The organism is Enterobacteriaceae bacterium ESL0689, assembly GCA_029433525.1.
GTDB lineage: Bacteria > Pseudomonadota > Gammaproteobacteria > Enterobacterales > Enterobacteriaceae > JAQTIF01.
Genome location: JAQTIF010000002.1, coordinates 57,436 through 172,778, shown reverse-complemented (window position 1 = coordinate 172,778; position 115,343 = coordinate 57,436). Strand labels below are relative to the sequence as shown.

The following is a 115,343-nucleotide window of genomic DNA, read 5'->3' as shown; positions in this document are numbered from 1 at the left end:
AAATAGTGTTGAAAGTTCTGCATTTTTATAAATCATACTACCCGGATACTTTTGGTGGTGTGGAACAGGTTATCTATCAGATTTGTGAAGCAACTCATTTAGCTGGTGTAGAATCGACAGTATTGACTCTTAGTCCCCGAGGCAATATCGATGACGCAATGATTGATCATCATCATATATATTATGTGAAAACAGATTTTGAATTATTATCTACTCCATTTTCATTATTGGCATTAAAAAAATTCAAACAACTGGCTAATCAAGCTGATATTATTCATTATCATTTCCCATATCCATTTATGGATTTGTTACATCTTTTGCTGAATATAAAAAAACCAACAATAGTGAGTTATCATTCTGATATAGTAAAACAGAAACTTGCATTTAAAATATATTATCCATTAATGTGTCGTTTTTTACGCTCTGTTGATTATATTGTAGCATCTTCACCTAATTATGTTGAAACAAGTCCAGTGCTACAAGCTAATATTAATAAAGTTAAAGTTATCCCATATGGACTGAATAAATTATTATACCCAATATCGTCAGCAGAAAAATTAAAAGAATGGCGTGATAAATTAGGAAGCGATTTCTATTTGTTTATTGGTTCTTTTCGTTATTACAAAGGATTGCATATTCTTTTGGATGCGGTCAGGAAAGGTGGCTTTCCTCTGGTTGTTATTGGTTCAGGAAATAATGAAAAAGAAATAAAAGAATTGGCGAAAGATATTAAAAATATAGTTTTTGTCGGTGCCGTAGCAGAAGAAGATAAGTGTGCATTATTACAACTAAGCTATTCAATAGTATTTCCATCATATTTGCGATCAGAAGCCTTTGGCATTACTCTCCTTGAAGGTGCTATGTATGGAAAGCCATTGATTTCCTGTGAAATTGGCTCTGGAACTTCTTATGTAAATATTCATGAACATACAGGATTAGTTGTACCACCTGGCGATTCAGCGGCCTTATGTGAAGCTATGAATAGATTATGGGATAATAAACATCTGGCAAGTGAATATGGTATTAATGCACTTAACAGATTTAATAAATTATTTACGGCTGAAAAAATGATGAAAAACTATATGACACTGTATACTGAAGTGATTAATAAGAGTAGGACTATATAATGATGTTCTAAAAAAATATTATAATATGATTTTTTTAATCAGCAGATCATGTCCCGCAGTATATTAAAAAATCATGTGATATAATCTGAATTAAAGTGATGCACTTTCCATATCTCAATTTTTTACTTATTATCCAGGTATGAGACAGCACTCGAAATTTTCATGTACTACGTGTACACTGCATTTTTCTTGCACTGTCCGTGGGTAGCCTGGTTGTATCAGGTGCTTAATTCATACTTTTCCTGTGGCTTCTTATTACTGTGAGCAGGTCATGCTCAATGACGCCGCCGTAAATTATCAATCACATCACCTAAAGTCAGGTTTTGATCCTGCAACAAGACCAGCAGATGGTATAACAGATCGGATGCTTCATTTGTTAATTCGCACCGATCATGCACGGTTGCCGCGAGGGCTGTTTCGACACCTTCTTCCCCCACTTTTTGTGCAATGCGTTTGGTACCACTGGCATAGAGTTTTGCGGTATAAGAGTGGGCGGGATCAGCGGTTTTACGGGCTGCCAGCAGTTGTTCCAGTTGATAGAGGAATAGCCATTGATGTCCGGCATGATCACCAAAACAACTGGTGGTTCCCTGATGACAGGTGGGGCCGGTTGGCTTAGCCTGTATCAGCAACGTATCATTATCACAGTCTGGCGTTATGCTGACGACATGGAGAAAGTTGCCTGAAGTTTCTCCTTTCGTCCATAAGCGTTGTTTGCTGCGCGACCAGAAGGTGACTTTGCCGCTCTGTTCCGTCTGTCTCAGTGCGGGTTGATTCATATAACCGAGCATCAGCACTTCACCAGAAATAGCATGCTGAATAATGGCAGGAACCAGGCCCGCTGTTTTTTGCCAGTCCAGTTGTTCACTCAACATACTCTCATCTCCACACCCTGGTCAGCCAGGTACATTTTCAGTTCACCAATATTGATAATTTGTTTGTGAAACACGGAAGCCGCCAGTGCGCCATCAACACGGGCATCACGAAAGGCTTCCAGAAAGTGTGCCATCGTACCCGCCCCCCCTGAAGCGATAAGCGGCACATGACACAGGGCGCGAATTTCACTTAATTGCTGCAGATCATAGCCGTTACATACGCCATCCTGGTTCATCATGTTGAGGACGATCTCCCCGGCTCCCCGTTGCTGCACCTCCTGTACCCAGGCAGGCGTTTGCCATTGGGTTATCCGGGTACGATGTTCATCACCGCTATATTGATTAACCTGATATTGACCACTGCGGGCGTCATACCAGCTATCGATGCCCACCACAATACATTGCACACCAAAGCGATCCGCCAGTCGGCTAATCAGCGAAGGATCGGCCAGCGCTGGTGAGTTGACTGAAATTTTATCTGCGCCAAAAGAGAGGATTTGTGCTGCATCATCCAGTGATCTGATCCCACCGGCAACACAGAATGGAATATCGATCACTTCAGCCACCCGCGCGATCCAGCTTTTGTCCACCACCCGTCCGGCGCTGGAGGCGGTGATATCGTAAAATACCAGCTCATCTGCACCTTCGTCAGCGTAGCGTTTTGCCAGTGGTACGATATCCCCCATCACGGTATGATGGCGAAATTGTACCCCCTTGACGACCTGACCATCACGCACATCAAGACAGGGAATTATCCGTTTTGCCAGCATTGGATCGCCTCCATGAGAGTAAATTTTCCGTCCAGTAGCGCCCGGCCCACAATGACCCCACTCACGCCGGTAGAACGAAGTGCAGCGATATCATCAAGGGTGCCGATGCCCCCCGAAGCCTGAAAAGCGATCTGTGGATAACGGGCACAAATTTGCTGATATAAAGCGACATTGGCACCGCTCAGGGTGCCATCGCGAGAGATATCAGTACATAAAATATGCGCTAAACCTGATGGCAGATAGCTGTCGACTAACGTTTCGAGCAGGGTCGCGGAATTTTCCTGCCAGCCACTGATCGCCACCTGTTTATTACCCTGATCGTCAATGCGCACATCCAACGCTAATACCAGCTGTTGTGGCCCAAATCGGCGAAACCAGTTGCTGACCATTTCCGGTGATTTGACTGCGGTTGAGCCGATCACCACCCGGGAAACCCCGGCATCCAGTAGCGCGCTGATATCCTCGGTATGGCGCACACCACCACCAACCTGAACCGGAATATTCACACCCGCAACGAGCTTTTTAAGCAGCGTGATTTGCCGTTTTTGTGGATCTCGGGCACCGGTCAGATCGACCAGATGCAGAAATTCAGCCCCTTGTTCAGCACAGGATTGCAAATAGTGCAGGGGGTTATTAGCGTAATGGCGCTGTTGCTGGTAATCGCCCTGCTGCAGGCGAACCACAGTACCGTCAATGAAATCTAACGCAGGAATTATCATTACATCTCCAGAAAATTTTTCAGTAATTGCGCTCCGGCCTGGCCTGAGCGTTCCGGATGGAACTGGACACCCAAAAAGTTATCTTTCTGCACGGCGGCGCTGAAGGGCGTGCCATAGTCACAGAGGGTGACAGTAGCGGTACTGACGGGCATGGCATAGCTGTGAACGAAGTAGAACCAGGCACCGGGATTGATGCCATCAAATAGCGCACTTTCCACCACCGGTGAGACCTGATTCCAGCCCATATGCGGTAGCGGCAGCCCGTGATCGGCGATTTTGCTGATATCAGAATCGATAATCCCCAGCAACGGAACGCCATTGTTCTCTTCACTGAATCGCGCCAGTAACTGCATACCGAGACAAATCCCCAATAGCGGCTGGGTGCAGGTTTTAATCAAGGTTATCAGTTTGCGCTGCTCAAGCTGCTGCATGGCCGCCTGCGCGGTACCGACGCCGGGTAATAACAGTTTATCGGCCGCTGAGATGATCTCAGGATCGTGGCTGACGACAGGCCGATACCCCAGGCGATGGATGGCCTGACGTACCGAGTTAAGGTTGGCACAACCGGTATCGATGATCACCACATTCATCACAATACCCCTTTCGATGAGGGCAGGCGGTCCCCCTGCGCAGCAATCGCCTGTCGCAGGGTACGACCGAAGGCTTTAAATAAACTCTCGGCACGATGATGATCATTCCTGCCTTTGGTTTTCAGATGTAACGTGATGCCCATCGTGTACGAGAGGGAGCGGAAAAAGTGTTCAATCATTTCCGTGCTCAGATCGCCCACCCGCTGATAAGTGAAGTTAGCTTTATATTCGAGATACGGGCGACCAGATATATCCAGTGCACAGCGTGCCAGACACTCATCCATGGGCAGAACAAAACCAAAACGATTGATACCGCGCTTCTCACCCAGCGCCAGTTTCAGAGCCTCGCCGAGCGCAAGACCGGTATCCTCCACTGTATGGTGATCATCGATATAGCGATCGCCATTCACCTTAATAGCCAGTCGAAAACCGCCGTGGGTGGCGATCTGATCGAGCATATGATCGAAAAAACCGATCCCGGTGGTAATCTGGCTGTGACCTTCGCGATCCAGCCAGACGCTGATAGCCACCTGGGTCTCTTTGGTATTGCGCTGGACGCTAGCGTGGCGGTTACGGCGCGTGAGTTGCTCACTGATCGCTGACCAGCTCCGCTGCTGACGGTCATAACGCAGGCCCGTGATCCCCATATTATCGGCCAGTGCCATATCGCTATCACGATCACCAATCACATAACTATGGGCTTTATCGATAACGCCTTCAGCCAGCCACGGCAGGACCAGTTGTGTCTTCGGTTTGCGACAGGCGCAATGATCAGCCGGAAGATGCGGGCAAATCAGCACCTCTTCAAATATCACCCCCTGGGATGAAAACAGCTGCAGCATCAGGTTATGGGGCCCGTCAAAAGCCGCTTGTGGCAGGCTGTCAGTTCCCAGACCATCCTGATTACTGATCATCACCAGCTTATAGCCTGCCTGCTGCAACGTTAACAATGCCGGGATCACCTGTGGCTCAAAATGCAACTTATCAAAACGATCAACCTGAAAATTGCTGGCAGGCTCTTCAATCAGCGTGCCGTCACGATCAATAAAGAGAAATTTCTGGCTCATACACACTCCGCGGTTAACGCGTCAATCAGACGCTGGCTCTCAACACGGCTACCGACAGTGATACGCCAGCAATCGTTTAATGTGGGCTGCTGACTCTGATCGCGCAGGATAATGCCCTGTTGCCATAACGCGTCAAATATGCGCCGCGCGTTGTTAACCCGCACCAGCAGATAATTTGCCTGCGAGGGGTACACCTGCTCAATACAGGCGATATCACGTAGCTGGTGTTGCAGGTATTCACGTTCATCAAGAACTTGCGCGACTCTGGCACGCATTGCCGCCATGCCAGGCTGATCGAGCGCCTGAGCCGCAATATCGGCCACCGGGGTGGGAATGGGATAAGGGGCGATAACTTTCAACAGCATGCGGATCACCTGCTCATGAGCGAGGGTGAAACCGCAGCGTAAACCGGCGAGCGCAAAAGCTTTTGACAAAGTCCGCAGGATGACCAGATGAGGATATTCATCTAACCTGCTGACCCACGTCGCGTGAGGGCAAAATTCAATATAGGCTTCATCGACAACGACCAGTGCTTTTCCGCGCGTCAGGGTCAGTAATGCCTGAATATCATGTGGCCGGATAAGCTGTCCGGTGGGGTTGTTGGGACTACAGATAAACACCACTTTTACCCCCGCGAGATGAGCGGAGATGGCCGGTAAATCAAGTTGCCAGTCACGCAGGACGGGCACCATCCGACAGTCGACCCCACAGCTTTCAGCACTGACGCGGTACATTCCGTAAGTGGGGGGACAACACAGGATGGCGTCTTGTCCTGGTTCACAAAAGGTGCGGATAATCAGCTCAATTCCTTCATCGGCCCCACGGCTGACTAATACCTGTTGTGGCCTCACGCCAGCATAATCGGCGTAGCGGGTCACTACCGCTTCTGGCTGGCATTCGGGATAGCGGTTAAAGGTCTGCCGGGTCAACGGAAATTCGACCGCTGCCGGAAATTCATTCGCGTTCAGCCAGACATCACCGTTGCCACCAAGACGACGGGCAGACTGATAGGGTGTCAGCTCACGTATACAAGTGCGGGCTAAATTTTCAGGGTTCATATAGCCTCCTTCAGAGCGGCAACACGCAACGTTACGGCATTTTTATGGGCCGTTAGCTGTTCGGCGGCAGCCAGTGTTTCGATAGTGGCAGCGAGCGAGCGAAAACCTTCGCGTGATAACTCCTGAACGGTCATCCGTTTCTGAAAATCGGCCACGCCCAGGCTGGAACAGGTGGCGGTATAACCGTAAGTGGGTAACACGTGATTGGTGCCAGAAGCGTAATCACCCGCCGATTCCGGTGACCAGTCGCCTAAGAATATCGAACCGGCACTGGTTATCTCGTCCGCCAGTTCACGGGCGTTGCGCGTTTGGATAATCAGGTGTTCCGGGCCATAGCGGTTGGCGATAGCCACGCACTGGCTGAGGCTTGCGGCGATAATAATACGGCTGGCGGCCAGGGCCTGACGGGCGGTTTCTGCCCGGGGAAGGAGAGCCAGTTGCTGCTCAACCGCGTGGATGACACGTTGAGCAATCGTAATATCGGGAGTCAGCAGGATAACCTGTGAATCCGGGCCATGTTCTGCCTGCGACAGTAAATCTGCGGCGATAAAATCAGGATTGGCGCCCCTGTCGGCGATCACTAAGACTTCTGACGGCCCGGCGGGCATATCGATCGCTGCGCCCTCCAGACGCTGACTCACCTGGCGTTTCGCCTCGGTAACCCAGGCATTACCCGGACCAAAAATTTTATCAACTTTATTCACCGATTCGGTCCCAAAAGCCAGTGCCGCGATCGCCTGTGCCCCTCCGAGCTGGAAAATATCACGGATACCGCATAGCTGAGCGGCATAGAGGATTTCATCAGCAATCGGCGGCGGGGAGCATAAACTTATCTGCTGACAACCGGCAATCCGGGCCGGTATTGCCAGCATCAACACCGTCGAGAAGAGGGGCGCCGAGCCGCCAGGAATATATAACCCAACCGAGGCAATGGGGCGCGTAACTTGCTGACAACGCACACCGGGCAGCGTTTCTATATCGACCTCTGGTAGCTGCTGAGCATGATGGAAAGTGGTGATATTTTTGACCGCGATCGCCATCGCCTGTTTCAGCTCATCGCTCAGGCGGTCACTGGCGGCGGTGATGGCTTCGCGAGTGACCTTGAGCGTCTTAACCTCGGTTTTATCAAACCGGGCGTTATATTCATGCAACGCGGCATCGCCGCGATGTTTAATCTGAGACAGAATATCGGCCACTGTGCGGCTGATATTGTCGGAGGCGGTGATTGCCGGACGTATTAATAGTTGTTGCTGTTGTGCCGCGCTACAACGATCCCAGTCAATAATGGTATTAAAGCTCATCGTTATCCCCTGTTTATACGCTGATTCATGGTTGACGTTATGCCATCATTTTTTCAATGGGCAGCACCAGGATAGAGCTGGCACCCAGCATTTTGAGTTGTTCCATCGTTTCCCAGAACAGCGTTTCACTACTGACCATGTGCATAGCAACATGTTGCTGGTCGCCAGCCAGAGGTAAAATAGTCGGCCGCTCAGCACCCGGTAACAGGGCGATGACCTCGTCCAGGCGTGCCGCAGGGGCATGCATCATGATGTATTTGGATTCCCGCGCCTGAATAATTCCCTGGATGCGAATTAACAGACGATCGATAAGTTGCTGCTTGCCCTCACTCATCTCCCCTTTACGCTGAATAAGACAGGCTTTTGAGCGATAGATAGTTTCCACTTCGCGCAGACCATTAGCCTCCAGTGTGGCACCGGTAGAGACCAGATCGCAGATAGCGTCCGCGAGGCCAGCACGCGGCGCGACCTCGACAGAACCATTCAGTAAACAGGATTTAAACGTGATCCCTTGCTGATCAAGATAACGCTTTAACAGGTGAGGGTAGGAGGTGGCGATGCGCTTACCCTCCAGTGTGAGCGGGCCGTCCCAGTGTTCATTGGCGGGCATAGCCAGTGACAGGCGACAGCCACCAAAGTCAAGGCGACGCAGTGTAAAATAGTCGGGGTCTTCCCCCTGGGCGCGCCGTGTCAACAGCGCCTCTTCGAGAACATTTTCCCCGACGATCCCCAGATCGACGACCCCATCCATAATCAGTCCGGGAATGTCGTCATCGCGCACACGGAGAACATCGATCGGCATATTTTCCGCCAGCGCGATCAGGCGCTGGCTATGGAAATTAACTTTGATCCCACAATGGTTAAGGAGCTGGTGTGAATCGTCACTCAGGCGTCCTGATTTTTGTATCGCGATACGTAATCGATAATTGTCAGACATGCTGTTTCCCTCTGTATCCGTATGAATTTGATCCAAAAAAAAGCCCCCGGAAGTTGATCTTCCGGGGGCTTTATCCACGCTCATGCACCGCTGGAAGATCGTAAATGTCTTCCAGCACACATCGCCTGAAAGACTAGCCAGGATGATGGTGGTGATGGTGATGTTTAAACTGAACGTGGTTCATAAAATTCTCAGCGAATGATGAAACAGATAATGTTTTCTAAGCTAAACTACCTTAACGGCGAAATGCAAGCGCTTTTTGCTACTATTATCTTATCGCCATTCAGCCACGTGAAATGGCCTCGACCGAGCCCGAAATACCGGGTTTTGAGTATCAGCACCTGGACACGTGATCATAGAAGATGCCTGTTGGGCCGGGCGATATGATCCGTTTCCGCCACAGATGGCGACTATTTTAAATGACAACATATTGTCTTTTATTAAAAAATATCGCATAATGACCAACCTGTATCATCAGACACTGGCCGACCCTTTTTTAAAGGGTCGGTTATTTTTTTGGTTTTACAGAAACATTATCCAATACCAAGAGGCCGGGCTTCGTACCGGATAGATATTTACTAAAAAACGACCGTCGTTGTCGCTGAGGAATACACTGCAATGGGGCACTTTTTTGCTTACGCGCTGGCTCTCACCGTAAAAGGGGATAACCACCATGTCGCATAACATTACTCCAAACACCTCTCGCGTGGAATTACGTAAAACTCTGACGTTGATTCCGGTTATTATGATGGGCCTTGCCTATATGCAGCCGATGACGCTATTTGATACATTTGGTATCGTCTCCAGGCTGACCGACGGTCATGTCGCAACGGCCTATGTATTCGCGTTAACCGCAATCCTCTTTACGGCGCTGAGCTACGGTAAATTGATTCGTCGTTTTCCGTCTGCGGGTTCCGCCTATACCTATGCCCAGAAATCTATCCACCCCATCGTTGGCTTTATGGTGGGCTGGTCATCGCTGCTGGACTATCTGTTTATGCCGATGATCAATATTTTGCTGGCAAAGATTTACTTTGAAGCACTGCTTCCCAGTGTACCTTCATGGATCTTTGTTGTGGCGCTGGTTGCCTTTATGACTCTTTTTAATCTGCGTAGCATCAAGTCAGTCGCCAATTTCAATACGCTGATTGTTGTTCTGCAGATGGGGATTATCGCCGTCATTCTGGGTTTGATCATCTATGGGGTGATGCATGGCGAAGGAACCGGAACGCTGGTCAGTACGCGCCCGTTCTGGTCGCAAGGATCCCATGTGGTGCCGATGATCACCGGCGCGACAATTCTGTGCTTCTCCTTTCTCGGTTTTGATGGTATTTCTTCGCTTTCAGAAGAGACCAAAGACGCCGGGCGCGTCATTCCGCGTGCTATTTTTCTGACGGCGTTGATTGGTGGCTTAATCTTTATTGTCACCTCTTATTTTTTACAGTTGTATTTTCCGGATATCTCACGGTTTAAAAATCCGGATGAATCACAACCCGAAATCATGCTGTATGTCGCCGGAAAAACCTTCCAGTGGGGAGTACTGGTGTTCTCCAGTGTGACCGTCCTCGCATCTGGCATGGCAGCACATGCTGGTGTTTCCCGTCTGATGTATGTGATGGGGCGTGATGGCGCTTTCCCGACGCGCTTTTTTGGCTACATACATCCTAAATGGCGCACCCCGGCATGGAATGTATTGCTGGTCGGTGCCATTGCGCTGCTGGCGGTGAAGTTTGACCTCGTGACAGCGACCGCATTGATTAACTTTGGTGCATTAGTGGCATTCACGTTTGTTAATTTATCAGTCATCTCACAGTTCTGGATCCGTGAGAAACATAATAAGAGCCTGAAGGATCATATAAACTATTTGATTCTGCCGATTTGTGGTGCGTTAACAGTCGGAGCGTTATGGCTGAATCTTGAAGAGAACTCGATGGTGCTGGGTCTGATTTGGGGAAGTTTAGGCTTGCTGTATCTGGGCTGTGTCACCCGGGTATTCCGTAATCCGGTACCACAATATGAAGATATTGCCTGACATGACAATGTTGTAAACCAATAAGCCGATGGCCAGCAAACCATCGGCTTTTTTGTGCGCCACAGTTACACAATATGCTGTGCGTATTGCCACAGTGCTTTCAGAAGTGTCTGTTTCTCGTTATCGTCGCTGTATTGCTGATAAAGCATCTGTAGTTCATCGGCATAAGCCTGTAAAAACTCCGCAGTAAACACTTCACGACGATGGGCTAACCAGCGTTGGTGTTCGCTGTCTGTCAGGGTGCCGGGGAAGTTACGTGCACGGTAGTTAAACAACAAACGCTCAATACGTTTATCGGCAAAGGTAAGATCCAGTGCCGGCAAATTATGGGGTTCAGTTTGCCGGATAATATCCATCGCCGCACGATCAGCATCGCTGAAAAAGCCGGCATACAGCTGGTTATCAACGTTATCTGAAGGGGGTAAGGGGGGCGCATCGGCAAAGAGTGCGACCACTTTTTCGCGCACCTGAGGATAGCGACGTAATTGTTGCAGATTATCGAGACAATGCTGGCGGTTGATACCCAGTCGCTCAGCGTCTTCAGCCCGCAGAGTATTGGCTGGGGCTAAGACCGGACATTTATTCAGATGTACCAGCTTTATGGGAATCGCGGTCTGTTCTCCGAGTTCGATTTTTGGTGTATACAGGCGCTCACGAAGGGTATCGGCCTCCAGATCGAGCAGTGGTGATATATCGCCAGCGAGATCGACCATGATAACTGCATTGCGATTATCCGGATGCCAGGCGAGGGGGGCGACCCAACTGGTGTTGCCCCGTGCCGCACCAAACATGCCGGAGACATGCACCAGTGGCTTCATCTGTGGAATGTCAATCAGGGTCGCCAGTTTGCGCTTATGACGATAACCATAAAGATAATCAAACAATTTAGGCTGGCAGGACTTTACCCGTTTCGCCATCGCGATAGTGGCATAAACATCGGCCATTGCATCATGGGCGTTGCTGTGTTCGATATCGTTAGCGACGGTCAGATGTTCCAGACGAAAACTCGGCAGACCATCGCTATTTACCGGCCAGTTAATCCCTTCCGGGCGGAGTGCGTAGCAGGCACGCATCACATCCAGTAGATCCCAGCGCGAGTTATCATGCCGCCAGCTCCAGGCGTAAGGATCGTAAAAATTACGGTAAAAAAGATGACGACTGACCTCATCGTCGAAACGGACATTGTTATAACCGACGATACAGGTTTGCGGCACGGTGAACAGATCATGGATATGACCAGCAAACAGGGCTTCGTTTTCACCTTTGGCGAGCGCCTGCTGGGGAGTGATACCGGTCACTAGTACTGCCTGAGGTTGTGGCAGATAGTCATCAGCGGGCTTGCAGTAGAAAATTTCCGCTTCACCGATGATATTCAGTGCTTCATCGGTGCGGATAGCCGCAAACTGTGCCGGGCGATCAAGCGCCGGATGCGTGCCAAAAGTTTCATAATCGTGAAATAAAAATCCAGGTTGACTGGCGCTCTTTTGCATCGTCTTTTTATTATCCCTAGTGGCTGGCGGCTGGATCGACACGCTTCAGGCAGCATCGGGCAAAACGCAGATGCGTATAAAACAGTGATAACCCGTGTTTCATTGCATAGTCAGCCTGAAGAGTGATGAGTCGGTATGGTAATCGATTTGCCTGGATAGCAGAAGTGTGCTGACAACGCAGCTTTTTTCGCCCCGCTTGCCAGCGTCATCCTGCCTGTTAACCTTATCGCTTAAGCGTATTAACGCAACGCCAGGTCAATGGCGCGACCGATAGTATGAAATAAAGGATATAATAAATACCAGCGAAAAGTATTGTCATCTGCGATGATTACCCATTATGGTAACATGACAGGGTCGACAATGGGGTGAATCTTAAAATATCAGGGGGTACCAAAATGGAAATAGTCAAACCGTCTTTCCAGAATGTGGTTGAATTTGTTCGTCTGTACCGTCGAAAAAATAAGTTACAGCGTGAAATTCAGGATGCTGAAAAAAAGATCCGTGATAACCAGAAGCGCGTATTGTTGCTGGATAATCTGAGCGACTATATCAAGCCGGGGATGAGTGTTGAGGCAATACAGAGCATTATTGCCAGCATGAAAAGTGATTATGAAGATCGCGTGGATGATTACATCATTAAGAACGCTGAACTCTCGAAAGAACGACGTGATATCTCTAAAAAGCTGAAAGTGATGGGGGAAGCGAAGGCCGAAGATAAAACGGCGGGATAATCATGCTGTCGAACAGCGGTTATGTTCGCTAGCGGGCAAGGGGGCGAGATGGCGGATCATCAAGCGCTCGCCCCTTTATCCCGGAAACGGTATTACGCTGTTAGATTACTGGTCTCATTTCACGTCTTTAAATGCATCCTGAACGGTAAAAATCTTTTCTCTTATCCTGCGGCGCGGTACTCTTGGTAAAACGCGACTGAAACAGCGTTTATTCCAATAATGACTTAGAAGCTATCCCATCAGATGTTACTGGTGTAGCCAGTCTGGAGACGGACAGCGCGGAGAAACCGCAGCGTACAGGTAGTACGTGAGGATCTCGGCCACTGCCGGGAGCCAGAATGGCACGTCAAATAGCCTGATGGGACAAACTTTTATATTACGACAGACAGGATAGATATGGACCGCACGTTGAGTTCCCCCCAGCCCGCCAGGGCATCTTGTTCACTTAATCGCGCCAGAAGAGCCGCATGGGGTAGTTTTGCTGGCGCGGTGGTTGACTGGTATGATTTTTTGCTGTACGGCATTACTGCCGCGCTGGTGTTTAACCACGAATTTTTCCCGAATGTGAGCCAGGCTATGGGAAACCTTGCCGCTTTCGCCACCTTCGGCGTGGGCTTTCTGTTTCGTCCCTTAGGAGGCATCATCTTTGGCCACTTTGGCGACCGCCTCGGGCGTAAACGGATGTTGATAATGACGGTCTGGATGATGGGCCTTGCGACGACCTGCATTGGTCTGTTGCCTTCATTTAATCAGATTGGCTGGTGGGCACCTGTTTTACTGGTTATTTTACGGGCCATTCAGGGATTTGCTGTTGGCGGTGAATGGGGCGGCGCGGCGTTACTGGCGGTAGAGTGTGCGCCGGAAAAGAAAAAAGCGTTTTATAGTAGTGGCGTGCAGGTGGGTTATGGTGTCGGCCTGCTGCTCTCCACTGGCATGGTTTCGATTATCAGCGCCAATACCAGCAACGAGCAATTTCTTAGCTGGGGCTGGCGCATTCCTTTTCTGTTCAGCATTGTGCTGGTGCTGGTGACATTATGGATCCGCAATGGCATGAGCGAATCAGCGGAATTTGAAAAGCAGCAACGAGAAACAAGAGATCGCTCGCAGATGAAATATCTGCCCGTTGTCGAAGCATTACTCCTCCATCCTGGCGCTTTTTTGCAGATTATCGCGCTGCGTTTGTGCGAGCTACTAACGATGTATATTGTGACGGCTTTTGCACTCAATTACTCGACGCAGCACCTGGGATTATCACGAGAATTATTTCTCAATATCGGCTTAATCATTGGTGCTATTAGCTGCCTGACCATCCCTTTCTTCGCCTGGCTGGCTGATCGTTTTGGCCGTCGGCGAATTTATATCACGGGTGCGTTAATCGGCACATTAAGTGCTTTTCCCTTTTTTATCGCTCTCGAATACCACGCCTATCTGTGGATCCTGTTTTTTGCATTACTGCTGGCTAATATCGCTCATGATATGGTGGTGTGTGTACAGCAACCGATGTTCACTGAAATGTTTGGTGCCCGCTATCGCTACAGTGGTGCCGGTGTCGGTTACCAGGTCGCCAGTGTGGTCGGGGGAGGATTCACCCCTTTTATTGCCACTGCATTAGTGACGCATTTTAATGGTTCATGGCACAGCGTGGCGATATACCTGACTATAGGATGTCTGATCTCAGCACTCACCGCCGCATGGATGAAAAAACCCGCTCATGCATAAGTATTTTTGATTTGGTGAAATCAGTTATCGGGTTATTGACGATTCCCCCGGCAGAATCCACTTGCTGGCTTTTTCGGGGGAGCTAAGAGCCTAATGAGATAGGCTCTAAGTGACTGTCAGTATGGCTTCATAAATGTGACGGTGTTACGCTCAGGAGAGATACTTTTTATTTGTCACTCTTACTCGCAGATTAAATTTTCCGAAGCGGGTGATACGGTTCTGTGACTGAAGGACCTGCCGCCATATATAACATTACCAGTACAGAACATTACTGCTCGTAAGGTATTTCCTGCAATGTTTTGCTGCGCTCAGTATTAAATTGCGTGATACATTGATTCATAAAGTCCAGCCGCAGATTCGAGCCTTCTGCTGCCGGATGTGCTTTTAGCGCACATTGCAGATCACGAAATTTCAGCCAGGCCCGCTGCGTTTTGATAAATGCATTCAGATACGCTTTTTTCATCACCGGGTCACTGATAAAAACCTGATCGATACGATTTTGAGCGTTAGCGTATGCGGTATTCAGCAAGGCTTCGGCCTCCGTTTTATTCGTTGTGGAACAATTTAATACTTCCGTATCATTGATGGCCTGTGAACAATCCTGCAAAGCGTAGACATTCATAGTAAACATCATTGTCAGCATTAAAACTGGAACCGCAATTCTGAAATTCATCTATGACTCCCGATAATAAAAGTTTTTTAATGATCTGCACGACGCTGACCTTTTTCATCATGCCCGATTTCGTGATGCCTGTCAGTATGATAATCCCATGCCTTTCAGTATTTGTACTTAAGCGATGCCAGTTCAGGTGATAAAACACATGGTTTTGTATCATGAATAGTCATCAAGATCATCTGGTTAATTATTATGTTGAATATCATATTATAGTGTTGGTACAATTAAATTCCCCGGCTTCTTTCAAAACATCAGGATATGATTATGTCAACACTGAATCAGAAACAACTCAAAATGATGAGCACGATGTCTGCTGAACAGCTTATGGAGATAATCTGTGCTCTTGTTGAGGATAACAAACAGGCTAAATCATTACTCATCAGTCAGTATCTTGCATCGCCAGATGAAGCGCTGAAAAAAGCAGAAAGTGAATATAAAAGAAAACTAAAACTTAAACGGTTTTATGACTATTATGCGGCCGATGATTTTTTTGAAGAACTATACAGAAACATTGTTTTACCACTTGAAAAAACAGTATTAATACTGCCTGAGAAAACAGAGACTTTTTGTCATGATCTCCTGGTAACTTTTGAAAAGCTATGTCAGATTGCAGACACATCAAGCGGTAGCTGGATGAATTATTATAATAGTATTGTTGATATCTGGTTAAAAGCGCTTTCGCTGCAAAGAGATAAAGATAGCAATATTATTGCAGATAAAATAATCTCTGTACTTAAAAAGGAGAGCTATTTTTCTTTTAGTGTGTTTAACGATCATAAAAGAGACCTTGGTTATGATGTTATCCGTTCTTTAAGAGAATATTTCTTTACTCACGATAATGTCAATGCTGCGGTTGAATTAAGTCTTTATATTCTGGATATTGATTTCGTCAGGCAATGTTTGAAAAAAGGAAAACGGATTCATCCAGAGTACATTATTAATTTTGCTGAGTTGCTGGTTAATGAGCTCTGTACTGAGGAAGCGATTCTGGTACTTAATAAAATAAAAGAAGATGAATATGTTGATCATGCCGGACTTCGCAATAAATGGGCTGAAGTTCTGGCTCAGGCATTAATCGAAGAAGGTGATATTCCACGGGTCAAAGCACTTTGTATTGACGAGTTTAAGAAACGCTGTAATGTTGTTTTTTATAATCTTTATAAAAAGATAGACAAAACCACAGAGCCATTGCAGCTATTTATTGATATGGCAAAAGAGAAAGGTTTTCCCTTTGTTATCTTCTTTCTATCAGAGACAGGTTCGTATGATAAAATAGCTAATGAAATAGCTCATGCGGAAACAAAAGAAGTTTCTGAAATGCTTTCTTTTTTTAGTGGATCATTTGTTCGCTCTTTATCGAGCACTCTTTACAAACAAGGTCATGGATATTTAGCGACACTTCTTCGCCGAATATTGGTTGAGGATAATATTAGCCGTTCACAAAGTAAATATTATGGTTATGCCGCATCAGATATGAAAAAAAGCATTGATTATAGCAAAGGTATCACATGGACAACACAGGTACCATCGACAGAGGATTATTTTAAATCTCTTTTTATTACGCATAAAAGAAAATATGCGCTATGGGATATAATGGAGACAAAAATTGATGGTTTATCAGTGACAAAAGACGCAATATCTTATTCAAAGTAGATATGGAATCAGTCAATGTCTGATGACAAAACCGTTATTTATTCTCTTTCTGACTTCGTTCAGGAGAAATACGTTTCATTTGTCACTCCATCCCCTCAGACTGATTTTTCACAAGGGGTGACAACTATCCTTACAGTGAGGAGAAACGGGATGTCCTGTTCTTATCAATAAGAGCCTATCCCATTAGGCTATTTTACTTGCCATTTTGGCCCTGGGCAGTGCTCGAAATCCTCACGTACTCCGTGTACGCTGCGGTTTCTCCGCGCTGTCCGTGTCCAAACTGGCTGCGCCAATAACGCCTAATGGAATAGGCTCTAAAAATCTTCTGGCGCATAAACCATTCTTCCTTCCTGTACTGACAAACCGGATGTATTTCCTCTGATACGTAATATTGCCTGTGGATGGTGCCCTTAACCTGGCGTCACTCACAGCGCTTATGTGATCTGTACCGCAATGTGGCGATTGATTTTCACATTCTTAATCCAGTAACGGGAACATGTTTTCCACTTCCCGACAAATGGGTGTGCATTTGGTCTGACAAAACAGCATTATCTTCATTATTGATTTGCATCTATATAGTTTTTGATCTATATTATGAGAGGTTCCTGTGTGGGCTATTAAGACGACGGATCGATTTGACGATTGGTTTAGTGCGCTTTGTGCAACTGATAGGGCTTGTGTGCTGGCGTCGCTACTTGTTTTGCGGGAAAGGGGGCCGGGATTGCCCCGGCCTTATGTCGATACGATCAAAGGTTCCCGCTACAACAACATGAAAGAGCTGCGTGTACAGAGCCGGGGCGATCCTATACGGATATTTTTCGCTTTCGACCCTCACCGAACCGGCATTCTGCTTTGTGCTGGTAATAAGGTGGGTAATGAAAAACGCTTTTATCACCAGATGATTACGGTTGCCGATCGGGAATTGACTAATTATCTGAATATGTTAGATGAATAAGGAGTAATACGATGGGCAGAACGCTCGAACAGCTTCTTGCAGATGAAAAACCGGAAGTTATGGCCGATGCGCAGGTGATGGCGGCAGACATCCTGCTAAATATTCATCTTGCCGAACTGCGTGAGAAAGTGCAGAAAACGCAGGCAGAAATGGCTCAGGCTCTGGGCATCCGGCAGCCTACCGTTGCCAGTATGGAAAAGCCGGGACGAGATCTGAAACTGTCCACGCTGAAACGCTACATTGAAGCGACTGGCGGAAAACTGCGTCTTGATGTTGAGCTGCCGGATGGTTCTCACTACGGATTTGCACTGTAAAGAGCAGCGCTCTTTTTGAGAGCGCCACTTCGCCAGCCTGTATATACTGCCGCAGACTGAGATTTTTAACATATTGCGCCAGACCAGTGCGTCATTTTAACCACGCAGAACGGGAAAGTGACGCAAGCTACTTTTCCGTTCTGCACCAGAAAACTCAACGGCACCAGCACACGGCTCGATCCTGACACTATCTTTATCAGTCACTACAGTATGCGGACACGGTTTTTATCGCATGTTTTATGGATCTCAGGAGGGAAACTCATAGCGTATCTTTTTTGACAATGGTCATATCATCACGATAAAACTGAGTGCTTATTTCCGGCATGAGTGATTTTCTTCTGCCAGTATTAAACACGCGGAAAACTTTTCCTTCAAATGCAGGAGTTATGAGTGATTTACTGTTATAAGCAGGTTGATGGGCATAGATTAACAGTGATTCAATTGCATTGAGTTCGGTATTATCTTTACTGACAGGATCATAGTTTCCTTCACGCATTTCATGCCAGCTTGTAAATTCACCAAATGAAGCCAGGAAAATCTTAACCTCATCGCACTGATTAGAAAATCGGTTGTAATGTTCTGATAGTCTTTCTTTTATATCTCTTTCTGTTTTACCTATGTATAACAGCACATCACGGCCATATGTGGGATGCTCTCCATAAATCTGATAAAGGCAATACCAATCTTTTACAATACGGCTGGGTTTGTCCTGCGCTATAGCATCTAACGAGAATGGACCTTCCCAATATACAGCATAAATTTTAATCTTTTGATTTGTGTCACACATAAAAATATTCTGGAAATCCAGTGAGGTAATCATTATCGGCAACCGATATGAAAACTTTAGTTATCATTTTAAGTTATATTAATGCAACTATAATTTTCTTTCGCAAATTATTTAATAAAAACATGGAATTCATGGAGTAAATATAAATATCGGTGAATTAGATGAATCAGGAATAATACTGAATTGTATCAATACTGCATTATGGATTAATAAAGTCCGGCCAATTAGGCTATTTTACTGGCTATTTTACTGGCTATTTACTGGCTATTTACTGGCTATTTACTGGCTATTTATTGGCTATTTTGGCTCTGGGTAGCGCCCAAAATCCTCACGTACTATGTGTACACGCTACGGTTTTTTGGTCATGTATTCAACATATTGATCATGTTATATAATCGCTCTTTTTATCAGAGACACCAGATGGCTAAAATTGACGTAGCATGCCCGTTTTGTAAACAAACTGAACCCGTTAAAAAGCATGGCGTGGGTAAGTCCGGATTTCAGCGCTATCGTTGTCAGTCATGCTGTCGTACTTTCCAGACCGATTACGCTTATCGAGCCTGCCACCCCGGCATGAAAGAACAAATTGTTGACCTTGCTATGAATAATGCCGGTATCCGTGATACCGCACGGACTCTGCATATCAGCATTAATGCCGTTGTCCGCACTTTAAAAAACCCGCCCCACGATGTGTAACCACATTGCCGCTGGATAATCTGCAAATCCAGCTTATCTGTGAAGTGGATGAGATGTGGTCTTTTGCTGGCAGTAAAAAGCAGCAACGCTGGCTGTGGTATGCGTGGGAGCCTCGTCTCAAACGTATTATTGCGCCTACTTTTGGGCGCAGGAGCAAAAAGACACTGCGCAGGTTACTGAGATTACTGTCAGGTTTTCATGTCGCCTTCTGGTGTACCGATAACTTCAGCGCATATGACATACTGCCGGATAAAAAACATATCAGGGGTAAGCTTTACACGCAGCGGATTGAACGGGAAAACCTGAATCTGCGTAACCGGTTAAAGCGACTGAATCGTAAGACACTGGGGTACTCAAAATCTTTTGAGATGCATGACAGGATCATCGGTACTTTTATTGAGCGCGAATATTATGTTTGAAACAATATAAACATATTGAATACACCACCCTATTTTTATACTCCAAAAAAATCTGCGAAAAAAACTCTTTTCTGAACATCCCTCTTAAATCACAAGAAAAATCCATACAATTATCTCATCGAACAACACAGGAGATAAATATGATTCAAACCAATAAAGAAAAACATCCAAAGCTTATTCGTTTGCCCGAGGTAATGAACAGAACCGGATTCGGCAAAACGTGGCTCTATGAATTTATTAAGGCAGGTCGTTTTCCCGCACAGATAAAAACAGGTATCAGGGCGATTGCTTTTATTGAGAGTGAAGTGGACGAATGGATCGAACAGGCTACTACGGCCTTACGTGAAGTTTCAATGTAAAACGTTAACAATAAGGTGGTTATTATGATTTTAGAAATAAAAACAACAAAGCAGTTTAATGCAGTGGCAGAAAGGCTATTTAATGAGAACATTAATAAGCTGAGGGGAGATATGCCGGGGTTTTATAAGTCGCTGATGACAAATAAGAAAGAAATGGACAGGTTCAATGAGATTATTATCGATCTGACGAAAGAGCATTTTTATAAAGGACATGATGCACAAAGTGGGTATTGTCTGTTCAGAAATGTAAGCCAGATAAAAGTGAGAGCATTTTTACATTCACTCACCGGTATATGTATAAAAATATCTTCTCACTGTAAACATGTAAATCCTAACGACTAAATAACCACGATAAGTTCCTGCCATCATTTAATGATGAGGTTTACTTATGCCTGATATTGGTGGCGTCATAAATAAAAATCAGATGTTAACAACAAACCTTAATGAAAGAGAGGTAATAATATGTTCAGTTTTAAAAATGAAGCAACGGGTATGTTCTTTGGTATGTCATTGCAAATCTATTCAGATATGTTTAACTTGGCAGATGAAGATACGCAACGTGTGATATATACCAAGGTAATGGACCCGGAATTTATCAACAGTTTTATCGGGCTGGCAAACAAGCAGGTCTGGATTATAGCGAGCTGGAAAAACTACGGGCCTTGCGCGATGCCGCTAAAAACCCCGCTGGTCTGGCTGGCGCCGGCGTTCAGTTCGGCGTGGGGGCGGAATTAGCGAAAAATCTGACTAGCGCCAAGCCGGAAAAGGCGAGTGAAACAGGGCTGGTTGAACGGCTAACCGAGTTAAAACTGCTGGAGCGCCAGGGCATCATCACCGCTGATGAGTTCGAGGCACGCAAACAGGCACTGCTGGATAACCTTAAATTTTAATTCTGGGAGGTCTTTTTATGCGCATTCTGATCGGTGCCATCCTGCTGCTTATTATCTTCATATTAGCGGTCTGGAGCCTGCTATTAATCTGGGATATCAATATATTGCAGGGAATTGATGTCAAACGGGCATTACTGACATTGGGCCTGTTCGTTATCTATGTCGTGATTCTGCTGACGCTCGGTGCTTTCTTTTTTAATACCGGCCAACGCGCCTACGACCGCAGCCAGGGACGTATTGCCCATCCGAAGGTCGTCGATCGCGTTCGGTGACGGTGTTGGAGGTACTGCTGATGAATGAGCGAGCGGCACTGGTCTGCCGCCATAACACGCCACATCCTGATGCGGATTTTCCCTCCTGGGATGATGTACTGATAACGATCGGTGTCCGCCAGCCACAGGAAAGCGGGTTGCATATTAATTCCACTCAGTCGTGATCCTGTCATTCTTTCGCTGAATTTTTTTCATGATGTGCCGATAATGTCAACTAATGTTAGCAGGAAAAATAATTTTCTTTTTTTTGCCTGATCGCTTTTCTGACGACAATTTTTTCCGCATAGCGGTGGCTATAGCTTGCGAGGAGTTATCCACTATTCCTGTGGATAACCTTGTGTATTAGAGTTAGAGAAGTAGCGATAAGCCACGAACTACGCGGCTTATCGTGGAGTTGGTGTTAAACCCGTCTTTTAAATAATTTTATTAAAAATCAATAAGTTAAATAAAATCAATGACTATCAAAAAGTGCTCTGCTAGCGATACAAAAGTTTTCTTACCTTACTTGACAAATATTAAATGATCATTTCTTTTGGGGATAACCTTATAAACGGATAATTCATCCACAAGATGGATAATTTTAAGTCGCAACAACAATATCATCCACGATCAGAACGCGGGATATCACTATAATACTGTTGTTATATACAGATATGGTGGTTGGCAAAAGCCAGGATCAGGGATAGAATTAAACCTCGTTCGCTCAGATGTGCCATCCTCTTTTCAGAAGCAGAACTATGAGTAAAACGTTTACCCTGTACTCGGCCTTTCATCCTTCCGGCGATCAGCCAGAAGCTATCCGTCGTCTGAAAGAAGGGCTGGAAGATGGTCTCGCCCATCAAACCTTGCTCGGTGTAACGGGATCAGGGAAAACGTTTACCATTGCCAATGTTATTGCTGATCTGCAGCGCCCAACAATGGTACTGGCACCCAATAAAACGCTGGCCGCCCAGCTATATGGCGAGATGAAATCTTTCTTTCCGGATAATGCCGTCGAGTATTTTGTCTCCTACTATGATTATTACCAGCCTGAAGCCTATGTTCCCAGTTCGGATACGTTTATCGAAAAAGACGCTTCTGTGAATGAACATATTGAACAGATGCGCTTGTCAGCAACCAAAGCGTTGCTTGAACGACGCGATGTGGTGGTGGTGGCTTCTGTATCCGCGATTTATGGTCTGGGTGATCCCGATCTCTACCTGAAAATGATGCTACATCTGACGGTAGGAATGCTGATCGATCAGCGGGCGATTCTGCGTCGTCTGGCGGAACTACAATATGTACGTAATGACCAGGCGTTTCAACGCGGGACGTTCCGGGTACGTGGTGAAGTGATTGATATATTTCCGGCAGAATCGGATGATATCGCGCTACGTGTTGAATTATTTGATGAAGAAGTCGAACGTTTATCTCTCTTTGATCCCCTGACCGGTCAGGTTCAGGCGACGATCCCTCGCTACACCATCTATCCGAAGACACACTACGTGACACCCCGTGAGCGGATCGTCCAGGCGATGGAAGAGATTAAAACAGAGCTGGCAGACAGGCGTAAAATATTATTAGCCAACAATAAATTACTCGAAGAACAGCGCCTGACCCAACGCACACAGTTCGATCTGGAAATGATGAATGAACTGGGCTATTGCTCTGGCATTGAAAACTACTCACGCTTTCTTTCCGGACGTGGGCCTGGCGAACCACCACCGACCTTGTTTGATTATCTGCCCGCCGATGGTTTGCTGGTGATAGACGAATCTCACGTCACTGTGCCACAAATTGGCGGTATGTACCGTGGTGACCGGGCACGCAAAGAGACGCTGGTTGAGTATGGCTTCCGTCTCCCCTCAGCGCTCGATAATCGGCCGTTAAAGTTTGAAGAGTTTGCCGCACTGGTGCCACAAACAATTTATGTTTCCGCCACCCCAGGCCCCTATGAACTGGAGAAATCAGGCGAGGAGGTGGTTGACCAGGTGGTACGTCCGACAGGGCTGCTTGACCCGGTGATAGAAGTGCGCCCGGTGGCAACGCAGGTGGATGATCTGCTTTCGGAAATTCGTCAGCGCGTCGCGCTTAATGAACGGGTATTAGTCACCACGCTGACGAAACGGATGGCCGAAGATTTAACCGAATATCTTGAAGAACATGGTGAGCGTGTACGTTATCTCCATTCCGATATCGATACCGTTGAGCGAATGGAAATTATCCGTGATTTACGGCTGGGTGAGTTTGATGTACTGGTGGGGATTAACCTGTTGCGCGAAGGGCTCGATATGCCAGAAGTTTCGCTGGTAGCGATTCTTGATGCAGATAAAGAGGGCTTTTTACGTTCAGAGCGTTCACTGATTCAGACTATTGGCCGGGCAGCGCGGAATATTAACGGCAAAGCGATTCTTTACGCTGATAAAATCACGGCTTCGATGGAAAAAGCGATTAGCGAAACCGAACGGCGGCGTGAGAAACAGCAGCGTTATAATGCAGAACATGGTATTACGCCACAAGGACTGAATAAAAAAGTCGTCGATATTTTACAAACGGGCAGCAATATTGCCAAAACCAAAGCGAAAAAACGGGGCCAGTCACCCGCACCATTGACGACCGAAATGACGAATTTGACGCCAAAAGCACTGCAGCAGCAAATCCAGAAACTGGAAGCACAGATGATGCAACATGCCCAGGATCTGGAGTTTGAGCAGGCGGCACAGATTCGTGACCAACTACATCAGCTGCGTGAACAATTTATTGCGATGTCCTGATCCTGCCTTCCCCCTCCCATTACGCCTGCTGTGCCAGGCGCTGATTATTCCGATATATCAGGAATATAAACAGAAATAACGCGCTTATCTGCCCGCCAATCCAGCAAAATAGTGTCATTTTGTTTAAAAAATGGCCCACAACAATAAAATATTCTAATTTTTTGCTATTTTTTAGTTGAAAAATCTAATTTTTTCATTATGTATATGATTATATAGCGAAATAGGGTGTGGCAGAACATCTGTTTTCGCGTTATCATCGGCGCAACCCGTTAACACTCTAGCCTGAGTACCTGTGTCAGCAGATATGGTACTTTGGCCGTGACAAGCCTGGCTTGTCACCAGGGCGTGAGAAGAAATGACCACGTCTCCCGTATCCGGAAAGGTGTCCATGGTCACTCAGCTTACCGATGCATTTTCTCGTAAGTTTTATTACTTGCGCTTATCGATTACCGACGTCTGTAATTTTCGTTGTACTTACTGTTTGCCGCAAGGCTACCAGCCTGGCACGACGCGCAATAAAAGCTTTCTCAGTGTGAGTGAAGTACGTCGGGTGACGCGAGCGTTTGCCGCCCTTGGCACGGAAAAAGTCCGTCTGACCGGCGGCGAACCCTCTCTACGCCGTGATTTTTGCGACATCATCGCCGCTGTGCGTGAAAACAGCGCTATTCGTCAGATTGCGGTGACGACTAACGGTTACCGCCTGGCGCGGGATATTGATCGCTGGCGCGATGCCGGGTTAACGGCGATTAATGTGAGTGTCGATAGCCTTGATGCACGTCAGTTTCATGCCATCACCGGGCAGGATAAATTTCAGCAAGTGATGAGCGGTATTGATGCCGCTTTCGCCGCCGGGTTTTCACAGGTGAAAGTCAATACTGTCCTGATGCGCGACGTTAATCATTATCAGCTCGATACTTTCCTCGCCTGGATCAAATCGCGCCCCATTCAACTGCGTTTTATTGAGCTGATGGAAACCGGGGAGGGCAGTGAGTTATTTCGCCGTCATCATATTTCCGGTCATCTCCTGCGTGATGAGTTGCTTCGCCGTGGCTGGCGTCAGCAGAACCGTCAGCGTAGCGACGGCCCGGCGCAGGTTTTTTACCATCCGGATTACCACGGGGAAATTGGCTTAATCATGCCTTATGAGAAAGATTTCTGTGCCAGTTGTAACCGGTTGCGTATTTCCTCTATCGGTAAACTGCATCTGTGTTTGTTCGGCGAGAACGGCATCAGTCTGCGTGATCTGCTTGCCGATGATCAACAACAGGAAATGCTGAAAGCGCGTATTTGTGCGGCATTAACCGAGAAAAAACAGACACATTTCCTGCACCAGGGCAAGACTGGCATGACACAAAATCTGTCATATATTGGCGGATAATTTTATTTTCAGGAGCGATCAGATGAGTCAGTTCAGCACGGTATTTATCCCGACTCGTATTGCTATTCTCACGGTATCCAGCCGTCGCAGTGAAGAGGAAGATACCTCAGGACACTGGCTGCGGGATGCGGCGCAAAAAGCGGGACATCATGTCGTGGCAAAAAGGTTAATTCAAGAGAATCGTTATGCGATTCGCGCTGAGGTATCCGCATGGATTGCCAGCGATGATGTTCAGGTGGTGCTGATCACCGGTGGCACCGGATTTACCGAGGGTGATCAGGTACCAGAAGCATTATGTCCCCTGTTTGATCGTGAAATAGCGGGTTTTGGTGAAGTGTTCCGCTCGCTCTCGTTTGCTGAAATTGGCACTTCGACACTGCAATCACGAGCGGTGGCGGGTATCGCGAATCGCACCCTGATACTGGCGATGCCCGGTTCGCCCAGAGCCTGCCAGACGGCATGGGATAATATTATTGCTGCCCAGCTTGATGCTCGCACCCGTCCCTGTAACTTTATCGTTCATCTGAAGAAATAAGCTATGTCACCATTGACTCATATTAATGCAGCTGGTGAAGCACATATGGTAGATGTCTCAGCGAAAGCAGAGACAGTCAGAGAAGCGCGCGCCGAAGCCTATGTGATAATGCAGCCAGCGACACTATCGATGATTATTGAGGGTCGCCACCATAAGGGCGATGTCTTCGCCACCGCCCGCATTGCCGGTATTCAGGCAGCAAAACGGACCTGGGAATTGATTCCGCTCTGCCATCCCTTAATGCTCAGTAAAGTCGAAATTCAGTTACAGGCGCAGCCGGAAAAAAACCGGGTGCGGATTGAATCGTGCTGTCGTCTGAGTGGCAAAACCGGTGTTGAAATGGAAGCATTAACGGCGGCTTCGGTGGCGGCGTTAACGATTTATGATATGTGCAAAGCGGTACAGAAAGATATGGTTATTGGGCCGGTGCGTCTGCTGGAGAAAAGTGGGGGTAAGTCCGGCCATTTCCAGGTGGATAAGACATATGATTAAAGTACTGTTTTTTGCTCAGGTACGTGAACTGATCGGCTGCGCGGATTTAATGCTGGAGGCTCAGGATCTGCCAACGGTGAATGCCGTGCGTCAGCAATTGATAACGCGTGGTGATCGCTGGGCGCTGGCGCTGGAAGAGGGAAAACTGCTGGTGGCGGTCAACCAGACACTGACCACGTTCGATCATCCTGTCGTCGATGGCGATGAAGTGGCGTTTTTCCCCCCGGTTACAGGAGGTTAAGATGGCGCAAACACGTATTATCGTCAGCCATCAACCTTTTTGTGTCGGTGATGAATACGCCTGGCTGGCTGAATGTGATGAAGATGGCGCGGTGGTCACGTTTACCGGCAAGGTGCGCAACCATAATCTTGGTGATAATGTAAAGGCGTTAACCCTTGAACATTATCCCGGGATGACAGAAAAATCACTGGCGGAAATTATTGAGCTGGCCCGTCAGCGCTGGCCTCTGGGACGGATAACGATCATTCACCGTGTAGGTGAAATGTGGCCGGGTGAAGAGATCGTCTTTGTCGGGGTTGCCAGTGCGCATCGCAGTAGTGCCTTTGCGGCCGGAGAATTTATCATGGATTATCTGAAAACCCGGGCTCCTTTCTGGAAACGTGAAGAGACACCAGAGGGTGAACGTTGGGTTGCCGCGCGTGACAGCGATCATCAGGCAGCAGAACGCTGGTAATATGGTACGCTTAATGAAACATCTTTGTTAAACAGGAGACCGTTATGAATAGATTTCCACAGTCGAATTCTATTATACAGGTACGTAGTAATCTGCAAACGTTCATGTCTCAGGTGTATGGCTGGATGATGGTCGGCTTATTACTGACCGCTTTTGTTGCCTGGTATACCGCCCGTACCCCAGAAGTCATGGCGCTTATCTTTTCCAGTCAAATCACGTTCTGGGTATTAGTGATTATCCAGCTCGCGATAGTTTTCGTCATTTCAGGGATGATCATGCGTCTGAGCGCGGGGGTAGCAACCACGCTGTTTATGCTCTATTCGGCATTGACCGGGCTGCTGCTTTCCAGCATCTTCTTAATCTATACCGACTCATCTATTGCCAGCGCCTTTGTGGTCAGTGCTGGGATGTTTGGCGTCATGAGCCTGTATGGCTTTGTCACTAAACGTGATCTCAGTGGTTGGGGCAATATACTGATAATGGGTGTTGTTGGCCTGATTCTGGCTTCACTGGTCAACATCTGGCTGAAGAGCGATGCATTGATGTGGGCGACGACCTATATTGGTGTGGTGATATTTGTCGGCATGACCGCATATGATACCCAGATGCTAAAAAATATCGGCGAGCAGATGGATATCAGCGATAGCACAGCGCTGCGTAAAGCGGCTATTCTTGGCGCGCTTTCACTGTATCTCGACTTTATCAACTTGTTTTTGTATATCTTGCGTATTTTTGGTAATCGCCGCTAAGTGCTCCCTTTTTTCTGTGCAGCCGATCTTCTTGCTGGGAAAGGCGGGAAAACAGTGCGTCTATTCGCAAAAACCGCGTTGAGTGATCCCGCGCGGTTTTCCGGAAATCGACCACTCAGTGACCACCATCCAAAGCAGATGCCTTCATCTTTTTGAGCGTGTGACTTTTTGGTGGCGGTTATCTCATTCCGCCGGCCACAAAAAAATGTGCTTACCGGGAATTTTCCGTAAAATGTCATACCCTGAATGAGAGATAGCAATTCTGCAGGAGAAAAACCATGAGCTGGCAACAGCGTATACATGTTGCGACGGGACTCAGTTGCGGGCAGATTGTGTTGCACTTACTGGTATTAGCGGTATTGATAATCGGCTGGCTGAGTGGTGCGCTGGTGCCTGTTGCCCTCGGAATATGCATTCTGTACGTAGCTACATTACTGGCGATGCTGTTTTTACAATTTCATCGTGATGGGGAACGCTGGCGTGACACGGTTGATCTTCTTGAGGAACTGACCACCGCCTGGTATGTTGCCGTCATGCTGATCATGCTATGGTTGCTTTCGCATGTGCTACACAGTCATCTGCTCCTGGCGATAGTGGGACTCGTGACACTGACCGGGCCGGTGATAATGTCGCTGTTTATCAAGGAGAAAAAAGTCAACACGGTTTCTGCGCAACCCCGCTGAATCAATAATTGGCTGGTCTGGGCATATCAGAAACACATTCAGCCAGCCCCTGCGGTGCGAGTAATACGCCCGCTGGTGACCACCCGCATCGTCTGTCGCGGGTCGGTATCGATAGTGATCACCGTATCCGGATAGGCGCAGTATGACAAATCTGCTAGACTTCGCTGCTTTATGGCATTGTGGTTTGCCATTATCTCTTTACACAATCATCTCCCCGAAACTACGCCGCTAACGGCCGGGGCGGTCTGGAGTTGCTATGTCTTTTGATTTTCTTGGTCTGAATGCTGATATTCTGCGGGCGATCGCTGAGCAAGGCTATCAGGAACCCACACCTATTCAGCAACAGGCGATTCCGGCAGTATTACAGGGACGTGATCTGATGGCCAGTGCCCAGACCGGTACTGGTAAAACTGCTGGCTTTACTTTGCCGCTATTGCAACATCTTATCCAGCGCGAACCCGCAGTGAAAGGGCGTCGTCCGGTCAGGGCGCTGATCCTGACACCAACCCGTGAACTGGCGGCGCAGATTGGCGAAAACGTGCAGAATTACAGTAAATATCTGAATATCCGTTCGCTGGTGGTCTTTGGTGGCGTCAGCATCAATCCACAGATGATGAAATTGCGTAGTGGTGTGGATGTGCTGGTGGCGACCCCAGGCCGCTTGTTGGATCTGGAGCACCAGAACGCGGTGAGTCTGGACAAAGTGGAAATTCTGGTGCTGGATGAAGCGGATCGTATGCTGGATATGGGATTTATCCATGACATTCGTCGGGTGCTGGCAAAACTGCCCGCCAGACGGCAGAACTTATTATTCTCTGCGACCTTCTCTGATGAGATCAAAGCATTGGCAGAAAAGATCCTCCATGATCCGCTGGAGGTGGCGGTAGCGCGCCGTAATACCGCCTCAGAGCAGGTCACGCAGCATGTTCATTTTGTTGATAAAAAACGTAAACGTGAGCTGTTATCGCAAATGATCGGTGAAGGTAACTGGCAACAAGTGCTGGTTTTTACCCGTACCAAGCATGGCGCTAACCATTTGGCTGAACAACTGAATAAAGATGGTATTCGCAGCGCGGCCATCCACGGGAATAAAAGCCAGGGTGCGCGTACCCGGGCGTTGGCTGATTTTAAATCTGGTGATATTCGCGTGCTGGTGGCGACCGATATTGCCGCGCGGGGCCTTGATATCGAAGAGTTGCCCTATGTGGTGAATTACGAATTACCGAATGTGCCAGAAGATTATGTTCACCGGATTGGTCGTACCGGACGCGCTGCCGCGACAGGAGAAGCGTTGTCATTAGTCTGCGTGGATGAACATAAATTGCTGCAGGATATTGAACGGCTGCTGAGAAAAGAGATCCCACGCATTGCGCTTGCGGGCTATGATCCTGATCCGACCATTAAAGCCGAACCGATTCAGAATGGCCGCCAGCAACGTGGTCGCCGTGACCAGGGGCAAAGTCGCAATAATAGCCCAAGTCAGCGGCGTTCAGCGAATAACTCACCACGTCGCCATGAAGGAACGGCTAACGTATGGCAGCAGAATAGCCCGTCACCACGTCGCCGACGCAGAGCGGCAGATGAATAACTGAAAAACATACCACCAGGCGAGTAAAAGTGACACAATAGTGGTTATTTATACAGTATCCAGGTCTGTTTTATGGCTTTGACTCCTGCGCTAAGAACACAAATTATCGCCTGGTATAAGATGTTACAGGCACAGATCCCTGATTTTATCCCACGTGCTGCACAGCGGCAGATGATTGCCGAAGTCGCGAAAACGCTGACCGGAGAAGCAGGACGCCATCTGGTGCTGGAAGCGCCGACCGGAGTGGGGAAAACCCTGTCATATCTCATTCCCGGTATTGCGATTGCTCGTGAACAGCAGAAAACGCTGGTGGTCAGTACGGCGAACGTGGCGCTTCAGGATCAGATCGACAAAAAAGATTTACCGTTGCTGGCGAAAATAATCCCGGAGCTCCGTTTTACGGCGGCGTTTGGCCGCGGACGCTATATTTGTCCGCGTAATCTGGCCGCGATGGCCAGCAGCGATCCGCAACAACAGGAGATGCTGGCATTTCTTGATGACGATCTAACGGCGAAGAGCCACGCTGAACAGCAGTTATGCGCCACTCTGAAGCGCGATCTTGATAGCCATCGCTGGGACGGTCTGCGGGATCATCATGATCAGGTGATTGATGACGGATTATGGCAGCGTCTGAGTACGGATAAATCCAGTTGTCTGAACCGCAACTGTTATTATTATCGCGAATGTCCGTTTTTTATTGCCCGGCGCGAAATCCAGGAAGCAGAAGTCGTCGTGACGAATCATGCCTTAGTGATGGCGGCGATGGAGAGTGGGTCGGTACTGCCGGAAGCTAAAGATATATTGCTGATCGTGGATGAAGGACATCATTTGCCGGATGTCGCCCGTGATGCGCTGGAGATGAGCGCAGAAATAACGACATCATGGTATCGCCTGCAGTTAGATCTGTTCAGTAAACTGGTGGCAAGTTGTCTGGCACAATTCCCTGCCGCCAGTACGCCACCCCTGGCGCAACCTGAGCGACTGACGGCACATTGTGAAGAGCTGTATGATCTGATCCTGTCGCTGAACACCCGACTCAGTGTGTATCTGCCTGCCGATCAAGTGGCAGAGTATCGTTTTCCACTGGGCGTATTACCGCAGGAGATCATCATGTTCTGTCAACGGCTGGCGAAATTGAGCGACAAACTACGTGGGCTGGCAGAACGGTTACTGGATGATCTGGGAGAAAAAAACGGCCGTCAGGATGCAGTACGTCTGCATCGAATGTTACTGCAAATGAACCGTGCGCTGGCGATGTTAGAGAACCAGAGTAAGCTGTGGCGGCTGGCATCGCTGACGCAGTCATCCGGGGCGCCGGTCAGTAAATGGGTCACCTGTGAGCGGCGTGAAGGCCAGGTGCATACTCAATTTCACTGCGTCGGCATCCGCGTGAGTGGGCAGCTGGAAAAACTCTTATGGCAGAATGTACCGCATATTGTGGTCACCTCGGCGACGCTGCGTTCACTGAATCATTTTTCTCGCCTGCAGGAGATCAGCGGCCTGAGTGAACAGGCTGGCGATCGATTTGTTGTCCTCGACTCCCCGTTTAATCATGCGCTTCAGGGGAAAATTATTATTCCACAGATGCATTATGAGCCGCGGATCGATAACGAAGAACAGCATATTGCCGAAATGGCCTCTTATTTTCGTCAGCAGGTCATCAGTCAACAGCACCGTGGCATGTTAGTCCTGTTCGCCAGTGGGCGAGCGATGCAGCGTTTTCTGGATTATGTCAGTGATTTGCGTTTACTGCTGTTAGTCCAGGGGGATCAGCCCCGTTACCGGCTGGTCGAGCTGCATCGTAAAAGGATAGAAAACGATGAATCCAGTGTGCTGGTCGGATTGCAATCCTTTGCGGAGGGCCTCGATTTAAAGGGGGATTTACTGACCCAGGTGCATATTCATAAAATCGCCTTTCCCCCGATCGACAGCCCGGTGGTGATGACCGAAAGCGAATGGTTAAAAAGTCTGCATCGTCAACCGTTTGCCGTACAGAGCCTGCCAGATGCCTCTTTCACGCTGATCCAGCAAGTCGGACGTCTGATTCGTAGTCACCTGTGCCGGGGCGAAGTGGTGATTTATGACCGACGACTGTTAACAAAAAGTTATGGTAAACAGTTGCTGGCGGCATTACCTGTTTTCCCAATAGAGCAGCCCGCGCTCCCCGAGGTCATGGTAAAAAGCAAAACCCAACAGCGCCGCCGTTCCCGGCGTTAACCGTACCACGCGAATGATGTGAACAGGAGTGGGTCATGGATTATGGCAAAATAATAAAACAGATGGGACGAGGCAGAAATCAGGCGCGTCCTCTTGATGAACAGACAGCTTATGCGCTTTATTCACGGATCCTGCAAGGCGACGTGCCTGATATGGAACTGGGCGCCATTTTAATCGCCTTGCGTATCAAGGGCGAAGAGGTGGCGGAGTTGCGCGGATTCTATCGGGCGATGCAGCAACATGTGGTATCACTGAAACCGCCAGCCAATAAGCCGATGCCGATTGTGATCCCCAGTTATAATGGTGCGCGTAAACAGGCGAATCTGACCCCATTACTGGCGATGATGCTGCATAAACTGGGTTTTCCGGTGGTGGTGCATGGCGTGAGTGATGATCCCGACCGGGTGCTGACAGAAACCATTTTTGCCTCGCTGGGGATACCTATGATGCGGCAACCCGTGCAGATACAGCCACAGTTGGATAAACAGGGGCTGGTGTATATTCCGGTAAGCACTTTCTGTCCACCGCTGGCAAAACAGCTGGCGTTGCGCTGGCACATGGGGGTGCGTAACAGTGCGCATGTGCTGGCGAAGCTGGCAACACCGTTTGACGAAGCCGCAGCATTGCGGCTGACCAGCGTGTCTCATCCGCAATATAGCAATAAAATAGCCAGTTTTTTTACTGGCGGTGGTCGGGCGTTAATCCTCCAGGGAAGTGAAGGGGAAGTCTATGCGCGCCCGCAACGTTGTCCGTCAATCCATCTGGCAGAAGGGCAGGCGGTACAGACATTGTATACCAGCGTCGCCACGGAAAATGCGCTGATACTGCCGGAATCGATAGATCCTCAGGTCACCGCACGCTGGACGGAACGCTGTCTCGCCGGAGATCAAGCGCTGCCATTATCGCTGCAAATACAGTTAGCGTGCTGCCTGTTAGCGACAGGGAGAGTGGCTTCGCTGGCACAAGGCATGGAGGCTGTGGCGGCGTATGGCTAAACAGGCGCGAAACAATAACGCGACCAAAATCATTGACGCGGCTATTAACAGGAGATTGCCATGAACGTGCGCAAGCCAGGGTTACATCCGCGTAACCATCATCATCAACGTTATGATTTTCCCGCGCTGTGCCAGAAAATCCCGGCTCTTCAGCGTTTTATCGTGCTTAATCCTGCCGGGGAGCAGTCGATCGATTTTGCTGATCCGCTGGCGGTGAAAATGCTGAATAAAGCCCTGCTGGCCTGCTTTTATGGCGTCGAAAACTGGGATATTCCCGATGGTTTTCTGTGCCCTCCGGTGCCAGGACGGGCAGACTATATTCACCACCTGTCTGATTTGCTGGCGCTGGATAGCGGTAAAGTTCCTGATAACGCTACCTTGCTTGATATTGGCTCCGGGGCGAATTTAATCTATCCGCTGATTGGTGTCCGGGAGTATGGCTGGCGTTTTACCGGCAGTGAAATTAACCGACAAGCGTTTGCCAGCGCCCAGGCGATTATTCAGGGCAATCCTGGATTAGCCAGCAAAATTCGTCTGCGTCATCAGAAAAAAAACGACGCGATTTTTAATGGCGTGATTCATAAGAATGAGTTTTATGATGCCACATTGTGTAATCCACCGTTTTATGACTCCGCCGCCAGTGCGCAGATGAGTGGAGAACGTAAACGGCGCAATCTGGGGCTGGAGGAGGCCAGGGGACTGAACTTTGGTGGTCAGCCGCAGGAGTTGTGGTGCGCAGGCGGGGAGGTGGCGTTTATTAGCCAGATGATTACAGAGAGTCAGCAGTTTTCCCGTCAGGTGAAGTGGTTTACTTCGCTGGTATCACGCGGCGATAATTTACCCCTGCTCTATCGTATGCTGAGCAAGGTGGGGGCGCTGAAAGTGGTGAAAAAAGAGATGGCCCAGGGGAACAAACAGAGTCGTTTTATCGCCTGGACCTTTATGGATGAAACCAAACGTCGCCGTCCGTTACCACGCTAGTGGTCGCCTGTACCGGCTCAATAGCACGAAGCGTTTCTTTCCTGTTTTTCTGGCCCACTCGATTGACTGGGCCAGAAAACAGTGACTTTATGTCATTCGTGACGACATTAAAGTTTTGTGGTGCTGCGCAACGTTGATGAGACGGTATTCCGCGATTCGGGTAAGCGGAATGAGGCGACCAGTTCTGCCAGGTGTTCCGCCTCTTCCCGCAGTGCCTGAGTCCGCGTGGTCGCTTCATCAATCAATCCGGCATTCTGTTGTACGGTGCCGTCCATATTGGTCACGGCGTGGGTGATCTCAGATAAGCCCTTACTCTGTTCTTCACCGGCAGTGCGGATTTCGCCCATCACCTGGCGTACCCGATGTACATTGTCAACCAGTTGACTCAGCTGACCACCGGCGTTACGAACCCGCTGACTGCCATCCCTCACCCCGGATACCGAGGCATCGATTAACGTTTTGATTTCATGTGCCGCTGTGGCACTGCGCTGTGCCAGAACGCGTACTTCTGAGGCGACCACTGCAAAGCCGCGTCCTGCTTCCCCGGCACGCGCGGCTTCTACGGCGGCGTTGAGCGCCAGAATATTGGTCTGGAATGCAATACTGTCAATAACGCCGATGATTTCGCCCATTTTGCCGGATGATGAGTTAATTTCATCCATTGTGGTTATTACTTCCTGCATCACATCACCACTGCCATTGGCCACCTGCATGGTTTGTTCAGCCAGCTCATCTGCCAGTTTAGTATTACTGGAGTTCTGCTTCACGGTAGCGTTAAGTTGTTCCATTGCGGCCGCGCTCTGTTCCAGCGCGCTGGATTGCTGTTTTACGCGGCTGGAAAGCTCAATATTGCTTTCCGCCAGGCCGACGGCATTACCGGCGACATTGGTGCTGCTGGTGCGCACGGCAACCAGTACCGTCACGATTTTATCTGCAAACAGATTGAATGCTTCAGCGATAGCGGAAATTTCGTCGTTGCCCCCGGCATTAAGTCGGCGGGTTAAATCGCCTTCGCCTTGTGCAATATCATGCAGCGCGAGGCGTGTATCGTTCAGGCGGCTAATTAAGTGACGAACGAAGAAACTGGAGAGCCAGAGCAGTACCAGCATGATGGGTAACAGAAAGCCAAGGACATCCCACATCATGGTTTTAGCCAGCCCAGTGATCTGTTCTTCCGGGGTGACCAGGCCCATTGTCCAGCCCGTTTCCGGAATGTGAAACAGCATTACACGGGACTCGGTACGCAACTGCTGGTCGTCAGGCAGAGACACTTCTGGGATGTCATCGCTATTTATATTGGCCGAATTCAGCAGGTCGGCGACCGGTTTCAGCCACTCAGCTTGTTTTACCAGTTCGGCGAAAGTGGGGATTATATGATTATTAACACCGGGGAAATACAATAATTTTCCCTGGTGATCAACCACAAAGGTATAACCACCCGTATCGCCGCCATGTTGTTGCATGAAGGTGGCGATATTATCCAGCTGGACATCTATTGTCGCGACCCCGGCGAACTGACCGGACTGCTGATAAGGGATGCTACAGGTGACCATATCGATATGAGACACCGGGTCCTGGTAAACGTCCGACCATATACATTTGCTTACTGTCTTGCCTTTGGCGCTCAGATACCAGCTTTCTTTGTGGTAATCGGCCGTATTTTCCGCATTGTATTCATCGGAAAAGACCAGATTATTGCTGCTATTACGCGCCCAAAAGAAGCTGCGCCGTGCTACGCCAGAGGTAAAGGCATTGGGTTCCGGCCAGATACCGCCCCCAGCGATTTCGTTGTCCCCCAGACTATCTATCAGTTGTGGTGTGACTTGCTTATATAACGCTTCATTGTTGGGCAGTGACTCTGCCAGACGAGCCAGACTGATGGTTTTGCCTTCTACTTTTGCCAGATGCAAATTCATTCGGTTGATCATCGAGGAGCCGGTCTCTTTGATCAAGGCACTACTGGCCTCAACGACACGGGGCTGACCGCGCCATAACATGATGATCACAATCACGATGGTGGTGATCAGCAACAGTAAAATGCCTCCTACGGTTAATTTGCCGGATATACGCGATGGGAACAGGGACATATAAACCTCTGCATAGATATGTAAATAAAAAACCAAAGCGCTATTCCGTTAATCGCATTTTAGTCAAGGAGTTAGCGATGGTCCGCAAAGCAAAAAAACAGCCTGACTTTTACTCCAGTCCTTCCTGTATGACTGGGTTGTCCATAATTTAAATAATATCGGCATCTGAAGGTGGGTCTTGAGGGGGAAATAAGCAGATATTGACAAAAAGTGACAGCGTAGTCCCGAAGGGGCAATCAATCAGGGAGAAGGATGATCAGCACATGCAGGAATTGCCGGTTATTGCGGCTTATTGTCAGTATACAGATAATGCATTCTGGCGTGAGCGAGCAGTCTGCAGAAAAATACGCTGCAGACTATCGATTAACGGCTGACTGGCCGCTTGTGACAACGGCAGAGTGTGCCGCTGCGGTCTGCCGGTTAACGTTATGAGACAATATTGGCTTCGATAAACCAGAGGAATTTATCGAGGTCACGGGAAGCGACAGTAAAGATATCGACGGTATCGGCATCTTTCGCTTGATCGATAGCATGACGCACATTATTGGCCACGGTCGCGTAGCGTTCCGCCAGCTCTTTCAGGTGATCCTGCACGTTGTGAATATCCAGCGGATAACCGGGCAAAGGGGTTTTATTATTAACCACCTGAACCGTACCTAACGCCGTTCCACCGAGTTGTACCGCACGTTCGGCCATGATATCGACATGTTCATTGATCGTGGTGCGGAATCCATCCAGCATCTCGTGGACAGCAATAAAATTGTCGCCACGCATATTCCAGTGCGCTTGCTTGGTGATCAGTGAGAGATCGATAAACTGGATAACCTGCTGATTCAGTAGTTCGATAGAGACTTTCTTATCATGCTCTGTCACATCGTTACGGGTGTAAAGCAGATCAGACGTTTTCGGTTTTACCAGCCTTGCTGTACTCATGGTTTCATCTCCTGTGGATATTAAGAACCTGACCCATCAGGCTATTTTCCTTGCCATTCAGGTCGCTGGCAGGGTAATGGCAATAATAGATGGGTTGCCGGATGAAATTGAGTATAGCCATTGAGCGGGAAAAGGGGGGCGGTTGCTTCGATTGATGTGATAGAAAATAAGCTGCGGATAAATATCGATCAGAAAAACCGGTACGAGTGATCTGCTGTTCTGCATGACGCAGAGAATCATGCAGAACAAATAAAGGCGTTAGAGCCAGGCCGATCAGGCTCTTAGCCGCGATTCTGTTTTGGCAATTTAATTTTTTTAATTTTACTGACCTTTCTGGTTGTCAGCGTAGCCCCCATTGAGGCGAGTGTAATGGCGCCGAGTGCCAGTGTTTGCGCTAAAGTGAGTCTTTCATTCAGGAATATCATTCCTGATAATGCGGCCACGACCGGCTCTATACTCATCAGAATGCCGAATGTTTTACCCGGTATTCGGGTCAGTGCGATCATTTCTAATGAGTAGGGAAGTGCGGTAGAGAGCACCGCAATCGCCAGCCCCAGCGGCAATAATGACCACTGAAATAGCGTATCAGTGGCCTGTAGTGCGCCCAGCGGAACGAAAACCAGCGCCGCAATCAGTGAACCTACGGCCACGGTTGCCGGGCCATGATTTTGCCCGGCGCGTTTTCCGGCCACGATATAAATGGCCCAACAGGCGCCAGCACTGAGCGCCAGCAGCGCACCCGCCGGATCGATCTGATTAATATGTTGTCTCAGCGGTAACAGAAACCAGAGTCCGCTGACGGCGAGGATCACCCAGATAAAATCAAGTGGCCGTCTGGCACCAAAAAAGGCAACGACCAGGGGCCCGGTAAACTCCAGAGAAACTGCAATGCCAAGCGGGATGCGTTGCAATGCTAAATAAAAAAGATAGTTCATTGCGCCCAGTGACAGCCCGTAACAGAGTAGCGGTAGCTGTTGTGCGCGCGTAAAACGCAGTCGCCAGGGCTTAAAAATGACGATCAGAATCAAGGTCCCCAATCCCAGGCGTAAAGCTGTCACGCCGGGTGCGCCGACTAAGGGAAACAGTGATTTCGCCAGTGATGCGCCGCTTTGAATTGAAATCATAGCAATCAAAATAACAACGACGGGTAGCCAGGATGGCATATTAGAGGACGAGCCGGGCATTGTATCTCCTGTCAGAAAATTGCCAGATGGAGTCAAGTTTAATTGAATTACCCTGTAATCGCTTATGGATTGTTGAAAAAAAGGTGGCGAGGGGCATAGTCTGACAACAGACACAGCGAAAAATTCCCTGGTTTTCAGGAATTATCCGGATATACCTGTCATACTTCAGGTGGCATGTGCGTTAGTTTTCATCACGCACCCTGGTCGCTGTGTCGATATTTTTCTGTAATCAGAATAGGTTAGGTTATATATACACTATTAATCAGTCATTTTATGTTAAAAAATGATGGTTATGCGGTGGCTTACCGGAGAGTGGAAATTTTTGGTTACATGAAAAGGGGTGTCAGACACGGTAAGTAAAAAGAGTTTTCTGCAATTTCTGATACAACTAAGAGTCAGGATTTAATAGAAACACATTTGAGGTGGTTATGAATAAAATTGCACGTTTTTCAACATCCGCTATCGTTATGGCTGCAGTTATGGGGACGACCGCTTTCGCTGCAACTTCTACTGTTTCTGGTGGTTATGCACAGAGCGATGCCCAGGGTGTAATTAATAAGGCAAGTGGTTTTAACCTGAAATATCGCTATGAACAAAACGACATGCCGCTAGGAATCATCGGTTCCTTTACTTACACTGAAAAAGATCAAACTCAATCTGACGTTTATCATAAAGGTCAGTACTTTGGCCTCACCGCAGGGCCCGTTTATCGTTTCACTGACTGGGCAAGTATTTACGGTGTCGTGGGGGTTGGTCACGGTAAATTCCAGCAGACAGATTTCCCGTATAAACACAGCACAAGCGATTATGGTTTCTCTTATGGTGCCGGTCTGCAATTTAATGTGTATGAAGATATTGCGCTGGATGTTTCTTATGAGCAATCACGTATCCGTAGTGTTGATGTCGGTACCTGGATGACTGGTATCGGTTATAGTTTCTGATAAAGACAGATAAAACCATGTTCGGTGTAGCGCCGGATATGGTTTTATTTTATCGGTCAGATATGAAAAAAGTCAGTAGCGGGCTCATCAGGGCTGTTTTGCCTGTCATTTTTCCGCCTATCTCTTTATCTCATCGCTGAAGCTATCAAAACTATTTCGGCTAACAGATAAAACGACGCCCTGATAGCGGACTTTGTGAAGTGCTCATAAAACAGTAACAAGATTGTGAAAAATATCATCAGTCTGTGAAATGATGACCCATATTCAGTTATGGGGGGTATCCGGGCGATGCTTACCCTGCATGATGTTGTACAACATGTTAATTAACATTAAGCGGTTTTTAAAAGGCGAGTGAGTAAACATACGTAAGCACCTCTTTAATTCATTCATTGTGTTCCCCCTTCTTTCCCTGAAGTACCACGGTATATCTTTAGATATAGCACATGCTATATCTGAGCGCTATGGTAAAAACGGTATTTTTTTGTGCTCAGAGTCGAATCATTTACAATGAAGATCTTTGTTGATAACGCATCATGCGTTACGAATATGAGGAAGCATATGAATCAGCGCGCAAATAAAGTAATAACAACAAACGCGATGCAACTTGTTAATGTTGAAGAGCATGTTGAAGGTTTTCGTCAGGTGCGAGAGGCGCATCGCCGGGAGTTGATCGATGATTACGTTGAGCTGATTGCCGACTTGATCCGTGAAACCGGAGAGGCGCGTCAGGTCGATATGGCGGCACGGCTGGGAGTGTCTCAACCTACCGTGGCTAAAATGATGAAACGGCTGGTACAAGTCGGATTGATTGAGCAGATCCCGTGGCGGGGTGTGTTTTTAACCCCAGAGGGAGAGCAGTTAGCGCATCAGACTCGTGAGCGGCATCAGATTGTCGAAAAGTTTTTACGGGTATTGGGGATTACACCAGAGGTTGCACGTTGTGACGCCGAAGGCATGGAACACCATGTCAGTGAAGAAACACTGGCAGCTTTTCAGCACTTTACGTTGCAGTATGAGTCACAGGAAAAATGATCGCCTCGCTTGTTCAGTCGCTGAAGGGGGATCGGTTATTGCATTTTTTGCTGGCGATAGCCTGTATTTTAAGCTTTTTTATACCGTTCATCCCTCAGCGCTGGTTTGCTGCCATTGACTGGCACACGATCATCACCCTCAGCGGCTTGCTGCTACTGACAAAAGGGATTGAGCTGAGCGGCTATTTTGATGCCCTCGGTCGTAAAATGGCACAGCGTTTTGCGACTGAACGACAACTGGCTGTTTTTATGGTTCTGACGGCGTCATTGCTGGCAACATTTTTAACCAATGATGTCGCGCTGTTTATCGTCATTCCCTTAACCCAGACACTGAAAAAGTGGTGTGCGATCCCGATCAATCGGTTAATTATTTTTGAAGCGCTGGCGGTGAACAGCGGCTCTTTATTAACGCCGATCGGAAATCCGCAAAATATTCTGTTGTGGGGGCGCTCAGGGCTATCGTTTTTGGCTTTTAGTGAGCAGATGTTACCGCTGGCTATCACCATAATCCTGACCCTGTTGCTGCTTTGCGGATGTTGTTTTTCAGCAACTCCCCTGCGTTTTCAGCAAGATACTAAGTGTCTTGCCTCGCAACCACGACTTATCGCGGTCTGTCTGGTGTTATACCTGATTTTTCTGACGATGCTGGAGATGAAACAGGGTTTATGGGGACTGTTACTACTGGCTGGCGGCTTTTTGCTGCTGGCTCGTGCAGTCTTTCTTCGCGTTGACTGGTCGCTACTACTGGTGTTTATGGCCATGTTTGTCGATGTCCATATGTTAACCCAGCTACCGCTGTTTTATCCGCTATTAGAGCGTATTGGTCATTTTTCTGCGATCAAATTGTGGCTGACAGCCATTGGTATGTCACAGTTTATCAGTAATGTGCCAGCGACGATCCTGCTGCTCCATGCGGTGCCCCCTTCGCCATCGCTGGCATGGGCGGTGAATATCGGTGGTTTTGGGCTGTTTAGCGGCTCACTGGCTAATCTGATTGCGCTACGTATGGCAGCTGACCGCCATATCTGGTGGCGCTTTCATCTTTATTCATTACCGCTATTGCTGTGGGCTGCCGTATCAGGCTATCTCCTGTTGCAATACTGCGGCTAAAGGTCAGAAGGCGAGGTGGCACTCGCCTTTTTTCCTGATGATCCTCAGAAGCCGTTCAGGCGTACCGGTATACCGGATCGACCCTGGATAACCTGATCAACAATCTGCTGATTCGCGTCCGCTTTATCGATCACGGACTGAATGGCTTTGGTTAATCGGATCGGTACGATTTCGTTTCCCTGAAATTGCTGCTGTGTTGTGGAGAGTGGATTATGCACTTCAAGATAAAGGCTGCCATCCGGTTCTGTGGTGGCTTTTACCGGCTCATCGATAAATTCGACGCGGGTATCAACCGGAACGTTGTCGAACAGATATTTGATATCTTCACTGCGCAGGCGCACGCAACCGTGGCTGACGCGCAAGCCGATACCGAAGTTAGCGTTGGTGCCATGAATAGCATATAAACGACCAATATAGAGGGCATAAAGCCCCATTGGATTGTCAGGCCCGGCCGGAACGACTGCCGGTAAGGGGTTTCCTTCCGCGATATACTCTGCGTGCATTTTGGCCGTCGGTGTCCATGTCGGACCGGCTTTTTTACGTTCTACCCGGGTGACCCAGTTAACCGGGGTATCTTTACCGAGCTGACCAATGCCAATCGGCAGCACGATCACGGTATTGCTCTCTTTTGGGTAGTAGTAAAGGCGCATCTCCGCGCTATTGATGACGATCCCTTCATGCACCGTATCGGGTAGGATCAGTTGCTGCGGGATCGTCAGCACCGTACCGCCTTTGGGCAGATAGGTGTCTATGCCGGGATTCGCTTCCAGCATATTAGATAAACCCATCTGATATTTTGCTGCGAAATACTCCAGGGGTTGTCGATTATTATCAGGCACCATGATCACCTGATTCTGACCTACCAGCCTGCTACCATCGGCGGGTAATGAATAAGTGACGGCAGAAGCCGAATTGCAAAAGCCTGCAAGAGAGAAGGCTGCTGCTATGAGTGTGGTTAATTTCATCTTCATTTTAATGTTGTGCGTGTGTCAAAATCATATGGCCTTCGTCCATTTATCGAAAGCAGCCAGGCCGAAGTCTCTCGCATTATAGGTGTAATCCTGGCAACAGGGAAATTTGTGTGATGACAAGACGATTTCCTGACGTTGCCAGTATTATCATTATTACCAGTCAAAACAGACGATTATCCCATGAGAAGCCTTGATTGTAGCGTTTCTCTTACGGTGGGGGTGAGCTGATACTCTTGTTCCAGCCATTGGTTAATGCTGCCATAGCGTTGATCGATCGCCGATAGTGCTGCGGCAAGGTACGACTCATGCACGGTCATAATATCGGCCAGGTTTTGTCGGCCCTGAGCGGTCAGATCATCACCCAGTACCTCGAGTAAGTGATTTTCGAATGCGCTCAGTCTGCCCCGTGTAAGAAGATAATCTTCCATCACTGTCTGACGGTCACAGCCAAGCGCAAACAAGGTTAGCGCACAACCGACACCAGTGCGATCTTTGCCCACCGCACAATGTTGCAATAGTGCGCCCTCATCAGGTTGTGTGAGCCAGCGAACAAGCTGATGATAAGCCTGATTATTAAACGGAAGCTGGCGATAGAGCTGTTCCATAAATTGTTGCACATTGAGCGTATTGAGTGTTGCGCCGCTAAATTCGGTGACCCTCGCGTCCACCTCGGAGAAAACAGGATTAGCGGGGATATTAAGATAACAGGTGTCACTATTCAGCTTATCGGGATAACGGGCTATTTCGTGTGGATCACGGTAATCAAGCACCCGGGTTAATGGGATCGCCGCCAGCTGTTTAAGATCTTCGTCGGTCATATTATGCAGTGCACCCGATCGTAATAATTTACCCCGGCGAACCTGGCGACCATCTGCAGTGCGCAGACCGCCAAGATCACGAAAGTTGATCGCGCCCTGAAGTGGTAAGAATGCCGGATGATTTGTCTGTGTGGTCATAAGTGAGTTCCTTCCTGATCGCGGCTATCAGGCAATACAAACTGCCTGACCGGGAAACTGTTTGACATGCGCATATAATCGTTTTGTTATCTCTTTATCACGCTTCAGGTGGTCGGGTCGATGTAACCTGAATGATTAAGAGCCTGGCCATCAGGCTCTTAGAGCCTATCCCATTAGGCTATTTTACTTGCCATTTTGGCCCTGGGCAGTGCTCGAAATCCTCACGTACTCCGTGTACGCTGCGGTTTCTCCGCGCTGTCCGTGTCCAAACTGGCTGCGCCAATAACGCCTGGCCATCAGGCTCTTAGTGTTAATCCGTGAAACCTAAAGGGTTTGCTGGCATAATATCCGATCTACGACACTTCTCACTCTTTTTTTTCAGGATAATTTCTCGTGCTCATATCCAGTAACGTGACCATGCAGTTTGGCAGTAAACCGTTGTTTGAAAATATTTCCGTTAAATTTGGCAATGGTAACCGTTATGGTTTGATTGGCGCGAATGGCAGTGGTAAATCCACTTTTATGAAGATCCTCGATGGTTCTCTCGAGCCAACCCAGGGGCATATTTCCCGCGATCCCAACGAGCGGATCGGTAAACTGCAACAGGATCAATTTGCCTTCGAAAACTTTACCGTTCTCGATACCGTCATTATGGGGCATCGTGAATTATGGGCAGTCAAACAGGAGCGTGATCGCATTTATTCACTGGCAGAAATGAGCGAAGAAGAGGGATATAAAGTCGCTGAACTGGAAGTCGCTTATGGCGAGATGGACGGCTATTCTGCCGAAGCCCGCGCCGGAGAGCTACTGCTGGGGGTCGGTATTCCGCTGGAGCAGCACAATGGCCTGATGAGCGAAGTCGCGCCAGGCTGGAAACTGCGTGTCCTGCTGGCACAGGCACTGTTCTCCGATCCTGATATTCTGTTACTTGATGAACCGACTAACAACCTTGATATTGACACCATCCGCTGGCTGGAACAGGTGCTGAATGAGCGTAACAGCACCATGATTATTATTTCCCATGACCGCCACTTCCTGAATATGGTTTGTACCCATATGGCGGATCTGGATTATGGTGAACTGCGTGTCTATCCGGGAAATTACGACGACTATATGACCGCCGCGACTCAGGCGCGCCAACGTCTACTGGCGGATAACGCAAAGAAAAAGGCGCAAATTGCCGAATTACAATCCTTTGTCAGCCGTTTTAGCGCCAATGCAGCAAAATCCCGCCAGGCCACCTCTCGCGCCCGACAGATTGACAAAATTAAGCTTGATGAAGTTAAAGCATCCAGCCGACAGAATCCGTTTATCCGTTTCGAACAGGAGAAAAAACTGTTTCGTAATGCGCTGGAAATCAAGGGACTGGCGAAAGGCTTTGATAATGGCGCGTTATTCAGTGAAGTGAATTTACTGCTGGAGACGGGCGAAAAACTGGCGGTACTGGGCACCAATGGCGTCGGTAAATCCACGTTGTTGAGAATACTGGTGGGTGATCTGCTGGCCGATAATGGCAGCGTGAAATGGTCGGAAAATGCCCGGATTGGCTATTACGCACAGGATCACGAATATGAGTTTGAGCAGGATCTGACGCTTTTTGCGTGGATGAGCCAGTGGCAACAGCCCGGTGATGACGAACAGACGGTGCGCAGTATTCTCGGGCGTCTATTGTTCAGCCAGGATGATCTCAAAAAATCCGTCAGGGTGCTTTCCGGGGGTGAAAAAGGGCGGATGCTGTTTGGTAAGCTGATGATGCAAAAACCGAACGTTCTGATCATGGATGAGCCTACGAACCATCTCGATATGGAGTCGATCGAAGCACTGAATAACGCCCTGGAGATGTATCAGGGCACGCTGATTTTTGTCTCTCATGATCGTGAATTTGTTAGCTCGCTGGCGACCCGACTGCTGGAAATCAGCGCACAGAAAGTGATCGATTTTAGCGGCAATTATGAAGACTATTTACGTAGTCAGGGGATTGAGTGATAGGCGTGGAAGAAGCTGGGGCATCCTGTCCGTGAGTAGTTCAGGAAAAAGCTTGAGGAGCGGCTGGGAAACCCTCACGTCTGAGTGGCAGAACTCATCGCTACAAGATCAAACTGAAATCATCCGGCTATCGGCTCGTGTACGAAGTGTGCGATGAGCGAGTTGTGCAGCGGGTGATTGCCGTAGGGAAACGTTCCGGAGATGACGTTTATCCAGGCGCACAGCCAACATGATCCTGTTGATAAAAGCGTTTGACGCCAGAGATGAATCTATCCGGTTTATCCGTTTCAGACTGAGGCATCTGACTGCGGATCGCCACACACTTCGCAGTGAGCGTAACGCGGCAGCTTCATTTCCCGAAACTGACAGCTCATCGCATCATAGAGGATAATCTTTCCTCGCGCGGGTGTACCAAAATGGCTCAACACTTTAATAGCTTCCATCGCCTGTAACGCACCGATAACCCCGACCAGCGGTGCCATAACACCCGCTTCCACGCAGGTGAGCGCGTTATCGCCAAACAAACGGCTCAGACAACGATAACAGGGTTCATCTTGCTGCCAGCTAAAGACGGTAATCTGGCCTTCCATACGGATGGCCGCTCCGGAAACCAGCGGGATTTTATGCTGAAAACATCCCCTGTTGAGTTGATCGCGCACGGTGACGTTATCGGTACAGTCGAGAACCAGATCGTGGGCGGCGATGAGTGCTGATAACGCTGTCTCTGTCAGCAAATCGTCCAGGGGTGTTATCTGAATATGGGGATTGATGCGCCTCAGTGCATCAGCGGCGGAGTGAACTTTAGCCTGACCGAGGGTGCTATCATTGTGTAGTACCTGGCGCTGTAAATTAGAGAGCGACACGGTATCAAAATCCAGCAGGGTGAGTTGCCCGACCCCTGCCGATGCCAGATATTGCGCAGCAGCACAGCCAAGTCCCCCCAGTCCGGTGATCAGCACACGCGAGGATTTTAATCGCTCCTGTCCGGCAAAATCGAAACCACGCAGGATGATTTGCCGGTTATAGCGCAGCATCTCCTGGTCGCTTAACTCCGCGCTCATGATGATTCTCCCCCTAACAGATGACTGAAGAGTTCGACCTCAACCCACTCGCCAGCTTCGACCTGGCAACGCTCGCGTTCGAGAATGATAAAGCAGTTGCCGAGGCTAAAAGAGCTGAAAATATGCGAACCCTGATGGCCGGTGGATTTGACCACCAGCTCGCCATCCGGGAGAGATTGCAAAATACCGCGCTGAAAATCGAGCCGACCGGGGGTTTTTTTCAACGGTGAAGCGGTGCGGACACGCAGACGCATCGGCTGATGATAGTGGTTGTCACCTGACAGTTTCGCTAACAACGGTCGGACAAGCTGATAACAGGTGAAGGTGGCAGACACCGGGTTACCTGGCAGACCACAGAACCAGCTATGATTCAGTTTACCAAAGGCAAAGGGTTTACCCGGTTTGATCGCCAGTTTCCAGAAGTTAATTTCGCCCAGTTCACTCAGGATCGCTTTGGTGTAATCCGCTTCACCGACGGAAACGCCGCCGGAACTTATCACGACATCAGCCTGCTCATCAGCCTGGCGGAAGGCAGTGCGCAGTTTTTGCGGATCATCAGCAATAATCCCGAGATCAATGACTTCATATCCTGACTGTTGCAGCATCAGATGAACCGTCAGGCGATTGGTATCGTAGATTTGTCCACGCTTCAGCGCCTGACCCGGTTGCTGTAGCTCGTCGCCGGTAGAGAAAAGGGCAACACGGACTTTGCGTATCACTTCGATTTGCGCGATTCCCAGCGAGGCCAGTAACGGTAGTTCAGCAATGGTTAAGCGTGTTCCGGCCGGGAAAATAACCGCGCCGTGCGCGATATCTTCGCCACGACGACGAATATTTTGTCCGCTTTTCACCGGGGCGATACAACGAATGCCGTCGGCCGTTTGTTCGGTCTCCTCCTGCATCACGATAGCATCACAACCCGGAGGCACGGGCGCACCGGTCATAATCCGAATACAACTTCCCGCAGGCCAGTTGCCGTCGAACGGTTGCCCGGCAAACGCTTTTCCGGCGACCGGCAAGGCATGGCCGGATGAAAGATCCGCCAGTCGCACGGCATAGCCATCCATCGCTGAGTTATCAAAGCCAGGCACATCGAGCGGAGAGATCAGATCATGGGCGGTGACGCGCGAAAAAGCCTGTAACAGCGGAACCATTTCCGTTGCACTCAGGGGGGTAATGCTATCGAGCATCTGAGCCAGAGCGGTATCGAATGGCATCAGTTCAGCGCTAAAATCCATGATTTTCTCCTGCGGGTAACTCATTGAAATATCTATTGTAACAAAAAAACAGATGCTGCTATACCGCTCATCTTTCCGGGCGTTTATTGCCAGCGGGAGTGCGACGAATCGGATGCGGATAAGGATACAGGATGGTGATCAGGCGTATCCGTCATTGATCGCCACATGGACATCAAATCCGGCAACCCCATAAGTCGTATTCATCGGCATGTTCGACTTTGACCCGCACGATATCGCCTGCTTTTACCCCGTTTTCACCATTGAGGTACACCGCACCGTCAATTTCCGGCGCATCCGCCATACTTCGGCCAATGGCTCCCTCGGCATCGACTTCATCAATCAACACCTCAATTTCATGGCCGATCTTTTCCTGCAGTCGGCTGGCAGAAATTTGTTGCTGCAATTGCATAAAACGGTTCCAGCGCTCTTCTTTGACACTTTCCGGCACCGGATCGGCCAGTTCGTTAGCGCTGGCACCGGCAACAGGGCTGTATTTAAAGCAGCCGACACGATCAAGGCGTGCTTCGGTCAGAAAGTCGAGTAGCATCTGAAAATCTTCCTCGGTTTCGCCGGGGAAGCCGACGATAAAGGTCGATCGCAGGGTAAGATTCGGACAGTGTTCACGCCACTGCTTAATGCGTGCCAGCTGACGCTCGGCTGAGCCGGGGCGTTTCATTAATTTAAGTATCCGCGGGCTGGCATGCTGAAGTGGAATATCGAGATAAGGCAGTATTTTACCTTCTGCCATCAACGGGATCACGTGATCGACATGAGGATAAGGATAAACATAATGTAGCCGTACCCAGATCCCGAGTTTTGCCAGCGCTTCACACAGGCTCACCATACTGGTTTTGACCGGCATGCCGTTGTAAAAACCGGTACGATGCTGCACATCGGCGCCATAGGCGGAAGTATCCTGGGAAATAACCAGCAACTCTTTCACACCGGCATCGGCCAGCCGTTTGGCTTCTGCCAGTACTTCGCCAATAGGACGACTCACCAGATCACCACGCAGTGAAGGGATAATGCAGAAGGTACAGCGATGATTACAGCCTTCGGAAATTTTCAGATAAGCGTAATGACGCGGTGTCAGTTTAACGCCCTGTTCGGGTACCAGGCTGAGGAAGGGATCGTGCTGTGGTTTGGGAACATAGCGATGCACATATTCCAGCACCTGTTCATAGCTGTGTGGGCCGGTTATCGCCAGCACTTTGGGATGAACCTCACGGATCTGGCTCTCTTTCGCTCCCAGACAACCGGTGACAATCACTTTACCGTTTTCTTTCAACGCTTCGCCGATGGTTTCCAGGGACTCCTGAACGGCGCTATCGATAAAACCACAGGTATTGACGATCACGATATCGGCGTTGTCATAACGGGAAACCACATCATAACCTTCGGTGCGCAGTTCGGTCAGGATACGTTCTGAATCGACGAGATTCTTCGGGCAACCTAATGAGATAAAACCAATCCGGGACATGTTTATACGATCATTGCTCAGAAAAAGGCGGAGTATACATCATGCAGTGAGGTCACAGCTATATCCGGGGAGAATAGATAATGCGAGGATAAGCACACCTGTCGCCAGTAAAGTAGCATAGTAACTGAATTTAATCAGGATTATGGCCTGTTGTCCGGCATCGCGTTGATAAAGGGAATTCCGTCTCTCCAGGCAACGGCCGCGACAGTGATGCTCATCTGACGAGTAAGTTCATAAAATAATCAGTCGCTGATGTTAAACAAGTCACAGTGTATGATTATTCCCTTTCCTTACATACAGTGAGAGGGCGATGTATTCAATGTGTTTATATTGTCTCAAACATCATATTCGCGCTGGTCATGTATTCAACGTGTTTATCATGTTGTATAATTACTCTTTTTAACCGGTGCGCCAGATGGCTAAAATTGATGTAACATGCCCGTTTTGTCAACAAACTGAACCCGTTAAAAAGCATGGTCGGGGCAAAGCTGGATTTCAGCGCTATCGCTGTCAGTCATGCTGCCGTACTTTCCAGGTCGATTACGCTTACCGTGCCTGCCAGCCCGGCATGAAAGAACAAATTGTTGACCTTGCCATGAATAATGCCGGTATCCGCGATACCGCAAGGACTCTGCATATCAGCATTAATGCCGTTGTCCGCACTTTAAAAAACTCGCCCCACGATGTGTAACCACGTTTCCGCTGGATAATCAGCAAATCCAGCTTATCTGTGAAGTGGATGAGATGTGGTCTTTTGCTGGCAGTAAAAAGCAGCAACGCTGGCTGTGGTATGCGTGGGAGCCTCGTCTCAAACGTATTATTGCACATACTTTTGGGCGCAGGAGCAAAAAGACACTGCGCAGGTTACTGAGATTACTGTCAGGTTTTCATGTCGCCTTCTGGTGTACCGATAACTTCAGCGCATATGACATACTGCCGGATAAAAAACATATCAGGGGTAAGCTTTACACGCAGCGGATTGAACGGGAAAACCTGAATCTGCGTAACCGGTTAAAGCGACTGAATCGTAAGACACTGGGGTACTCAAAATCTTTTGAAATGCATGACAGGATCATTGGTACTTTTATTGAGCGCGAATATTATGTTTGAGACGAAATAAACACATTGAATACATCACCGATTTCTTTATATTTCCCTTGCTATCAACAAGTATAGCTTTTGCTGTATGGAAACCTTTAAAAGATAATCCCAACGGATCAATCCACGTCAGCGGTTCCGGCGCATACTGATACGGGTTCAGTCTACCTGCCAGGCCAATCGGATCCTGGCTGATAAAGCGGCCACACTCCGGATCGTAGTAGCGAAAACGATTATAGTGTAATCCGGTTTCTGCGTCATGGTATTGTCCCTGATAACGCAGCGGCTGGTGGATTTCCTCTCCGTTGCGGGCTCTTTCCTGCGCGGTGCAGCCCCTGGCCGTGGTAGTCGGCCCACCAGACGATATTGCCCTGAGCATCGGTCAGTTCACGCGGCAGGCCGGAGGCGTCGTTGTGATACCCGTATATCCGCGCCGCTTGTTTGTCCTCGCCCGTCCGGTGGGTGACCTGCGCCAGCGGGGCGAAGCCGTGCTCGTCTTCGTCAATCCACAAGTGGCTGCGCGGGTCGCTGATTTCGTTCAGCAGCCGGTCACCGTCCCAGATAAAGACCGTGACCCCGCTGGCGTCCTGTTTCCATGTCCGGCGGCCAAAACCGTCATAGCCGTAGTGGCTGCGTTGGGCTTTGCCATTGCGGATACTGACCACCTGCTCCAGCTGATGTTCGGCGTTCCAGCGCAGTTGCTGGATGTCGTTGCGGCCGCTGTGCTTTGTGGTCAGATTGCCAAAATCATCGTATTCGTAGCGCTTATCGCCATACTGTTGCAGCCGGTTGTCAGTTAATGCGGCTGCGGCGGGGTCGCTGAGCAGGTTATGCGCCGGGTCGAAGGCAAAGGTTTCCCTTCCGGCCGCGGTCAGGCGTTTCAGTACATCGTAGCCGTAATCTCGGGTGCCGCTGTGAATGTCCCGCATCTGCATCAGCAGGCCGTCACTGCGCCAGTGGTAGTCCCTTGCCACCATAATCTGGCGCGAATTTCCGGCACGCTGGCGGCTCAGTCGTCCGGCCTGGTCATACTGATAGCGGCTGTAAATCGCCCCCTGGCTGCGGCGCACCTCCCGGTGCAGGGCATCACGTTCACTTTCGCAGATAATCCGCTGGTCAAGGTTGACCTGAATACGGTGGCCGGTTTCGTCATAGTGATGGCGTAACAGATAATCATGGCCACGAATCATCTGGCGTTCAGTGATAAGCTGGCTGGTGGCGTCCCACTCAAACTCTGTCCGTCCGCCGGGGGTGATGGCTGAAGTGCCAGTGGCGGGATTCATCGGCGGCGCAGATGCAGACCGTGTCTTCCTTAGGTCGGCTGACCTTCAGCTGTTCATAATGATTCATCACCGGCAGTTCGCCGGGTGGCGGACAGGGGAAGCGGATGTCCCGGCCCTGTTCGTCAGCGAATATCAGCATTTCATCCTGCTGGCGCATGCTCAGCGACAGCGGCAGAAACCAGCCCTGGCCCAGCCAGCCGTTGCTCATCTCATCAGAAAAGTAGTAACGCTGCCATGTCAGGGGTACGGCTGCCGGGAAGTCAAAGTCGTTATCCTCGTCGCCATACAGTACCTTGATGCCCAGAATGGCGTTGACCGGGTGGCCGGTCAGGAGCGAGAGTGGCTCGGCCGGGATTTTGCAGGGATCGCTTTTGCGACTGTTGCGCCCCTGGTGGCTGCCGCCTTTTTCACTGCCTGCTTTTTTGGCACTGAGGGCGATTTTCTCTTCAGATTTAACTGCCGCTTTCTCCGCCTCGCGGGCAGCGGTTTTCTCCACCGCTTTCACCGCACTGGTTTTACCGAGCGCTTTATTAATCCGGGCGGCTATTTTTCCGGCTTTAAATACCCCGCCTGCGCCGGGAACAAAGTTGACCACGGCCGAGCTGGCTGACAGTGCCGCCTGACCATACTCCCCTTCGGCGGTATAGATAACCGCGTTAACCCCATCGGCGAGAATGCCCACCACCGGTATCGCGCCGACGATATCGAGCCCGCTGTGCACCATCTCGCCCCACTCGGCTCACCAGTCGTTCTTCACTGGCGGATTAGCGCTGCCGCCGTCGACCGTGCCGAGCGGCGGCGGCACATACTGCAGTTTACCGATGGTGTTGCCTTTGCGCATGACCGTTCCCTGTGCTGAAGTAAGGCGTGGATGATTGATTCATAGGGTCTGAGTCTGCCACAGGGGCACAATAATCACGATGATATTATTTAGTCATTAATCATTTTCAGGCTTATTTTGCGATCAGTTTCACATCGGGAGGGGATTGGCGATTGCCTGTGGTCAGGCTGCTGTGTCGGGAGTACTGCTATCGTGGAGCCACAACGGAAAAACAGGTGGCTTAAATTAGCCCCGAGTGATAACTGTCTTGACACTTACCGCTTATCGTGATCCTGATAATTATCGCTAAAAAATATCACGGTTTTCGCACAAAGCCAGATGATTAGGTAAACTTTAAAAACTTTACCAACTTATTGTTTCGTTAAAGCCATTTGTGCGCTTTACTCATCGTTTGTTGTGGTGCTAACTAAGAGCCTGGCTCACCCGGTATAGCAGGCGCTAAGCATTACGGCTGGTTTTATCTGGCAAGGATACTGGAGTGACTTTATGACGCATGACACTTTTTCCTTTCGCAGCCTTGTGGCAGGTTGCCTGTTTCTTTTTTTTGCTGTGCCGGTTGTGCAGGCGGCAGAACAGTCCGCTGATGCACCGGTGATAGAGGCGCGAGCCTGGATTCTGATGGATTATGCCAGTGGCAAAGTGCTCAGTGAAGGTCAGGCTGACGCCAGACTGGATCCGGCAAGTTTAACCAAAATTATGACCAGCTATGTGGTGGGTCAGGCATTAAAATCGGGCAGAATAAAATCGACCGATATCGTGACTATTGGCCGTGATGCATGGGCCAAAGGGAATCCTGCCTTGCGTGGTTCATCAGTGATGTTCCTTAAACCAGATATGCAAGTCTCTGTTGCTGATCTGAATAAGGGCGTTATCATTCAGTCCGGTAATGACGCCTGTGTGGCGATTGCCGACTATGTGGCGGGAAGTCAGGATGCGTTTGTCAACCTGATGAATAGTTATGCGCAAAAGATGGGATTGAGCAATACCACTTTTATGACGGTTCATGGTCTGAGCGCCCAGGGGCAATACAGCAGTGCGCGCGATATGGCATTGCTGACGAAAGCCATGATCCATGACCTGCCTGATGTCTATGCCATTCATAAAGAAAAAGAGTTCACTTTTAATAAAATTCGTCAGCCTAATCGCAACCGATTGTTATGGAAAGCTAATCTCAATGCCGATGGTGTGAAAACCGGCACCACAGATGGCGCAGGCTATAACCTCGTCTCCTCGGCGCGCCAGGGAGATATGCGTCTGATTGCCGTGGTGCTGGGGACAAAGAATGATCGCATCCGCTTTTCTGAATCAGAAAAATTACTGAACTGGGGTTTTCGCTTTTATGAAACGGTGACACCGGTTAAGCCTGGTGCCACCTTTGCCACGCAACGTGTGTGGCTGGGTGATAGTAATGAAGTCCGGCTGGGGGCGGGAGAGAATAGCGCCATTACCTTACCGAAAGGGCAGATAAAGAATCTGCGCGTCAGTTACAGCCTGGCAGACGGACAACTGACCGCGCCACTCAGTAAAGGGCAGGTGGTGGGAACCATTGATTTTAAACTTAATGATCAGATGCTTGAACAGCGGCCATTAGTTGTTATGGAGGCCGTACAGCAGGGGGGCTTCTTTAGCCGGATGATCGACTTTGTGCTGATGAAACTGTACGCCCTGTTTTCATAGGCCTGGCTGCGCTCAAGGGGTGGCTATCCATATAGCAGCGAGATCTGTTGTTTTTTGGCTAGTGCCAGTAAATCATCGTCAGGACAAATATCACTGGCGATGACATCAAAATGGGATAAGTCCCCCATGCGCGCGGGTCTGATTTTGTCGAATTTACTGTGATCAACCACCAGCACATGGTAGTTTGCACTGCGCATCGCCCAATGTTTAACCGGAAGCTCTTCGAGGTTATAACAGGTTGCGCCTTGTTTCACGTCAATGCCAGCCGCTGAATAAAAAGCGATATCCGGGCAGAGATGACTTAAGGTATCGCCGGGGTCGAGTGGCTTAAATATCGCATTGCTGGCGTGAAATTCGCCGCCACACAGAATAACCTGACACTGCGGTTTTTCCTGGAGCGCGAGAAACGTGTTCAGTGAATAACAGATGCCTGTAAAGGGGAGCGAATTATCAATCGCGTCAATAATCCACGGGGTGGTTGTGCCGCAGTCAAAAAAGGCCATCTGGTGTGCTTTCAGCAGGCTGGCAGCGTGATGACTGGCACGGCGCTTTTCATCCACCAGCCGCGTTTTCTGGTCACTCAGCAGATAATGGCTAACACTGCGTGGTTCGAGGACGATATACCCCCCCAATAGCACCACTGGCTCCGGGCGGCCATTCAGATCGCGACGAATCGTCATTTCTGAGACACCAAGTAGCGCAGCCGCCTCTTTTAAATGCAGTTTATCACTGGATTTCAGTGCCTGAATGAGTAAGTTAATACGTTCATCACGACGTGTTTCCATATTCCCTCTGTGCTTAAATGAGCCATGACAACAGGATTTAGCGGCTCATTCTACCTGTCAGGTCGCGGTTAGTCACGTATCCAGCCTTTACGAATCAGCAGAGAGAAACAGGAACGATATTGGTTTTGCAGGTAGTGATACCCCGCGCATCCCCAGACTGGCCAGAGTAGCCACGCCACCAGACAACTGCATATTCCGGTCAGCAGCCCCCCTAACATATCCAGCGGCCAGTGGACACCGAGATAAACGCGAGACCAGGCAATCGCACAGGCAATAATCATCAATGAAGTGCCAGACCAGAAACGGTGCCAGCACAGAAAGGCTACCGCAAAAGTGAAACAGATAGTGCCGTGATTACTGGGAAAGGAGTTGTCCGGTAAATGATACAGGAATTGATAACCTGTTCTGGCGGCAAAAGGGCGTTGATGGGGAAACAGATAACCGAACAGGAATGACAGGGTAAGGCTTATCATCAATGCGAGGATAATTTTAAACACCAGCGGGCGCTGAGCGGGCCGCCATAACCATAATGCGACGGTCAGTAAGGGGATAATAAAAATAACATCCCGGGCGATCAGCGTTGCAAGACGAATCGCCCAGGGCGAGGAGACCGGAGTGGCGTTGACTAAATTAAAGAGCACTGCGTTGATATTTTCCAGCATATGGACTGATTTCTGATAGCCAACAACAATAAGCCACTCACAATAAGCAGTGGCAGTGATGAGGTAAAGTACTATTATCTGACTGACCTGCGATATTTTACCTCACAATAGCATTCGCAGGGATCTGTTCGGCAGCAGGCGAAAAAGTGAGCGCGCGAACAACAGCGACACTGACTTTCAGGTAATAAAAAACCCATCAACCTTGAACCAAAATGGCGGGGTTAATGGGCTCCACAAAATGGGGACATCAAAGAAAAGCAGTGGCATTACTTATGACTGATAATAGCGCTAAAAGTTCTGCTTTTCGGCGTTTTTTATTAAAAAATTCTCAAATTCCTGGCCAGATGATAACAATCAGGGTTCCGGCGAGGGTGAGCAGCACATTGGCAATGGCATAAGTGCCGGCATAACCCAGGGCTGGAATGTTACTGCGTGCCGTATCGCTGATGATTTCCATTGCCGGGGCACAGGTACGTGCCCCCATCATCGCACCGAATAACATCGCGCGGTTCATACGCAGAACATAGGCACCGAACAGAAAGCAGATAACAACCGGTAACAGGCTAACGATCAATCCCGCCACCAGCATCTGTCCTCCTATCGACCCGAGACCGTTGCCGATCCCGGCACCAGCACTCAAACCGACGCCAGCCATAAATACCATCAGACCAAATTCCTTCACCATGTTTAGCGCACCTTGTGGAATGTAGCCGAAGGTTGGATGGTTGGCGCGTAAAAAGCCGAGCATAATCCCTGCAAACAACAACCCCGCTGCGTTACCGAGGCCAAAGCTAAAATTACTGAACTGGAAAGAGATCATACCGATCATCAGGCCAATAATAAAAAAGGCGCAGAAAGCCAGCAGGTCGGTCATCTGGCTGTGAATGGAGATAAAACCGATACGATCCGCAATGGCTTTAACCCGGCGAGCATCACCGCTGACCTGTAAAACATCGCCTTTATTGAGCACGACGTTATCATCAATAGGCATTTCAATCTGGCTGCGGATCACGCGGTTCAGGAAGCAACCATGATCAGTCAGTTTTAGCTGAACTAGACGGCGGCCGACAACACTATTATTTTTCACCACAATTTCTTCGGTGGTGATACGCATGTCCAGCAGGTCGCGATCAAAGACCTCTTTACCATTACGGAAGCTGGGATCGAGGCGGGCGTGCGCATCCGGATAACCGACCAGCGCAATATCATCCCCCATTTGCAGTACCGCATCGCCATCGGGATTTGCCAGAATACCATTACGCCGGATCCGTTCAATATAACAGCCTGTCTGGCGATAGATGCCCAATTCGCGCAGGTTTTTACCGTCGGTCCATGCCACCAGCTCCGGGCCAACGCGATAGGCGCGAATCACCGGCAGATAGACTTTGCGTTTCGAGTCAGTATCAAGCCCACGTTCGCGGGCGATTTGCTGGGCGCTGGTTTGCAGATCCTGATGCTGCAAGCGAGGCATATAGCGTGCGCCAACGATCAAACTGACCAGGCCAACCAGATAAGTCAGGGCATAACCCAGACTCAAATGGTCAAGCGATAATGCCAGTTGCTCACTGGATAAGCCAAAATGGCGTAATGAGTCCCCTGCGCCCACCAGGACGGGGGTCGAGGTCATCGAGCCGGCCAGCATTCCTGCGGTCAGACCAATATCCCAGCCCAGCAGTTTTCCCAGGCCTGTCGCCAGCAGTACTGCGCTGCCAACCATCACCAGGGCGAGCATCAGATAGTTTTTCCCGTCGCGGAAAAAAATAGAAAAAAAGTTGGGGCCGGCTTCGATACCGACACAGAAGATAAACAACATAAACCCCAGATTCAGGGCATCAGTATTAATACTGAAATGTTGCTGTCCTAATAATAATGAAACAACTAAAACACCAATGGAATTACCGAGTTGTACTGAGCCAATGCGCACTTTCCCGAGGCAGAGACCTAACGCCAGTACAACAAATAATAACAGAATGTAATTTCCGTTTAACAAATCTGCAACATTTATATTCACAAAATCCAACTTATTGCTTACGAGTAACACATTGAAGGAAGCGGGTATCTGGTCTAAGGTTGATTCAGTATTGATGTTATTCCGAATCCTGCTTCTGATATCCCATTATAACCGATAGTAGTTTAATCCTTCATGAGTGCTGCCGCTAGTAGCAATCTGTTTATCCTGTGAGAAGGAAGCAAATGTCCATGGAATGACAGAATATCTAATCTGATCTGAGCCACTGTGATGGCAGGCTCAAAGACTGAATAAGGAGAATATTGTGAAATCAGAAAATGCCCGGATCGATATCATTTGCGGCTTCTGTCTATTTACGATGGTCTTTTTATTATTGTTATTAAGTATGAATTGTACTTTTCAGGTCGCCGACTACCCACAGATGGGACTGCTGCTTTTTTTGCTCCCCGGGGCGACCGCAAGCTGTCTTTCTTCCGGCAGACGTGTAATTCGACCCCTGCTGGGGGCGATGCTGGCGATGCCAGTTTGTCTGGTTATCATGCAGCTTTTTTTCACAGACCAGGATACATTATGGCAACAACTCGCCTGGCTGTTCAGTGCGGTGTTCTGGTGTGCCTCAGGGGCGTTATGTTCTCTGTTTATCGATAGCTGGTTAAGCCGCAGAGATAAATGTCCGCTAAAAAAATAATCGATAGCAAATCAGCTTCGGGTTCACCGGGTACTGGTCACCCGCATCAGTAGATGCGGATGATCAGTGAATTTGCGCGATTAATGGCTTGTTTTTTTCTGATAATGATAACGGTTGTGATCATGTCGATCATCAGCGCTGAAAAACAGCTGATATATGGCGGCAATACGGTGATCAACAAGCTGAAATTTAAGGTAAAATAAAACAGTGTTCGCGCTGTTTTTTTATAAAAAGAAATCCCGATTGGCTCTATTGACTAAAACATACTCATCCCATGCCCGGCTTAATGTCCCTGCGCTGATTCAGGTGGCAGCGTTTGCTATCATTCTGAATCGTGGCATTGATTTAATTATGATTGTTAATCATTTAGGTATTAATGGTATCGAGGAATTTATTCATCGTAGCGTACAGACCTGGACATTAACCGGGGTGTTTCTCGCCAGTTTATCGCTGGTATTCACGGAGATCTGGTGTGCCTTTGCGCTGATAAAAGGACGTAATCTGGCACGATGGATTTTGCTGCTGACGCAAATTATTATTACCGGCTATCTTTGGGCGGCTTCACTGGGCTATGGCTACCCGGAGCTGTTTAGTATTGCGGGTGAGTCGAAACGGGAGATTTTGCATTCACTCTTGCTGCAGAAACTGCCCGATATTCTGGTGCTGGTACTGATATTTGTGCCTGCGCCATGCCGTCGGTTTTTCCGCTTACAATAATCCTCTTCCTGTTGCTGATGACCTGAAGGTTAGACCTATGCATTGCACACTTTACGATATGGGACGTTGTCGATCCTGTCAGTGGCTGGATCGGCCGTTAACACAGCAAATCGCCGATAAGATGGCTGATCTCAGGATGTTGCTGGCAGAGATACCGGTCGCGAAATGGGAAGCGCCAGTTTGCGGCCCGCAAGCGGGATTTCGTAATAAAGCCAAAATGGTGGTGAGTGGGAGTGTTGAACGCCCGCTGCTGGGTGTGTGTCATCGTGATGGTGCTGCACAAGATTTGACCGCTTGTCCGCTCTATCCCGCCCGTTTTGCCCCGGTATTTGCGGTGCTGAAAACATTGATTATTCGCGCTGGGTTAACTCCCTATAATATTGCCCGTCGCCGTGGCGAGCTGAAATATCTGTTGTTAACCGAAAGCCAGCTGGATGGCGGGATCATGTTGCGTTTTGTCCTGCGCTCAACGACGAAAATTGCGCAATTGCGCGCGGCGTTACCGTGGCTGCAAACACAATTACCGCAATTAAAAGTTATCAGTGCGAATATCCAGCCAGTACACATGGCCATCATTGAAGGTGAGCAGGAGATTTTGCTCAGTGAACAGAAGGCGCTGGCGGAAAACTTTAACGGTGTACCACTGTGGCTCCGGCCACAAAGTTTTTTCCAGACCAATCCGCATATCGCCAGTCAGCTCTATGCCACGGCCCGTGACTGGGTGGCGACACTGCCCGTCAGCCATATGTGGGATCTGTTTTGTGGTGTTGGCGGATTCGGTCTGCATTGTGCTAATGCGCAGATGCGACTGACCGGCATTGAGATAGCCCCGGAAGCGATAGCCAGTGCCAGACAGTCTGCCACAGCGCTGGGACTGCATAATTTACATTTTCAGGCGCTGGATTTGACGCAGTTTGTGAGTGATGAAGAGGCGATCCCTGATCTGGTGGTGCTCAATCCACCCCGGCGGGGAGCAGGAAGTCAGCTATGTGATTATTTATCCCGGATAGCGCCTCGTTATATTATCTATTCGAGCTGTAACGCAAAGACGATGGCCCAGGATATCGTGCGGTTATCTGATTATAGGATTGAACGTGCGCAGTTGTTCGATATGTTTCCGCACACTGCGCACTATGAAGTCCTGACACTGCTGGTGCGGAAAAACCAGCCGTGAGGTGCTGCTTCCTGTCAGTCAGCTCAGTTTACTCTGCAAACCATTGCTCACTGATATGTTGATAAGTGCCGTCAGCTTTAATGGCACTCAGTGCGGCATTGAGTTTTTCCAGCAAGGCTTTGTTATCCTGGCGGACGGCAATACCAAGACCGTTGCCAAAGTATTGTGGGTCAGTGACCTTAGGGGTAGCGGCACCCAGTTGCGGGTTGGTTTTCAGCCACTCATTCACCACGGCAGTGTCGCCAAATATACCATCAATACGGCCATTTTTCAGATCGATAAATGCGTTCTGGTAACTATCATAAGCGACGGTTTCAATATCAGAATGTTTGTCATGCAGATATTTCTGATGAGTGGTGCCGTTTTCCATACCAATACGCTTTCCTTTCAGATCGTCAAAGGAGTGGAAAGCCTCTTTTCTGGCGATCACCAGTGCTGAGTTAGCGTAATAGGGGTCGCTAAAGGCCACCTGTTTGCTGCGTTCCGGGGTAATATCCATACCGGAAATCACCGCGTCATATTTTTTAAATTTCAGCGCCGGGATCAGACTGTCGAAAGCATGATTGGTAAACGTACAGCTCACCTGCATTTGATGACATAACGCTTTTGCCAGATCGAGATCAAAACCGACGATTTGATTATTTTCATCCATTGATTCAAACGGTGGATTGGTTGCGGAGACACCAAAACGGATTTGTTCCGTGGCTGTGGCGCTGAAAGTGAAACAACCCAGCAGTGCGATCAGAACTAACTTTTTCATTATAAAACCCCTGTCCTTCATTCCTGTGATGTTATGCCAGATTGGTGGCTGATTTTTACCATGCCACTAAATGAATTTATATTCAATAAAAATGTATAAATATTTTATATCGGCGACAAAAAATCAGCGCCTGATACAACAGGCGCATAAATAGAAAGGGGGAGTGCAGGGGGATTATCGTTCGAATACCAGCGCTTTACGTTCCACTAACCGCATCAGTAATGTCAGCAAACCGTTAACCACGAGGTAGATAAGACCAGCGGCACCAAATACCATCACATCGTAAGTACGGCCATAGAGTAGCTGGCTGTATCCCATTACCTCCATCAGGGTAATGGTATAGGCCAGCGAAGTGCTCTTAAAGACCAGTACCACCTCGTTAGAGTAGGAGGAGAGCGCTCGTTTGAAGGCGTAAGGCAGCAGGATGGCGAGGGTGTCCTTTTTACTCATTCCCAGCGCGTAACAGGATTGCCATTGCCCGGCCGGAATCGCGCGGATAGCGCCGTAAAATAGCTGGGTTGTGTAGGCCGCGCTGTTCAGTGATAAGGCAATCATCGCACAGAGCCAGGGCTCAGAAATCAGATGCCAGAGTAATGGATAATTCTGCAGTGTCGGAAATTGTCCCGGCCCGTAGTAAATCAGAAAGATTTGTACCAGCAGGGGCGTACCGGTAAACAAGGTAATGTAGATACGGGCGAGGGTGGCCAGTACGGGGGTTTTTAACGTCAGTACAATCGTCAGTATCAGCGCAAGGATCAGTGCGACAATAATAGAAGCTACGGTTAGCGTCAGGCTGACCGGGAGTCCTTTGAGCAATTCCGGTAAATAGGCAAACATCAACCTGGCCTCCGTTCGAAACGTGTTGTACGCAGCTCGATCAGTTTAAGGACATACTGGCTTATCAGGGTAATCACCAGATAAATAGCAGCCGCAACAATATACCAGGTGAAGGGGTGCTGGGTTCGGGTAGCGATGCTTTTGGTTTGCAGCATCAGGTCGTTGACACTGATGAGGCTCACCAGGGCGGTATCTTTCAGCAGTACCAGCCACTGATTACCGAGCCCCGGTAATGCATGACGCCACATCTGAGGCATTATCAGATGGAAGAAAATCGCCCCTTTCGATAGCCCCAGCGCCTGACCCGCTTCCCATTGCCCCTGGGGTATCGCTTTTAATGCGCCACGCAGAGTTTGTGAGGCATAGGCGGCGTAAAGCAGGGACAAGGCAATAACACCACACAGAAACGGACTGACGTCAAAGTTCTCAATCGGCAGCTTAACCGGGATCTGCATGATCCCGAGATCGATGGTAAAACCATCGGCAAGGGTCAGTAACAGCTGTGACGAACCGAAATAGATAAACAACACCACCAGAATTTCCGGCAGCCCGCGCAGAATAGTGACGATGCCAGTCATCGTCCATGCCAGTGGCCGCCATTTTGCAGACTCAAGGACGGCAAACAGCATCGCCAGCACAAGACCGATAACCAGAGCACAAAGCGCAAGACCAACGGTCATTCCGGCGGCGTTAACTAAGGGAAAAAAATCATTCATTTATTATTACTTTTTAAACCATTTATCATAGATAACCTGGTAAGTGCCGTCGTTTTTTATCTTTTCCAGCGCAGTATTAAATTGCTGTTGCAGTGCGCTATTTCCCTGACGTAGTGCAATAGTAACCCCGGAGCCAAAATAGTCTTTATCGGTGACTTTATTACCAATGGGGGCCAGTTTCGGATTATCTTTCAGCCATTCAGCGACCACTGCGGTATCGCCAAATACGGCATCAATACGACCATTTTGCAGATCCAGTCTGGCATTCTGATAACTGTCATAGGGCACGGTGGTGATATCAGGATATTTATCATTAATAAATCGCTGATGGGTCGTGCCGTTCTGGATACCGACTTTCTTACCTTTCAGTTGTTCGATATCGCTAAATTTACCTTGCTGGCCGATGAACAGCGCGGAGTTGTCATAATAGGGGATGGTAAACAACACCTGTTTTTCGCGCTCGGGGGTGATATCAATGCCAGCCATAATCGCGTCAAAACGGCGGAATTTAAGACCGGGGATCAGGCTGTCAAACGCCTGATTAGTAAAAGTACAGGTGGCATCGATCTCTTTACACAACGCATTGGCTAAGTCGACGTCAAAACCGACAATCTGATTGCTGGCATCGATGGATTCAAAGGGAGGATAGGAAGCTTCAGTGGCGAAATGAAGGGTCTGGCCAGCGGTGGCTGACAGGCTCAGACTTGCCAGAAGTGCGGCAATCAGTACTTTTTTCATTGTTAATTTCCTGAACATATTAGTGTGAAAGATAGTTTTTAAAGGCATCCGTTTGTGGATGGCTAAAACAACCGGCGTCCCCTTGCTCAATAATATGTCCATTTTCCATATAGATCACCTGACTGGCGATTTTACGTGCCATTTCGACTTCATGAGTGACAACCACCTGCGTAATCCCGGTTCCTGCCAGTTCGTGGATAATACTGACTATCTGCGCGGTGATTTCCGGATCGAGTGCCGCCGTCGGTTCATCAAATAGCAGAACCTGAGGTTCCATCATTAAAGCGCGCGCAATCGCCACACGCTGTTGCTGGCCACCAGAGAGATGCAGCGGATAACGATCGCCGTAGTCTGTCAGACGCAGGCGTTCCAGCAATTTTCCGGCACGGGTCAGCGCCTGCTGCTGGCTGAGGCCCAGTACACGGCACGGTGCTTCGATCAGATTTTGCTGAACGGTCAAATGTGGCCACAGATTATATTGCTGAAAAACCATGCCGACATTGCGGCGCAGTTCGCGGATCGCTTTATCAGAGGGTGTCTGGGTAAAGTCAAAGTGATGATCGGCGATGGCTAAGGTTCCTGAGCGTGGCATTTCCAGCAGATTGAGAACACGCAACAGCGAACTTTTCCCGGCGCCACTGGGGCCAAGCAGTACCAGTGTTTCACCCTGGGGGCAATCCAGGGTAATATCGAAAAGTGCCTGGTGGGCACCGTAGAAGCAGTTAATGCCGTTTAGGTTAATACTCATCGGGGTGGTTTGATTCGAATAGCCATTGAAGTGATAAACATTACCTGCTACAGAATAATTATGCAATATTTATGCGTTAAAAGTGAAATATTAACCATCCGCATGGTTAAATTTAATACAAATTTGCCATCTACTGATATATTTCCTCTGTCTCATCTTCGGTGTGATAGCAGGATCGGCTTGCCGCTCAGGGCAGCCCCATACTTTGCAGAGGTCATCAAGGAGCTGCTGTGGTGAAGAAGTGCCTGTATCTGATGATTGCTGCCATATTATTACTGACGGGGTGCGTGACCGAAAAAGGCGTTATCGAACATCGTCACTATCAGGTTGATACCCGTTATCCTGCCGAGGCTGCTTTCCCGCGGGTCAATGTATTAGTGATCCATTACACCGCAGGTGATTTTGTCACTTCGCGGGCAACATTGACGGCAAACCAGGTCAGTGCCCATTATCTGATCCCACAAAACCCGCCTGTATATCATGGTAAACCGCGTATCTGGCAACTGGTCGCTGAAGAACATGTCGCCTGGCACGCGGGGGTGAGTTTCTGGCGTGGTCGTACTCATCTCAACGATACCTCGATTGGTATTGAACTGGAGAATCCCGGCTGGCAGGAGATCGCCGGAGTGAAAAAATTTGCTCCGTTTTATCAGGCACAAATAGATACGCTGGTGCTGCTGGCACAGGATATTATCGCCCGCTATCACATTGCGCCGCAAAATATCGTGGCACATGCCGATATTGCGCCACAGCGTAAAGATGATCCCGGGCCGTGTTTTCCGTGGCAATGGCTGGCCCGCCAGGGAATTGGTGCCTGGCCCGATGCCGACCGGGTGCAATTTTACCTCTATGGTCGCCCGCCCGATCAACCCGTTGCCCGCACCGAGCTGCTGGATTTACTGGCTCGTTATGGCTATCAGGTCACGCCACAGATGAGCTCAGCGCAGCAAAAACGGGTGATTATCGCTTTTCAGATGCACTTCCGGCCATCGCGCTGGGACGGTGTTGCTGATGCGGAAAGCCTCGCCATCGTGAAGGCGTTACTGGAGAAATATGCCCCACAGTAGCCCGTTAGCACTGTCATTTGGCGTGCTCTTTTCACCGGGCGTGAGATAGATAATCCTTTGCGCGATAACGGCAATAAACGGGTGTCTCCTGCAGGGGAGACACCCGGCGGTCGCCATACTGCGCGGATTTACGCCAGTACGACATTACTTTGCGGGTAGCAGGAACAGGCCAGCACATAACCGTCAGCAATCTCGCTATCGCTCAGTGTCATGGTGCTACTGACGCGATACTCTCCGGAAACTATCCGGGTTTTGCAGCAGCCACAGACACCTGCGCGACAGGCTGTCGCCACGGCAATATGATTGCTTTCCAGCGCTGCCAGTAGCGTGCTGCCGATCGGGGCGTAAAAGTCTTTTGCCTGACTCAGTTTAGTCAATTTCAGGCCGTGACTGGTGCTCTGCAAGGGGGGCGTAAAGAATGTCTCCTTAAAAAAATGGGTCACGCCCAGCGCTTTGACCTCGCGTTCCACCCACGCCATATAGGGGGAGGGGCCGCAGGTCATCACGGTACGTGCGGCCAGATCCGGGACTTGTTGCAGTAGCTCCTTGCTCAGTCGGCCAGCAACAAAGCCTGCGCTGGCGTCATATTCGGCCACCAGGGTGACGGGATACTGATGCCATTGATCAGCAAAAATAACATCGCGCGGGGAGCGAACATTAAAGATCATCTGTACATCCGCCTGCGGACGATAGCGAGCCAGCCAGCGACGCATCGACATGAGCGGTGTAATACCACAGCCCGCAGCCAGCATCAGGAACTGATCGGTGGTTTTATCTTCACAGGTAAAATCGCCCATCGCATCGGATAGCCAGAGATAGTCACCCCGTTTCACTTCCTGTGTTAACCACTGAGAGGCGATACCGTTATCAATCCGGCGAATAGTCAGGGTGATATATTCGCTGACGCCTGGGGTGGAAGAGAGCGAGTAGGCACGTAGTATTTCGGAAGAGTGATGGATGCTAACCAGTGCATATTGTCCGGCCTGGTAAGGGTAATATTCGTGACACAGCAGGGAAAGCGTCCAGACATCCGCGGTTTCCTGTTGGATGTGATGAACCTGCATGCGCCACGGGCATGATGGAACTGGAATGGTCATTGTATTCTCTCCTCAGGCACACAAGCGTTGCCGCATATCCTGTTCAGCGTCGCTGACCGCCTGCAAACTAAACTTTTGCTGAAGGATCGCGAGCAGATCAGGGGTCAGGAAGGCGGGAACGGTCGGGCCGGTAACAATATTTTTGACGCCCAGTGACAGCAGTGTCAGCAGAATGACGATCGCTTTCTGCTCAAACCATGACAGTACCAGTGACAAAGGCAGATCGTTGACTTCACAACCCAGTTTTTCGGCCAGCGTTACCGCCAGAATAACCGCTGAATAGGCGTCATTACACTGTCCGACATCCAGCAGGCGTGGTAATCCTTCAAGGCTGCCGAAATCCAGTTTATTAAAACGATACTTACCACAGCCCAGGGTCAGGATCAGACAATCTTCCGGCACGCGGGTAGCAAAATCGGTAAAGTAGTGACGTTCATCATCTGCGCCATCACAGCCTCCGACCAGAAAGATATGACGCAGTTTTTTACGTTCTACCAGATCGAGCAGGGAATCTGCGGCCGCCAGCAGGGTCTGACGGCCAAAACCGACGGTGATCAGATGGGGAATTTCGCTGTACGGAAATCCCGCCATCTGTTGTGCCTGGGCGATAACGGCAGAGAAGTCATTGCCGGTAAGATGGTTAACACCCGGCCAGCCGACCATACTGCGGGTCCAGATGCGATCACGGTAGCCGCCGACATCAGGATCAATAATACAGTTAGAGGTCATAATGACCGGGCCAGGAAAACGCGCAAATTCAACCTGTTGATTTTGCCAGCCACTGCCATAATTGCCGACCAGATGTTCGAACCGGCGCAGTTGCGGGTAACCGTGTGCTGGCAGCATCTCTCCATGGGTATAGACGTTGATACCCGTCCCTTCGGTCTGTACCAGCAGATGGTACAGATCGTTCAGATCATGACCGGAAATCAGGATACATTTACCGGCGCTCATTTTAACATTGACGGTGGTGGGGGTAGGGTGGCCATACTGCGTGGTTTCGCCAGCATCCAGTAACTTCATCACCTTGAAATTCATCTGGCCAATTTGCATCGCGCACTCCAGCAACGCATCGCTGTCGGCAGGCCAGCGGCCCAGCCATGCCATAATTTGATGGTATTGTGCGTAAATAGCGTTATCGTACTGACCGAGCACATGCGCGTGCTCCATATACGCCGCCGCGCCTTTCAGGCCATACAGACACAATAAACGTAAGCCGAGAATATTTTCACCTATCGCGGCTTTATCTCTGTTGGGCGCAAACGCTGCCGCCTGCCGTTGCAAATCCCCGATATCATCACTGACCAGTTGCAGGCTAGCCTGTGGATGATCGGTGGTGGCGTGTCTGTCTCTGTCCAGGCATTGTTGTTTCAGCGCTTCGCGCAGAGTGATAGCTTCACGTGTGTAACTGATGATGCGTGACGAGTCGAAATTAACGTTGGTCAGTGTGGCGAAGAAAGCACGGGGAGAGAAGCTGTCAACCTGATGATCAATAATGCCATAGTGGCGGGCTTCTATCGCCCAGGCGGATAAGCCTTGCAGGGCTGCGATCAGCAGATCCTGCAGGTCAGACGTTTCCGCCGTTTTACCGCACATCCCCTGGGCGTAAGCGCAACCATTGCCTGCCGGAGTACGGATGGTTTGTTCACATTGCACACAAAACATAATTATTATCCTTAAAGGTGTATTTAATATACATCTTTTAGGTTATGCTGATTCAGCAGGGAATAAAAGACTTTTTTCTATAATTGTGAAGCCGGTTGATTTAGCGCAAATGACCCAGCCGTGCTGGCCAGCAATAGGTTCTCTGTTAACGCCATCGCAGGGGTTATTCGCCCGGCGGTTATCAACGGCTAACGACTATCCGGAACAGCACTGGCGAGGGCAAATAGTCACCCTCGGCGTGGATATTTTGCCGCCGGGAGCGTCGAAGTGAGTCGCAGATCAGGCGGTGATTTCCGGGCTTACCAGAAGAACGAGGCTGGCATGATTGCCCTTTGCCCCTTGCTGAATATCGACCTGAACCGCTTGTCCGCTTTTTAGCGTTCGGTAGCCTTCCATTTTAATCGCGGAATAGTGAACGAAAATATCTTCACCACCATCATCAGGATAGATAAAACCGAATCCTTTAGCATTGTTGAACCACTTAACAGTACCTGTTTTCATATCGCGACATCCTTCATGAGTCATTGTACTCGTTGCCCATCAGGTCACTTTTGGGTTAGCTGTATCGCGAAATGCCGCCTTGCGTCAAGCCATTGACAGATAAGAAAGATAAGCAATGAATGAAATTTTGAACCAGTTAACGTTATGCCAGGATAAGAGGTATCGCTTGTGGATAGAAGTAATAGATGATAGTTATCTATGATCTATTGTAGATTGCATAAAACGATTTTGATCAATAATAAGATCACTGTCGGTGAACAATAGTAACGGATGATAAACCAGATTATGGGCAACAAAGAGTGGTTTGATGCTGATCAAGAGGTGGAAAAGAAGATACATCATGCGCTTAAGCCGCCTTCGATGTATAAAGTAATACTGCTTAATGACGACTATACTCCCATGGAATTTGTTGTTGAAGTATTACAAAAATTCTTTTCTTATGATACAGAACGTGCTACGCAACTGATGCTAACCGTTCATTATCAGGGGCAGGCGATTTGTGGCGTGTTTACCGCTGAAGTCGCGGAAAGCAAAGCCGACATAGTCAATGAGTATGCAAGAGGAAATGGACATCCATTACTGTGTATCTTAGAGAAAGCCTGAATACAGACATGAAAATTGAAGGAAGGTGCCTATGCTCAATCAAGAACTGGAACTCAGCCTGAATATGGCGTTCGCCAGAGCGCGTGAATGCCGTCATGAGTTCATGACCGTCGAGCATTTATTACTGGCGCTACTGAGTAATACCTCGGCGCGTGAAGTCCTTGAAGCATGTGCGGTCGATCTGGCGGTGCTGCATCAGGAACTGGAAACTTTTATCGAACAAACGACACCGATCCTGCCGGCAACTGAAGATCGCGAAACCCAGCCAACGCTGAGTTTTCAGCGGGTATTGCAGCGTGCTGTTTTTCATGTTCAGTCTTCAGGCCATCATGAGGTCACCGGTGCGAATATTTTGGTCGCTATTTTTAGCGAGCAGGAGTCCCATGCGGCTTATTTGCTGAGCAAACACGAAGTCAGCCGTCTTGATGTGGTCAATTTTCTTGCCCATGGTACACGTAAAGGCGACTCAGGCCCTTTTGCCAGTCGTTGTGAGAACCCGTCTGATAGCAATAACGAAGAGCAAGTGGCGGGTGAAGAACGGATGGAGAATTTCACCACTAACCTCAACCAGCTGGCGCGTATCGGAGGGATTGACCCGCTGGTCGGGCGTGAAAAAGAGCTGGAGCGCACGATTCAGGTGTTGTGCCGTCGGCGGAAAAATAACCCTTTGCTGGTGGGCGAGTCTGGTGTCGGCAAAACGGCCATTGCCGAAGGGCTGGCCTGGCGAATTGTGCAGGGTAATGTGCCTGAGATTATGGAGGATTGCACCCTCTATTCGCTGGATATAGGTGCCCTGTTGGCCGGGACAAAATATCGGGGTGATTTTGAAAAACGTTTCAAAGCGTTGCTCAAACAACTCGAACAGGATAGTAACAGTATTTTGTTCATTGACGAGATCCACACGATTATCGGTGCTGGTGCCGCATCAGGAGGACAGGTTGATGCTGCCAATTTGATTAAGCCGATGCTTTCTAGTGGCAAAATTAGGGTAATAGGTTCAACGACTTACCTCGAATTCAGTCATATTTTTGAGAAAGATCGGGCCCTTGCGCGTCGTTTTCAGAAGATAGATATCATCGAACCGACAATAGAAGAAACCATCCAGATCATTAACGGCCTGAAACCCAAATATGAGGCCCATCATGATGTGCGCTATACCGCAAAAGCCGTTCGTGCTGCCGTGGAACTGTCAGTGAAATATATTAATGATCGTCATTTACCGGATAAGGCGATTGACGTGATTGATGAGGCGGGGGCCAGAGTGCAGTTAATGCCGGTCAGTAAACGGAAGAAAACGGTCAATGTCGCAGATATCGAATCTGTCGTTGCCCGCATCGCCCGTATTCCGGAACAGCATGTATCACAAAGTGATCGTGATACTCTGAAGAATCTGAGTGAACGCCTGAAATTGCTGGTCTTTGGTCAGGATAAAGCGATAGAAGCGTTAACGGAATCGATAAAAATGGCGCGTGCCGGACTGGGCCATGAACATAAACCGATCGGATCTTTCCTGTTTGCCGGGCCAACAGGGGTCGGCAAAACAGAAGTCACGGTACAGCTGGCGAAAGCGTTAGGTATTGAGTTACTACGCTTTGATATGTCTGAGTACATGGAACATCATACAGTCAGCCGTCTGATTGGTGCACCGCCAGGTTATGTAGGATTTGATCAGGGAGGGCTGCTGACCGATGCGGTGATCAAACATCCGCATGCGGTGTTATTGCTTGATGAGATCGAAAAGGCGCATCCGGATGTTTTTAATCTGTTATTACAGGTGATGGATAACGGCACGCTGACGGATAATAATGGCCGTAAGGCAGATTTTCGCAATATCATCCTGGTGATGACCACCAATGCTGGTGTACGTGAAACAGAGCGTAAATCAATTGGCCTTATCCACCAGGATAACACCACTGACGCAATGGATGAGATCAAGAGGATTTTCACCCCGGAATTCCGTAATCGTCTCGACAATATTATCTGGTTCGAGCATCTTTCCACCGCCATTATCCATCAGGTGGTCGATAAATTTATTGTCGAACTACAGGTTCAGTTGGATCAAAAAGGTGTCTCACTGGAAGTGAGCCAGGAGGCGCGGGACTGGCTGGCGGATAAAGGCTATGACCGGATGATGGGCGCACGTCCTATGACGCGAGTGATTCAGGATAATCTGAAAAAACCACTGGCTAATGAATTGCTGTTTGGTTCGCTGGTGAATGGGGGGCAGGTGACAGTCACCCTGAATAAAGAGAAAGGTATGCTGGCCTGTGATTTCCTGAGCGCACAAAAGCGTAAACCCGAAGCCGCCCATTAATTTTCATTTCTGATGATAAAATACCAAAAGGCCGGGATATTCCCGGCCTTTTGTTTTTGATGCTATTAAGAGCCTGGCCCATTAGGCTATTTTACTTGCCATTCTGGCCCTGGGCAGTGCCCGAAATCCTCACGTACTACCTGTACGCTACGGTTTCTCCGCGTTATCCGTGCCCAGACTGGCTGCACCAATAACCAAGTGGAATAGGCTCTAAGCTAAGAGAGAAAACGTTTAGCGACTGCGGAAGATAATGCGGCCTTTGCTCAGGTCGTAGGGAGTCAGCTCGACAGTCACTTTATCGCCCGTCAGAATACGGATGTAGTTTTTGCGCATTTTACCGGAAATATGTGCAGTGACCACGTGACCGTTTTCCAGTGCTACGCGGAACATAGTATTAGGCAACGTATCCAGTACGGTGCCCTGCATTTCAATATTGTCTTCTTTGGCCATCGAGTCCTCTGAGGTATCACTACCGTAATTTTGAACCGGCAAGATAATGCCGAAGTTCAGTGAGTATGTAAAGTCTGGTGTTTGCGTACGCTGGCAAACGATCCTTTGCCCACCTGATTGCATCATTATCAACGCAGCCTGAGAAAGATAAATCAGGCACGCATAAAAAGGGGCGTGACAGAACAATGGATGTTATCTGACGCTTATGATTCCCGAATAGCGATGGCGCAACAGGCAGAAACCGTCTTGCTATTATATCATTATGGCAAAAATATGCGGAAAACATTTCTCGCGATGAGCCATAAAATGGACGGACACGGAGAGTCAATGGGGCAGTATTCTGAGCCAGACTGCCAGGCAGGATACTTATCTGTATCCATTATTAGTACGCTTTCATCCTGGAATCATCAGATTATGGATGGTCATGACGGTTAAATAGCACGCGCGGTAACCAGAAATTCTCGGCCAGACCGCCGTAACGTAATACTGCCAGCTGAGCAAGATAATCGCTGCGGGAAATTTCCCGTGCACCTAAAGAAGCGGTATGGGGATTCAGTACCTGGCTGTCAATTAATTTTCCGCCCCCTGCGATAAATGCCTGGCAAAATACCAGAAGCGCGGTTTTGGATGCGTTTTCAGCCACGCTGAACATCGATTCACCGCAGAACAGCGCACCTTGTGCGATGCCATACAACCCGCCAACCAGGGCATCGTTATGCCATACCTCGACAGAGTGCGCCTGGCCCGCCTGATGCAGCCGACAGTAGGCAGATATCATATCGGCGGTGATCCAGCTACCCTGCTCATGATGGCGGGCACAGCCGTTAATAACGGCTGTAAAAGCGTGATTCAGGGTCACCTGATAAGGGGAGCGTTGATGAAAACGCTTCATACTGCGACTAAGATGAAACTGTTCTGGCGGTAAAACAGCGCGTGGATCGGGAGACCACCATAAAACCGGATCACCGGGGGAAAACCAGGGAAAAATGCCACATTGATAGGCCATCAACAGACGTTCCGGGCTGAGATCACCGCCAACCGCTAATAAACCATTCGGATCGTCCAAAGCCTGATTGGGCGGTGGGAAAGTAAGTGATTGACGAGAAAGACGAACAAGAGCCATTTCATTTCCCCTTATAAACCGATACACGCTGGACCAGCAGCGTCAGCGGATCACCCTGAGCAATCATTTTGCCATTATCGATGATGACAATTTGATTAAAGCGGGACAGTCCACGTAAACGATGGGTCACCATCAGCACGGTTTTTCCCTGCATAACCCGGTGAAGTAAATCAAGAATTTGACTTTCTGTTGTGGCATCAAGCCCTTCGGTAGGTTCATCCAACAGCATCAGCGGGGCATCATGCAGGAGTGCCCGGGCGATAGCCAGTCGACGTAGCTCTCCTCCCGATAGCTGACGTCCCCCTTCTCCCAGCCAGCAGTCAAGGCCACTGTCGAGCAGCAATTTGTCCAGCCCGACCTGTCGCAGAGTGGCTATCAACTGATTATCACTGGCGGTCGGAGACGCCAGGCGGAGGTTGTCGCGCAGGGTAGCGCTAAACAGATGTACGCGCTGAGGGACAACGCTTATCGCCCGGCGTAATGTTGTTTCATTCAACCGGGACAACGGTTGGTTATTCAGCAGGATCTCCCCCTGGTCTGGGTCCCATGCGCGGGTCAGAAGTTGCAATAGCGTTGATTTACCGCAACCGGTAGACCCAATAATGGCGATATGCGCCCCCGCGTCAACCTGTAAAGAGACATTTTCCAGTGCCGGGGCACTTTGCTGTGGATAACGAAAAGTAATCTGATCTAACGACAAAGCAACCTGCTCAAAATGTTGTTCCGTGCCCTGTGTGAAGGTGACGACAGGGGGCTGTTCGCAAATTTGTGTCATGCGTTGGGCAGAAGCCATCACCTGGCCGAGATGCTGAAAAGCCCCGATGGCGGGCGTAATGGCTTCAAAAGCGGCCAGAGCGCAAAAAACGAAGAGTGCGATCAGTGCGCCAGACTGATTATGATGATCGATACTGGCGGAGGCCAGCAGTATCATACAGAGTATCGTTACAGCGCTAACCAGTAACATTAACACTTGTGAGAGCGCGGTCAGACTCATCTGGCGACGCTGGGCATCCTGCCACTGTTGCTCGGTTTTATCCATCTGTGCCCGATATCGTTCACTGGCGCTGAATAGCTTCAGTTCTGCTTGCCCCTGAAGCCAGGCGGTCAGTTGTTGACGATACTGACCGCGCATTTGAGTGATATTTTCGCCGCCAGGTTTTCCGGCGCGATAAAAAAGTGGCGGCAGAATCAGCACCGTGAATAGCATAATACCGCCCAACGTCAGTGCCAGGCGCAGATCCAGCCAACTCAAACTGACCGTGACGACCAGAATCACGGCCAGCGCACCGGCAAGAGGAGCGATAACCCGTAAATAGAGATGATCCAGGGTATCGACATCGGCAACCACCCGATTGAGCAGTTCGCCGTGACGAAAGCGTGCCAGCCCGCCAGGAGAAAGCGGCAGTAGCTGACTAAAAGTAAACACCCGCAGATGTTGCAGAACCCGAAAAGTCGCGTCATGACTAATCAGACGCTCGAAGTAACGGCCCGCAGTACGAATAATCGCGGCACCCCGAACACCCGCTGCAGGTAACATATAATTAAAACTATAGAGCCCCGCCACTCCCGCCAGCGCGCAAGCGGATAAAAACCAGCCCGATAATGTCAGCAGACCGATACTGGCCAGCAATGTGATAATGGTCAGAATAATACCGGCGATTAACAGTCCAATATGTCGTTTGTACAGTATCAGATAAGGCCATAATGTACGCATTTAAATCTCCTCCTGACGGTGGGCTAACAGATCAGCAAATGCGCCCTTTGCCGAAACCAACTGGGCATAGGTCCCCTGTTCGACTATTTTGCCATTTTCCATCACCCAGATAGCATCCCAGTCGCTGATCCCGGTCAATTGATGGGTCACCATCAGCGTGGTTTGTTGTAATGAAGCATCCGATAGCGCTTGCATAACGCGCTGTTCACTATAGCTATCAAGGCTGGTGGCAGGCTCATCCAGCAGCAGTAAGCGACAAGGCACCAGCAGAGCGCGCGCGACAGCAATACGTTGTGCCTGACCAACTGACAGGCCAGCCGCCTGATCACCGATCGCACTGTCGATACCTTGTGGCAACCGGCAGATAAATTCGCTCACCCAGGCTTTATCCAGCGCGTTCTGGAGTTGTGCTTCACTGGCATCCGGCGTGGCCAGCAGGACGTTCTCGCGCAGTGTGGCCGCGGGCAATTGCGGATCCTGCCCGACCCAACTCAGCTGACGATGCCAGTGGCTGGCACCCAGATCGCGCAGCTCAATACCGTTAACCCGTAAGCTGCCGTCATAAGGCAGAAAACCGGCTAATGTATTGAGCAGTGAACTTTTACCACTGCCACTTTGCCCGACTAAAACCACACGTTGACCCGCCGGAAGGGTAAAATTCAGCGGCCCGGCGAGGCGGGTTCCCTGTGGGGATTTGATGATTAAATCACGTGCTTCGAGCTGGAGTCGTGCGCCATCGTCGAGGGTTTTATCGCCACATTGCCCTTGTGTCAGCGGCGTTTCCAGAAAGGTTTTCAGGCTATCTGCCGCCCCCAGCGCTTGTGCTTTAGCATGGTAGAATGTTCCCAGGTCACGTAATGGCTGGAAAAATTCTGGTGCCAGAATCAAGGCCAGAAAACCTGACATCAGCGTGATCTCCGTCCCATAATGGCCAAAGTTCAGCTCGCCGAGATAGGAGAAACCAAAATAGACCGCTACCAGCGCAATAGAAAGGGAGGCGAAAAACTCCAGCACAGCGGAGGAGAGAAACGCAAGGCGCAGCACCTCCATTGTTCGCTGGCGAAAGTTTTCCGATGCTGTCCCCATATTCGCTGTTTCCGCAGCGCCGTAATCAAAGAGACGTAACGTTTCCATCCCGCGTAAACGATCGAGAAAATAACCACTTAACCGGGCTAACGCGGAGAAGTTTTTACGGTTAGCATCAGCCGCTCCCATACCGACGAGCGCCATAAACAAAGGGATCAGTGGTGCGGTGGCCAGCAGGATCAGCGCAGCGACCCAGTTAACGGGAAACAGCGTGATAATAATCAACAATGGCACGCAGACAGCGAGAGTCATCTGTGGCAGATAGCGCGCGTAATAATCATGCATATCGTCAATTTGTTCGATAATCAGAGTCGCCCAGCTACCGGCCGGTTTACCCTGAATCCAGGCCGGGCCTGCCTGTTGCAGACGATCGATAACCTGACGGCGAATTTGATAACGAATATGTTGCCCGATATAAAATCCTGTCCGCTCACGTAGCCATACGATCCCGGCACGGAGGACAAAAATGAGCATCAGAATAGTCAGCGGCAGGATCAGCGCTGTCGCAGGCGTATTATCGATAATCATGCGGTGCAGTATCCATGCCAGTAGCCAGGCCTGGGCAATAATCAGCAGACCACTTATCACCCCCGACAGTCGAGAGATCATCAACCCACGACGGGAGAGAATACTTTGTTCTTTTAACCAGCGCGCTAACGCCTGTTGATGGTGTTTATTCATGACGCATTTAACAGATCGAGTAGTGAGATTGCAGAAATCTGACTATGGATATCATATCAGGGAAAAATAAAGGCGATGTCTGGTCGCCTTTTGGATACGTTTTCTGTTTCAGAATTATCTGTTTATATCAGGCAAACTATCCAGATAACGTTCAGCATCCAGCGCCGCCATACAGCCGGTTCCCGCTGAGGTGATCGCCTGACGATAAATATGGTCCATCACATCACCGGCAGCAAAAACGCCAGGAATGCTGGTTTGAGTGGCATTGCCTTCCAGCCCTGAACGGACTTTAATATAGCCGTTTTCCAGCGCGAGCTGCCCCTCGAAAATAGCGGTATTCGGGCTGTGACCAATCGCAACAAATAGCCCTGATACCGATAATAATTCTGTATTTTCAGGGTGCTGGGTATCGCGCAGGCGCAAACCATTCACCCCCATTTGATCACCGACAACTTCTTCCAGGATACGATGGGTATGCAAAATAATATTGCCATTGGCGACTTTATCCATCAGGCGATCGATAAGAATTTTTTCGGCGCGGAAGGTATCCCGACGATGAATCAGGTGGACTTCAGCGGCGATATTTGAGAGGTATAACGCCTCCTCAACGGCGCTATTGCCACCACCAATCACCGCGACTTTCTGGTTGCGGTAGAAGAAGCCATCGCAGGTGGCACAGGCAGAAACACCGCGTCCTTTAAACGCTTCTTCTGAAGGTAATCCCAGATAACGTGCTGAAGCGCCGGTTGCAATAATCAGGGCGTCACAGGTATATTCACACTCGTCGCCTTTCAGACGGAAAGGCCGGTTTTGCAAATCGACATGATGAATATGGTCGACAATAATTTCGCTGGCAAATTTTGCTGCATGTTCATGCATACGTGCCATCAGCTGCGGGCCAGTGAGATCGCTGGCATCACCAGGCCAGTTTTCTATCTCGCTTGTTGTCGTTAACTGTCCTCCTTGTTCCATCCCGGTAATCAGTACCGGATGCAGGTTTGCACGGGCCGCGTAGACAGCCGCGGTATACCCCGCGGGTCCAGAGCCAAGGATAAGCAGTTTACTGTGTTTGGTCGCAGCCATGAGATCTCCGTACTGAAAAGGCGAGTGATGGAACTGAATTGTAGGAAATTTAGCGACGTAAAAAAAGAGTACGATCGTATTGTTAACAATATGTACAATCGGTTTTACCGATAAACCAACGGATTTATTTATACAGGATTAATTTATCCCGGCGCTGATGTGGTCATTAAAGATACAGATATAAAGAATAATGATGAATATCGGATATATTGCGCCAGAAATTGATGTTTTGCTTTGACAATCTGCTGTGCTTTTGCGAAAACATTGAAGTCAGGAGTAAAAGCAGGATCCTCATGAACGGATGATGACGTTTTTATGTCAGGTAAATTATTCAGGTTACAATAAAGTGGTAAAAAAGTAACGTTTTCGATAATACGTTATCCGGATGAGAATAAAGCCATCAATGCATCAAGCCAGCAGTATGCTGAGCCGGTATGCACAGGCGATGCGACTGTTTATCTGGCTCAGTGAAATCTATGTATAATATCGATAAACACCATGTCTGATGTTTATTGTTGCTGTCAGGTCACCGGCTTCGCGCCTGGCCCACCAGGTTATTTTAGTTGCCATTTTGGCCCGGGGCAGTGCTCGAAATCCTCACGTACTACGTGTGCGTTGCGGTTTCTCCGCGCTGTTCGTGTCCAGGCTGGCTGGGTCAATAACGCCGGGGGGATAAGCGCTTATTAAATACAGATTCTGCAAGGACTCAATTTCTATTGAGTCATACCCAGGATAGCATCAGGTGATAAAGTTTTTTGAGTCGTAAAAGAAACAGGAAAAGAATAAAGGAATGGAGAGGCAATAATAATGGTAGATAGCAAGAAACGTCCCGGCAAGGATCTTGACCGTATTGATCGCAATATTTTAAACGAATTGCAAAAAGATGGACGTATTTCTAACGTCGAACTGTCTAAACGTGTAGGACTTTCACCGACACCTTGCCTCGAAAGAGTGCGTCGTCTGGAAAAGCATAAATTTATTCAAGGTTATACCGCATTACTCAATCCCCATTATCTCGGGGTATCACTTCTGGTATTTGTTGAAATCACGCTGAATCGGGGTACACCCGATGTGTTTGAACAGTTTAATACCGCAGTCCAGAAGGTTGAAGAAATTCAGGAATGTCATCTGGTGTCCGGAGATTTTGACTATCTGTTAAAAACCCGCGTTCCGGATATGTTAGCGTATCGTAAATTATTAGGCGAAACTTTGCTGCGCTTACCAGGTGTTAATGACACGCGTACTTACGTTGTGATGGAAGAAGTGAAGCAAAGCAATCGTCTGGTTATTAAAACGCGCTAACACGGAACAGGTGCAAAATCAGTATTGTTTGATTACAATCCTGTTAATCCATACAGCAACAGTGCTGGGGGTAACCTGGTGCTGTTTCCCGTTTTAGCAGCAGGCAGGAAACCGCCTGATACCTGGAGAGCTTTTCTTGAGCCAGGAATATACAGAAGACAAAGAAGTCAAATTGACAAAACTCAGTAGCAGGAATCGCCTCCTGGAGGCGGTACTCATATTGTGCTCCCTGTTTGCCATCTGGTTGATGGTAGCACTGCTTAGCTTTAATCCTTCCGATCCCAGTTGGTCACAAACCGCCTGGCATGAGCCTATTCATAATATAGGGGGTATGCCGGGTGCCTGGCTGGCTTATACCTTGCTGTTTATGTTTGGTGTAATAGCTTATATCATCCCACTGCTCATCATTGGCAGTTGCTGGTTTGCCTGGCGCCATCAGGCGAGCGATGACAACATTGACTACTTTTCGGTGGCGTTACGTTTGATTGGCGCACTGGCGCTGATCCTCACATCCTGTGGTCTGGCAGCCATGAATGCGGATGATATCTGGAATTTCGCCTCAGGTGGGTTGATCGGAAGCTTATTAAATACGGCGATGAAACCGTTATTACACAACAGCAGTGGCATTATTCTTCTGCTCTGTGTCTGGGCGGCCGGGTTAACCTTGTTTACTGGCTGGTCGTGGATCACAATTGCTGAAAAAATTGGCAGTGCTATTTTTTCGCTTCTTGCTTTCATCAGTCGTCGTGGTCGTCGCAACCCTGACCAGGAGTGTGACGATGATGATGATAAAGAAAATGAGCATAAGGCGCGCTCATCGAAAGAGGGGCGTACTCATCGTCTGCATAGCATTTTACGTCGCCAGAACCTGGCGGATAAGTTCACCAATCCGATGGCCAATAATACGGATGCTGCACTCTTCTCCGGTAAAAGGATGGACGATCCTGACGAAGATATGCAGAGCAATCCTGCCAGGAGAGCCGAAAAGATAGCGGCAATGATGTTGCCATTGTCTGATAGCGAGATCTCTCCTGGGTTTGAACATCAGTCTGAAGATTCCCCCGGTAATGAGCCAGATAACGCTGCTTCAACGGACACCATCATCGCGGAAAGTGACGCGTCATCGCGCTGGAGTGACATGGCGATAAATCAGGCAACGCAACCCAGCCGTGCCACGGAACAGGAGCCACAGCCAACCGACTCATTAAAGGCAACCCCACTTTATCAGTCAGAATCTGCCCGGCAAAGCAGTGAGCCGATGAGGTTATATATTCCTGCCGCTGACAGTGAAACCAAAGAAGAGGTGGCGGATGAAACGAAACCACAACGGCCGCCTTTGTATTACTTTGAAGAAGTAGAAGAAAAACGCGCCCGTGAACATGAACAACTGGCGGCCTGGTATCAGCCGATCCCGGAGCCAGAGAGTTCGCTTATGACCCCCTTTGTGACATCGGAGCCTTATTCATCCGTTGAACCGATGATGACCCCGTCATCTTCATCGCTGGTGACTGAATCGGTGGCTGATGTTTCTCCCGTGACACAGTCTGATAAGACAGATGATGCCATCCCCGCATTTGCAGAACTGGTAATCAGTCCGGTAGCGGATAAACCACGTATGCAGGTAAAAGAGGGGATCGGCCCCAAATTGCCACCGGCGAAACCTGTACACGTCCCCACTCGTCGAGAGCTGGCATCATATGGCATTAAACTGCCGTCACAACGCATGGCAGAAGAGCAAGCGCGTCATAATGAGAACCTGCAGAACAGCAGTGATGAGATAACCTCTGCCGATGAAATAACCTCAATGGACGCTGTGGATGAGTTAGCCGATGCACAACAACAGAGTGAACTGGCTAGCCAGTTCGCGGCATCACAGCGTCAGCGTTACAGTAGCGAACAGCCACCCGATATCTTGCCGTTTCAGCTGGATGATCAGGATGATGTTGCTGACACAGCGAAAGCCGTTGCTGAAGAAACGCCCAGCGCACCATTATTTACCCCGGTATCAGAAATGCAACGCTCGTGGCAACCCGCTGAACCCGTGGTGCCGCAGGTATCGCCATCACAGCCTGCTGATCCTGAACCGACGCAGGAGAGTTTGCTTCATCCTTTGCTGATGCGTAATGGCGATGACCGCCCATTATATAAACCAACTACACCGTTACCGTCGCTGGATCTTCTTACTCCACCGCCGGCTAAAGTTGAGCCTGTCGATACCTTTGAACTGGAAAAGATGGCGCGTCTGGTTGAAGCACGGCTAGCGGATTTTCGGATTAAAGCTGATGTTGTGCACTATTCACCTGGGCCGGTTATCACGCGCTTTGAGTTAAATCTGGCGCCTGGGGTCAAGGCATCGCGCATTTCCAACCTCTCGCGGGATCTGGCTCGTTCGTTGTCAACCGTCGCGGTACGTGTCGTCGAGGTTATCCCTGGCAAACCTTACGTCGGTCTGGAGCTACCAAATAAGAAACGTCAGACCGTCTATCTGCGGGAAGTGCTGGATAACGCTAAATTTCGTGATAGCACATCGCCCCTCACGATGGTACTGGGGAAAGATATCGCTGGCGAGCCGGTGGTGGCCGATCTGGCGAAAATGCCGCATTTACTGGTCGCCGGAACCACTGGGTCGGGTAAATCCGTGGGCGTCAATGCGATGATCCTTAGCATGCTCTATAAAGCCCAGCCGGAAGATGTGCGTTTCATCATGATCGATCCAAAAATGCTGGAATTGTCTGTTTATGAAGGTATCCCCCATCTGTTGACAGAAGTCGTCACTGATATGAAAGACGCGGCTAATGCCTTGCGCTGGAGTGTCAATGAGATGGAACGCCGCTATAAACTGATGTCAGCACTGGGGGTACGTAATCTCGCCGGCTATAATGCGAAGATCGCTGAGGCTAGCCGTATGGGGCGTCCGATTCCGGACCCTTACTGGAAACCCGGTGACAGCATGGATACCACCCATCCGGTACTGGAAAAACTCCCCTGTATCGTGGTGGTGGTCGATGAGTTTGCGGACTTAATGATGACTGTCGGCAAAAAAGTGGAAGAACTGATTGCCCGTCTGGCGCAGAAAGCCCGTGCCGCAGGTATTCATCTGGTGCTGGCAACCCAGCGTCCTTCCGTCGATGTGATTACCGGGCTTATCAAAGCCAATATACCGACACGTATCGCTTTTACGGTCTCGAGTAAGATTGATTCACGTACTATCCTTGATCAAGGCGGTGCCGAATCGTTACTGGGAATGGGGGATATGCTTTACGCTGGCCCCGGCTCAGCTATGCCGGTGCGTGTGCATGGCGCGTTTGTGCGTGATGAAGAAGTTCATGCTGTTGTTCAGGACTGGAAAGCTCGTGGACGCCCGCAATATATTGACGGTATCACTTCAGATAGTGAAAGCGAAAATAGTAATAGTTTTGATGGTGGTGAAGATCTGGATCCACTGTTCGATCAGGCGGTTAACTTCGTGACTGAGAAACGTAAGGCGTCGATCTCTGGCGTTCAGCGTCAGTTCCGTATTGGTTATAATCGTGCGGCACGGATTATCGAGCAGATGGAAATACAAGGTATTGTCAGTGAGCCAGGTAATAACGGTAACCGTGAGGTGCTGGCACCCCCTTCCGGCGAGTAAATGAGCCGTTGAGCTATTCAGGAAATGATAATGAAAAAATTTGCAATCATCGGTGCATTACTCTCCGGGCTGATTGTCGGCTCGGTGCGGGCGGATGCCGTTAATGATCTGAAAAGCCGCTTGGATAAAACCAACAGTTTCCATGCCAGCTTTAGCCAGCAGGTAACCGATGGCAGCGGTAATACGGTACAAAGCGGCGAGGGTGAGTTGTGGGTTAAACGGCCTAATCTTTTTAACTGGCACATGACCCAGCCTGATGAAAGCATTCTGATTTCCGACGGTAAAACATTGTGGTTTTACAATCCATTTGTCGAGCAGGTGACGGCCAGCTGGTTGCAGGATGCGACGGACAATACCCCTTTTATGCTGATAGCCCGTAATCAGTCTGCCGACTGGCAACAATATAATATTAAACAACAGGGCGATGATTTTATTCTGACCCCGAAAAGAAACGGCGGTAACCTGAAACAGGTGGCAATTAATGTCACGCCTGATGGCATTATCCATCAATTCAGCGCGATAGAGCAGGATGATCAGCGCAGTGATTATCGGCTGAAATCAGCACAAACGAAAGCAATCGATGCCGCGAAATTCACTTTTACACCACCACAAGGAGTAACTGTGGATGACCAACGTAAATAGAGGCGCATGTGGGTAATTTGTCGCTCGATTTTTCTGACAAGACATTTCAACCTCTGGCCGCGCGTATGCGGCCAGAAAATTTAGCGCAATACATTGGTCAGCAGCATTTACTGGCTGCGGGTAAGCCCTTACCGCGCGCGATTGAGGCCGGGCATCTACACTCAATGATCTTATGGGGCCCGCCCGGCACCGGGAAAACCACGCTGGCCGAGGTGATTGCCCACTATGCCAGTGCCCGTGTTGAGCGTATTTCTGCCGTTACATCCGGTGTCAAAGAGATCCGCGAAGCGATTGAGCGAGCCAGGCAAAATCGCCAGGCGGGCATGCGTACCATTCTGTTTGTCGATGAAGTCCATCGTTTTAATAAAAGCCAGCAGGACGCTTTTTTACCCCATATTGAAGATGGCACGATCACGTTTATTGGTGCCACCACGGAAAACCCCTCATTTGAACTCAACTCAGCGTTATTATCGCGGGCGCGGGTCTATTTACTCAAATCGCTGACCAGCAGTGAAATTGAACAGGTGCTTATTCAGGCGATGAATGACAAGCTGCGCGGCTACGGCGAACAGAATATTGTCCTGCCGGAGGAGACACGGCAGGCGATTGCCGGGCTGGTCAATGGTGATGCACGCCGTGCGCTGAATACCCTGGAAATGATGGCGGATATGGCAGAAGCCGATACGACAGGTCAGCGTGTACTGCATATCGCGCAACTACGTGAAATCGCAGGGGAGCGTAGTGCACGTTTCGACAATCAAGGGGATCGTTTTTACGATCTGATCTCTGCCTTGCATAAATCCGTGCGTGGTAGTGCGCCTGATGCCGCACTTTACTGGTATGCGCGGATTATTACTGCAGGTGGTGATCCGCTCTATGTTGCCCGCCGTTGTCTGGCGATAGCCTCTGAAGATATCGGCAACGCCGATCCCCGGGCGATGCAGGTAGCACTTGCCGCCTGGGATTGCTTCACGCGCGTGGGGCCAGCGGAGGGAGAGCGTGCGATAGCGCAAGCGATTGTCTATCTGGCCTGTGCGCCGAAAAGTAATGCCGTTTATACCGCGTTTAAAGCGGCCATGGCCGATGCCCGCGATCGCCCGGATTACGATGTTCCGGTTCATCTGCGTAATGCTCCCACCCGACTGATGAAAGAGATGGGCTATGGCCAGACGTATCGTTATGCCCATGATGAAGCCAATGCCTATGCGGCGGGAGAGAGCTATTTTCCCGAAGAGATGGCACAGACGCGTTACTATCAGCCAACCAGTCGTGGACTGGAAGCCAGAATTGGCGAAAAGCTAACCTGGCTCAGTGAGCAGGATAAAAATAGCCCGATAAAACGCTATCGCGAGTAAACAGGTTGCGGTAAGGTTATTAACATTTCCGGGAGCCGGAATCGGCACCCCTTTTTTTATTTCTTTTAATTCAATAAGCACAGGATAAGCATGCTCGATCCCAATCTGCTGCGTACCGAGCCAGACGCAGTCGCTGAAAAACTGGCACGCCGGGGCTTTAAGCTGGATGTAGATACACTGCGCGCGCTGGAAGAACGCCGTAAAGTGTTACAGGTTACCACGGAAAATTTGCAGGCAGAGCGTAATTCACGATCAAAATCGATCGGTCAGGCAAAAGCGCGCGGCGAAGATATTGAGCCATTGCGTTTGCAGGTCAATAAACTGGCTGAGGAGCTGGATGCGGCAAAAGCCGAACTGGATACCCTGCAGGCGGAAATCCGTCATATCGCCTTAACCATCCCCAATATTCCTGCAGATGATGTCCCGGTGGGGCGTGATGAACATGATAATGTCGAAGTCAGCCGCTGGGGAACGCCGCGTCAGTTTGATTTTGAGATCCGCGACCATGTGACGTTAGGAGAGATGCACAATGGCCTCGATTTTGCCGCTGCGGTGAAGCTCACCGGAGCGCGCTTTGTCGTAATGAAGGGGCCTCTCGCGCGTCTGCACCGTGCGCTGGCGCAATTCATGCTGGATTTACACACCGAACAGCATGGCTACAGTGAAAATTATGTTCCTTACCTGGTTAACCAGGAAACCCTGTATGGCACCGGACAGTTACCCAAATTCGCGGCTGATCTTTTTCATACCCGCCCACTGGAAGAGGAAAAAGAGAGCAGCAATTACGCACTCATCCCCACGGCGGAAGTGCCGCTGACTAATCTGGTGCGCGGTGAAATCATCAATGAAGAAGATCTACCGATTAAAATGACGGCTCATACTCCCTGTTTCCGTTCTGAAGCCGGTTCTTATGGGCGTGATACCCGGGGTTTAATCCGTATGCACCAGTTCGATAAAGTCGAAATGGTTCAGATCGTTCGTCCGGAAGATTCGATGGCGGCGCTGGAAGAGATGACCGGTCACGCAGAAAAAGTTCTCCAGCTGCTGGAGTTACCTTATCGTAAAGTGGCGCTGTGTACTGGTGACATGGGGTTTAGCGCAGCCAAAACCTATGATCTTGAAGTCTGGATACCGGCACAGAATACCTATCGTGAAATTTCTTCCTGTTCTAATGTTGGCGATTTCCAGGCGCGTCGTATGCAGGCGCGTTACCGGGGCAAGTCGGACCAGAAAACACGCCTGGTACACACACTGAATGGTTCCGGACTAGCGGTAGGGCGTACCCTGGTGGCATTAATGGAAAATTATCAACTGGCGGATGGGCGTATTGTCATTCCGCAAGTGTTACGTCCTTATATGCGCGGTCTTGAATTTATCGGTTAATCCTGCCGATCTTCTTTAATATAAGCGCCTGCGGGCGCTTATAATTCTGCTATCTTTGCAGTATCAGCATCATGCTGACGCCATATTAATAAAATTTACCTTTACTGTTCGATGGTTGTTTTTCATGTCTATTTATACCCACCCCGTAAGAATGTTGCTTTGTGGCCTGCTTTTATCGACGCTGGCGATAGCGGTACTCAATACGCTTGTCCCGCTTTGGCTGGCACATAAAGATATGCCCACCTGGCAGGTAGGGATGATAGGATCTGCCTATTTTACCGGTAATCTGGCAGGGACGTTGCTTACAGGATGGGTCATCAGGCATCAGGGATTTAATCGTAGCTATTACCTGGCCTCACTGCTTTTTGCTATTGGCTGTGCCGGGTTAGGGAGCGCGATTAACTTCTGGTGTTGGTTTAGCTGGCGTTTTATCGCGGGTATTGGCTGTGCCATGATCTGGGTGGTGGTGGAAAGTGCGCTGGTTTCCAGTGGCAGTGCGCAGAATCGTGGCCGTCTGCTGGCAGCGTATATGGTGGTTTATTATCTCGGCACCGTGCTGGGACAATTGATGGTGAGCCGTTTACCCACGCAATTGATGAGTGTATTGCCCTGGGCAACGGCGCTGACATTACTGGCCATTCTGCCGTTACTCTTTGCGCAGATTGGCAACCACGATGATAAACCACATCAGCCGGTACATATCTGGCCAATGTTAAAATTACGTTCGGCACGTCATGGGATAACAGGCTGTATTGTATCAGGTATTGTGCTGGGTTCACTGTATGGTCTGATGCCGTTATGGCTGAATCATCAGGGGGTGAGTGATGCCAGGATTGGTATCTGGATAGCCTTGCTGGTTTGCGCAGGTATTATCGGTCAATGGCCGGTTGGCTATCTGGCGGATCGTTATGGTCGCCTGCGGGTGCTACGCGGTCAGGTTGCTATTGTGATTTTAGGTTGCCTGGTGATGTTGGGCCATATGGCGATGGCCCCAGGGTTGCTTATGCTGGGAGCCGCCAGTTTTACTCTCTATCCGGTGGCAATGGCCTGGGCTTGCGAAAAAGTAGAACATTACCAGCTAGTGGCGATGAATCAGGCACTACTGATTAGCTACACTATCGGGAGCCTGTTTGGCCCGACTTTTACCGCGATGTTAATGCAGCATTTTTCAGATCAGCTGTTCTTTATTGTGATTGCCTGTGTTGCGCTGGTTTATCTACTGACCTTGTATCACAAAGAAGATTGCCCACCGTCATCTGCAATATAACCCCTGGGATCGTCCGGGGAGAATACCCCGGATATATCAATAGATGACCTGATGACCATACTGCTCAAGGATTTTCTTTACCCGCTCCATCGTCTCTTTACTGGGGGGGTGAACACCCTCGAGCTTATACTCTTCACCCATCGTTATCCATTTATGTTTACCTAATTCATGATAGGGCAGTAACTCGATCTTTTCGATATTGCCCATATCACGGGTAAACTCACCGAGGCGATGAGCGGAATCATCATCATCTGACCAGCCAGGAACAACGACGTAGCGGATCCAGACCCGGATATTTTTCTTGCTCAGATAGCGGGCAAATTCCAGGGTACGATGATTTGAGACACCCACCAGATTTTGGTGGATATCATCATTCATCTGCTTGAGATCGAGCATGACCAGATCGGTCACCTCGAGTAATTCATCAATAACCGGATCATAACGGCGCACGAAACCGTTAGTATCAAGACAGGTGTGGATACCCTCTTTTTTGCAGGCTCGAAACCAGTCACGCACAAACTCAGCCTGGAGGATAGCTTCCCCACCGGAAGCGGTCACACCGCCGCCGGAAGCATTCATAAAATGGCGATAGGTCACCACCTCTTTCATCAGTTCTTCAACGGTAATCTCTTTACCACCATGGGTATCCCATGTGTCACGATTATGGCAATACAGGCAACGCATCAGACAACCCTGAAAGAAAGTAATAAAACGAATGCCGGGGCCATCAACCGTGCCACAGGATTCAAAGGAGTGAATACGACCAATAGTTGACATTGCGATGATATCTCCGGATGGGGTCTGTCAGGGACCCTGTTGATGCACAGCTCACGGGCTGTGTCGAGTCTGTTTTGGTTGCCATCCCGCTTCAGATAACAGAGTTGGCAGACAAAAAAGACTATGGCTCAGCAGATGATAAAAAGGCCCCACAAGGTGGGGCCATATTATACTCTATTTAACAGCGACTTTTAATCAATCGGGCTTAGATCGCCTGAGTGAAAGTACGGGTAATAACATCCTGTTGCTGCTCTTTGGTCAGGGAGTTAAAACGCACCGCATAACCAGAGACGCGGATAGTCAACTGTGGATATTTTTCCGGGTTTTCCATCGCGTCGATGAGCATTTCACGGTTCATTACGTTGACGTTCAGATGCTGGCCACCTTCAATAGAAGCTTCGTGGTGGAAATAACCATCCATCAGACCCGCGAGATTAGCTTTACGCACATCGTCATCTTTACCTAATGCATTCGGTACGATAGAGAAGGTGTAGGAGATCCCATCTTTAGCGTAGGCAAATGGCAGTTTAGCCACAGAAGTCAGAGAAGCGACGGCACCTTTCTGATCACGGCCATGCATCGGGTTAGCACCCGGTCCGAATGGTGCGCCAGCGCGACGACCATCAGGGGTATTACCGGTTTTCTTACCATACACGACATTGGAGGTAATGGTCAGAACTGACTGAGTCGGGATAGCGTTACGATAGGTATGCAGTTTCTGAATTTTCTTCATGAAACGTTCTACCAGGTCAACCGCCATATCATCGACACGTGGATCGTTGTTACCAAATTGCGGATATTCACCTTCAATTTCGAAATCAACAGCCAGACCATTTTCATCGCGAATAGGTTTAACTTTCGCATATTTGATTGCTGACAGTGAGTCGGCAGCCACTGACAGACCCGCGATACCACATGCCATTGTACGGATAACGTCACGGTCATGCAGTGCCATCAGCGAAGCCTCATAGCTGTATTTGTCATGCATGTAATGAATGATATTCAGTGCAGTGACATATTGCTTAGCCAGCCAGTCCATGAAGTGATCCATGCGGGTCATGACTTCATCGAAGTCCAGCACATCGCTTTTGATCGGTTCTGATTTCGGGCCAACCTGCATTTTGAGTTTTTCATCAACGCCACCATTGATGGCATACAGCATGGTTTTCGCGAGATTAGCGCGCGCACCGAAGAACTGCATCTGCTTACCGACGATCATCGGGCTGACGCAGCAGGCGATAGCATAGTCATCGTTGTTGAAATCCGGACGCATCAGATCATCATTCTCATATTGCAGAGAAGAGGTATCGATGGAAACTTTAGCGGCAAATTTCTTGAAATTTAACGGCAGTTTTTCTGACCACAGGATGGTCATGTTCGGTTCTGGAGAAGGCCCCATGGTGTACAGGGTATTCAGGAAGCGGAAGCTGTTTTTGGTCACTAAAGTACGACCATCAAGTCCCATACCGGCGATAGATTCGGTTGCCCAAATAGGGTCACCTGAGAACAGCTCATCATATTCCGGAGTACGCAGGAAACGCACCATACGTAATTTCATGACCAGGTGGTCAATCATTTCCTGGGCGTCCTGTTCAGTGATTTTACCGGCTTTCAGGTCGCGTTCGATATAGATATCAAGGAAGCTGGAAGTACGGCCGAAGGACATCGCCGCGCCATTTTGTGATTTCACTGCGGCCAGATAGGCAAAGTAAGTCCACTGGATGGCTTCCTGTGCGTTAGTGGCTGGATTAGAGATATCGTAGCCATATTTGGCCGCCATTTCTTTAATCTGACCCAGCGCGCGGTGCTGTTCAGCGATTTCTTCACGCAGACGGATGGTCGCTTCCAGATCTTCGCCATTTTCCAGTCTTTCCTGCAGAGAGCTGAACTGGGCAAATTTATCTTTCATCAGGAAATCGATACCGTACAGGGCAACACGGCGATAATCACCAATGATACGACCACGGCCATAGGCATCGGGCAGACCGGTCAAAACACCTGATTTACGGCAACGCAGGATATCCGGGGTATAAACATCGAAAACACCCTGGTTGTGGGTTTTACGATATTCAGTAAAGATTTTTTTCAGGCTGGGATCCAGTTCGCGGTTATAGGCTTTACAAGAGCCTTCCACCATTTTTATGCCACCGAACGGAATGATCGCACGTTTTAGTGGTGCTTCGGTTTGTAGACCGACGATTTTTTCCAGCGTTTTGTTAATGTAGCCAGCATCATGAGCGGTGATCGTGGAGGCGACAGCGGTGTCAAAATCGACGGGTGCATGAGTGCGGTTTTCCAGCTTAACGCCTTCCATAACGCTATCCCACAACTCAGTGGTTGCGGCCGTTGCGCCAGCCAGGAAGGATTCGTCCCCTTCATAAGGGGTATAGTTTTTCTGGATAAAGTCACGGACGTTGACTTCATTTTGCCAGTTACCTTTAGCAAAACCTTCCCAGGCTGTGGCCAATGTTTCGTTCAGTTCGGACATATAACACCTACCTTTTTGATGGATTTTTTATTTATTGTCTGGCATGACCGTTTTAATGGTGATCATGACCACGCAGATAAATAACCCAGTATGTTAACCCAACCAGTACACCACCGCCGATAATGTTGCCGATAGTTACCGGAATCAGGTTATCAGTAATGAAGTTCATAACGGTCAGGTGAGAAAAATTTTCCGGATGGGAACCAACAGCGATCCAGAATTCCGGACTGGCATAGTGACGAATGACGATTCCCATCGGAATCATAAACATATTAGCGATGCTGTGCTCAAAACCGCTGGCGACAAACATCGCGACAGGTAAAATCATGATGATTGATTTATCCAGCAGCGTGCGGCCAGAATAGCTCATCCACACGGCCAGACAGACCATCAGATTAGCGAGAATACCGAGGCAGACGGCTTCGATAAAGGTATGATGTATTTTATGGTCGGCCGTTTGCAGGACATTCAGTCCCCAGCTGCCATTAGCTACCATATACTCGCCTGACAACCATATCAGCAAGACAAACAACAAAGCACCAATAAGATTGCCGATGTAAACGTTAAGCCAGTTTTTAGCAAGCTGACCCCAGCTGATTCGTCCGCTGGCCTTTGCCACGATAGTTAAAACAGTGGAAGTGAACAGATCCGCACCGCATATGACACACAGAATCAGACCGAGTGAAAAGCAGAGTCCACCGATTAATTTAGCAATACCGAAAGGGATGGTCGCTGTTCCTGTCGTTGCCGTAATATAAAAAACGAAGGCAATAGAAATGAACACACCTGCGGTAATCGCCAGATAAAACGTGGTTATTGGTTTTTTTGTAGCTTTATAAACCCCCGCTTCTTCAGCAACTTTCGCCATTGCTGCAGGGAGTAAGAGGTCAAAAGGGTTGTCAGCTTTCACACTAACTCTCTCTTTCATAAAAATTGGCAGTGGAATACTAACAAAGCATTATCGACAAAAAATTGATGTAGATCATATACTGCCGGATCTACCCCTGGAAGCAGTGTCTGATTTTTATGCTATTTTAGTGTAACTTATTGTTTATAATGATAAAAATAAATTTTAATATTTATAAAATATGTTGATTTTTTTGCTTGATCGATCCCGAATTGGGGGCTTAAAAACGGAATTGAGTGATTAAAATTAATAAAAAAGCCCTATTACATTGCATAATGTAACATTTTAATAACTTTTTTTAATCAAATCATCGATCAATAGAAAAGGAGCCCTCGCGGGCTCCATCAGCAAGAAACAATCGACAAAATAACGGGTTAACTGGATCAGAAGCGGGCTTTCGCCTGTTGTAGTTTGTCATAGACTGCCAGTAAGGCACGATGGGCCGGAAAAGCATGCAGATCGCTATCGACCGTCTGTAAACCATAAAACGGCGCTTCTCCCCGGAGTGCGGCGCTGGCGGCTTCCACGGCACTGGCACCATACATGCGAATGAAAGCTGGCAGATATTGTTGTGGCTGACGTGTTTCTTCCTGGCTCAATAACAGCAGGGTGTGTAAACAGCGATAGTAACTGGCGCGTTCAGCACTGAAGACGGAAGCGTTAAATTCCTGTGTCCACTCGGTCCAGATTAACGCCTGCGCCAGATCTCCGCCCGCCAGCGCTAACATCGCCTTCAGCTCACCAATACGCAGGGTATACCAGCCATTATCGGTGCCTGTCGCCAGTCCCAGCAGTTCGCGTACCCGGGTAAAGTCGTCATATCCTTCATCATCAAGCTGGTTCAACAAGGCGAGATAGTCTTCTTTTTGCCATTGACTGCCTGGCAAAGCCAGCAGCGTTGCCCGCAGGGAACTGCCGATATTATTGTTGGCCAGCCACAGATCTTCTGCCGGATAAATATCTGACATACCTGGCACGATGATCCGGCAAGCATAGACACCGGTGTGCTGATAGTCGGCGATATAAACTTCTTTCTCTTCTCTGTTGAAGATAGCCATCAGGGCAGTAAATTCTTGCTCCGTCGTGCCTGAAAAATCCCAGTCCACGAAAGGATAATCGACATCCTGTTTGAACAGATCCCAGCAGATTAAACCACTGGAATCGATAAAATGGGTTTCAAGATTGGTAGGATCAGCGACTTGTTGATCATCAAAAGTCGGGGGCGTGAAGATATCGAGATCCTGCAGGCTGCGGCCTTGCAACAATTCAGTGACAGTACGTTCAAGTGCGACGCCAAAATTCGGATGAGCACCAAAAGAGGCGAAGCAGGTGCCATTTGCGGGATTAAACAACACAACACAGATAACCGGATATTGACCCGCCAGCGAGCCATCGTAAGCAAAAACAGGAAAACCCTCGGCCTCCAGGGCGTTGATCGCCTCGACAACTGCAGGATAGCGTGCCATCACTGCGGGTGGGATCTCGGGTAAGCTAATACTTTCCGCAATGATGCGATTTTTAATATAGCGCTCAAATATTTCTGATAATGCCTGCACGCGCGCTTCATTTGGCGTATTTCCGGCCGACATCCCATTAGAGACATACAGGTTGCCGATAATATTCACGGGGATCGCGATCACTTCGCCATCTGACTGGCGGATGAAGGGAAGTCCACAAATACCGCGTGCTTTATTATCTGATTGCAGATCAACCAGCATACTGGCAGTCAGTTGATTATCAGGATCGTAGAAGGCGCGTAAGTGAGAGTCCAGCAGACCTTCTGGTATGGCATCGTTTTCAGGGATCGGGAACCACTGTTCATTCGGATAGTGAACAAAGGGAGCCTGAGAGACAGTTTCGCCTAACCAGAAATCGGCAAAAAAATAGTTAGTCGACAGGCGCTCAAAATATTCACCCAATGCAGAAGCCAGCGCCGCTTTTTGCGTAGCGCCTTTGCCATTGGCAAAGCACAATGGACAGGATTTATCACGGATATGTACTGACCAGACATGGGGAACCGGATTCAGCCACGAGGCTTGTTCAATATCCAGTCCGAGATCGAGCAATTTTTGCTGGAATCGGGCAATAGAGTCTTCCAGCGCGGCATCTTTACCGGGAATAAAAGTTTGCTTCATAGCGACCACTTTTCTAAGCATTAAAGTGTGCATGATACGGGTTTTAGCCGGACAGCGCTATGCTGTGGCGGGATGACAAAAGCCTGGCCCTGTTTTATTGATTGCGGTATCTACCACCGAATGATAAAACCACTGGTTACAGCAATCATCATTGATGCCCGTAAGGCAGCGACCAACAACATAACAACAGGGTGAAGGAAAATGGCTCAGGTTTATAATTTTAGTGCGGGCCCGGCAATGCTGCCGGAGGAAGTGCTCAGACAGGCACAACATGAACTGCGTGACTGGAATGGTCAGGGGACGTCCGTCATGGAGGTGAGTCATCGCGGCAAAGCATTTATTCAGGTCGCGGAAGAGGCCGAACAGGACTTGCGTGCGCTGCTTAATATCCCGGCCAGTTATAAAGTGCTGTTTTGCCAGGGAGGGGGACGCGGCCAGTTTGCCAGTGTGCCGCTGAACCTGCTCGGTGATAAAACAACAGCAGATTACATTGATGCGGGATACTGGGCCGCCAGTGCAGCGAAAGAAGCGAAAAAATATTGTGCGCCGAATGTGATTGATATCAGAGTGACGAAGCAAGGGTTGCGGGCAGTCAAGCCCATGCGCGAGTGGTCATTGACCCCAGGGGCTGCCTATATGCACTATTGCCCGAATGAAACGATTGATGGTATCGCGATCGATGAAACGCCAGATTTTGCCGATGATGTGATGGTAGCGGCCGACTTTTCCTCAACACTGCTTTCGCGCCCGATTGATGTCAGTCGTTATGGTGTCATCTATGCTGGCGCGCAGAAAAATATTGGCCCTGCCGGTCTGACACTGGTGATTGTGCGCGAAAATCTGCTCGGTAAAGCGAATATCGCCTGCCCATCGATTCTGGATTACAGCGTGCTGGATGCAAACGATTCGATGTTTAATACTCCCCCGACATTTGCATGGTATCTGGCGGGGCTGGTCTTCAAATGGTTGCAGAAACAGGGGGGGGTCAGCGCAATGGACAAAATTAACCAGCAAAAAGCGGATCTCCTCTATGGCGCGATCGATCGCAGTGACTTCTATCGTAATGATGTCATAGCTGAAAATCGCTCACGAATGAATGTGCCGTTCCAGCTGGCTGACAGTGCGCTGGATACCCTATTTCTGACAGAGTCTTTTGCTGCCGGGCTACACGCCCTGAAAGGACACCGGGTGGTTGGTGGCATGCGGGCTTCTATTTATAACGCTATGCCGCTGGCGGGTGTACAGGCGCTAACTGATTTCATGCAGGATTTTGAGCGTCGCCACGGCTAAATCCTGGTTTATCTTTTTTATTCCTCACCGACAGCAGGTTGGTGGGGCTTTATTCTTTATTTAAGAGTTAAGTGATGGAATCCCTGACGTTACAACCTATTGGGCGGGTCGATGGCTGTGTGAACCTGCCAGGATCAAAAAGTGTTTCTAACCGCGCTTTACTGCTGGCAGCATTAGCACAGGGTACGACCGTGCTGACCAACTTACTCGATAGTGACGATATTCGTCATATGCTCAATGCGTTACATAGCCTTGGTGTGCACTATCAATTATCGGCTGACCGCACCCGTTGTGAGGTGCAGGGGAAAGGGGGGCCATTGCAGGTGGATCATGCGCTGGAACTCTATCTGGGGAATGCCGGAACCGCGATGCGCCCGTTAACAGCAGCCTTGTCCCTCGGGCATAACGATATTGTATTAACCGGTGAGCCACGGATGAAAGAACGGCCCATTGGTCACCTGGTGGATGCGCTTCGTCAGGGGGGAGCCAGTATTGACTATCTGGAGCAGGAAAATTATCCGCCGCTCCATCTGCATGGTGGCTTTACCGGAGGGCAGCTGACGGTTGACGGCAGTGTTTCCAGCCAGTTCCTGACCGCATTATTGATGGTTGCACCGCTGGCACCACAAGATACCGTGATTACCATCAAAGGCGATCTGGTTTCCAGACCTTATATCAATATCACCCTGCATCTGATGAAAATATTTGGTGTCACGGTGGAAAATCAGGGCTGGCAACGTTTTATTATCAGCGGTCATCAGCAATATCAGTCTCCAGGGGAATATCTGGTTGAAGGTGATGCGTCTTCAGCCTCTTATTTTCTCGCCGCCGCAGCGATAAAAGGAGGAACGGTGAAAGTGACCGGTATTGGTCGCAACAGTGTACAGGGTGATATTCATTTTGCCGATGTGCTGGAAAAAATGGGGGCATCGATTCACTGGGGAGATGATTATATCTCCTGCACGCGCGGTGATCTGAAGGCGATTGATATGGATATGAATCACATACCTGATGCCGCGATGACTATTGCGACGACGGCGTTATTTGCCAGCGGCACCTCGACCATCCGTAACATCTATAACTGGCGTGTTAAAGAGACCGATCGTTTGCTGGCGATGGCAACTGAACTGCGTAAAACAGGGGCGAAAGTAGAAGAAGGGTACGATTTTATTCGTATCACCCCACCGGAAGCGTTACAGTTCGCTGAAATTGCGACTTATAACGATCATCGCATGGCGATGTGTTTTTCACTGGTTGCGTTATCTGATATGCCGGTCACAATCCTTGATCCTCAATGTACCGCTAAAACATTCCCGGATTATTTTGCACAATTAGCGCGTATTAGTACGCCAGCCAGCGAATAAAACATATTATTTGGGCTGATGTTACCGGCAACAGCCCACTCTGATGACTCCCTTCTTTAATATTTCCTCTCTTTTTATGCGTCGTTATCTGGCAATGATCACTTTTTATTAATAGTTGCGTATAATGCGCAGCGTTTACGCGTTATGCGCCTGCGATGCGAAAGGAGAAAATAATGACGGCAATGATTCCAGTCATCACAATTGATGGGCCGGGTGGGGCAGGTAAAGGCACTTTGTGCAAGGCAATGGCAGAAACCCTCGGCTGGCATTTGCTCGACTCTGGCGCTATCTATCGTGTACTGGCGCTCGCAGCGCTACATCACCATGTTGATGTTGAACAGGAAGATACGCTGGTGCCATTAGCTGCGCATCTGGATGTGTGTTTTGTCACGACGGATGATAAGCTGAAGATTGTGCTGGAGGGGGAGGATGTCAGCGCGACTATTCGTACCCAGGAGGTCGCGAATACCGCCTCGAAAGTCGCTGCATTTCCCCGGGTACGTGAAGCATTGCTTCGTCGTCAGCGCGCCTTTCGTCAATTACCGGGTCTGATTGCCGATGGTCGTGATATGGGAACCGTTGTTTTCCCGGATGCACCGGTGAAAATTTTTCTTGATGCCTCGGCACAAGAACGCACCCGTCGCCGTATGTTACAGTTGCAGAAAACCGGTATTAGTGTTAATTTCGAACACCTTTTATCTGAGATAAAAGAACGTGATAATCGTGATCGTCATCGCAGTGTCGCGCCGCTGATTCCGGCGGATGATGCGTTAGTCCTCGATTCAACAGAACTAAATATTGAGCAGGTTATTGAAAAAGCGCTACACTACGCGCGTCAAAAACTGGCTATGGCCTGATGATAAAATAGCCTGTGAATTATGCTTGATAAATGAATTATGGTAGTACCCCGCTGCAATGGAATGACAACGGGTATGTTAAACAACCCCATCTGACACGGAGCCAGATGGACGTTAAATATGAAACCTGAAAATTAAACATGACTGAATCTTTTGCTCAACTGTTTGAAGAATCTTTAAAAGAGATCGAAACCCGTCCGGGTTCTATCGTTCGCGGTGTTGTTGTTGCTATCGACAAAGACGTTGTGCTGGTTGACGCGGGTCTGAAATCTGAATCCGCTATCCCGGCTGAACAGTTCAAAAATGCCCAGGGTGAACTGGAAATCCAGGTGGGCGATGAAGTTGACGTTGCACTGGACGCAGTAGAAGACGGCTTTGGTGAAACGCTGCTATCTCGTGAAAAAGCAAAACGTCACGAAGCCTGGATTACACTGGAAAAAGCTTATGAAGAAGCTGCAACTGTCGTCGGTATTATCAACGGCAAAGTTAAAGGTGGCTTCACTGTTGAGCTGAATGGTATTCGTGCATTCTTGCCAGGTTCCCTGGTTGACGTTCGCCCGGTACGTGACACATTGCACCTGGAAGGCAAAGAGCTTGAATTCAAAGTGATCAAGCTTGACCAGAAACGTAACAACGTCGTTGTTTCCCGCCGTGCTGTTATTGAATCTGAAAATAGTGCAGAACGTGACCAACTGCTGGAAAACCTGCAGGAAGGCATGGAAGTCAAAGGGATCGTTAAGAACCTCACAGATTACGGCGCTTTTGTCGATCTGGGCGGTGTCGATGGTCTTTTACATATTACTGATATGGCATGGAAGCGTGTTAAGCATCCAAGCGAAATCGTCAATGTAGGCGATGAAATCACCGTTAAAGTGCTGAAATTTGATCGTGAGCGTACCCGTGTCTCGCTGGGACTGAAACAGCTGGGTGAAGACCCATGGGTGGCTATCGCTAAACGTTATCCGGAAAGCACCAGACTCACTGGTCGCGTCACTAACCTGACGGATTACGGCTGCTTTGTTGAGATCGAAGAAGGCGTTGAAGGGCTGGTTCATGTTTCTGAAATGGACTGGACCAACAAAAATATTCATCCTTCTAAAGTCGTTAACGTGGGTGACGTTGTCGAAGTGATGGTTCTGGATATCGACGAAGAACGCCGTCGTATTTCACTGGGACTGAAGCAGTGCAAATCTAACCCGTGGCAGCAGTTTGCCGAAACCCATAATAAGGGTGATCGGGTTGAAGGTAAGATCAAATCTATCACTGACTTTGGTATCTTCATCGGTCTCGATGGTGGTATTGATGGTCTGGTTCATCTGTCTGATATCTCCTGGAACGTTGCTGGCGAAGAAGCCGTTCGTGATTACAAAAAAGGTGACGAAATCGCCGCTGTTGTTCTCCAGGTGGATGCTGAGCGTGAGCGTATTTCTCTGGGCGTTAAACAACTTGCAGAAGATCCGTTCAACAACTGGGTTGCGGTGAACAAGAAAGGTGCCATCGTTACCGGTAAAGTGACCGCGGTTGATGCGAAAGGTGCAACTATTGAGTTAGCTGACGGTGTTGAAGGTTATCTGCGTGCCTCTGAAGCTTCCCGTGACCGTGTTGAAGATGCAACTCAGGTGTTAAGCGTTGGCGATACAATCGAAGCGAAATTCACCGGTGTTGATCGTAAAAATCGCGCCATCAGTCTGTCAATTCGTGCTAAAGACGAAGCCGATGAGAAAGATGCTATCGCGACGGTTAATAAGCAGGAAGAAGCAAGCTTCTCTAACAACGCAATGGCTGAAGCTTTCAAAGCAGCGAAAGGCGAGTAATCTTCACGCTGTCGGGATACATCACCGACAGAACAAGCAGTTTACTTGACAGATTACACCATTCGTTCTGTAATCAAATAGAAAGGGCGACTCTTGTCGCCCTTATTTAACATTTGCCTGAAAAAACGGAGGAATAATGACCAAGTCAGAATTAATAGAAAGACTTGCTAGCCAGCAATCTCATATTTCTGCGAAAACAGTGGAAGATGCTGTTAAAGAAATGCTGGAACTTATGGCCTCAACGCTTGCTGAGGGTGAACGTATTGAAATCCGTGGTTTTGGTAGTTTCTCGCTGCATTATCGCGCTCCCCGTATCGGACGTAATCCGAAAACGGGTGATAAAGTTGAACTGGAAGGAAAATACGTTCCGCATTTTAAACCGGGTAAAGAATTACGCGACCGGGCAAATATTAATGGCGAGTAGCTCTATACTACAGTGATAATTACATTTTGATGATATAAAAATGCTTACCAGGGAATAAAACCAGCCAGTATATTAACTGGCTGGGTGATGTATTCAATGTGTTTATTTCGTCTCAAACATAATATTCGCGCTCAATAAAAGTACCAATGATCCTGTCATGCATTTCAAAAGATTTTGAGTACCCCAGAGTCTTACGATTCAGTCGCTTTAATCGGTTACGCAAATTCAGGTTTTCCCGTTCAATCCGCTGTGTATAAAGCTTACCCCTGATATGTTTTTCATCCGGCAGCAGATCATAAGCACTGAAGTTATCGGTACACCAGAAGGCAACATTAAAACCTGACAATAATTTCAGTAACCTGCGCAGTGTCTTTTTGCTTCTGCGTCCAAAAGTATGAGCAATAATTCGTTTGAGGCGAGGCTCCCATGCATACCACAGCCAGCGTTGCTGCTTTTTACTGCCGACAAAAGACCACATCTCATCCACTTCACAGATAAGCTGGATTTGCTGATTATCCAGCGGAAACGTGGTTACACATCGTGGGGCGAGTTTTTAAAGTGCGGACAACGGCATTAATGCTGATATGCAGAGTCCTTGCGGTATCGCGGATACCGGCATTATTCATGGCAAGGTCAACAATTTGTTCTTTCATGCCGGGCTGGCAGGCACGGTAAGCGTAATCGACCTGGAAAGTACGGCAGCATGACTGACAGCGATAGCGCTGAAATCCAGCTTTGCCCAGACCATGCTTTTTAACGGGTTCAGTTTGTTGACAAAACGGGCATGTTACATCAATTTTAGCCATCTGGCGCACCGGTTAAAAAGAGTGATTATACAACATGATAAACACGTTGAATACATGACCGGCCATTTTCCGTCCGGTGAACGTGTCGGTGCTTATAGCCAGCGTTTCTCCATGCCATACATCGGTCTGGTGGGTCGTTATCGTATCAATGATTTTGAATTTAATGCCATGTTTAAGTACAGTGACTGGGCTCAGGCACATGACAATGATGAGCACTACCTGCGTGAATTGACCTTCCGTGAAAAAGCCAATAATTTGCGTTATTACGGTACGTCGATTGATGCTGGATATTATATCACACCAAACGCTAAGGTATTTGCTGAAATGACTTACAGTAAATATGAAGAAGCTAAGGGTGGGACTGAAATGATTGATCGCGACAGTCAGAGTTCTGCCTACTATGGCGGGGATGTAGCGGGTATATTAAATAAAAATTATACTGTTACGGCTGGGTTAGAATATCGTTTCTAATTAATTATCTATATCGCATAAAAGTAATAATATGTGATCGATAAGATAAATATAAGGCATGATTGTTATCTGATAATACATGCCTCATATTTTGATAAAATGTTATATTATTGTTTTATTGCTGATCTTAAAGTGTAAGAATATTATGTGATTGCCCACTGATTTTGTTCTGATATAGCACTGCTGACATCCTTCTCTTCAGAACGCTTTCGCCTGCTATTTTCATCCTGGCTCACAAAAAATTCTCTTTTTTGCTGCAAGCGAAAAAGATCTCCGGAAATGGCATTCAGGATCGATTAAACGATAGCTGACAATCGCCCGGCTTAGCGTGATAGTGCCTGCTAAACAAGGAGGAAGAGATGCGTTTACCACAGCTTGCCGGATGTGTGATAAGTGGAATGTTACCGTTGCTGGTATTACCTGAACTGCCAGAACTGATCATTATTCAGGTTATTATCGGCGGTGCTGTACTCTTGTCTTGTTACCGGAGATGGTCTGCCCGTTATCTGGCGCTGGTGATGCTGTTTTTCGCCTGGGGAATACTGCATGCGCAGCAAGCATTATGGCCAGTCAAAGCATTATCCGGTAGCAACCGACAGTTAGAAGTGGTGTTGACGGCCACCGATGGTGAGAAAACGCATCAGGGCAATATCGTCCGCCTGAATGGAAAAAGATTATTTCCGCCAGCTGGTGTCACATTTTATGGCCGTCCGTTGCCTGAGCCTCCTTGCGCCGGGCAACGCTGGGAAATGACCGCCCGATTGCGGCCCGTACATAGTCAACTTAATGAAGGCGGTTTTGACAGTCAGCGCTACGCACTGGCTCAGCATCGTGTATTAACCGGATACTTTACCTCGGCAAAAGGGAGGAATTTACAATGTAGCTGGCGGGCACGCTATCTGACATCGTTAACCGATGTGTTAAAACAATTTGACTGGCAACCGGTCATCCTGGGACTCGGTATGGGAGAACGGCTGGTGGTGCCTGGAGAAATCACCAGGCTGATGCAGCACACAGGAACTTCCCATCTGATGGCAATATCCGGACTACATATCGCACTCGGCGCATTGCTGGGTGGCTTAGTGGTGCGTGGCGTGCAATTTTTCTTCCCTTGTCGCTGGATTGGCTGGCGGCTACCGCTGCTGACAGGACTGGCAGGCGCGATATTCTATGCCTGGTTAACAGGTATGCAGCCACCTGCGTTACGCACCTGTGTTGCGTTAACCGTCGGTGTAGCGCTGCGTTTATCCGGCAAAAACTGGTCATCCTGGCAAATATTTGCATGTTGTTTCGCGGCTATTCTTTTTGTCGATCCACTGGCGATATTATCTGACAGTTTATGGTTATCGCTGTTTGCTGTCGCGACATTGATTTTCTGGTATCAACTGGCGCCTGTTGCTCTGAGTTGCCGTTCATGGCTATTGCGGCAGACGATAGCGTTAGCCCATCTACAGTTTGGTTTGCTCATTCTGTTATTGCCCTTACAGATTTTTCTTTTTCATGGCATAAGCTTAACGTCATGGTTAGCCAATCTCGTCGCTGTACCATTAGTGACGTTTGTTATTGTGCCGCTGATTCTTGCAGCTATGCTGTTACACCTTTGCGGCCCGGTGATAGTGGAAATGGCGCTATGGTGGCTGGCAGATCGGCTCCTGGCAATATTATTCGCTTTTTTACGTTATCTCCCGCCGGGCTGGTTAACGCTGGATAATCGATGGTTAATGGTCAGTATTCTGCCCTGGCTAATGATGCTGGCCTGGCGTTTTCAGGGCTGGCGCACTTTTCCGGCTCTCTGTCTGAGTTGTACGATCCTGGCGAGCAGGCCGTTCTGGCGTAATGCGACCGGGGATGAATGGCGGGTATCGATGCTGGATGTCGGGCAAGGGCTGGCGCTGGTTATTGAACGCCAGGGAGCGGCTATTCTCTATGATACCGGGACAGCCTGGCCGGGGGGCGATAGTGGTCAACAGATTATTGCTCCATGGTTGCGCTGGCATCATTTACATCCGGAAGGCATTATTTTAAGCCATGAACACCTTGACCACCGGGGGGGATTAGATTCACTGAAACAAATCTGGCCTGCCATATGGGTTCGTAGCTCACTGAATTGGGCGGGGCATCTCCGTTGTCAAAAAGGTGAAAGCTGGCAGTGGCGTGGCTTAACTTTTCGCGCACTCTGGCCATGGCCGGGAATCAAGGTGAGCGCGAATGATCGCTCCTGCGTTGTGCGTATTGATGATGGTAAGAACAGCATCCTGTTGACCGGGGATATTGAGATGCCTGCGGAAAAACTGATATCCGCTGATGACAACGCGCCTGTAACAGCCACCCTGATTCAGGTGCCTCACCACGGTAGCAATACCTCCTCTTCGCTCGCATTATTGCGCCGCATACAGGGAAAGGCAGCACTGGCTTCACTTTCTCGCTATAATGCGTGGCATATGCCGTCAGCTAAAGTGGTACAACGCTATCGGCAACAAGGGTATCAGTGGCTCGATACCCCGCATCAGGGCCAAATGACGGTCATATTTTCTTCTGCAGGCTGGCATATCCAGAGCTTTCGAACACAAATGCAGCCACGCTGGTATCATCAGTGGTTTGGCGAGATTACGGATAACAGGTAGAATATGCGGCTATTTCAACATAATCTGGTTTATTGAATGCACAACGATAAAGATCTCTCTACGTTGAAAACCTTTCATCGACTCTTGCCGCTCATTGCACCGTTTAAAGCCGGACTGATCGTAGCAGCAGTCGCGTTAGTGTTTAATGCGGCTAGTGATGCCTTCATGATATCGCTTCTTAAACCGTTGCTGGACGAAGGTTTTGGTAAAACAGATCGCTCGGTATTGCTGTGGATGCCACTGATCGTGATAGGGTTGATGATACTGCGTGGTATCACCAGCTATATATCCAGTTACTGTATCTCCTGGGTTTCTGGCAAAGTGGTCATGACCATGCGCCGCCGCCTGTTTAATCATATGATGGGTATGCCCGTATCGTTCTTTGATAAACAGTCGACAGGGACTTTACTGTCACGTATTACCTATGATTCTGAACAGGTTGCCTCCTCCTCTTCCGGTGCCCTGATCACCGTGGTGCGCGAAGGCGCGTCGATTATCGGCCTGTTCGCGATGATGTTTTACTATAGCTGGCAGCTCTCGTTAATCCTGATTGTGCTGGCACCGATAGTGTCGATCACTATCCGGATGGTTTCAAAACGTTTCCGTCTTATCAGTAAAAATATGCAGAATGCGATGGGACAGGTGGCGACCAGTGCTGAACAGATGCTGAAAGGGCATAAAGAAGTCCTGATGTTTGGCGGACAATCGGTTGAAGCTAAACGTTTTGATAAAGTCAGTAACAAAATGCGTTTGCAGGGGATGAAAATGGTATCAGCATCCTCTATTTCCGATCCAGTGATTCAGCTTATCGCTTCTCTGGCATTAGCCTTTGTTCTCTATGCGGCGAGTTTTCCGAGTGTGATGGATAAATTAACGGCGGGGACTATCACCGTTGTCTTTTCCTCCATGATTGCATTAATGCGCCCACTAAAATCACTGACCAATGTTAACGCTCAGTTCCAGCGCGGAATGGCTGCTTGCCAGACATTGTTTGCTATTCTCGACTCGGAACAGGAAAAAGACGAAGGTCAACGGGTGATAACCCGGGCGAAAGGACAGCTGGCCTTTCACAATGTCACGTTTACCTATCCGGGACGTGAAATACCCGCATTGCACAATATCAATCTGAATATTGAGGAGGGCAAAACCATTGCACTTGTGGGGCGCTCCGGGTCGGGTAAATCGACTATCGCCAGCTTGATTACGCGCTTTTATGATATTAATGAAGGGCAAATAACCTTAGATGGCCATGATCTGCGTGAGTATACATTGTCGTCTTTACGTAATCAGGTGGCGCTGGTGTCGCAAAATGTACATCTGTTTAACGACACCATCGCCAATAATATCGCTTATGCGCGCACGGAAGAATATAGTCGTGAGCAAATTGAAAAAGCAGCACATATGGCTTATGCCATGGATTTTATTAATAAAATGGAACATGGCCTCGATACGGTTATCGGAGAAAATGGAGTGCTGCTTTCAGGTGGTCAGCGCCAGCGTATCGCTATCGCACGGGCATTGCTACGTAACAGCCCCATCCTGATCCTCGATGAAGCAACGTCGGCACTGGATACGGAATCTGAGCGTGCTATTCAGGCTGCACTGGATGAACTACAGAAAAACCGGACATCGCTGGTGATTGCACATCGGCTGTCAACCATCGAACAAGCCGATGAAATTGTGGTGGTGGAAGAGGGGCGCATTGTTGAGCGAGGCAATCATGCTCAACTGCTGGCTTTGCGGGGTGTGTATGCACAATTACATAAATTACAATTTGGCCAATGATTGCGCGTATCTGGTCGGGTGAATCGCCGATATGGCGTCTGCTTTTACCGCTGTCTTTACTCTATGGTCTGGTGAGCGGTATCGTCCGCCTCAGCTATCATCTGGGGCTAAGGAAAGTCTGGCGGGCACCGGTGCCGGTTGTAGTGGTGGGCAACCTCACGGCAGGAGGTAATGGTAAGACGCCGGTTGTTATCTGGCTGGTGGAACAACTTCAGCAGCGCGGTATTCGGGTCGGTGTCGTATCGCGTGGTTATGGTGGCAAAGCGACACACTACCCATTATTGCTTAATGAGCATACGACGACCACTGAGGCAGGAGACGAACCGGTACTGATTTTTCAGCGTACCGGTGCGCCGGTTGCTGTATCGCCAGTACGTCGTGAAGCGATACAGGCGTTGCTTGCGGCCCATGATTTACAGATCATCGTGACAGATGATGGGTTACAACACTACTCACTGGCGCGCGATAAAGAAATTGTCGTTATTGATGGCGAACGCCGTTTTGGCAATGGCTGGTGGTTGCCAGCCGGGCCGATGCGTGAACGTGCTTCACGTTTACGCTGTGTCGATGCGATCATTGTTAATGGTGGTGTGGCTCAGAAGGGCGAGATCCCGATGCAGCTCCAGCCAGCGCTGGCGGTCAATCTGCTGACCGGGGAACGGCGTCAGGTTTCGTCATTTGATAATCTGGTGGCGATGGCGGGTATCGGCTATCCCCCCCGCTTTTTTGCTACGCTAGAAAGTTGTGGCGTCCAGCCGGTCAAAACCATTGCCCTCGCCGATCACCAGATATTCACACCCGCAAGCGTTGCCACTTTTGCGACGGAGCAACAAACATTGTTGATGACCGAGAAGGACGCCGTAAAATGTCGCCCCTTTGCTAAAGCAAACTGGTGGTATTTACCGGTTGATGCCACTATCGCCGAACAGCACGCCCGGCCGCTACTCACTGACCTGTTGCGGTTAATACCCCAGTAGTTTGTCTGTGCCACTGGCATAACGGGGGAGTCAGATCCCGCAATGGGTCATCCTGTGATATGCTGCGCTGGAATTTATTAGATCCATCAGGAGGAATCATGGATCACCGTTTACTGGAAATTATTGCCTGTCCTGTTTGTAATGGTAAGCTCTGTTACGACCAGAAGAAGCAAGAGCTGGTATGTAAAATTGATCATCTGGTTTTTCCCGTGCGAGACGGCATTCCGGTATTGCTGGAAACAGAAGCCAGGGCATTAACGACTGAAGAGAGTCCCTCATGAGTTTCGTAGTTATTATTCCCGCGCGTTTTGCCTCTACACGTTTACCGGGTAAACCGTTACAGGATATCAATGGAAAACCAATGATTGTGCATGTGCTGGAACGGGCACGTGAATCTGGCGCTGAACGCATTATTATCGCCACGGATCATCCTGAGGTGGCGCGTGTTACGGAAGCCGCGGGGGGGGAAGTCTGCATGACGCGAAGCGATCACCAGTCCGGTACCGAACGTCTGGCGGAAGTGGTCGAAAAATGTGCTTTCAACGATGACGCGATTATCGTCAATATTCAGGGGGATGAGCCGATGATCCCGCCGGTCATTGTTCGCCAGGTGGCAAAAAATCTGGCTGATAACCTCTGTGGTATGGCGACCCTGGTCGTACCGGTCGATGATGCGCAGGAAGCCTTTAATCCGAACGCGGTGAAAGTGGTCACCGATGCTCAGGGTTATGCGCTCTACTTTTCCCGCGCGACGATCCCGTGGGATCGTGACCGCTTTGCGCAATCTCATGAGGTCATTGGCGACTCACTGTTACGTCATATCGGAATCTATGCTTATCGCGCTGGTTTTATCCGCCGCTATGTTAACTGGGCACCGAGCCCGCTGGAGCAGATCGAAATGCTGGAACAGTTGCGGGTATTATGGTACGGCGAAAAAATTCATGTGGCGATAGCCGCCCAAACACCGGGTATTGGGGTTGATACACCAGAAGATTTGGCCGCTGTGCGTGAACGACTGCGTTAAACGCCTGTCCTTGATGATAAACGGGGATTGAGCTGATCTTTATTCCCCGTTTTCCCCGCATGTTTTTGCGCTTACCCAATGACATTCCGGTTTTGGATACGCATTATAATAAAATCAGAAGTCGTTACCGGGATAATCTATGATGGAACAGTTGCGCAGAGAACTCAGCCATTTACTGGGGGAAAAACTCAGCCGCATGGAGTGTGTCAGCGAAAACCCTTCATCGACCCTGTGGTCATTATACGATGTGCAGGGTAATCCATTACCGTTACTGGCTAAAAGTTTTACCACCCCTGGCGTTGCTCATCAGCTAGCGTGGAAAATTTCGATGCTGACCCAGAGTGGCAGCGTGCGTATGCCGATAGTCTACGGTGTGTTGACACATGAAGATCACCCGGCTCCCGATGTTGTATTAATTGAGCGGTTACGGGGCGTCTCTGCAGAAGTCCCGGCTCGCACGCCACAACGCCGGGAACAGTTGCAGGAGCAGATTGTTGAGGCGCTTCTGGCCTGGCATCGGCATGGCAGCGGCGGTTGTGTCGGTATGATCGACAGTGCTCAGGAGAATGTCTGGCCAAAGTGGTACGGTCAACACGTCGAAATGCTGTGGAGTACCCTTAATTTATGTCAGCCCAGCGGTTTGACGATGCAGGATAAGCAGCTGTTATTCCGTTCCCGTGAATGTCTGCCGGATCTGTTTCATGGATTTAATGATAACTGTGTGTTGGTACACGGCAATTTTACGTTACGTAGCATGCTGAAAGAGACGCGCAGCGACCAGTTACTGGCGATTGTCGGAGCGGGTATGATGCTGTGGGCACCGCGAGAATATGAATTATTTCGCTTATCTGATGGCGGACAGGAAGAACAGCTATTATGGCACTATCTCCGTCGGGCACCGGTAGCCGAATCCTTCCTGTGGCGGCGCTGGCTTTATTTGTTATGGGATGAAGTGGATAAACTGGTGAATCGTCGGCAATTTGATCGTGCGCGTTTTCAGCTGGCGGCAAAATCACTTTTACCCTGGCTCAGCTGATGGCTTATCCCTGAGCTTCTTTTTTAACCAGATAAACCGCGTTATCTTCATATTTTATAACGGATTGCTTCATTCTCAGCGTGGGTATGACAAAATAGCCGCTTGCTATTGGCAGAGGAGTGGTCGGTGCAGGATCGTAATTTTGATGACATCGCGGAAAAATTTTCACGCAATATTTATGGCACCACCAAGGGTGCACTGCGTCAGGCGATCCTCTGGCAGGATCTACAACCGTTACTGAACCCGGTCAGGCCTCTGAACATTCTTGATGCGGGCGGTGGTGAAGGACAAATGGCGATCAGAGTGGCTGAAATGGGGCATCATGTGACGTTATGCGATATTTCTGCTGAAATGATAACCCGCGCCCGACAGGCAGCCGTCGATAAAGGGGTGGCGGACCAGATCGATTTTGTACACTGCCCGGCGCAGGAGGTGGTGCAGCATTTAGCCTGCCCGGTTGATTTGATATTATCCCATGCTGTGCTGGAGTGGGTGGTGGAGCCTCAGGCCATGTTACAGGCGCTGTGGTCGGTATTACGGCCCGGTGGGGAGTTGTCATTAATGTTCTACAATGCTAACGGATTGCTGATGCACAACATCATCGCCGGAAACTTCGATTATGTGCAACGCGGTATGCCGAAAAGGAAAAAGCGGACGTTATCGCCCGACTTCCCGCGTCAGCCTCAACAAGTCTATCGCTGGCTGGAAGAGGCGGGCTGGCAAATTACCGGCAAAATCGGTGTACGGGTATTTCATGATTATCTGCGGGAAAAATATCAACAGCATGATAATTTTAATGCACTGCTGGAACTGGAAACACGCTATTGCCGTCAGGAGCCATATATCAGCCTCGGCCGTTATATCCATGTCACCGCGCGTAAGCCGCAGAGGCAAAAATAAAATATGAGTGAACTTTCTCAGACCGTCCCTGAGCTGGTCGCCTGGACCCGGAAAAATGCGTTTTCGCTCGTGCTCCCGGTGGACAGGCTCTCTTTTTTACTCGCCATTGCGACGCTCAATAGTGAGCGTCTGGCTGGCGAAATGACCGAAGGAGAGCTGGTGGATGCATTTCGTCACGTCAGTGATGGATTTGAACAAACCAGCGAAACGATCAGTCAGCGTGCTAATAATGCGATTAACGATATGGTGCGTCAGCGTTTGCTTAACCGCTTTACCAGTGAAAGCGCGGAAGGCAATGCTATCTATCGCCTGACGCCGTTAGCGATTGGTATTAGCGATTATTATATTCGCCAGCGTGAATTTTCTACCCTACGGCTCTCGATGCAGCTCTCTATCGTGGCCGGAGAACTCAAAAGCGCTGCCGATTCTGCGGAAGAGGACGGTGATGACATTCACTGGCACCGTCATGTTTTCGCGCCTCTGAAATACTCAGTGGCTGAGATTTTTGACAGTATTGATCTGACACAGCGCATCATGGATGAACAGCAGCAACAGGTAAAAGAGGATATTGCCCAGTTACTGAATAAAGACTGGCGCGCCGCTATCTCAAGCTGTGAGTTATTATTGTCCGAGACCTCCGTCACCCTGCGTGAATTGCAGGATACGCTGGATGCCGCAGGTGACAAACTACAGGCCAGTCTGTTGAGAATTCAGGATGCCACCATGGCACGCCGTGACCTGCATTTTATTGATCGTCTGGTTTTTGAATTACAAAACAAGCTTGATCGCATCGTCAGCTGGGGCCAGCAGACGATTGACTTGTGGATTGGCTATGATCGCCACGTCCACAAATTCATCCGTACCGCGATTGATATGGATAAAAACCGGGTATTTGCCCAGCGTCTGCGCCAGTCGATTCAGCGCTATCTGGATACGCCCTGGGCGTTGACTTACGCCAGTGCTGATCGCTTGCTGGATATGCGCGATGAAGAGATGACATTATGTGACGCAGAGGTCACCGGAGAACTGCCAGCGGCGCTGGAATATGAAGAGTTTAATCAGCTACGCGACCAGCTTGCGGCACTGATTGAAGCCCAGCTTGTGGTCTATAGAGAGAAAAATATCCCACTGGATCTGGCCCTGATAATGCGTGAATATCTGGCACAGTATCCTCGTGCACACCAGTTCGATGTTGCGCGAATTGTTGTCGACCAGGCCGTCACTCTGGGTGTGGCGCAAGCCGATTTTAGTGGGTTACCAGCCAAATGGCAGCCAATTAATGATTACGGAGCCAGGGTACAGGCGCATGTCATTGACAAATATTGAACAAATTATGCCAGTCAAGCTGGCACAGGCATTAACCAGTCCATTATTTCCGGCACTGGATAGCGCCCTGCGGGCAGGTCGCCATATCGCGCTGGACGAACTGGATAATCACGCTTTTTTGATGGATTTTCAGGATAGTCTGGAGTTCTTTTACGCCCGTTATAATGTAGAACTCATCCGTGCGCCGGAAGGCTTTTTTTATTTGCGCCCACGTTCCACGACATTAATTCCACGCTCAGTCCTCTCCGAACTGGATATGATGGTGGGAAAAATTCTCTGCTATCTCTACCTTAGCCCGGAACGACTGGCTAATGAGGGGATCTTTAGCCAGCAGGAACTCTACGATGAGCTACTGACGCTGGCGGATGAAGCGAAATTGCTCAAGCTGGTGAACAATCGTTCGACAGGATCGGATTTCGATCGCCAGAAGTTGCAGGAAAAACTCCGCGCGTCACTGCACCGTCTGCGGCGTCTCGGTATGGTGTGGTTTGTCGGTAATGACAGTGGCAAATTTCGGATCACTGAATCTGTTTTCCGTTTCGGTGCCGATGTCCGTAGCGGCGATGATCCACGCGAAGCGCAGTTGCGAATGATCCGTGATGGAGAAGCGATAGCGCTGGAAAATCATTTACAACTCAACGATGAAAATAAAGAAAATCAGGCGGATAGTGGAGAAGAAGAGTCATGACAGAACGCGGCAAATTTCGCTCGCTTACCCTGGTTAACTGGAATGGTTTTTTTGCTCGTACCTTTGATCTGGATGAGTTAGTGACCACGCTCTCTGGCGGTAATGGTGCAGGAAAGTCCACCACCATGGCCGCTTTTATTACCGCACTGATCCCCGATCTGACGCTGCTGCATTTTCGCAATACCACCGAAGCGGGTGCCACCAGTGGTTCGCGGGATAAGGGGCTGCATGGTAAGTTACGTGCTGGCGTCTGTTATTCAGTGCTGGATGTGATCAACTCATACCATCAGCGGATCATTGTCGGTGTACGTTTACAGCAGATAGCTGGTCGTGATCGCAAAGTTGATATCAAACCCTTTGCTATCCAGGGACTGGCAATGAACACACAGTCTGTCCAGCTACTGACGGAGACGCTGAACGAACACCAGGCGCGGGTGCTGAGCCTGAACGAACTAAAAGAGAAGCTCGAATTAACCGAAGGCGTGCAGTTCCGGACATTTAACTCGATCACTGATTATCATGCGCTGATGTTTGATCTGGGCGTGGTGGCCCGTCGTCTGCGTACCGCCGCTGATCGCAGCAAATATTATCGTCTGATCGAAGCCTCATTGTATGGCGGGATCTCCAGTACCATCACCCGATCACTGCGCGATTATCTTCTGCCGGAAAACAGTGGAGTACGCAAAGCGTTTCAGGACATGGAAGCGGCGTTACGCGAAAATCGCATGACCCTCGAAGCCATCCGTGTCACCCAGTCGGATCGCGATCTGTTTAAACATCTGATCAGCGAAGCGACAAACTATGTGGCAGCAGACTATATGCGCCATGCCAATGAACGCCGTATTCATCTGGATGAAGCACTGGCCTATCGCCATGATCTTTTCACTTCCCGGGTCGCACTGGCCACAGAACAGATCCGCCATGTCGATATGGCGCGTGAACTGGAGGAACGTAATGGGGCAGAACGTGATCTGGAAGCCGATTATCAGGCAGCCAGTGATCATCTGAACCTGGTACAAACTGCACTACGACAGCAGGAAAAAATCGCCCGCTATGAAGAGGATCTTGATGAACTGGCCGGGCGTCTTGAAGAACAGAATGAAGTTGTCGCTGAAGCCATCGATTCACAACAGCAAAATGAAGCACGGGTGGAAGCGGCAGAACAGGAAGTCGATGAGCTGAAAAACCAGCTGGCTAATTATCAGCAGGCACTGGATGTGCAGCAGACACGTACTCTTCAGTACCAGCAGGCGTTGCAGGCGCTGGAGCGGGCGAAGGCATTGTGTCAGCTGGTGGATTTAACGCCGGAAAATGCCACTCAATGGCTGGAAACATTCCAGCTTAAAGAGCAGCAAGCGACGGAAAAAATGTTGTCGCTGGAACAAAAAATCAGCGTTGCGCAAACGGCACACAGTCAGTTTGAACAAGCCTACCAGCTGGTGACGGCGATCAATGGCCCACTGGCACGCGATGAGGCGTGGGATATTGCGCGCGCCCTGTTACGCGATAGTGTTAATCAGCGTTATCTGGCAGAGCAGGTTCCCGGACTGCGTCGTCGCCTTGATGAACTGGAGCAGCGTTTGCGTCAACAACAGGATGCTGAACATCAGTGGCAGGCGTTCTGTAAGCATCAGGGAAAGCATTACGCCATAGAAGAACTACCGACACAGCATCAGGTACTGGAAGCGAGTGTCGCGGCGTTATCTGACACGGTTGCTTCTGCCAGTGAACAACGTCTGACTCTGCGCCAGCAAATAGAGCAGCTGCAGTCACAAATTCAAACCTTACGCCAGCATGCCCCTGTCTGGCTGGCGGCGCAGAATAGCCTTAATCAGTTATCTGAACAGAGCGGAGAACATTTTTCCTCCAGTCAACAGGTGACGGAATACCTGCAGCAATTGCTGGAGCGTGAGCGTGAGGCTATCGTGGAACGTGACGAAGTGGCTGCACGCAGACGGGCGATCGATGAAGAGATTGAACGTCTGAGCCAGCCTGGCGGCTCCGAAGATCCCCGTCTTAATGCACTGGCCGAACGTTTTGGCGGTGTCCTGTTATCGGAGATCTATGATGATGTCAGCCTTGATGACGCGCCTTATTTCTCGGCCTTGTACGGGCCATCACGCCATGCGATTGTGGTGCCTGATCTGTCACAAATTGCTGAGCAACTTGCCGGACTGGAAGAGTGTCCGGAAGATCTTTATTTGATTGAAGGCGATCCACAATCCTTTGATGACAGCGTCTTTAGTGTCGATGAACTGGAAAAAGCGGTCGTCGTCAAGGTCGCTGATCGTCAGTGGCGCTATTCACGTTTTCCGGTACTACCGCTGTTTGGTCGTGCGGCGCGTGAAAGCCGGATTGAACATCTCCACAGCGAACGTGAAGCATTATCCGCGCGTTTTGCGGTACTGTCTTTTGATGTCCAGAAAACGCAGCGCCAGCATCAGGCTTTCAGCCAGTTTATTGGCAGCCATCTGGCGGTGGCTTTTGAAGATGATCCGGAAGAGAGAATGCGTCATCTGAACAACCAGCGTAGTGAGCTGGAACGCACGCTCAATAATCATGAAAACGATAACCAGCATAATCGGACACAGTATCAGCAGGCACAGGAAGGCATTGCCATGCTCAACCGGCTGTTGCCTCAGCTTAATTTGCTGGCAGATGATACCCTGGTTGATCGTGTTGACGAGATCCAGCAGCATCTGGATGAAGCCGAAGAGGCGGCACGCTTTATTCAGCAACATGGTCAGCAGCTGGCGCAACTGGAGCCGATAGCAGGAGTATTGCAAAGCGACCCGCAGCAATATGAACAGCTGACCAAAGATTATGCCCTGGCGCAACAGCGGCAGAGTGATGCGCACCAGCAGGTTTTTACACTGAGCGAAGTGGTGCAGCGTCGTGCCCATTTCAGCTACTCCGATTCTGCAGAGATGTTGAGCGACAGCAGTGATCTGAATGAGAAACTGCGTCAGCGCCTCGAACAGGCAGAAAGTGAGCGTAGCCAGAGTCGTGAAATATTGCGTCATCACACCGCGCAACTGAATCAGTATAATCAGTTGCTGGTATCATTAAAAAGCGCCTGGGAGACCAAAAAAGAGTTGCTCGACGACTTGCATCAGGAGTTGCAGGCGATGGGTGTCCGTGCTGATGAAGGGGCACAAGAGCGTGCTTGCTTGCGTCGTGATGAACTTCATGCTCAGCTCAGTCATAACCGGACACGGCGTAATCAGTTAGAGAAAGCGCTAACACTCTGTGAAACCGAAAGCGAGAATTTGCTACGCAAATTACGCAAGCTGGAACGCGATTACAGCGAAATGCGCAACCAGGTGGTGTGTGCCAAAGCGGGCTGGTGTGCCGTCATGCGACTGGTAAAAGATAATGGCGTCGAGCGTCGTTTACATCGTCGTGAGCTGGCTTATCTCTCTGCGGATGAACTACGTTCGATGTCGGATAAAGCACTGGGGGCATTACGTCTGGCGGTGGCGGATAACGAGCATCTGCGTGATGTGCTGCGTGTTTCGGAAGATCCGAAGCGTCCTGAACGTAAAATTCAGTTCTTTGTCGCGGTTTATCAGCATTTACGTGAGCGTATCCGTCAGGACATTATCCGTACCGATGATCCCGTTGAAGCGATAGAACAAATGGAGATCGAACTCAATCGTCTGACGGAAGAATTAACCAATCGTGAGCAAAAACTGGCGATCAGTTCGCGTAGTGTCGCTAATATTATCCGCAAAACCATTCAGCGCGAGCAGAATCGTATTCGGATACTCAATCAGGGGCTGCAAAATGTCTCCTTTGGTCAGGTCAACAGTGTCCGGCTGAATGTGAATGTGCGCGAAAGCCATTCGACGCTCTTGAGTGTATTATCTGAACAGCATGAGCAGCACCAGGATCTGTTTAACAGCAATCGTTTGACTTTTTCTGAAGCACTGGCGAAATTATATCAGCGTCTGAATCCCCAGATTGATATCGGACAACGGACGCCACAAACTGTCGGTGAAGAGTTACTGGATTATCGTAACTATCTGGAAATGGAAGTTGAAGTCAATCGTGGATCGGATGGCTGGTTGCGTGCTGAGTCGGGTGCGCTGTCAACGGGGGAAGCTATCGGTACCGGGATGTCGATTCTGGTGATGGTGGTACAAAGCTGGGAAGATGAGTCACGCCGTCTGCGTGGTAAAGATCTCTCACCGTGCCGCTTACTGTTCCTTGATGAAGCGGCACGTCTCGATGCCCGCTCGATCGCCACGCTCTTTGAGTTATGCGAGCGTCTGGAGATGCAGCTCATTATTGCGGCACCAGAAAACATCAGTCCGGAAAAAGGCACAACCTACAAACTGGTACGTAAAGTTTTCAATCATCATGAACATGTTCATGTTGTTGGATTACGTGGATTTACGGTCAAGGATTCAGAAACGGCAGAGAGCGCTCAATTATCATGATGCCTTGACAGATTGAATGATTCAGGGAAGATTCATACATCGATAATAATGATGTGTTTCTATACGATAA

General features: G+C 49.2%; 105 protein-coding genes, 4 pseudogenes, 1 riboswitch and 1 other annotated feature (1 of these 111 running past the window's edge). Of the genes and pseudogenes, 65 read left to right on the top strand and 44 right to left on the bottom strand.

Going from position 1 to position 115,343, the window contains the following annotated elements:
• Positions 1-6, top strand: the final stretch of a protein-coding gene (locus PT300_12545) for a glycosyltransferase family 1 protein (protein MDF7681373.1). Its footprint begins 1,131 nt before the window's first position; only the last 6 of its 1,137 coding nucleotides appear in the window; its start codon lies off the left edge, out of view; it ends in the stop codon at positions 4-6.
• Complete coding sequence (locus PT300_12540) at positions 6-1,127, top strand: glycosyltransferase (GenBank protein ID MDF7681372.1); 1,122 nt, start codon at positions 6-8, stop codon at positions 1,125-1,127. Before PT300_12545 ends, PT300_12540 begins: the two co-directional genes overlap by 1 nt.
• A gap of 275 nt (positions 1,128-1,402) precedes the next feature.
• Here PT300_12540 and hisIE read toward each other — a convergent pair whose 3' ends face one another.
• From hisIE to hisL, 9 genes are all read right to left on the bottom strand, one after another.
• Complete coding sequence (gene hisIE / locus PT300_12535; GenBank protein ID MDF7681371.1) at positions 1,403-2,002, bottom strand: bifunctional phosphoribosyl-AMP cyclohydrolase/phosphoribosyl-ATP diphosphatase HisIE; 600 nt, start codon at positions 2,000-2,002, stop codon at positions 1,403-1,405.
• Positions 1,996-2,772, bottom strand: coding sequence for an imidazole glycerol phosphate synthase subunit HisF (hisF, locus tag PT300_12530; protein MDF7681370.1), 777 nt, complete (start codon positions 2,770-2,772; stop codon positions 1,996-1,998). The genes hisIE and hisF overlap by 7 nt, the downstream gene beginning before the upstream one ends.
• Positions 2,754-3,491 carry a 1-(5-phosphoribosyl)-5-[(5-phosphoribosylamino)methylideneamino]imidazole-4-carboxamide isomerase gene (gene hisA / locus PT300_12525; GenBank protein ID MDF7681369.1) on the bottom strand — a complete coding sequence of 246 codons (738 nt, stop codon included), beginning with the start codon at positions 3,489-3,491 and terminating at the stop codon, positions 2,754-2,756. The genes hisF and hisA overlap by 19 nt, the downstream gene beginning before the upstream one ends.
• Complete coding sequence (hisH, locus tag PT300_12520) at positions 3,491-4,081, bottom strand: imidazole glycerol phosphate synthase subunit HisH (GenBank protein MDF7681368.1); 591 nt, start codon at positions 4,079-4,081, stop codon at positions 3,491-3,493. The genes hisA and hisH overlap by 1 nt, the downstream gene beginning before the upstream one ends.
• Positions 4,081-5,148, bottom strand: coding sequence for a bifunctional histidinol-phosphatase/imidazoleglycerol-phosphate dehydratase HisB (hisB, locus tag PT300_12515; protein MDF7681367.1), 1,068 nt, complete (start codon positions 5,146-5,148; stop codon positions 4,081-4,083). The genes hisH and hisB overlap by 1 nt, the downstream gene beginning before the upstream one ends.
• Complete coding sequence (gene hisC, locus PT300_12510; GenBank protein MDF7681366.1) at positions 5,145-6,206, bottom strand: histidinol-phosphate transaminase; 1,062 nt, start codon at positions 6,204-6,206, stop codon at positions 5,145-5,147. The genes hisB and hisC overlap by 4 nt, the downstream gene beginning before the upstream one ends.
• The gene (gene hisD, locus PT300_12505; protein MDF7681365.1) at positions 6,203-7,507 is read right to left on the bottom strand and encodes a histidinol dehydrogenase; all 1,305 of its coding nucleotides are present in this window, start codon (positions 7,505-7,507) and stop codon (positions 6,203-6,205) included. Before hisD ends, hisC begins: the two co-directional genes overlap by 4 nt.
• Positions 7,508-7,544: 37 nt before the next feature.
• The gene (gene hisG / locus PT300_12500; protein ID MDF7681364.1) at positions 7,545-8,444 is read right to left on the bottom strand and encodes an ATP phosphoribosyltransferase; all 900 of its coding nucleotides are present in this window, start codon (positions 8,442-8,444) and stop codon (positions 7,545-7,547) included.
• A 34-nt stretch (positions 8,445-8,478) separates the two neighbouring features.
• Positions 8,479-8,602, bottom strand: a sequence feature (His leader region).
• Complete coding sequence (hisL, locus tag PT300_12495; GenBank protein ID MDF7681363.1) at positions 8,578-8,628, bottom strand: his operon leader peptide; 51 nt, start codon at positions 8,626-8,628, stop codon at positions 8,578-8,580. Its footprint overlaps the feature before it by 25 nt.
• Positions 8,629-9,117: 489 nt before the next feature.
• Here hisL and PT300_12490 point away from each other — a divergent pair, with 489 nt between their 5' ends.
• Positions 9,118-10,476: an APC family permease gene (locus tag PT300_12490; GenBank protein ID MDF7681362.1), complete on the top strand. Its 1,359-nt coding sequence runs from the start codon at positions 9,118-9,120 to the stop codon at positions 10,474-10,476.
• Positions 10,477-10,541: 65 nt separating this feature from the next.
• Here PT300_12490 and sbcB read toward each other — a convergent pair whose 3' ends face one another.
• Entirely contained in the window at positions 10,542-11,966 is a 1,425-nt protein-coding gene (sbcB, locus tag PT300_12485; GenBank protein ID MDF7681361.1) for an exodeoxyribonuclease I, read from the bottom strand.
• 395 nt (positions 11,967-12,361) lie between these two features.
• On the opposite strand from sbcB, the gene PT300_12480 reads away from it, so the two are divergent.
• Positions 12,362-12,697, top strand: a complete 336-nt coding sequence (locus tag PT300_12480; protein MDF7681360.1) for a DUF496 family protein — start codon at positions 12,362-12,364, stop codon at positions 12,695-12,697.
• A gap of 396 nt (positions 12,698-13,093) precedes the next feature.
• Positions 13,094-14,416, top strand: a complete 1,323-nt coding sequence (gene shiA, locus PT300_12475; protein MDF7681359.1) for a shikimate transporter — start codon at positions 13,094-13,096, stop codon at positions 14,414-14,416.
• Between the two features lie 268 nt (positions 14,417-14,684).
• Here shiA and PT300_12470 read toward each other — a convergent pair whose 3' ends face one another.
• The gene (locus tag PT300_12470) at positions 14,685-15,089 is read right to left on the bottom strand and encodes a DUF1311 domain-containing protein (GenBank protein MDF7681358.1); all 405 of its coding nucleotides are present in this window, start codon (positions 15,087-15,089) and stop codon (positions 14,685-14,687) included.
• A gap of 267 nt (positions 15,090-15,356) precedes the next feature.
• On the opposite strand from PT300_12470, the gene PT300_12465 reads away from it, so the two are divergent.
• The 3 genes from PT300_12465 to PT300_12455 all read left to right on the top strand — a co-directional run bounded on the left by PT300_12465 (position 15,357) and on the right by PT300_12455 (position 18,014).
• Positions 15,357-16,745 (top strand): SpnT protein, encoded by a 1,389-nt coding sequence (locus PT300_12465; GenBank protein ID MDF7681357.1) that lies wholly within the window; start codon positions 15,357-15,359, stop codon positions 16,743-16,745.
• Positions 16,746-17,352: 607 nt separating this feature from the next.
• Positions 17,353-17,700: a type II toxin-antitoxin system RelE/ParE family toxin gene (locus tag PT300_12460; protein ID MDF7681356.1), complete on the top strand. Its 348-nt coding sequence runs from the start codon at positions 17,353-17,355 to the stop codon at positions 17,698-17,700.
• Positions 17,701-17,711: 11 nt separating this feature from the next.
• Positions 17,712-18,014 (top strand): XRE family transcriptional regulator, encoded by a 303-nt coding sequence (locus PT300_12455; GenBank protein ID MDF7681355.1) that lies wholly within the window; start codon positions 17,712-17,714, stop codon positions 18,012-18,014.
• Between the two features lie 259 nt (positions 18,015-18,273).
• Here PT300_12455 and PT300_12450 read toward each other — a convergent pair whose 3' ends face one another.
• Positions 18,274-18,834: a hypothetical protein gene (locus PT300_12450; protein ID MDF7681354.1), complete on the bottom strand. Its 561-nt coding sequence runs from the start codon at positions 18,832-18,834 to the stop codon at positions 18,274-18,276.
• Between the two features lie 387 nt (positions 18,835-19,221).
• Here PT300_12450 and PT300_12445 point away from each other — a divergent pair.
• The 15 genes from PT300_12445 (at position 19,222) to PT300_12375 (ending at position 28,722) form a co-directional block, all read left to right on the top strand.
• A protein-coding gene (locus tag PT300_12445) for an IS1 family transposase (GenBank protein MDF7681353.1) occupies positions 19,222-19,916 on the top strand; the annotation gives its coding sequence in 2 pieces (ribosomal slippage) (positions 19,222-19,480 and positions 19,480-19,916; 696 coding nt in all).
• Between the two features lie 140 nt (positions 19,917-20,056).
• Positions 20,057-20,275 (top strand): AlpA family transcriptional regulator, encoded by a 219-nt coding sequence (locus PT300_12440; protein MDF7681352.1) that lies wholly within the window; start codon positions 20,057-20,059, stop codon positions 20,273-20,275.
• Between the two features lie 24 nt (positions 20,276-20,299).
• Positions 20,300-20,617 carry a hypothetical protein gene (locus tag PT300_12435; GenBank protein ID MDF7681351.1) on the top strand — a complete coding sequence of 106 codons (318 nt, stop codon included), beginning with the start codon at positions 20,300-20,302 and terminating at the stop codon, positions 20,615-20,617.
• Between the two features lie 120 nt (positions 20,618-20,737).
• The gene (locus PT300_12430; GenBank protein MDF7681350.1) at positions 20,738-21,010 is read left to right on the top strand and encodes a hypothetical protein; all 273 of its coding nucleotides are present in this window, start codon (positions 20,738-20,740) and stop codon (positions 21,008-21,010) included.
• Entirely contained in the window at positions 20,995-21,165 is a 171-nt protein-coding gene (locus PT300_12425) for a hypothetical protein (GenBank protein MDF7681349.1), read from the top strand. The genes PT300_12430 and PT300_12425 overlap by 16 nt, the downstream gene beginning before the upstream one ends.
• Before the next feature lie 17 nt (positions 21,166-21,182).
• Complete coding sequence (locus PT300_12420; protein ID MDF7681348.1) at positions 21,183-21,437, top strand: hypothetical protein; 255 nt, start codon at positions 21,183-21,185, stop codon at positions 21,435-21,437.
• 20 nt (positions 21,438-21,457) lie between these two features.
• Positions 21,458-21,601 (top strand): hypothetical protein, encoded by a 144-nt coding sequence (locus tag PT300_12415; protein MDF7681347.1) that lies wholly within the window; start codon positions 21,458-21,460, stop codon positions 21,599-21,601.
• A gap of 573 nt (positions 21,602-22,174) precedes the next feature.
• A complete protein-coding gene (uvrB, locus tag PT300_12410) occupies positions 22,175-24,190 on the top strand; it encodes an excinuclease ABC subunit UvrB (protein ID MDF7681346.1) in 2,016 nt (671 codons plus the stop codon).
• 261 nt (positions 24,191-24,451) lie between these two features.
• Positions 24,452-24,591: riboswitch (molybdenum cofactor riboswitch) on the top strand.
• Positions 24,579-25,568 carry a GTP 3',8-cyclase MoaA gene (gene moaA, locus PT300_12405; GenBank protein MDF7681345.1) on the top strand — a complete coding sequence of 330 codons (990 nt, stop codon included), beginning with the start codon at positions 24,579-24,581 and terminating at the stop codon, positions 25,566-25,568. It overlaps the preceding riboswitch by 13 nt.
• Before the next feature lie 22 nt (positions 25,569-25,590).
• A complete protein-coding gene (moaB, locus tag PT300_12400; protein ID MDF7681344.1) occupies positions 25,591-26,103 on the top strand; it encodes a molybdenum cofactor biosynthesis protein B in 513 nt (170 codons plus the stop codon).
• Positions 26,104-26,106: 3 nt separating this feature from the next.
• Positions 26,107-26,595 carry a cyclic pyranopterin monophosphate synthase MoaC gene (gene moaC / locus PT300_12395; GenBank protein ID MDF7681343.1) on the top strand — a complete coding sequence of 163 codons (489 nt, stop codon included), beginning with the start codon at positions 26,107-26,109 and terminating at the stop codon, positions 26,593-26,595.
• Positions 26,588-26,836 carry a molybdopterin synthase sulfur carrier subunit gene (moaD, locus tag PT300_12390; GenBank protein ID MDF7681342.1) on the top strand — a complete coding sequence of 83 codons (249 nt, stop codon included), beginning with the start codon at positions 26,588-26,590 and terminating at the stop codon, positions 26,834-26,836. Before moaC ends, moaD begins: the two co-directional genes overlap by 8 nt.
• A 1-nt stretch (position 26,837) precedes the next feature.
• The gene (gene moaE, locus PT300_12385) at positions 26,838-27,290 is read left to right on the top strand and encodes a molybdopterin synthase catalytic subunit MoaE (GenBank protein MDF7681341.1); all 453 of its coding nucleotides are present in this window, start codon (positions 26,838-26,840) and stop codon (positions 27,288-27,290) included.
• A gap of 44 nt (positions 27,291-27,334) precedes the next feature.
• On the top strand, positions 27,335-28,039 hold the full coding sequence (locus PT300_12380; protein MDF7681340.1) for a Bax inhibitor-1/YccA family protein: 705 nt from the start codon (positions 27,335-27,337) through the stop codon (positions 28,037-28,039).
• 278 nt (positions 28,040-28,317) lie between these two features.
• Positions 28,318-28,722, top strand: coding sequence for a YbhQ family protein (locus tag PT300_12375; protein ID MDF7681339.1), 405 nt, complete (start codon positions 28,318-28,320; stop codon positions 28,720-28,722).
• Between the two features lie 38 nt (positions 28,723-28,760).
• Here PT300_12375 and PT300_12370 read toward each other — a convergent pair whose 3' ends face one another.
• The gene (locus tag PT300_12370) at positions 28,761-28,913 is read right to left on the bottom strand and encodes a hypothetical protein (protein MDF7681338.1); all 153 of its coding nucleotides are present in this window, start codon (positions 28,911-28,913) and stop codon (positions 28,761-28,763) included.
• 65 nt (positions 28,914-28,978) lie between these two features.
• Between PT300_12370 and rhlE the strand changes: the two are divergent.
• From rhlE to rlmF, 4 genes and pseudogenes are all read left to right on the top strand, one after another.
• Positions 28,979-30,280, top strand: a pseudogene (gene rhlE, locus PT300_12365) (ATP-dependent RNA helicase RhlE).
• Positions 30,281-30,382: 102 nt separating this feature from the next.
• Complete coding sequence (dinG, locus tag PT300_12360; protein ID MDF7681337.1) at positions 30,383-32,527, top strand: ATP-dependent DNA helicase DinG; 2,145 nt, start codon at positions 30,383-30,385, stop codon at positions 32,525-32,527.
• Between the two features lie 35 nt (positions 32,528-32,562).
• The gene (gene ybiB / locus PT300_12355) at positions 32,563-33,522 is read left to right on the top strand and encodes a DNA-binding protein YbiB (GenBank protein MDF7681336.1); all 960 of its coding nucleotides are present in this window, start codon (positions 32,563-32,565) and stop codon (positions 33,520-33,522) included.
• A gap of 60 nt (positions 33,523-33,582) precedes the next feature.
• Positions 33,583-34,503 carry a 23S rRNA (adenine(1618)-N(6))-methyltransferase RlmF gene (gene rlmF, locus PT300_12350; protein MDF7681335.1) on the top strand — a complete coding sequence of 307 codons (921 nt, stop codon included), beginning with the start codon at positions 33,583-33,585 and terminating at the stop codon, positions 34,501-34,503.
• Between the two features lie 107 nt (positions 34,504-34,610).
• Here rlmF and PT300_12345 read toward each other — a convergent pair whose 3' ends face one another.
• Positions 34,611-36,590: a methyl-accepting chemotaxis protein gene (locus PT300_12345; protein MDF7681334.1), complete on the bottom strand. Its 1,980-nt coding sequence runs from the start codon at positions 36,588-36,590 to the stop codon at positions 34,611-34,613.
• 426 nt (positions 36,591-37,016) lie between these two features.
• Positions 37,017-37,523, bottom strand: coding sequence for a DNA starvation/stationary phase protection protein Dps (gene dps, locus PT300_12340; GenBank protein MDF7681333.1), 507 nt, complete (start codon positions 37,521-37,523; stop codon positions 37,017-37,019).
• Between dps and PT300_12335 the strand changes: the two genes are divergently transcribed.
• A complete protein-coding gene (locus tag PT300_12335; protein MDF7681332.1) occupies positions 37,522-37,647 on the top strand; it encodes a hypothetical protein in 126 nt (41 codons plus the stop codon). The genes dps and PT300_12335 overlap by 2 nt on opposite strands.
• A 157-nt stretch (positions 37,648-37,804) precedes the next feature.
• On the opposite strand, the gene rhtA is transcribed toward PT300_12335, so the two are convergent.
• On the bottom strand, positions 37,805-38,707 hold the full coding sequence (rhtA, locus tag PT300_12330) for a threonine/homoserine exporter RhtA (protein MDF7681331.1): 903 nt from the start codon (positions 38,705-38,707) through the stop codon (positions 37,805-37,807).
• 428 nt (positions 38,708-39,135) lie between these two features.
• Between rhtA and ompX the strand changes: the two genes are divergently transcribed.
• Positions 39,136-39,648, top strand: a complete 513-nt coding sequence (gene ompX, locus PT300_12325) for an outer membrane protein OmpX (GenBank protein ID MDF7681330.1) — start codon at positions 39,136-39,138, stop codon at positions 39,646-39,648.
• A 264-nt stretch (positions 39,649-39,912) separates the two neighbouring features.
• On the opposite strand, the gene mntS is transcribed toward ompX, so the two are convergent.
• On the bottom strand, positions 39,913-40,038 hold the full coding sequence (gene mntS, locus PT300_12320) for a manganase accumulation protein MntS (protein ID MDF7681329.1): 126 nt from the start codon (positions 40,036-40,038) through the stop codon (positions 39,913-39,915).
• 168 nt (positions 40,039-40,206) lie between these two features.
• On the opposite strand from mntS, the gene mntR reads away from it, so the two are divergent.
• Together mntR and PT300_12310 are read left to right on the top strand one after the other, a co-directional pair.
• Entirely contained in the window at positions 40,207-40,680 is a 474-nt protein-coding gene (mntR, locus tag PT300_12315) for a manganese-binding transcriptional regulator MntR (GenBank protein ID MDF7681328.1), read from the top strand.
• Entirely contained in the window at positions 40,677-41,789 is a 1,113-nt protein-coding gene (locus tag PT300_12310) for an SLC13 family permease (protein ID MDF7681327.1), read from the top strand. The genes mntR and PT300_12310 overlap by 4 nt, the downstream gene beginning before the upstream one ends.
• 44 nt (positions 41,790-41,833) lie before the next feature.
• On the opposite strand, the gene ldtB is transcribed toward PT300_12310, so the two are convergent.
• Entirely contained in the window at positions 41,834-42,760 is a 927-nt protein-coding gene (gene ldtB / locus PT300_12305) for a L,D-transpeptidase (protein MDF7681326.1), read from the bottom strand.
• Between the two features lie 173 nt (positions 42,761-42,933).
• Positions 42,934-43,716, bottom strand: a complete 783-nt coding sequence (locus PT300_12300; GenBank protein ID MDF7681325.1) for a tyrosine-protein phosphatase — start codon at positions 43,714-43,716, stop codon at positions 42,934-42,936.
• Positions 43,717-44,109: 393 nt separating this feature from the next.
• Here PT300_12300 and PT300_12295 point away from each other — a divergent pair, with 393 nt between their 5' ends.
• Positions 44,110-45,702: an ABC-F family ATPase gene (locus PT300_12295; GenBank protein ID MDF7681324.1), complete on the top strand. Its 1,593-nt coding sequence runs from the start codon at positions 44,110-44,112 to the stop codon at positions 45,700-45,702.
• 15 nt (positions 45,703-45,717) lie between these two features.
• Positions 45,718-45,935: pseudogene (locus PT300_12290) on the top strand (type II toxin-antitoxin system RelE/ParE family toxin).
• A 54-nt stretch (positions 45,936-45,989) separates the two neighbouring features.
• On the opposite strand, the gene moeB reads toward PT300_12290, so the two are convergent.
• The 3 genes from moeB to rimO all read right to left on the bottom strand — a co-directional run bounded on the left by moeB (position 45,990) and on the right by rimO (position 49,481).
• Positions 45,990-46,763: a molybdopterin-synthase adenylyltransferase MoeB gene (moeB, locus tag PT300_12285; GenBank protein ID MDF7681323.1), complete on the bottom strand. Its 774-nt coding sequence runs from the start codon at positions 46,761-46,763 to the stop codon at positions 45,990-45,992.
• The gene (gene moeA, locus PT300_12280) at positions 46,760-48,001 is read right to left on the bottom strand and encodes a molybdopterin molybdotransferase MoeA (protein ID MDF7681322.1); all 1,242 of its coding nucleotides are present in this window, start codon (positions 47,999-48,001) and stop codon (positions 46,760-46,762) included. Before moeA ends, moeB begins: the two co-directional genes overlap by 4 nt.
• A 172-nt stretch (positions 48,002-48,173) precedes the next feature.
• Positions 48,174-49,481, bottom strand: a complete 1,308-nt coding sequence (gene rimO / locus PT300_12275) for a 30S ribosomal protein S12 methylthiotransferase RimO (protein ID MDF7681321.1) — start codon at positions 49,479-49,481, stop codon at positions 48,174-48,176.
• A gap of 415 nt (positions 49,482-49,896) precedes the next feature.
• Here rimO and PT300_12270 point away from each other — a divergent pair.
• Positions 49,897-50,591 (top strand): IS1 family transposase gene (locus tag PT300_12270; protein MDF7681320.1). Its coding sequence is split into 2 segments (ribosomal slippage): positions 49,897-50,146 and positions 50,146-50,591, totalling 696 coding nucleotides; the frame shifts between segments, so codons are not numbered across the junction.
• Between the two features lie 91 nt (positions 50,592-50,682).
• On the opposite strand, the pseudogene PT300_12265 reads toward PT300_12270, so the two are convergent.
• Positions 50,683-52,703: pseudogene (locus PT300_12265) on the bottom strand (DUF6531 domain-containing protein).
• Positions 52,704-53,189: 486 nt separating this feature from the next.
• Here PT300_12265 and PT300_12260 point away from each other — a divergent pair.
• Positions 53,190-54,380: a serine hydrolase gene (locus PT300_12260; protein MDF7681319.1), complete on the top strand. Its 1,191-nt coding sequence runs from the start codon at positions 53,190-53,192 to the stop codon at positions 54,378-54,380.
• Between the two features lie 23 nt (positions 54,381-54,403).
• Here PT300_12260 and deoR read toward each other — a convergent pair whose 3' ends face one another.
• From deoR to PT300_12245, 3 genes are all read right to left on the bottom strand, one after another.
• Positions 54,404-55,165 carry a DNA-binding transcriptional repressor DeoR gene (gene deoR, locus PT300_12255; protein MDF7681318.1) on the bottom strand — a complete coding sequence of 254 codons (762 nt, stop codon included), beginning with the start codon at positions 55,163-55,165 and terminating at the stop codon, positions 54,404-54,406.
• A 68-nt stretch (positions 55,166-55,233) separates the two neighbouring features.
• Entirely contained in the window at positions 55,234-55,827 is a 594-nt protein-coding gene (ybjG, locus tag PT300_12250) for an undecaprenyl-diphosphate phosphatase (protein ID MDF7681317.1), read from the bottom strand.
• Between the two features lie 328 nt (positions 55,828-56,155).
• Positions 56,156-57,838: an aspartate:alanine antiporter gene (locus tag PT300_12245; protein MDF7681316.1), complete on the bottom strand. Its 1,683-nt coding sequence runs from the start codon at positions 57,836-57,838 to the stop codon at positions 56,156-56,158.
• A gap of 262 nt (positions 57,839-58,100) precedes the next feature.
• Here PT300_12245 and ybjM point away from each other — a divergent pair, with 262 nt between their 5' ends.
• The 3 genes from ybjM to rlmC all read left to right on the top strand — a co-directional run bounded on the left by ybjM (position 58,101) and on the right by rlmC (position 60,375).
• On the top strand, positions 58,101-58,484 hold the full coding sequence (ybjM, locus tag PT300_12240; GenBank protein ID MDF7681315.1) for an inner membrane protein YbjM: 384 nt from the start codon (positions 58,101-58,103) through the stop codon (positions 58,482-58,484).
• A 243-nt stretch (positions 58,485-58,727) separates the two neighbouring features.
• Positions 58,728-59,201 (top strand): YbjO family protein, encoded by a 474-nt coding sequence (locus PT300_12235; protein MDF7681314.1) that lies wholly within the window; start codon positions 58,728-58,730, stop codon positions 59,199-59,201.
• A 37-nt stretch (positions 59,202-59,238) separates the two neighbouring features.
• Complete coding sequence (gene rlmC / locus PT300_12230; protein ID MDF7681313.1) at positions 59,239-60,375, top strand: 23S rRNA (uracil(747)-C(5))-methyltransferase RlmC; 1,137 nt, start codon at positions 59,239-59,241, stop codon at positions 60,373-60,375.
• Between the two features lie 28 nt (positions 60,376-60,403).
• On the opposite strand, the gene PT300_12225 is transcribed toward rlmC, so the two are convergent.
• The 5 genes from PT300_12225 to artP form a co-directional block, all read right to left on the bottom strand.
• Positions 60,404-61,135: an arginine ABC transporter substrate-binding protein gene (locus tag PT300_12225; protein MDF7681312.1), complete on the bottom strand. Its 732-nt coding sequence runs from the start codon at positions 61,133-61,135 to the stop codon at positions 60,404-60,406.
• 174 nt (positions 61,136-61,309) lie between these two features.
• Positions 61,310-61,972, bottom strand: coding sequence for an arginine ABC transporter permease ArtM (gene artM / locus PT300_12220; protein MDF7681311.1), 663 nt, complete (start codon positions 61,970-61,972; stop codon positions 61,310-61,312).
• Positions 61,972-62,688 (bottom strand): arginine ABC transporter permease ArtQ, encoded by a 717-nt coding sequence (artQ, locus tag PT300_12215; GenBank protein ID MDF7681310.1) that lies wholly within the window; start codon positions 62,686-62,688, stop codon positions 61,972-61,974. The genes artM and artQ overlap by 1 nt, the downstream gene beginning before the upstream one ends.
• Positions 62,689-62,694: 6 nt before the next feature.
• Positions 62,695-63,426 carry an arginine ABC transporter substrate-binding protein gene (gene artJ, locus PT300_12210; GenBank protein ID MDF7681309.1) on the bottom strand — a complete coding sequence of 244 codons (732 nt, stop codon included), beginning with the start codon at positions 63,424-63,426 and terminating at the stop codon, positions 62,695-62,697.
• 19 nt (positions 63,427-63,445) lie between these two features.
• Positions 63,446-64,174 carry an arginine ABC transporter ATP-binding protein ArtP gene (gene artP, locus PT300_12205; GenBank protein ID MDF7681308.1) on the bottom strand — a complete coding sequence of 243 codons (729 nt, stop codon included), beginning with the start codon at positions 64,172-64,174 and terminating at the stop codon, positions 63,446-63,448.
• Between the two features lie 233 nt (positions 64,175-64,407).
• On the opposite strand from artP, the gene PT300_12200 reads away from it, so the two are divergent.
• The gene (locus tag PT300_12200) at positions 64,408-65,241 is read left to right on the top strand and encodes an N-acetylmuramoyl-L-alanine amidase (protein MDF7681307.1); all 834 of its coding nucleotides are present in this window, start codon (positions 64,408-64,410) and stop codon (positions 65,239-65,241) included.
• 128 nt (positions 65,242-65,369) lie between these two features.
• Here PT300_12200 and hcr read toward each other — a convergent pair whose 3' ends face one another.
• The gene (gene hcr, locus PT300_12195; protein ID MDF7681306.1) at positions 65,370-66,338 is read right to left on the bottom strand and encodes an NADH oxidoreductase; all 969 of its coding nucleotides are present in this window, start codon (positions 66,336-66,338) and stop codon (positions 65,370-65,372) included.
• 12 nt (positions 66,339-66,350) lie between these two features.
• On the bottom strand, positions 66,351-68,003 hold the full coding sequence (hcp, locus tag PT300_12190) for a hydroxylamine reductase (protein MDF7681305.1): 1,653 nt from the start codon (positions 68,001-68,003) through the stop codon (positions 66,351-66,353).
• Between the two features lie 85 nt (positions 68,004-68,088).
• Here hcp and PT300_12185 point away from each other — a divergent pair, with 85 nt between their 5' ends.
• Positions 68,089-68,274, top strand: a complete 186-nt coding sequence (locus PT300_12185) for a hypothetical protein (GenBank protein MDF7681304.1) — start codon at positions 68,089-68,091, stop codon at positions 68,272-68,274.
• A gap of 8 nt (positions 68,275-68,282) precedes the next feature.
• Here PT300_12185 and PT300_12180 read toward each other — a convergent pair whose 3' ends face one another.
• The gene (locus PT300_12180) at positions 68,283-68,504 is read right to left on the bottom strand and encodes a cold shock domain-containing protein (protein ID MDF7681303.1); all 222 of its coding nucleotides are present in this window, start codon (positions 68,502-68,504) and stop codon (positions 68,283-68,285) included.
• A 285-nt stretch (positions 68,505-68,789) separates the two neighbouring features.
• On the opposite strand from PT300_12180, the gene clpS reads away from it, so the two are divergent.
• Together clpS and clpA are read left to right on the top strand one after the other, a co-directional pair.
• On the top strand, positions 68,790-69,107 hold the full coding sequence (gene clpS, locus PT300_12175; GenBank protein ID MDF7681302.1) for an ATP-dependent Clp protease adapter ClpS: 318 nt from the start codon (positions 68,790-68,792) through the stop codon (positions 69,105-69,107).
• A gap of 31 nt (positions 69,108-69,138) precedes the next feature.
• The gene (gene clpA / locus PT300_12170) at positions 69,139-71,421 is read left to right on the top strand and encodes an ATP-dependent Clp protease ATP-binding subunit ClpA (GenBank protein ID MDF7681301.1); all 2,283 of its coding nucleotides are present in this window, start codon (positions 69,139-69,141) and stop codon (positions 71,419-71,421) included.
• Between the two features lie 231 nt (positions 71,422-71,652).
• Here the strand turns inward: clpA and infA are convergent, their stop codons facing one another.
• The gene (gene infA / locus PT300_12165; GenBank protein MDF7681300.1) at positions 71,653-71,871 is read right to left on the bottom strand and encodes a translation initiation factor IF-1; all 219 of its coding nucleotides are present in this window, start codon (positions 71,869-71,871) and stop codon (positions 71,653-71,655) included.
• A 174-nt stretch (positions 71,872-72,045) separates the two neighbouring features.
• On the opposite strand from infA, the gene PT300_12160 reads away from it, so the two are divergent.
• Positions 72,046-72,306 (top strand): hypothetical protein, encoded by a 261-nt coding sequence (locus PT300_12160; protein ID MDF7681299.1) that lies wholly within the window; start codon positions 72,046-72,048, stop codon positions 72,304-72,306.
• Here PT300_12160 and aat read toward each other — a convergent pair.
• The 4 genes from aat to trxB form a co-directional block, all read right to left on the bottom strand.
• Positions 72,284-72,994 (bottom strand): leucyl/phenylalanyl-tRNA--protein transferase, encoded by a 711-nt coding sequence (gene aat, locus PT300_12155; GenBank protein MDF7681298.1) that lies wholly within the window; start codon positions 72,992-72,994, stop codon positions 72,284-72,286. The genes PT300_12160 and aat overlap by 23 nt on opposite strands.
• A gap of 1 nt (position 72,995) precedes the next feature.
• On the bottom strand, positions 72,996-74,708 hold the full coding sequence (gene cydC / locus PT300_12150) for a cysteine/glutathione ABC transporter ATP-binding protein/permease CydC (protein MDF7681297.1): 1,713 nt from the start codon (positions 74,706-74,708) through the stop codon (positions 72,996-72,998).
• Positions 74,709-76,475: a cysteine/glutathione ABC transporter permease/ATP-binding protein CydD gene (gene cydD, locus PT300_12145; protein ID MDF7681296.1), complete on the bottom strand. Its 1,767-nt coding sequence runs from the start codon at positions 76,473-76,475 to the stop codon at positions 74,709-74,711.
• A gap of 114 nt (positions 76,476-76,589) precedes the next feature.
• A complete protein-coding gene (gene trxB / locus PT300_12140) occupies positions 76,590-77,558 on the bottom strand; it encodes a thioredoxin-disulfide reductase (protein ID MDF7681295.1) in 969 nt (322 codons plus the stop codon).
• An 807-nt stretch (positions 77,559-78,365) separates the two neighbouring features.
• On the opposite strand from trxB, the gene lrp reads away from it, so the two are divergent.
• The 6 genes from lrp to PT300_12110 all read left to right on the top strand — a co-directional run bounded on the left by lrp (position 78,366) and on the right by PT300_12110 (position 87,138).
• Complete coding sequence (lrp, locus tag PT300_12135; GenBank protein MDF7681294.1) at positions 78,366-78,860, top strand: leucine-responsive transcriptional regulator Lrp; 495 nt, start codon at positions 78,366-78,368, stop codon at positions 78,858-78,860.
• 136 nt (positions 78,861-78,996) lie between these two features.
• Complete coding sequence (locus PT300_12130; protein MDF7681293.1) at positions 78,997-82,491, top strand: DNA translocase FtsK 4TM domain-containing protein; 3,495 nt, start codon at positions 78,997-78,999, stop codon at positions 82,489-82,491.
• Positions 82,492-82,521: 30 nt separating this feature from the next.
• On the top strand, positions 82,522-83,133 hold the full coding sequence (gene lolA, locus PT300_12125) for an outer membrane lipoprotein chaperone LolA (protein ID MDF7681292.1): 612 nt from the start codon (positions 82,522-82,524) through the stop codon (positions 83,131-83,133).
• A gap of 8 nt (positions 83,134-83,141) precedes the next feature.
• Entirely contained in the window at positions 83,142-84,488 is a 1,347-nt protein-coding gene (locus tag PT300_12120) for a replication-associated recombination protein A (GenBank protein MDF7681291.1), read from the top strand.
• Between the two features lie 90 nt (positions 84,489-84,578).
• Positions 84,579-85,871 carry a serine--tRNA ligase gene (gene serS / locus PT300_12115; GenBank protein MDF7681290.1) on the top strand — a complete coding sequence of 431 codons (1,293 nt, stop codon included), beginning with the start codon at positions 84,579-84,581 and terminating at the stop codon, positions 85,869-85,871.
• 124 nt (positions 85,872-85,995) lie between these two features.
• The gene (locus PT300_12110; GenBank protein MDF7681289.1) at positions 85,996-87,138 is read left to right on the top strand and encodes an MFS transporter; all 1,143 of its coding nucleotides are present in this window, start codon (positions 85,996-85,998) and stop codon (positions 87,136-87,138) included.
• A gap of 36 nt (positions 87,139-87,174) precedes the next feature.
• Here PT300_12110 and pflA read toward each other — a convergent pair whose 3' ends face one another.
• The 4 genes from pflA to ycaO all read right to left on the bottom strand — a co-directional run bounded on the left by pflA (position 87,175) and on the right by ycaO (position 93,445).
• On the bottom strand, positions 87,175-87,915 hold the full coding sequence (pflA, locus tag PT300_12105; protein MDF7681288.1) for a pyruvate formate lyase 1-activating protein: 741 nt from the start codon (positions 87,913-87,915) through the stop codon (positions 87,175-87,177).
• A 205-nt stretch (positions 87,916-88,120) separates the two neighbouring features.
• Positions 88,121-90,403 (bottom strand): formate C-acetyltransferase, encoded by a 2,283-nt coding sequence (pflB, locus tag PT300_12100; protein MDF7681287.1) that lies wholly within the window; start codon positions 90,401-90,403, stop codon positions 88,121-88,123.
• A gap of 52 nt (positions 90,404-90,455) precedes the next feature.
• Positions 90,456-91,313, bottom strand: coding sequence for a formate transporter FocA (gene focA, locus PT300_12095; GenBank protein MDF7681286.1), 858 nt, complete (start codon positions 91,311-91,313; stop codon positions 90,456-90,458).
• 380 nt (positions 91,314-91,693) lie between these two features.
• Positions 91,694-93,445 carry a 30S ribosomal protein S12 methylthiotransferase accessory factor YcaO gene (gene ycaO, locus PT300_12090; protein ID MDF7681285.1) on the bottom strand — a complete coding sequence of 584 codons (1,752 nt, stop codon included), beginning with the start codon at positions 93,443-93,445 and terminating at the stop codon, positions 91,694-91,696.
• A gap of 201 nt (positions 93,446-93,646) precedes the next feature.
• On the opposite strand from ycaO, the gene serC reads away from it, so the two are divergent.
• The 5 genes from serC to ihfB all read left to right on the top strand — a co-directional run bounded on the left by serC (position 93,647) and on the right by ihfB (position 99,194).
• Entirely contained in the window at positions 93,647-94,735 is a 1,089-nt protein-coding gene (gene serC, locus PT300_12085; protein ID MDF7681284.1) for a 3-phosphoserine/phosphohydroxythreonine transaminase, read from the top strand.
• A 74-nt stretch (positions 94,736-94,809) separates the two neighbouring features.
• Positions 94,810-96,099, top strand: a complete 1,290-nt coding sequence (gene aroA / locus PT300_12080; GenBank protein MDF7681283.1) for a 3-phosphoshikimate 1-carboxyvinyltransferase — start codon at positions 94,810-94,812, stop codon at positions 96,097-96,099.
• A 173-nt stretch (positions 96,100-96,272) separates the two neighbouring features.
• Complete coding sequence (cmk, locus tag PT300_12075) at positions 96,273-96,956, top strand: (d)CMP kinase (GenBank protein MDF7681282.1); 684 nt, start codon at positions 96,273-96,275, stop codon at positions 96,954-96,956.
• A 140-nt stretch (positions 96,957-97,096) separates the two neighbouring features.
• Positions 97,097-98,770 carry a 30S ribosomal protein S1 gene (gene rpsA, locus PT300_12070; GenBank protein MDF7681281.1) on the top strand — a complete coding sequence of 558 codons (1,674 nt, stop codon included), beginning with the start codon at positions 97,097-97,099 and terminating at the stop codon, positions 98,768-98,770.
• 136 nt (positions 98,771-98,906) lie between these two features.
• Positions 98,907-99,194 carry an integration host factor subunit beta gene (gene ihfB, locus PT300_12065; protein MDF7681280.1) on the top strand — a complete coding sequence of 96 codons (288 nt, stop codon included), beginning with the start codon at positions 98,907-98,909 and terminating at the stop codon, positions 99,192-99,194.
• 112 nt (positions 99,195-99,306) lie between these two features.
• Here ihfB and PT300_12060 read toward each other — a convergent pair.
• A protein-coding gene (locus tag PT300_12060) for an IS1 family transposase (GenBank protein ID MDF7681279.1) occupies positions 99,307-100,000 on the bottom strand; the annotation gives its coding sequence in 2 pieces (ribosomal slippage) (positions 99,307-99,748 and positions 99,747-100,000; 696 coding nt in all).
• 57 nt (positions 100,001-100,057) lie between these two features.
• On the opposite strand from PT300_12060, the pseudogene PT300_12055 reads away from it, so the two are divergent.
• From PT300_12055 to mukB, 11 genes and pseudogenes are all read left to right on the top strand, one after another.
• Positions 100,058-100,471, top strand: a pseudogene (locus PT300_12055) (omptin family outer membrane protease).
• 359 nt (positions 100,472-100,830) lie between these two features.
• Positions 100,831-103,095: a ComEC family protein gene (locus PT300_12050; protein ID MDF7681278.1), complete on the top strand. Its 2,265-nt coding sequence runs from the start codon at positions 100,831-100,833 to the stop codon at positions 103,093-103,095.
• 36 nt (positions 103,096-103,131) lie between these two features.
• Positions 103,132-104,880, top strand: a complete 1,749-nt coding sequence (msbA, locus tag PT300_12045; GenBank protein MDF7681277.1) for a lipid A ABC transporter ATP-binding protein/permease MsbA — start codon at positions 103,132-103,134, stop codon at positions 104,878-104,880.
• Positions 104,877-105,857 carry a tetraacyldisaccharide 4'-kinase gene (gene lpxK, locus PT300_12040; protein ID MDF7681276.1) on the top strand — a complete coding sequence of 327 codons (981 nt, stop codon included), beginning with the start codon at positions 104,877-104,879 and terminating at the stop codon, positions 105,855-105,857. Before msbA ends, lpxK begins: the two co-directional genes overlap by 4 nt.
• Positions 105,858-105,955: 98 nt before the next feature.
• Positions 105,956-106,138, top strand: a complete 183-nt coding sequence (gene ycaR, locus PT300_12035; GenBank protein MDF7681275.1) for a protein YcaR — start codon at positions 105,956-105,958, stop codon at positions 106,136-106,138.
• Complete coding sequence (gene kdsB / locus PT300_12030) at positions 106,135-106,881, top strand: 3-deoxy-manno-octulosonate cytidylyltransferase (GenBank protein ID MDF7681274.1); 747 nt, start codon at positions 106,135-106,137, stop codon at positions 106,879-106,881. The genes ycaR and kdsB overlap by 4 nt, the downstream gene beginning before the upstream one ends.
• A gap of 142 nt (positions 106,882-107,023) precedes the next feature.
• Positions 107,024-107,917 carry a YcbJ family phosphotransferase gene (locus PT300_12025; protein ID MDF7681273.1) on the top strand — a complete coding sequence of 298 codons (894 nt, stop codon included), beginning with the start codon at positions 107,024-107,026 and terminating at the stop codon, positions 107,915-107,917.
• A gap of 126 nt (positions 107,918-108,043) precedes the next feature.
• Complete coding sequence (gene cmoM / locus PT300_12020) at positions 108,044-108,817, top strand: tRNA uridine 5-oxyacetic acid(34) methyltransferase CmoM (GenBank protein ID MDF7681272.1); 774 nt, start codon at positions 108,044-108,046, stop codon at positions 108,815-108,817.
• A 3-nt stretch (positions 108,818-108,820) separates the two neighbouring features.
• Positions 108,821-110,143, top strand: a complete 1,323-nt coding sequence (gene mukF, locus PT300_12015; protein ID MDF7681271.1) for a chromosome partition protein MukF — start codon at positions 108,821-108,823, stop codon at positions 110,141-110,143.
• On the top strand, positions 110,124-110,831 hold the full coding sequence (gene mukE / locus PT300_12010) for a chromosome partition protein MukE (GenBank protein MDF7681270.1): 708 nt from the start codon (positions 110,124-110,126) through the stop codon (positions 110,829-110,831). Before mukF ends, mukE begins: the two co-directional genes overlap by 20 nt.
• Positions 110,828-115,273, top strand: coding sequence for a chromosome partition protein MukB (mukB, locus tag PT300_12005; protein ID MDF7681269.1), 4,446 nt, complete (start codon positions 110,828-110,830; stop codon positions 115,271-115,273). The genes mukE and mukB overlap by 4 nt, the downstream gene beginning before the upstream one ends.
• Positions 115,274-115,343: the final 70 nt, after the last annotated feature.

Bases quoted from the DNA above. Each gene is read 5' to 3' on its own strand.
- hisIE (MDF7681371.1), bottom strand. From the start codon at position 2,002: ATGTTGAGTGAACAACTGGACTGGCAAAAAACAGCGGGCCTGGTTCCT.
- hisF (MDF7681370.1), bottom strand. From the start codon at position 2,772: ATGCTGGCAAAACGGATAATTCCCTGTCTTGATGTGCGTGATGGTCAG.
- hisA (MDF7681369.1), bottom strand. From the start codon at position 3,491: ATGATAATTCCTGCGTTAGATTTCATTGACGGTACTGTGGTTCGCCTG.
- hisH (MDF7681368.1), bottom strand. From the start codon at position 4,081: ATGAATGTGGTGATCATCGATACCGGTTGTGCCAACCTTAACTCGGTA.
- hisB (MDF7681367.1), bottom strand. From the start codon at position 5,148: ATGAGCCAGAAATTTCTCTTTATTGATCGTGACGGCACGCTGATTGAA.
- hisC (MDF7681366.1), bottom strand. From the start codon at position 6,206: ATGAACCCTGAAAATTTAGCCCGCACTTGTATACGTGAGCTGACACCC.
- hisD (MDF7681365.1), bottom strand. From the start codon at position 7,507: ATGAGCTTTAATACCATTATTGACTGGGATCGTTGTAGCGCGGCACAA.
- hisG (MDF7681364.1), bottom strand. From the start codon at position 8,444: ATGTCTGACAATTATCGATTACGTATCGCGATACAAAAATCAGGACGC.
- PT300_12490 (MDF7681362.1), top strand. From the start codon at position 9,118: ATGTCGCATAACATTACTCCAAACACCTCTCGCGTGGAATTACGTAAA.
- sbcB (MDF7681361.1), bottom strand. From the start codon at position 11,966: ATGCAAAAGAGCGCCAGTCAACCTGGATTTTTATTTCACGATTATGAA.
- PT300_12480 (MDF7681360.1), top strand. From the start codon at position 12,362: ATGGAAATAGTCAAACCGTCTTTCCAGAATGTGGTTGAATTTGTTCGT.
- shiA (MDF7681359.1), top strand. From the start codon at position 13,094: ATGGACCGCACGTTGAGTTCCCCCCAGCCCGCCAGGGCATCTTGTTCA.
- PT300_12470 (MDF7681358.1), bottom strand. From the start codon at position 15,089: ATGAATTTCAGAATTGCGGTTCCAGTTTTAATGCTGACAATGATGTTT.
- PT300_12465 (MDF7681357.1), top strand. From the start codon at position 15,357: ATGTCAACACTGAATCAGAAACAACTCAAAATGATGAGCACGATGTCT.
- PT300_12455 (MDF7681355.1), top strand. From the start codon at position 17,712: ATGGGCAGAACGCTCGAACAGCTTCTTGCAGATGAAAAACCGGAAGTT.
- PT300_12450 (MDF7681354.1), bottom strand. From the start codon at position 18,834: ATGATTACCTCACTGGATTTCCAGAATATTTTTATGTGTGACACAAAT.
- PT300_12440 (MDF7681352.1), top strand. From the start codon at position 20,057: ATGATTCAAACCAATAAAGAAAAACATCCAAAGCTTATTCGTTTGCCC.
- PT300_12435 (MDF7681351.1), top strand. From the start codon at position 20,300: ATGATTTTAGAAATAAAAACAACAAAGCAGTTTAATGCAGTGGCAGAA.
- PT300_12430 (MDF7681350.1), top strand. From the start codon at position 20,738: ATGTTCAGTTTTAAAAATGAAGCAACGGGTATGTTCTTTGGTATGTCA.
- PT300_12420 (MDF7681348.1), top strand. From the start codon at position 21,183: ATGCGCATTCTGATCGGTGCCATCCTGCTGCTTATTATCTTCATATTA.
- PT300_12415 (MDF7681347.1), top strand. From the start codon at position 21,458: ATGAATGAGCGAGCGGCACTGGTCTGCCGCCATAACACGCCACATCCT.
- uvrB (MDF7681346.1), top strand. From the start codon at position 22,175: ATGAGTAAAACGTTTACCCTGTACTCGGCCTTTCATCCTTCCGGCGAT.
- moaA (MDF7681345.1), top strand. From the start codon at position 24,579: ATGGTCACTCAGCTTACCGATGCATTTTCTCGTAAGTTTTATTACTTG.
- moaB (MDF7681344.1), top strand. From the start codon at position 25,591: ATGAGTCAGTTCAGCACGGTATTTATCCCGACTCGTATTGCTATTCTC.
- moaC (MDF7681343.1), top strand. From the start codon at position 26,107: ATGTCACCATTGACTCATATTAATGCAGCTGGTGAAGCACATATGGTA.
- moaD (MDF7681342.1), top strand. From the start codon at position 26,588: ATGATTAAAGTACTGTTTTTTGCTCAGGTACGTGAACTGATCGGCTGC.
- moaE (MDF7681341.1), top strand. From the start codon at position 26,838: ATGGCGCAAACACGTATTATCGTCAGCCATCAACCTTTTTGTGTCGGT.
- PT300_12380 (MDF7681340.1), top strand. From the start codon at position 27,335: ATGAATAGATTTCCACAGTCGAATTCTATTATACAGGTACGTAGTAAT.
- PT300_12375 (MDF7681339.1), top strand. From the start codon at position 28,318: ATGAGCTGGCAACAGCGTATACATGTTGCGACGGGACTCAGTTGCGGG.
- PT300_12370 (MDF7681338.1), bottom strand. From the start codon at position 28,913: ATGGCAAACCACAATGCCATAAAGCAGCGAAGTCTAGCAGATTTGTCA.
- dinG (MDF7681337.1), top strand. From the start codon at position 30,383: ATGGCTTTGACTCCTGCGCTAAGAACACAAATTATCGCCTGGTATAAG.
- ybiB (MDF7681336.1), top strand. From the start codon at position 32,563: ATGGATTATGGCAAAATAATAAAACAGATGGGACGAGGCAGAAATCAG.
- rlmF (MDF7681335.1), top strand. From the start codon at position 33,583: ATGAACGTGCGCAAGCCAGGGTTACATCCGCGTAACCATCATCATCAA.
- PT300_12345 (MDF7681334.1), bottom strand. From the start codon at position 36,590: ATGTCCCTGTTCCCATCGCGTATATCCGGCAAATTAACCGTAGGAGGC.
- PT300_12335 (MDF7681332.1), top strand. From the start codon at position 37,522: ATGGTTTCATCTCCTGTGGATATTAAGAACCTGACCCATCAGGCTATT.
- dps (MDF7681333.1), bottom strand. From the start codon at position 37,523: ATGAGTACAGCAAGGCTGGTAAAACCGAAAACGTCTGATCTGCTTTAC.
- rhtA (MDF7681331.1), bottom strand. From the start codon at position 38,707: ATGCCCGGCTCGTCCTCTAATATGCCATCCTGGCTACCCGTCGTTGTT.
- ompX (MDF7681330.1), top strand. From the start codon at position 39,136: ATGAATAAAATTGCACGTTTTTCAACATCCGCTATCGTTATGGCTGCA.
- mntS (MDF7681329.1), bottom strand. From the start codon at position 40,038: ATGAATGAATTAAAGAGGTGCTTACGTATGTTTACTCACTCGCCTTTT.
- mntR (MDF7681328.1), top strand. From the start codon at position 40,207: ATGAATCAGCGCGCAAATAAAGTAATAACAACAAACGCGATGCAACTT.
- PT300_12310 (MDF7681327.1), top strand. From the start codon at position 40,677: ATGATCGCCTCGCTTGTTCAGTCGCTGAAGGGGGATCGGTTATTGCAT.
- ldtB (MDF7681326.1), bottom strand. From the start codon at position 42,760: ATGAAGATGAAATTAACCACACTCATAGCAGCAGCCTTCTCTCTTGCA.
- PT300_12300 (MDF7681325.1), bottom strand. From the start codon at position 43,716: ATGACCACACAGACAAATCATCCGGCATTCTTACCACTTCAGGGCGCG.
- moeB (MDF7681323.1), bottom strand. From the start codon at position 46,763: ATGAGCGCGGAGTTAAGCGACCAGGAGATGCTGCGCTATAACCGGCAA.
- moeA (MDF7681322.1), bottom strand. From the start codon at position 48,001: ATGGATTTTAGCGCTGAACTGATGCCATTCGATACCGCTCTGGCTCAG.
- rimO (MDF7681321.1), bottom strand. From the start codon at position 49,481: ATGTCCCGGATTGGTTTTATCTCATTAGGTTGCCCGAAGAATCTCGTC.
- PT300_12260 (MDF7681319.1), top strand. From the start codon at position 53,190: ATGACGCATGACACTTTTTCCTTTCGCAGCCTTGTGGCAGGTTGCCTG.
- deoR (MDF7681318.1), bottom strand. From the start codon at position 55,165: ATGGAAACACGTCGTGATGAACGTATTAACTTACTCATTCAGGCACTG.
- ybjG (MDF7681317.1), bottom strand. From the start codon at position 55,827: ATGCTGGAAAATATCAACGCAGTGCTCTTTAATTTAGTCAACGCCACT.
- rlmC (MDF7681313.1), top strand. From the start codon at position 59,239: ATGCATTGCACACTTTACGATATGGGACGTTGTCGATCCTGTCAGTGG.
- PT300_12225 (MDF7681312.1), bottom strand. From the start codon at position 61,135: ATGAAAAAGTTAGTTCTGATCGCACTGCTGGGTTGTTTCACTTTCAGC.
- artM (MDF7681311.1), bottom strand. From the start codon at position 61,972: ATGTTTGCCTATTTACCGGAATTGCTCAAAGGACTCCCGGTCAGCCTG.
- artQ (MDF7681310.1), bottom strand. From the start codon at position 62,688: ATGAATGATTTTTTTCCCTTAGTTAACGCCGCCGGAATGACCGTTGGT.
- artJ (MDF7681309.1), bottom strand. From the start codon at position 63,426: ATGAAAAAAGTACTGATTGCCGCACTTCTGGCAAGTCTGAGCCTGTCA.
- artP (MDF7681308.1), bottom strand. From the start codon at position 64,174: ATGAGTATTAACCTAAACGGCATTAACTGCTTCTACGGTGCCCACCAG.
- hcr (MDF7681306.1), bottom strand. From the start codon at position 66,338: ATGACCATTCCAGTTCCATCATGCCCGTGGCGCATGCAGGTTCATCAC.
- hcp (MDF7681305.1), bottom strand. From the start codon at position 68,003: ATGTTTTGTGTGCAATGTGAACAAACCATCCGTACTCCGGCAGGCAAT.
- PT300_12180 (MDF7681303.1), bottom strand. From the start codon at position 68,504: ATGAAAACAGGTACTGTTAAGTGGTTCAACAATGCTAAAGGATTCGGT.
- clpS (MDF7681302.1), top strand. From the start codon at position 68,790: ATGGGCAACAAAGAGTGGTTTGATGCTGATCAAGAGGTGGAAAAGAAG.
- clpA (MDF7681301.1), top strand. From the start codon at position 69,139: ATGCTCAATCAAGAACTGGAACTCAGCCTGAATATGGCGTTCGCCAGA.
- infA (MDF7681300.1), bottom strand. From the start codon at position 71,871: ATGGCCAAAGAAGACAATATTGAAATGCAGGGCACCGTACTGGATACG.
- aat (MDF7681298.1), bottom strand. From the start codon at position 72,994: ATGGCTCTTGTTCGTCTTTCTCGTCAATCACTTACTTTCCCACCGCCC.
- cydC (MDF7681297.1), bottom strand. From the start codon at position 74,708: ATGCGTACATTATGGCCTTATCTGATACTGTACAAACGACATATTGGA.
- cydD (MDF7681296.1), bottom strand. From the start codon at position 76,475: ATGAATAAACACCATCAACAGGCGTTAGCGCGCTGGTTAAAAGAACAA.
- trxB (MDF7681295.1), bottom strand. From the start codon at position 77,558: ATGGCTGCGACCAAACACAGTAAACTGCTTATCCTTGGCTCTGGACCC.
- lrp (MDF7681294.1), top strand. From the start codon at position 78,366: ATGGTAGATAGCAAGAAACGTCCCGGCAAGGATCTTGACCGTATTGAT.
- lolA (MDF7681292.1), top strand. From the start codon at position 82,522: ATGAAAAAATTTGCAATCATCGGTGCATTACTCTCCGGGCTGATTGTC.
- serS (MDF7681290.1), top strand. From the start codon at position 84,579: ATGCTCGATCCCAATCTGCTGCGTACCGAGCCAGACGCAGTCGCTGAA.
- PT300_12110 (MDF7681289.1), top strand. From the start codon at position 85,996: ATGTCTATTTATACCCACCCCGTAAGAATGTTGCTTTGTGGCCTGCTT.
- pflA (MDF7681288.1), bottom strand. From the start codon at position 87,915: ATGTCAACTATTGGTCGTATTCACTCCTTTGAATCCTGTGGCACGGTT.
- pflB (MDF7681287.1), bottom strand. From the start codon at position 90,403: ATGTCCGAACTGAACGAAACATTGGCCACAGCCTGGGAAGGTTTTGCT.
- ycaO (MDF7681285.1), bottom strand. From the start codon at position 93,445: ATGAAGCAAACTTTTATTCCCGGTAAAGATGCCGCGCTGGAAGACTCT.
- serC (MDF7681284.1), top strand. From the start codon at position 93,647: ATGGCTCAGGTTTATAATTTTAGTGCGGGCCCGGCAATGCTGCCGGAG.
- aroA (MDF7681283.1), top strand. From the start codon at position 94,810: ATGGAATCCCTGACGTTACAACCTATTGGGCGGGTCGATGGCTGTGTG.
- cmk (MDF7681282.1), top strand. From the start codon at position 96,273: ATGACGGCAATGATTCCAGTCATCACAATTGATGGGCCGGGTGGGGCA.
- rpsA (MDF7681281.1), top strand. From the start codon at position 97,097: ATGACTGAATCTTTTGCTCAACTGTTTGAAGAATCTTTAAAAGAGATC.
- ihfB (MDF7681280.1), top strand. From the start codon at position 98,907: ATGACCAAGTCAGAATTAATAGAAAGACTTGCTAGCCAGCAATCTCAT.
- PT300_12050 (MDF7681278.1), top strand. From the start codon at position 100,831: ATGCGTTTACCACAGCTTGCCGGATGTGTGATAAGTGGAATGTTACCG.
- msbA (MDF7681277.1), top strand. From the start codon at position 103,132: ATGCACAACGATAAAGATCTCTCTACGTTGAAAACCTTTCATCGACTC.
- lpxK (MDF7681276.1), top strand. From the start codon at position 104,877: ATGATTGCGCGTATCTGGTCGGGTGAATCGCCGATATGGCGTCTGCTT.
- ycaR (MDF7681275.1), top strand. From the start codon at position 105,956: ATGGATCACCGTTTACTGGAAATTATTGCCTGTCCTGTTTGTAATGGT.
- kdsB (MDF7681274.1), top strand. From the start codon at position 106,135: ATGAGTTTCGTAGTTATTATTCCCGCGCGTTTTGCCTCTACACGTTTA.
- PT300_12025 (MDF7681273.1), top strand. From the start codon at position 107,024: ATGGAACAGTTGCGCAGAGAACTCAGCCATTTACTGGGGGAAAAACTC.
- mukF (MDF7681271.1), top strand. From the start codon at position 108,821: ATGAGTGAACTTTCTCAGACCGTCCCTGAGCTGGTCGCCTGGACCCGG.
- mukE (MDF7681270.1), top strand. From the start codon at position 110,124: ATGTCATTGACAAATATTGAACAAATTATGCCAGTCAAGCTGGCACAG.
- mukB (MDF7681269.1), top strand. From the start codon at position 110,828: ATGACAGAACGCGGCAAATTTCGCTCGCTTACCCTGGTTAACTGGAAT.